The sequence below is a fragment of the Limnohabitans radicicola genome (assembly GCF_014837235.1).
In the GTDB taxonomy this organism is placed as follows: domain Bacteria; phylum Pseudomonadota; class Gammaproteobacteria; order Burkholderiales; family Burkholderiaceae_C; genus Limnohabitans_A; species Limnohabitans_A radicicola.
This window is the reverse complement of record NZ_JACYFT010000003.1, coordinates 301,126-401,199: the sequence shown is the minus strand read 5'-3', so window position 1 is coordinate 401,199 and position 100,074 is coordinate 301,126. Positions and strand designations below refer to the sequence as shown.

Below are 100,074 nucleotides of genomic sequence, written 5' to 3'. Positions count from 1 at the left end.
GCCGCCCAGGTTGGCCGCCGACTGCCCGGCCACAAAGCCGCTGTAGCTCACGCCGCCATAGCCTGCCGCATCGCTTTGGCCAATGATCTTGGAGTCTGCGTTGGCCGTCACGGTCAGTGGTGCTGGTGTGATGTTGGCGCTCAAACCCGTGGGCTGCGACAAGGTGTAGTTACTCGCCTTGGTGCCACTGAGGGCATTGCCCGCCACCGTCACCGCAATGCCGTTGGCCACGTTGGCGCTGGCGAATGTGCCATAGGCGCCAGTGGCATTCAACGACACGTCGTCACCCACCACCGCGCCCACCAAGCTGGCGCTGGCCGAGTTGATTGCCGCAGCCGTTGTGCCCGTGTACACCTTGTTGACCGCCGTCTGGCCGCTCACGCTGATGGGCTTGGGATCGATGATCAGATCGGCATTGGTGATGACTGGCGTGTTGTAGTTGGCCAGCGCCGCACCACTGACCTGCAGGTTGGAGGTGTAGGTGCCGGCATTCACACCCGTGGCCACCCCGGTCACTGTGAGGGTATCGCTGCCCAGCAAGCTGGTGGTGTACGTGCCTGTATAGGCGCTGCCGTTGTAGACATTGCCCGACAGGCTGGCCGTTGCGGTCACGCTCAGGTTGGCCTTGGCCACCGTGTGGGTCGCGCCTACATAGCTGAAGCTGTAGTTGCTGGCCGTGCCGCTGGCGAGCACGACCGCACTCGGCGTCGCCACAAAACTGCCCGCCTGCGCCACACCGCTGACCGCATTGCCCCCCACGGTGAAGCCCTGAGCCACCGATGCAATCGCATCCGAACCTGCCAATGCGGTGGCTGTGTAACCCGCCGCAGCGACCAGGCTGGCATAGGTGCTGGTGCCGTTGTAGGTGGTGCTGCCTGCGTTGTTGGTGATCGTCACCGCTTTGGGGTTCACTGTCAGGTTGGCCGGCGCATAGGTGATGGTGTAGTTGGCCGCACTGAACCCGCCCGTGCCCGTGGCGCCGCTGGCCACGATGGCATTCGTGTAGGTGGCCGCATTCGTGTTGGCGGGCACCGTGGCGCTGCCGTTGTACTGCAGCGTCACGGCACTGAGCGTTTCGCCATTGACCAGACTGCCACTCAGGTCATAAGCCGTTGTGCCCAGCGCCAATGCCGTGCCATAGGTGGTGCTTTGTGCCCGTGCCGTGATGCTCAGGGCCACACGGCTCACGGTCAAATTACCAGGGATGTAGCTGATGTTGTAGTTGCTCGCATTGAAGCCGCCGGTGCCTGTGGCCGCACTGGCCACAATGCCATTGGTGTACGTGCCCGCGTTCGTGGAGGCAGGCACGGTGGCGTTACCGTTGTACTGCAGCGTCACGCCGCTGATCGCATCGCCACTGACCAGACTGCCACTGCTCAATGTGTAGGCCGTGGTACCCAGTCCCAGAGCCGTGCCATAGGCTGTGGTCTGTGTGTTGGCTGTCAGCGTTATGGGCCGTGCCGTGATGGCCATGTCACCGCTGGACGGCAGGGTGTAGTTGCCCGCCAGCGCATTGCCACCGCTCACGCTGATGGTCAGACCACTCAGGCCTGTGCCGGCGTAAGCGCCCGCACCCGAGCCACTGGCCGTGGCGCTGCCCGCTGTCAGCGTCACGGCCTCGCCATTCTGGGCACCCGCCACGCTCATCTGGGTATGGCTGAAGTTGCCGTTCCCGTCGTACACCTTGGTGCCAGACACCGTCAACGGCGCAGGGTTGATCGTCAATGCCGTGGTGTTGGCCGGTGCCTGCACAAAGGTGTAATTGCCGTTATTGGCCGTCAGGCCCGAGCCCGTGACCGCATGGGTGCCCACGTTGCTGCTGCCCGTGGCCGTGGTGCTGAACAGCAAGGTGCCGGTGGTGGCGTTGACCAGATTGTCGCCAGGCACAAAACCTGTCACCGAGCCTGCATTCACTTGAGGCGTGCTGCCATACGTGCTGGTGGCCACCGTGGCCACATAAGTCAGCGTGGCCGGTGTGATGTTGCCATTGCTGCCACTGAAGGTGGTGCCACCCGTCAGGTAATAGTTGCCGCTGTCGCCGCCCGACAGCGCCAGGTTGGACACGCTGTAGTTCAGGTTCGTGCCCACGTTGGCCTGCGCAAACGCACCCGCGCCTCCCGCCGTCACCTGGTCGCCCGTCACCACGTTGGCCAGCGAAATCGCCAGCCCCTGCATCGCCGCCGTGCCGTCGTACACCTTGGACACACTGTTCGTGCTGGCCGTCACCGCCTTGGGCGCCACCGTCAGCGTGCCCGCATACACCGGGGGGTTGTTGAAGTTGTTGCCCACCTGGCTGAAGTTCAGCCCCGTGATGCTGTAGTTGCCCGCCACCAGATTGCCGCTGGTGCTGAGCGTGCCCGTGGCCCCCAGCGTGAAGCTGGCCGAGCCACCCACCCCGTCGCTGAAGCTGTAGGTGTTGCCGCTGGCCGATGTCTGGCTCAGCGTCAGGATCACGTTCTGCGCGCTGTTGAGGTACTGCACCGTCGGTGCCGCAAACGTCGCCGCCGTGCCATAGATGCTGCTGGTGTTGGCCGAGCGGACCATCAGGGTGTCAGCAGGCACCACCGTGTAGTCGCCGTTGACGTAGCTGATGGTGTAGTTGCTGGACGTCAGGCCCGAAGGCTGCAGCACCCCGGTGTAGACCCCGGCGCTGTTGGTGCTGCCGTTGGTGCGCGTGATCACCAGCGTGCCGCCCAGGTTGGCCGCCGACTGCCCGGCCACAAAGCCGCTGTAGCTCACGCCGCCATAGCCTGCCGCATCGCTTTGGCCAATGATCTTGGAGTCTGCGTTGGCCGTCACGGTCAACGGCGCGGGCGTGATGTTGGCGCTCAAACCCGTGGGCTGCGACAAGGTGTAGTTGGCTGCAGAAGCGCCAGCCAACGCATTGCCCGCCACCGCCACCGCAATGCCGTTGGCCACGTTGGCACTGGCGAACGTGCCGTAGGTGCCGCTCGAATCGAGCGTCACATCGTCACCCACGACCACGCCCACCAAGCTGGCGCTGGCCGAGTTGATTGCCGCAGCCGTGGTGCCCGTGTACACCTTGTTGACTGCCGTCTGACTCGCGATCGTCAAGCCCAGCGGGCTGACCAGGTAATTGGGCGTGGCACTGGTGAAACCACCCGTCAGCACATAGTTGCCCGCATCCGCGCCTCCCAGGCTGGCGCTAATCGACTGCTTGTAGGCCCCCACCACCAGGTGGTTGCTGGCACTGTATGCAGGGGACACGATGGACACCGCCCCGGGCGTCACCACGTCCGCCCCCACCACGTTGCTGAAACTGGGCGTGCCCAGAACCAGCGCAGAGCCATACACGCTGCTGCCCGAAGTGATGCTGGCCACCAAGGCCAATGGGCTCACCGTGTAATCGCCCGTCACACTGGCATAGGTGTAGTTGGCCGCATCTGCTCCCCCCAGCGCCGTGATACCCTGGATGCCCGTGTAGCTGCCCGCCTTGAGCTTGCCCGCCGTGCTGGTGTTGCCCACCGCCACCGTCACACTCACTGTGGGCGTGACCACATCGCTGCCCACCACATTGGTCAACGTCACTGCACCGGGCACCAGGCTGGCGCCGTAAGTCGTGCTGCCTGCGGCAATGCTGCCGGTCAGCGACAAGGTGTTGACCGTGTAATTGTTCGTGCCCGTCGTGTAGCCGCCGGTCAGGGTGTAATTGCCCGCATCTGCGCCACCCAACGTGGACGTGATGCGCTGGGCATAGGTTCCGGCCTTCAGGTTGTTGCTGGTGCTGTAGGCCGGCGACACGATGGAGACCGCACTCGGCGTCACCGTATCCGCGCCCACCACATTGCTGAAGCTGGCCGTGCCCACGGTGACTGCAGACCCATAGGTGCTGCTGGCCGATGTGATGCTGGCCACCAAGGCCAACGGGCTCACGGTGTAATCGCCCGTCACACCGCCATAGCTGTAGTTGGCCGCATCTGCCCCCGCCAACGCCGAGATGCCCTGGATGCCGGTGTAACTGCCTGCCTTCAGCTTGCCTGCCGTGCTGGTATTGCCTGCCGCCACCGTCACACTGGCGGTGGGCGTCACCACATCGTTGCCAACCACATTGGCCAAAGTCACCGCCCCGGGCACCAAGGTGGCCCCGTAAGTGGTGCTGCCCGTTGCAATCGAGCCAGTCAGCGCCAGCGGGTTGACGGTGTAATTGTTGGTGAGGGAGGTGAATCCGTTGCTCAGCACATAGTTGACCGCATCTGCGCCACCCAGTGTGGCCGTGATGCTTTGCGCATATGTGCCGGCCTTGAGCTTGTTGCTGGTGCTGTACGCAGGTGAAACCATCGACACCGCGCTGGGCGTCACCACATCGGCGCCGACCACATTGCTGAAACTGGCCGCACCTGGCACCACCGCAGCACCGTATGTGCTGCTGGCCGATGCAATGCTCGCCGTCAGTGCCAGCTGGCTCACTGTGTAATCACCCGTCACCCCGGCATAGCTGTAGTTGGCAGCATCGGTGCCCGCCAAGCCCGTGACGGACTGGATGCCCGTGTAGCTGCCTGCCTTGAGCTTGCCTGACGTGCTCGTGTTGCCTGCGGTGTTCACGCTGACCGTGGGCGTGATCACGTCGCCACTGACCTTGTTGGTCCAGGTCACCGCACCGGGTACCAGCGCATCGCCATAGGTCGTGCTGCCGGTGGCGATCGAACCCGTCAGGGCCAGGGTGTTCACGGTGTAGTTGGCTGCGCTGGTGTAGCCGCCGGTCAGGGTGTAGTTGCCCGCATCTGCGCCGCCGAGTGTGGCCGAGATGCTTTGCGCATAGGCGCCCACCTTGAGCTTGTTGCCGCTGCTGTACAGCGGCGAAACGATCGACACTGCGCCGGGTGTGACCACATCGGCACCGACCACATTGCTGAAACTGGCCGCGCCTGGCACCACCACAGCACCGTACGTGCTGCTGGCCGATGCAATGCTGGCCGTCAGCGCCAGGGGGGTGACGGTGTAGTTGCTGGTGGGCGTGGTGTAGCCACCCGTCAGGGTGTAGTTGCCCGCATCGGCGCCGGTGAGTGCGTCTGTGATGCTCTGCGCGTAGCTGCCGGCCTTGAGCTTGTTGGCGGCGCTGTACTGGGGCGAAACAATCGACACAGCACTGGCAGTCACCACATCAGCGCTGACCTTGTTGCTGAAAGTCACCATGCCGGGCGACACGCTCGCACCGTATGTGCTGCTGGCCGCCGAAATGACGGGCGTCAAAGCCAGGGGGTTGATCGTTGCCGAGTTGGTGGCAGCGTTGTAGCCATTGACCAGCACATAGTTCGAAGCCGTGCCAGACGACAAGGTGAAGGACACGAAGTAATTGCTGCCGTTGTCTGCCACTTTGGCGCTGTTGGCCGTGGCGGTGCCCAGGGTGTCGCCGTTGGCCAAGCCACTGACCACCACGCTGCCCGCGTTGAATACCGCCGTGCCATCGTAGGTTTTGCTGCCCACCACGCCCAAAGTCACCGCTGCGGGATTCACGGTCATGACACCATTGCCCGTGCTGGCATAAGTGAAGCCATAGCCTGTTTTGGCGACCGCGCCAGAAGCACTCATCGCATAAGTGCCAACTGCTGCGTTGGTGTCACTGTCTGCTGAACTGGCTGCCGTGATCGTGGGCAGCGTCGCGAGAATATCGGTGACAGATACGGGCAGATAAACGTCGCCAAAAGTCGAGGCTGGCGTTGTGTAAGCCCCGGTCACGGTGTAATTGGGGCTGATATCTACCGTTGTGCCATAGGTTTTCGAAGCATTCGTGGTGGTGATGGTGATGCCGTCACTGAAGACATAACGGTTCCCCGCGCCCACAGCCGATGGTGCCAAAGTGCTGTAAGTCGAGCCCCAATAAGCTTGATTATTGCTGTTCAATCCGCCCAAATATGTTGTGTTGCTGATCGGGAGTTTGGTGTACACAATCCAGCGAGAACTTCCACCACCCGTTGCGCGCAGCGCCGTTGTGCTTCCAGCGCTTGTGGTGTTGATAAAGTAATTTTGCGCAGCAACCACCAAGACACCATCAGCTTGGGTGGTCGCCACAAAATAGCTTGGATTAATCTGGATGTTGCCATCAGACACTAAAGTCACAGAGTCTGTGAAGGTTGCTGCAGCCGATACAACTGTATTGGCTGTCCCTGTCGTTCTGAGCACAATGCTCGAGAATCCGTCTGCGAATTTTCTGGACGCCCCATTGAACAAGTCAACCGGGTAATACATGGATCCAGTTGTTCCTCCAATGAACATGCTGGAATTTGCCGTAGCGGGTTCAAGAATAATATTGCCAGCACCTGTGTAGCTGCTGTTCAAGCCACATCCAGCCACAGTGGTGCAGGCGAGGTTGATTTTCAGATCCAGGGTAGCGCCACTGGACACCGTTGTTGCACCCGAATAGCTGGTCGTTGATTTGGTGACACCGAAACCTGACAACACAACCGTCCCCAAGTTACTGCCATTGCCGATGGTCAGGCCCGAGGTCCCTGTGATTTGAGTTGTGCTCACCGTGAAAGTGGCATTGCTTGCAGCCGCCAGAATGGAATCGGCCGTCAACGTGATACCCCCCGTGAGCGCACCCGCAGTGCCTGTGCTGCTGATAGCTGCACCACCATTTAATGTGATGAGTTTGGAGACGGAACTGTTGAATACATCCAAGGTACCGCCCGGGTTGACAGTGACCGTTGACGCACTGCCGAGACCATAACCATTGAACAATTGAAACACCCCGGCATTCACCGTGGCTGTTCCCGTATAAGCAGAACCAGCGGCACTCAATCTCCATGTGCCTGTACCGTTTTTGATTAGACTTGCTGTAGATGAAGTAGGATTTAACAGCTTGAGCTGGAAATCACCCACTCCTGTTCCAGTCAAAGTCAATGTAGTAGCAAAACTGGCGCTGTAAACGACCTGAAAAGGAAAGCTCCCTGTACTGCTACCAACCCATGTCAGTTTGCCCGTACCTGAAACATCAATTGCCCCACCATTCACAGATGCAATGGTGAGCAAACGGTCCGTTGATACGTCGACGCTCCCTGTGTATTGCAAGGTACCGCCATCGAAAGAGAGGTTGGTGCTCGCATTCGTCGATTGACCAATACCACTCGCAACCCCACCATTCGCCAGTGTTGCGACAGAGAGCACACCTCCGTTGGCTTTTGTGACCCCCGTATAAGTATTGAGTCCAGGCAAGATCCATGTGCCTGTGCCCGATTTGGTGAGCGCCAGAATTTTTGAAGAGGCAGCGGAATAGTCAGCCAAGACAGGAGTCAGCGTGGCAGTGCCCGAGCCTTGCAATGTCAATGTATTGGAACTGGTGGAGGCGGCGTTCGTCAAAGCACCCGCATTGGAAAAAGTCAAAGCCCCTGTGCCCGAGGCGTCAAGCGTCGCGTTGCCTTGGATCGTGAACAAGCGATCCGTTGATGCCGTACCGCCTGTGTAAATCAATTTCGCGCCAGCGCCTAATACCAAATTGGAGGCGGCATTGCTGGATTGCCCGATGTTGCTGGCCAAGCCGCCGTTGGCCAGGTTACTCACTGACAAAGTGCCGCTACTGATTGTCGTCACACCACTGTAAGTATTCAGGCCACTTAGCAATGCAATGCCGCTACCAGAGGCCGTCAAGGACGCAACACCGGAGGCGGGGTCAGACCAGACAGGATTCAGCGTCAGCGTCGTGTTGGAGCCTGGCGACAAAACAAGCGTATTGGCACCAGACGCGTTGTTGACCAGACTGCCTGAATTGGTGAAGGTCAGATTGCCGGTGCCAGAAGTGGTGAGTGTCGCCGCTGTGGTGCTGTTTGCACTCACTGTGAACAACCGGTTTGTAGACACATTGGTATTGCCGGTATAGGTCAGCCCCCCCCCGGTAGTACCACTGCCTAATATTAGATTTGAAGCAGCATAGCTTGACATGCCAATGCTACTCGCAAGCCCGCCATCCGCAAGTGTCGTCGCGGCCAAAGTGCCACCAACAATTGAGGTCACGCCTGTGTATGTATTCAACCCTGACAGGGTCAGCGTCGTACCAGTTCCTGCTTTGGTAAAACCACCTGCACCCGTTGCAATGATGCTTTTGATTTCACCGCCACCATTGAAGCTCAGTGTAAAGCCATCACCGGTAATTTGGCCCGTGTTACTCAGAATCAGGTTAGTACCCTGGGTATATATAAGACTATTACTTCCCAAATTGACAAGTCCAGCATAAGTTGGTGTATTCGAGATAGATTTCAATGCCCCCTGACCAGCCATACCATTGCCATTCAGCGTAAGTGGTTCCGCTGTCGCCAATGTCAGTCCATTCACATCCAAAGTGGCACCCGCAGCGACAACCGTACCACCGGTTACTGTACCCAGCGGTGAGTTCGGTGCCGTTCCTGCAACCCCAAGCTTCAAGGTGCCATAAGCAATGTTGGTGATACCCGGATAGCTGTTATTGCTGTTGACCAACACCGTCCCATCGTAATTACTGGGGCTATTTGCGCTTAAAGCGTTGCCTGTTCCAGTACCGAAACCAGTCGCCTTGAACAGTGTCCCAACTGTATTGGACGATGCACCGATTAAGGTGAAATCGGTGGTTCCCAAAGAATTGATCACATAATAATTATTTACACCGAATGAACCCGCATTGATTTGGCCTGATGAAGTATAAATACCAGTGTAAATATTCGAAGGTGTAACACCATAAGTGAGGTTGAAGTTACCTGAAATTGACCCTGTGGCACTTAAGGTAGCAGTTTGGCCATTAGAAACCGCTATATTTGAATTAGCTGTCAGCGTGATCGCACTGTTGATCGTTGCGGTGAGAGAGGAAATCAGTGTTCCCCCATTCAATGTCAGTGCTTTTGAGAAACTGGTACCTGTCAGCCTGAGCGTGCCATTGGCATCCACCCGCAGCAAACTGGAATTGCTTACCGGGGAATCGGTGCTCAGGCTTAAAATACCGTACGCGACGATAGTATCGCCAGTATAAGAATAAGCATTAGGGCTAGTGACACCAAAAAAATTAACCCGACCATTGTAGGTACTTGTACCTATGGTGACGCCATAATTACCTGTACTGACAATACCACCGGTCTCAATGTTAATACCGGCATTACGACTGAAACCTGCAATCGTCGAGTTTGCCGTCAGGGTGATAATTCCGGTATATCTAGGGTTTTGGGTAGCTACAGTTGAAGTACCTGTCAACACACCACCATTCAGGGTGATGTTTTTGCTGAATGTGTAATCAAAAATATCAAGCGTACCATTGGCATTCACTGTCAATGGACCAGGGATCGAACTTGTAGCACTGTTAAGTATTCGCAAGACTCCGTAGTCAACGGTTGTGAGTCCAGAATAAGTATTGAAATTATTCGCATAAATCACATCGCCCCTGTTAATCGCATCGCCGATGGTGATGGCAAATGCACCAGAAATAGCGCCAGATGTCGAAGAATAATCACTAATGTATAGTTTTGCGCCGTTTGCCGCTGTTAATTTTGAATCGGCCGTCAACGTAACAACCGTACCGCCTACTACGCTGCCCTTGAAATAACCAATGCTGCTGGTGTTGCTGTTGGTGAGGGTGCCACCGTTCAAGGTCAGGGATTTGGACAGATTCTGGCCATTCAAATCCAGGGTGCCATTGCTGTTGACGGTGACTGCTGTTCCACTGGAAAACACCGAGTTGGTGCCCATCTTCAAGACGCCATTGCTGATGTTGGTGGCGCCCGTGTATGTACTGTTGATCGCAGAAAAAGTCCAGGTCCCTGTACCTGTTTTGCTCAAAGCCGTCGTCCCAGAGGTGGCTGCATTGGGCACAACAGGCTTGAAGGTGCCCAAACCTGTGCCGGTCAAGGTCAGTGTCGGCGAAGTAGAGGCCGTCAGTACAACACTGCCCGTAGCAGCCCAAGTCAATTCACCCGTGCCTGAGGCATCCAGGCCGCCACCATTGCTGCCCAGGGTGAACAGCCGGTCTGTCGACGCCGTGCCCCCCGTGTATTGGAGCGTGCCGCCATTGATCACCAGGTTGGCTGCGGCATTGGTGGATTGGCCAATGCCGCTGGCGGTGCCACCAATGGCCATGACCGACACCGACAGCACGCCCCCACTGATGGTGGTGATGCCGGTGTAGGTGCTGACGCCATTGAGTGTCCAGGTGCCGGCATCCTGCTTGGTGACGGTGCCCGAGGTGGTGCCGATGATCGACGCCACCGAGCCGCCCTGCGCGCCGCCCAAGGTCAGGCCGAAGGTGGCACCGGTGATGGTTCCGGTGTTGCTCAGCGCCACGGTCCCGGCATCGCCTTTGATGGTGGTGGCGCTGGCCAGTCTGGCCAGGCCGGCGTAGGTGGCCGCATTCGTGCTGCTGTTCATGAGCGCGCCGCTGGCGGCGATACCCGAGCCGTTCAGTATGAGCAGGCCAGTGCTGGTCATGGTCTGACCGTACAAGTCCAGCACCGCCCCCGATGCGACAGTCACCGTGCCCGAGCCCACTGCCGTGGCGCTGCCCGCCTGCAGTGTCCCGGCCTGGATGCTTGTGGCGCCGCTGTAGGTGTTCAGACCCGACAGCAGCCATGTGCCGGCACCGCTCTTGGTCAGCGTACCCGTGTCCGTGCCGATGATGGACGCCAGCGACCCCCCTTGTGCACCGCCCAGCGTCAGGCCCAAGCCCGATCCTGTGAGCGTGCCCGTGGCCGTCAGCGCAATCGCGCCCGTGTCGCCCACCACGCTGCTGGCACTGCCCAGCGTGATCAAACCGGCATAGGTCGCGGGCGTGGCGCTGCTGTTGATCAAGGCACCACCGCTGGCAATGCCTGTGCCATTGAGCGTCAGGGCGCCCGTGCTGGTTAGGGTCTGGCCATTCAAGTCCAGCACCGCCCCCGATGCGACCGTCACCGTGCCCGAACCCAGTGCCGTGGCGCTGCCCGCCTGCAGTGTGCCGGCCTGAATAGCTGTCGCGCCGCTGTAGGTATTTGCGCCAGAAAGCAACCAGGTGCCTGAACCTGTCTTGGTCAAGGTGCCCGTGTCTGTGCCGATGATGGACGCCAGCGAGCCGCCCTGTGCACCGCCCAGCGTCAGGCCGAAACCCGATCCAGTGACCGTGCCGGTGGCGGTCAGTGCAATCGTGCCTGTGTCGCCCACAACGGACGCATTCCCAGCCAGCGCGATCAATCCAGGATAAGTGGCCGGACTGGCGCTCGTGTTGATCAATGCGCCACCACCACCGATGCCCGTGCCATTCAAAGTCAAGGTGCCTGTGCCAGAGACACTTTGACCATTCAAATCCAATACAGCACCAGAATTGACGCTGACATCACCTGAGCCAAGAGAAGTCCCGTATCCGATCTGCAGTGTCCCAAAATTGACACTCACATTGCCATGGAACGCGTTGTTGGACTGCAAAATCACTTTGCCTGCATAGCCCACATCGCCAATTTGCAGGCCAGCGTAATTGGTTCCCGCACCGTCAACAACACTTCCTAAAATCGTCAGTGTGCCGCTCCCACCCACTTGAGCGATCACATTGCTCATGTCGTTCACAGTGGCTGCATTGGTCAACGAAATGCCGCTGTAAACCGTGGAAGCAGTTGTCGAGCTGTTGATCAGCTTGGCCTGGCTTGCCGCTGAAGCACCCACCATGTAGACCGTCGGATTGTTAACGGAATATTTAGCGCTGATGTCGAACCCATTGGTGTCCAGTGTCGCGCCTGCATTGATCGTGATGGCACCCAAGCCCAAAGGCGAGTCCGTGGTGGAGCCAAACAAATTCCCGCCGCCCACAGTGTCGTTCGAGACCGTTGCATGCGGATTGGCACCCAACTTGAGGGTCCCTGCGTTGACGATGATCCCGCCCATGAAAGTACTGGCGCCAGACAGCGTGAGCGTGCCGGCACCATCCTTGGTGAACACGGCATTTGCACCAGAAATTTCGCCACTGAACGTGGAGTTTCCAGACTGGTTGATGCTGATTCCACCTGTGCCCAATGACAAGCTTCCACTGCCTGCAAAGCCGACTGCGCTCGCGGTGACAGAGTTCACGGAAATTGGCGCATTCGCTGTGATGGTGCCTGTGGCTTGCAGCACAAGGTTCAAATTGGCCCCATTGACTCCGCCAGGGTAAGTGGCGCTGTCATAGTTGAATGTGATGTTGCCCCCTGATTGGTATGTCAGGGTGTTGCTGCTGTTCGTGGTAACGGTTCCATCGCCCTGGATGACGATGTTGTAGCCCGCACTGGACTGAACCGTCACGTTGCCGTTGTTCAATGCCGATTCAATGACCGTATGGTCGATGTAACTGGAACAATTGGGTCCAACGGTGGTGCAAGCATTGTTGCTCGTGATCGTGCCGGAGCTGTTCGTGTACTGCGCTCCGGCCGTGTTGATGACGATGTCGTACGGGTCCAAAAGCCACTGCCCCGAAGCCCCCAGGGGCGCAGCGGTGTTGACCGCAATGCCATCCACTTGCAGCAGGTGGCCCGAAGTTTCGACTTGCCCGCCATGGCCGCCGTAGACACCGCCTTTGGCATAGATCGCCCCATGGACCGCCGTGACGGAATCGGCTTTGTGGATGTCGCTCCACAGAACGACTTTGCCGCCGTTGCCATTTTGTGTGGCGCTGGCATCGATGCTGGCGCCTTGGCTCATGGTCACCGTCGTGGCATGACGGACGGTGCCACTCCCTTGCCAATCCCCTCCGATCAAAATGGAGCCGCCCCCCAATGTGCCGGTGGCGTTGATTTGACTGCCTGCCCCAAGGAGGATGTGGTCCGCTTCGATCTGGATGGTTCCACCCAAGCCGGCACCGCCGTTGGTCTGGATGTAGCCGGTGTTGCGGTAGTCGCCTGCGGAAGCCATGGCCACCGATCCGCCGTGGTCGGCGTTGGCCTGGAGTGTGGCTGCGCTGGTCAGCGTGGTCTGACCCTGAACAAGAATCTGGCCTGCAGTGTGCAGGGGTGCGCCGATGGCGCTGCTGGCATTGGCGGTGAGTCCGGTCTGGCTGTCCAGTGCGGTCACGCCCGAAGTGATGGTGGAGAAAGTGATGCTGTTGAGGTAGGCCGTGGGTGGGCCGATGGCTGGCGGCGCCAGCGTGGTGCCACTGCCCATGTTCTGGGCAATGCCGATCTGCAGCTTGCCCCCGGCGGTGGCACCGTCCACACTGGTGAGCGCCCCCACCAGGAATGTGCCCACCTGACCGGCCAGGGTGATCTGGCCGCCTTGCCCCCGGGTGCCCACGGCGTCGACCACGCCACTGTGCGTGACCGTGCCCGCCTGCGAAACGATGGTGATGGTGCCGCCGTTCTGACCATTGGCGGTCAGGGTGGCGCTGCTGCCAATGGAGATGTCACCCGTGGCCAGCACCACGATGTTGCCACCGTTGGTGGTGTAAGTGGCATCGTCGGCACTCAAGCCCGAATCCAGTCCGCGGCGGCGGCGGTTGCTGCCAATGCTGGCGGCACTGCTGCTGCCCGAAGAGGTCTGGCCGTTGGAGCCCAGGCCACCCAGGATGTTGATTTGAGCGCCGACCAGGAAGATGTTGGAGCCTGCACCGCCGGTGGTGCCGATGTTGCCGCCCGCGTTCACATTGACGGTGGCGGCCTCCATATAGACCTGCCCGACTTCAATGTTGCTGTTGAGGTTGATGGTGCCGCCCGGCGCCAGCACCCGCAGCACGGTCGATGCGTTATTTGAATAGATGTTGGCACCAGCCACAAAGTGGATCAGTGGCGTCTGGCTGCTGCTGCAGTTGGCCAGGCTGCCGACGCAGGCAGAGCCGGTGGCGTCCAGCGTGACGTTGGTGGTGCGCAGCGCGCTCGAAATCAGGCTGGCCGAAGCGGCGTCGACCGTCAGCTCCAGCGGGTCCACGGTCCACTGACCGTAGCGGCCGTTCTTGGCAGAAGTGTCCACTTTGAGGGACGGGTCGAACTTGACGGACAGCTTGGCGCTGGTGTCGATCACACCGCCGTTGCCCGAAAGCGCGCCGCCGGTGGCGCTGATCTGCCCGGCCAAGGTGGCCTGCTCGTTGGCCCAAATATGGACGTTGCCGCCATTGCCGTGGGTCTTGGCATTGGCTTGGATGTTGCTTTGCGTGCCCAGGTTGACGTTGTTGGCCACGACCTGGATGCTGCCACCGTGGCCCACCTCGCCGTTGGCGTTGGCGGCAATCGTGCCGTTGTTGTTGACGGTGGCCGCCACCAGTTCCACCTTGCCGCCGTTGTCGGTCATGCTGCTGGCCACCAGGCGGCCGGTGTTGTTGATGACCGAGCGCATCAGCTGGTTGACCGAGCCGGCCGCCAAGGCGATCACGCCGCCGGCCACTTCGATGGCGCGCTTGTTTTCGATCAGCGCGTTCACAGCGGCTTTGTCGACCGTGACGCCCATGAGCTTGCTGCCGCTGAACTGCAGCGTGACTTTTTCGCCCGCACCGGCCACCACGGCGTTGCTGGCCGACACGGTGGCCAGAATGACGCCCTGGTTGCGCACCTCGGGGGCCAGCAGGGCCACATAACCGCTGGTGTCGGTGACCTGGATCTTGCCTTTGTTGACCACCTTGCCCGTGCCGTTGCCTGACCAGGTGTTGCTGCCGGACATGAATTCGGCATCGCTCTGGTTCATGGTGGTGGCCACCACGGCACCGGCGTTGACCTCGGCACCCTTGCCAAAGCTCACGCCGTTGGCGTTGGCAATGATCACCGTGCCGTTGGCCTTGATGGCCCCGTCGATCTGCGAGGCACCCGACCCGGTCACGCGGTTGAGGATCACGGCCTGGCTGCTGGGCTGGTTGTAATTGACCGTGGCGTTGCTGCCCACGTTGTAGCTGTCCCAGTTGACCACGGCACGCTGCGAGGTCTGGTTGACGGTCATGGCGTTGCCGCTCTGGCTGATGGCCGCCTGCCCTGCCGCCACCTGCCCGCCTGTGGGCAAGGCGTTAGGCGGCTGCCCGGCCAGCGCAGAGGCCGACACGCACACCGACGCCACCAGGCCCAGGGCCTGGAGCATTTGGCAAAGGGTGCGCGTCTGCAGTCTCATGGTCAGAAGCTGTAGCTCGCGGTCAGCCAGCCACGCGCCTTGCTGGCCGAGCCATCGACGTTGACAGCCTGCCCTTGCTGGTTGTAAAGAGGGTTGCTGCCCAACGCCTTGGCCACCGTGGCGGCCAAACTCCAGCCGCCCCGGGTCCACTTCACGCCCACGCCTGCGCCATGCAGGCTGTAGCGGTTGTCGGCGTGGGTCTGGCCTTGCCAGTTGGCATAGGGGCGCACATATTGCTGCACCATGCCGCTGTCTATGAACACAATGCCTTGCAGCTCATTGGGCAGGTTGTGCTGGTACTCCAGTGTGAGCTGCGCCCCTTGCGAGCCGCTGCCCTGGGCCACCGGGTAGGCCCGCACACCGTAGGGGCCACCCAAGTAGAACTGCTCGGCACTGTTGAGGTTTTCATTGGCCAGCTGGCCAGACACACTGATCAGCAGCCTGGACGTGCCGGCCAGCACGGTCTGCACGCGGCTGCCGCTGAACGACAGTTTGAGGAAGCGCTCGGGCGTATAGACACCGTAGTTGGACGGGTTGTCGGCCTGCAAAGCCAGACGCCCTGCCGTGACCCCGATCTGCCCGTTGTTCATCGCTCCGCCCAGCAGGCTGTCGTAGGCATTGCCCGACAGGCTCAGGTTCAGGTTGCTCAGCTGGTAGCTGCTGGTGACCGCGTCGTTGGCGATCAGGTAGTTGGCGTAGGTCTTGCGGTCATAGCGCAGCGACACATTGGCGTTGCCCGCTTCAGAGCGCAACCACGGCCAGGCCAGGCTCGCACTCAGGGTTTGGGCTTGGCCATAGCCGCCATTGGTCTGGTACTGGCCGATGCTGCGGTAGTTCAGCACCGAACCCGACAAGCCGCCACGCAAGCCGTTGGGCAACACCGGCACAAAGTACGCCGCCTGGGTGTAGCGGGAGCCTTGCGAATAAATGCCGTTGGCCGTGAGCTGATCACCCAGGCCAGTGGGGTTGTTCAAGGCCGCCTGCACCATGCCCTGGTGCGCACCGGTGGTGCTGGAGCCAAAATTGTTGGCCTCGGCCGAGGCGCTGTAGCGAGGACCGTCCTTGAGCGTCAGACGCAGGTTGGTTTCGCCATCCTGGGTGCCAGGCTCCAGCGCGCTCGTGACCGACACGCCAGGCACTTCGTTGAGCAAGGTGATGGCCCGCGTGACCGAGTTCAGGTTGATCTCTTGCCCTGCCGGACTCGCCCAGTCGATGTAGCGCGCTGCACGACCCGCCGACAAACGGGTGGTACCGTCCGGCGTGTCGATGGCCACGGCACCCAGGCGGGCTTCAATGACCGTGATGACCAGCACACCGGCTTCCATCTTCTGGGGCTGCACAGCCGCCTGCGCCAGGTAGCCACGGCTGCGGTAGAGGTTTTCGATGGCATCGCAGGCCTGCTGCAGATCGTCCATCGTGAGTGGTCGCAGCAAGAAGGAGGTCAGCACTTTCTGCACATCGTCCTGCCCCAGCTTGCGCACACCCGTCAGCTCAAAGCGGCTGACCGTGGCCACCACTTCACCGGGCTGCGCAGCACGGCTTTCGTTCTGGCGGGGTGCAGGCTCCTTCAGGTCCAGCGGCGCAGGCAAAGGCAGCTGGTTTTCGAGGTTCTTTTGCAGAGCGCCCGCATCGATGGGGGCCTTTTGTGCATGCGATTGCGACACCGCCAGCAGGCACAACGAGCCGAGCGCCCAGCCCAGGCTTTGCGCCAGCAAGGTCTGGCGCGGTGTCTTGCAAAGAGGATGACGATGACGCATGCTAAAAATCAATGGCATCTGACTCAGGTCTTGCTCAGCGTCAGCTCTTCAAAGAACTGGTAGCCCACATTGCGGATGGATTCGATGACAGCGCCTTCTGCGCCCGCCTCGTGCAGTTTCTTGCGCAGGCGCACCATGCGCACCTGGAGCCGAGACTTCTGCGCTTCGTCCATGGTCACCCCCATGCACTCGGCAACCTGATCAAAGCCCAGGCGCGCATCGGCCGACTGCGCAAAGGCACGCAGCAGCGTGGCTTCGGTGGCGGTGATGCGAACCGTACCTGCAGGGCCGGTCAGTTCAAGCTTATGGAGTGAAAGCACAGAAATTGATAGATTTATAGATATTGGCAATTAAATGAAAATTTCTCCAAGGAAGCTTTCACTTGCTTTCAATTTGCTAGATATTCCGTGAATCACTTTGCCAAGCCCCCTGCCACAGCGCACCTTGCCCTGGGGCCAGCGAGACCCCAAAGCCAGAGGGCCTTCGGCCCGAAAGCGTTCAAGTGAGTGCAAAGTTGTTTTCTGTAAAGCCAGTCGTCAAAACACCGGTCAAAGTGGCCACCCAGGTCAACTCACTGGACTCGACGGTGGTGTTGTTGGTCGCATCGTCCGAGAAGAGGTAAACACGCGTGTCAACCCCGTTGGAGATGAGGACCGCCGTGTTGGCGTTGCCCGCCGTCGTGTCGCCCGCCACGGTCAAAGCCCCGCCGATTTGGGCAACGACATCGTTCCAGTCGGCAGCGGCGTTGTCTGCTGCGGCAATCACCACCACCTTGCTGACGGCGGTGTTGCCTTTGGTGCCTGCGCTGCTGGCACCGACATAAATGGCGTTGGTGGCCGCCACACCGCCTGTGGCCCCAGAACCCACCAGCGTGGCCAAGCCTGCCACCTTGAGCACATCGCCAGAACTGGCCCCACGGTTGAACCCGCTGACCGTGTCCACGCCGTTGGAGGCTGCGGCAGAAAAAACAAGGGTATCGATGGCAGCGGTGGTTTCGGATAAATCGATCTGATCGTTTCCAGCCCCGCCCTGGATCGTGTCTTGGCCATTGCCACTGCTGATGGTGTCGTTGCCGGCACCGCTCACGACGGAATTATTTGCACTTGACCCAACGATGTTGAAGGCTTCGGTTTGCCCCGCCAGATTGATGGAAGACCAGATGTTCGAGCCTGACCAAAGGGTGACGTTCTCCACGCCTGAAAGGTTTGCATCGTTGGTGAAATTGACGGCGGAACCTGACGCCACAGAATATCCAACAACAATGGTGTCCGAGCCATTTCCACCCGAGATGGTGTCGTTATCGTCGCCTGTAGTCATATTCACGTAGAAGCTGTCATCCCCGTCACCACCACTCAGGTTGTCGGCGCCGTCCCCGCCCTTCAAACTGTCGTTTCCGCTGCCGCCCACGATGGTGTCGGCATAGGCAGTTCCACCGTTAATCGTAAGCATCGATATGGGCACGGTCGAGAGCCCACCTTGCAAATTCAGACCCACGGCGGCATTGGCTACTACGAAAGAAATGCCCGTAGGGAAAGCCGCATTGGAGTTCGGTCCGAGGGTCACGGTCTGAAGACCTGTGTTGTTATTGCTGTTATTGATGTCCAGGACCTCGAACCCACTGACGTTGGCAAAGGCAGCATCGGTCAAGGTCGAGGCAGGGCCGCCTGTCTTCAATGCAATGGTGTCAAAGGCTCCCGCCCCGCCCATGACAGCAACGTCAGCGGCCAAGGCTGCCACGGAATCAAACACCACCGTGTCATTGCCTGCGCCAGCAACGATGCTGTCCGCTCCCGCACCGGCATTGATCGTGTCATTGCCGCCGCCACCGAGCAAGGTGTCATTGCCCGAATTGCCATTGAGGGTGACGGCCGCCGTGGAGGTGGAGGCATCCACATAGGTGTTCACGCCAGCTGCACTGTTGGCCGTCGCGCCCCCGGTCGAGGCCGTCAGCGTCACCGTGCCAGTGCCTGTGACAGCAACGGTCACCGTCGCACCACTGCTGTTGTGAATGATCGTGTCGTTGCCATTGCCCGCATCCGTGACCGTGTTGAGGCCGAGCCCCCCGTTGATCAGGTCGTCGCCTGCGTTACCGGTGATCGTGTCATTGCCATACCCACCCGTCAGCGTGTCCGCGCCACTGGTGCCGACAAGGGTTTGGTCCAGGCTCAAAAGGGTGATCACGCCGTTGACGGCATTGCCCTTCACCAGGGAGCTGCGCAACAACATTGCGCCCAGGTTGCCGCCGGCCACGCCGTCGAGGTCATACACCAACAGGGTATGCTCATCCGCACCGGTATTCTGGGTGAATTTACCCCCACTGTAAGTACCCAGCACCAGACCCCAGCTGCCTGCTGCCGAAATGTCCGCCAGATTGGTGGTGATGGCCGCACCATGGATGGACGTGTTGAGCCCCAGGGCGGTCAAATCGATGACGTCGTTGTCGCCCATGTTGATGAGCCAATCGATCGTTGCGCTCAGTACCGTGGTCCCCGAGACGATGCTGCCCACATAACTGTCGGTGGCCGCTGTCAGGATGACCGTGTCGATGTCGGCGGGACTCATGGCAGTTGAAGACGAGGACGTTGCCCCGATGGTGTCCGCACCTGCGCCCCCAATGAAGGTGTCATTGCCTGTGCCGCCTTCCAGGGTATCGATGCCGGCCCCACCGTTGATGTTGTCGTTGCCCGCATAACCCGTGAGACTGTCATCGCCATTGCCGCCCACCAGCGTGTCGGCGCCGCTGCCGCCATACTGGGTATCGTTGCCTGTGTTGCCCGTGATGCTCACCCCTGCCGTGGAGCTTGGTGCACTGACAAACGAGTTGCCAGTGGTGGCGACCGTGACTGTGACACCAGGCTGCGATGCGTTCAAAAATACCAAATTACCGGCCCCTGCCCCCGTCACGGTGATGGCAACCGTGGCGCCAGCGGTGTTGTGCGTGATCGTGTCTGTGCCTTGCCCGGCATCGGTCACGGTGTTGTTGCCGCCACCGGCATTGATGGCGTCAGTGCCCGCACCGCCGGTGATGGTGTCATTGCCCGCACCGGCCACGATCGTTTCGTTGCCGCTTCCGCCGGTGATGTTGAAGCCTTCGGTCTGGCCCGTCAGTGTCAAACTGGAGCCTGCACCCACAGTGATGTTTTCCACGTTGGTGATGTTGGCGTCCACCGCGGCGAACACCAGCGTATTCGCTGCCGCCACGGCAATCGTGTCTGTGCCACTACCACCATCGATGGTGTCATTGCCATCACTGGCTGTGTTGGTCACGTTGAAGATGTCGTTGCCACCCGCACCACTCAGACTGTCGGCACCCGCCAGGCCACTCACCGTATCGTCTCCGGCTGCGCCGATGAGCGTGTCGTTGCCCACGGTACCGGTGATGTTGTTGCCTGGCGGGGCCAGTGTGATCATGCCGTTGACCGCCGATCCGGCCAACAAACCCACCAGCACCATGGCCCCCAAGGCCCCGTTGGCCACACCGTCCGTGTCATAGACGAGCAGGGTGTGCGTGTTGGACCCGGTATTTTGGGTGAATACCCCACCAACATACGTTCCCTGGATCATCCCCCAGGTTCCGGCTGTCGAGACCGCCGCCAGGTTGCTGATGACTGCCGACCCATTGACGCTGCTGTTCAGACCCAGCGCGGTCAAATCCAAGCGGTCACCCGCCACCAGGTTGCTCACGACATCGATGCTGGCGCTCAGGTTAGTGGTGCCGGAGGTGATCGAGCCTGCATAGCTGTGAGCGGAAGCCCCAAGAACCACCGTATCCACATCGGCATCTGCGCCCACGTCAATGCTGTCAGCACCACCACCACCTGCGATGCTGTCAGCGCCTGCACCCGCCACGATGGTGTCGTTGCCTGCGCCGGACACGATCGTGTCATTGCCGGTACTGGCTGTGATGTTGAAGCCCTCGGTCTGACCTGTCATCGTCAAACTGGAGCCTGCACCCACAGTGATGTTTTCCACGTTGGTGATGTTCCCATCCACCGCCGCAAACACCAGTGTCTGCGCTGGCGCCACCACAATGGTGTCCGTGCCACTGCCACCGTCAATGGTGTCATTGCCGTCATCTGCCGTGTTGGTCACGTTGAAGGTGTCATCGCCTCCGGCCCCACTCAAATTGTCTGCCCCAGCCAGGCCGCCAAGCGTATCGTTGCCTGCGCTGCCCGCCAAGGTGTCATTGCCATTGGTGGCTACAGTGGGAGCAGAGATTCGCGCAGATGACAACCCCAGCACCTCAGCCCACATCTTGTACGAGGCTTCTTCAGTGAAACCTGGTGCACCAGGAACCATTTGCACGCCGTTGACATAGTGCGATCCCGCTGTCTCCAGGCTGTAGGGCTGTTTTTTCCGGCGATAAGCGGAAGTCAGGGGAAGCTCATCCAGCAAATCTGAGTAATTAAATGCCATGGCGATTCCGATGCTTTCTGTGTGAATGATTTACAAGCTGATGTGCCGAAGCCCACATCTCAATGCAGTTTGTTGAACGAATTGACCTGTTCGTGGCGCGCTGGTTCAGGGTTTGCGGATGTCCAGTTCGTCAAAGAACTGGTAGCCCACGTTGCGGATGGCTTCGATGACGGCGCCTTCGGCACCGACCTCGTGCAGCTTTTTGCGCAAGCGCACCATGCGCACCTGGATGTTGGATTTCTGCGCTTCGGACATGGGCACACCCATGCACTGGGCCACCTGGTCAAAGCCCAGCCGCGCATCAGGCGACTGCGCAAACGCCTGGAGCAAGGTGGCCTCGGTGGCTGTGATGCGGACAGAGCCAGAGGGTCCGGTCAGATCGAGTTTGTGAAGAGTGAGCACAGCATGCTGACGGTTTTACAGATGCTGCCGATTAAAGGAAATTAATTGATAGAAAGCTTTCAATCGCTTTCAAATTGCTAAATTTGCCAACCCAAGGGCCACAAATTGAAGGTTTAAAAAGGTTTATGCAGGTTATTGAAGGAACTCTCTAGTCTGTAGGAGCGGCGCCCTCGCCGCGATGGGGCGCAGGATTCAGACACGCATCGCCCCGTAAGCGGGGCTCCTGCAAGTCAAGCCATGAGCTGCACAGGCAAGTGCAATTGGTAGCCCACGCTGCGGATGGATTCAAGCGACTGGCCTTCCACGCCGACCTGACTGAGCTTCTTGCGCAGGCGGGTGATGCGCACTTCGAGGCTGGTCTTGCTGACCTCGGCACTGTCCATGCCAAACAGTTCGAGCAGTTGCCAGTTTTCCAGACGGCCCGAGGGCGCACGGGCAAAAGCGGTGAGCAGGCTTTCTTCGGCATGGGTCAGATGCACTTGACCCGAGGGGCCATGCAGTTCGCGCTGCTGCAGGCGCAGTCCGCCTTGGGGACCCAGCTGGGTGGTTAGCTGGGCCTGGCGACGGCGTGCAAAGCTGCTGATGGCGGCACGCAGTTCTTCGAAGGGCACGGGTTTGGGCAAGTACGCATCAGCGCCGCAGTCGTAGCCGTCGACCTTGTCCTGCAGTTCGGAGCGGGCAGAGACGATGATGATGCCCACCAGGGGCTGCACCTGGCGAATGCGGCGCGAGAGGCTGAAGCCGTTTTCCCCAGGCAGGTTGAGGTCGATCAAAAAGAGGTCTGCCGCCACACCCCGGGCTTTGTCTTCGAGTTCTTCGGCGCAGCTGAGCGCGACCACGTGGTGGCCTTCGGCGCGCAGCGCGTCGGCGGTGAGTTCGCGCAGGTCGTCGTTGTCTTCAACGAGGACGATGCTCAGGTGGGCAGCCATAGTTCAAATCGGATGTGTTCGGCGTCAGGACTGTAGCGCAACGTACCGCCGAGTTGCGCAGCCAGCTTGTGCGAGAGGTAGAGCCCCAGGCCCGTGCCCGATTGGCGCTGGGCGCTACTGCTGCGGTAGTACTTGGCAAAGAGTTGCTCGGCGTCTGGCCAGCCTGAAGGACCGGGTCGGCTGCTGACCGACAGAAGCAGCCCGGGGCGGGCATCGTCGCCGACCTGTGCGATCAGGCGCACATCGACAGGGGCTTGTGCGTCACCGTGCTTGAAAGCGTTGTCAAGGAGGTTGTTGGCGATGATCTGGATGCATTGGAGGTCGCTGCTCAGCCGCAGGTCCGGCGCGATGTGGGCGCGAACGCGTTCAGCCCCCTCTTGCCGGTCTTGCAGCCACTGTTGCAACTGGTCTGACATCACAAAGGTTTGCGTCTGGAGCTTGAATTCGCGATCGACCATGCGGTCGGTCTGGATGCAGCGGTCAAGAATGCCCTTGATGTTGTGGACTGCACGGGTGACGAAGTCGGCCGTGCGGCCGTCGCTGGTGCGGGTGCTGACGGCCATGTCGATGACCGCGAGAGGGGTTTTAAGTTCATGCATGAGCATGCTCAGCAGCTGGGTTTGGTCCTGGCGGCGCTGTTTTTCAAAAGCCAGTTGCTCCCGTGACAAAAACAGGCTGTTGGCCACCTCCACCCGGATGCGTTCGAGTTGACGTGAACGCACCACCAGCAAGCTGGTCATGAACAGACCAGAGATCAGGCCATACAGCAGCACGCCATAGACGGAGAGCATGTTGCCTTGCAGAACCCCCAGGCTGGGCAAGATGCTGAACGCCAGTACCAGCACGATGGTGACGTAGTAGCCAACCACCGCAGGCTTGGGCAGGTAGTAGCTGTAAGCATTGGCTGCATCGGTCGGTCGGGGTTGCAGGCTGAAAGACACCAGCATCAGGCTGATCAGACCCACGCCGTTGAGCGCCATGTTGCCGCCCAAGGCGGTGAGTTTGTACCCGAGCAGCATGAGCATGGCCAAAGTAGCGGATGCCACCAGCAAGCCACTGAGCAACACATGCCCCCAGCGCGGCAGGTGGTATTCGCGCAGGAAGCGGTATTCAAACGCGAAGGACGAGGCGGTGCTGAGCAGGACCAACCAGCTGTACAACATGTCTTGCGAAATGGGGTCCAGTACATCGGCCAGAAGAATGCGGTGGTAACCCAGAAAACTGGCCGTGAAGATCAGAATGACCGTCTGGCGCAACACAAACATGCCGTTGACCGGGTCACGGTCGCGCAACCAGGCCAGCAGCACCCAGACCAGAAAGGACAGGATGAGCGCGAGCAAGGCCGAGTACACCAGCCACAGGCTGTGCTCCTGACGCAGCATCTCGCGCGGCGTGAGCACTTCGACATGCATGAGCTGTGTGCTGGTGGTGGACAGGCGCAGCCAGATGTCACGCGGCGTGCTTTGCGCCGGAATGACGAACGCGTAGTTCAGCGATTCAAACTCGGCCGAGGCCAGCGGCGTGGTGTCGCCCGTGGTGCGGGCGGCCTGACCACGGGCCAGATCGACCGGGTCGTACAGGGTGATTTCATCCAGAAACACCGGCCGGATCCGCACCACCAGGCTGTCCGAGCCCCCTGGCGGGACGCCTGCGATGGTGAGTTTGATCCACTGCGCATCGCGACTGAAGCCCTTGCTGAGCACCCCGGTGTAAGGGGTGTAGCTGGCAGCGCGGGCTTGCTCAAAACTGGCGCCCCCCGAGGCGTCGGTCCAGAAAGCTTTTTCAAGGATGTGGTCTTGCGCCCAGCTGGCACCGGGGAGCAAGAGCCACAAGAGCGCCAAAAGCCTGAAGAGTGTGATCAGGCCAAGACGCATGAAACCAAAGGGTGAACGCATGACCGGAGTTTATGAGACTCCAGCCAGCACAGATCACTGCTTGAAATAGAACTCGCCGATCGCCTGGTCGTACAGGGCCGGGGTTTGTTCGTGGCCCACCGACTTGGCCAGGCGCACCACTTCGTTGCGGACATTGCGCAGCACACGGTCCACAGAGAGGCCGGGCTTGAGCATTTCCTTGACGAAGATGCGGGTGAACAGGCCGTTCTTTTCCTTGTCGTTGTCACCCAGGCGGTCGAGCGCCTGCTGGCCCGAACCGGCCGAGAACATGATCATCTGCCCAGTAGCAGCGGTGGTGGGGGCCAGGCCACGCCCGCCCAGTGCACGGCCTTTGCCTTTGAAAGGGTTGTCACGGCAGGCGTCGATCACGGCGAGCGCAAACTTGGTTTTCTTCTCTTCCATGTCGTCCAGCACTTTTTGAAGGAGGATGGCGTCGTCCTTGATCTGGTCTTCACCTTCGCCCTTGATGTCGATGGGCAACAGGTAGTTCGCGCTGCCCAGCTGGACACCGTGTCCGGCATAGAAGAACAGGACTTCGTCACCGCCATTGAGTTGCTGGCGGAAATCGCGCACGGCCTGTTTGAATTTTTTCTCACCCAGGTTGTGGTGCTTGAAGACCTTGTATCCCACCGCCTCCAATGACTTGGCCATGGCATCGGCGTCAGCGGCAGCGTTGGCCAGTGGAGACACATCGGTGTATTTGTCATTGCCAATGACCAGCGCTTTGCGGTTGGCATAGGTCACTGGCTGTTGAGGCTTGGGTGGTTCCACCGCAGCGGCGGCGGCAGCTTCCTTGGCTTTCGCTGCTGCGGCGTTCTCCTGCTGCAACTTGGCCAACATCTGAGTCATGGCTTCGAGCTGCGCAGCCATCTTGCGTTTGTCGTCTTCAATGGCTTTGCGTTCTTGCTCCAGACGCAGTTTTTCGGCGTTGTCGACAGCGGGTGCAGCCGCTGCCATTGGCGCGGGAGCAACGGCTGGGACAGGCTTTTTGGCCTCTTGCACAGCGGGGCTTGGCACCGCTTCACGCGGTGGCTGAGCCAGCTCTGCTGTTTTTCTGGGTTGCTCCTTGAGTTGCGCTGGGGGTTCGTCCAGACGCTTGGCGGCCTCGGCCCTGGAAGACTCATCCAGCTCGCGAACGGCTTGAGTGTCCACTTTGCTCGCTAAAACCGTGGCCGGTGGATTACTCTGCCCTTGAGCATCAGCGTAGGTCTTGGTTGGATAGGCCAAGGCCATGATTTGCTGTGGCTTTTTATTGAAAAAACTTTGCTGAATGGCTTCCACATATATGGAAATCCATGCATTCAAAATTCCATGCTCAGGTAGAGTTGTTCCACTTCGAAAGTCATCTCGAAATTTCGGCGCGGTCAGACCTTTTGGAGGCAGAACAAAGGCATCAATCTGAATTTTTTTTCCATTGAATTGCTGAACTTGCATCAAGACCTGAAACACGCTGGTTTTAAATGACGGAACGTCATCCAACATCCCGGGTTGTGCTGCTTTCCACCAATTTTTGTCAGACTGATTAGTCCAAGTGTCAATGCCTTGTTTCCAGGCTTGAAAATCTCGGATACCAAACACCATTGAACACTTTTGAACCAGGCTACTGGCCGCAGCACCGTGTGTGTCCATCATGATTTGATGCGTTGACTTGATGCTTTGGCACAAAGATGAGTTCCACGGTCTTGGCAATGTTTCTTGCCTGACCACCAGGTAAGGCACCTTTGCATCCAATGTCTGGTTCTTGAGAACGTGTATCTCCCAGACCTCGCCTGGAAACGACATGGAATCGTTGTGTGTGCTTTTCCATACCCCTTCAGGCAACGGAACGCTGGCCCCGGACCCCATGGGCAGAAAGTCCCTGTAGGTTTGCCCAACAACAGGTTGAGCCCAACTGGTCTGGGCTGCGACTACCAGACCAAACAATGCAAGCCGCAATGTTTGCCGGAACAGGGTTGACAATGATTTTTTCAACATATTCACACCAAGTGGATGAAACGATTTTAAATCCTGCATGGATCCGTACAATGCATTGACATTGACTGTTGTGAATCCTTTGCCATGAAATTCGATTTTTTCAAAACCTCTCTGGCTCTGGTCCTCCTGGCTGGTCACACGCTTGTGCTGGCCCAGGTGAAACTGATCACAGAAGAAGAAGCCAAAGCCCCCAACTTGCAAGTGCCCACCACCCGAGCCATCACCCGTGGCCCTGGCATCAGCCTGCAAACCCCGCTGGAAGTGTCGGCCAAGTCTTTTGCCTTCAAATTGGCATTCGAGCCACGTGGTGGCGCAAAAATTGATGCATCCTCCATCAAATTCGAATACCTAAAGCAGCCCATCGTTGATTTGACGGCTCGTTTCAAGCCCGGCCTGAACGGCAACACCCTGGAGCTGGCACAGGCCAGCGTGCCTGTGGGCACTCACCCGATCAGGGTGTGGGTGCGTGACTCCGAAGGTCGCGAGGCTCAGACCACCATTCAACTGACTGCCAAGTGACCCGCGCCACGTTCAGCTGTCCGTTTTGCTGCAGCGATGTGCCGTTGCAGGCGTCGGTGTGCAGCCATTGCACACGCGATCTGGCACTGTTCAAGCCTTTGGCTTTGCAGATGCATGAGCTGTCTGACCAGGTCGAGCAGCTCAAAGCCGTCGTGCAGGAACAACAAACCGCGTTGGCAGAGTTGAAGTCGCATGACATTGGTGCCCTCGCCTTGGCCATCAGTGAACAGCAACAAATGGCCCCGACGGCACCGGCACCCCCTGCCAGCACGTCAGTCAAGCCGTCCTGGTGGGCACTGTTTGCAATGGTTCTGATGACGGTGGCCTTGGTGGGGTTATCGCATTGGGTGTTGCTGTTTGTGTATGACTCGCCCCCTGTGGCGTTGCGCCTATTGACCATCACACTGCCCGCACTCACAGGCTATGTGTGCGCCCGCCAAAGTGGCATGGGTGCGGTCGTTCAATGGCTCACAGCAGCGGTCACGGGTGTTGCCAGTGTCTGGCTGATGTTGTGGATCACTTCCACCATTGATGGTGTGCCACTGTGGCCGAACAACCCGCGCGACTGGCGCGAGACGTTCGAGTACATGGCCGCGATCAGCCTGGCTTTTTTCACTGGACATCTGTTGCACCGCTTCATCCAGCACTGGTCGAAACAGCAACAGAACCGGATCAGTCTGAGTGTTTTGCTGGAACGGGATGAAAAAGGGCAATTCAAAATTGCCGAAGTGACCCGCCAAGTCCAGAACCTGGTGACGGCCATGGCCCCTGTCGTGTCTGCGGGCACAGCCCTCTACTCCGGACTCAAAGTCTTCACGGGCAACTGATATGCCTCAACCGGTGCGTCTTTCATGATGAAACTGCTTTGGATCCTGCTGCTGACCAGCAGCGCTTGTCTGGCACAAGCACAAACCCCAGCGCCGAGCGCGCCTCGCTCAGCGCTGATCATCGGCCTGGGTCAGTATGCGACCAGCTCTGGTGCCGCAGCACTGGAGGGGGTGCCTCACGACATGGAAAGCGCCAAGCGCATCGCGCTGGCGATGGGCATCCCGGCCCACCAGATTCGGGTGATTCAGGACCAGCAGGCCACCAAGGCCAACATCCTGGAAGAGATCCGCAAACTGGGTGAGCGCACCAGTGAAGGCGGTCGAAGCTTCATTTATTTCTCTGGACACGGCACGCGGTATTGGGACCCATCGGTCAATGGCTGCGTGGAAGGCCTGCTCACCCATGACGGACAAGCCATCACCAATGCCGAATTGGCTAAAGCCACGCAAAAGGTCACCGAAGGCGCTGACAAAGTCATCACGATGATCGACGCCTGCCACTCAGGTGGCATCGCCAGCAAGAAAGCCGGTACGCGCTCCATCGCGGGGATCGAGTTCAAACCCAAGTTCACCTACAAAGCCAGCAGCGCTGCAGACGCTTGCAGCCAACCGTCCAACCTGAAGACCCGCAGTCTGTTGGGCGAATCCACACGGCTGGGTGCATTGCAAGAGAACGTGGTGCAAATCACATCATCACGACCCGACGAGGTGAGTTTTGACGAACCCGGAAAGGGTGGTTTGGCCACACAGGGCATCCGCGACTGCTTGCTGGGCAAGGCGGCTGATGCCGATGGGTCTGGCGCTGTGTCACTGGCAGAGATTCAGCAATGTGCGCAAGCCATCATCGAACAAAAACTGCAAGGCGCCAAAGACCTCACACCGCACCACGTCTCGGTGTCTGGCAACCGCAATTTGATTCCTGTGCAACGCCCGCAAGCTGCATCCGCTGCGGTGCCCCCGGCACCTGCGCCCTCGGTGGTGGCCACTGTGACACCTGCAGCAACACCAGCCCCCCAGCTCACCGCTGAGAGTCCTGCGCCGCCCGCGGCACTGGCTGCGGCTACATCTGCGCCGACTGCCAGCACCAGCACATCCACCCCCAAGCCCCCCGTGGCCAGTCCACCTGCACCAGTCGTTGTTGCGGCGCCTGTCATGGCACCAGCGCCACCTGCCGAACCGATGCTAGCGTCTTTGGCCACGCTGCGGGATATCCAGCAGCAGAGCAATCCCAAGATCGTGGTCGATGTCAAGCTGAGCAAACCTGTCTTGAGAATCGGCAAGGACGCGCTGGAGATGAGCATCAAGTCCAGCCACGATGGGTACATTTACCTGGTGCTGCTGGGCAGCGACCGCAAGAGTTTTTATGTGCTCTACCCCAACGGTCTGGACCGCGACAACCAGATCAAGGCAGGCCAGACCCGCAAGCTGCCCCGCCCCGATTGGCAACTGGAGGCTGCAGGCCCGCCAGGCGAAGACCATTTGCTGGTCATGGTGACATCGAGCCCGCGCAAGGTTGACCGACTGGAGATGACCGAGCCGGATGCCAAGAACCCTTTCACCTTTGCACTCAACGAAATCGGCGGGCGCGCTGCACTCATCAACTTTCTTGTCCACAACAAAGACGGCGAAGGCTCTGAACGATTTGGTGCCAAACTGCTGACCCTCAAGGAGGTTCAATGAGATACCTGATCATCACTCTGGCTTTGTGCTTTGTATGCCTGTCCGCTTCCGCACAGTTGGTCAAAGAAGCCAGCAAAGAAGATCTGATCGAAAAGCTCACACCACCTGAAGCCCCCAAAACACGCAGCTTGGGTCGCAACATCGCGCCCAAAGCGGTGACGGTGGACTTGTCGATCAATTTCGATTTCGATTCGGCCAATCTGCAAACCAGCAGCAAACCTTTGCTCGACAACCTGGCTTCGGCCATGAACAGCGAGCGCTTGTCCAGCCTGAAATTCAGGATCGAAGGCCACACCGATGCCAAGGGCAAGGCCGAATACAACCAGGAGTTGTCGGCCCGCCGGGCTTTGGCAGTTCAGAACTACCTGATTAACCAGAACGTGAGCCAGGATCGCCTGCAAGCCGAAGGCAAAGGATTCAGCGAGCTGCTGCTGCCGGACAAGCCTCTGGCCAGTGAAAACCGGCGCGTGCGCATCACCATCACCCAGTGACGATGCGGCCACTGCTTGCGATTGCTGTTCTGAGTGTCGGGTGGACACCAGTCCAAGCGTTTGAGCTGGTATCCACCCAGGAGATGCTGGCCTCCATGGCCGCACCAGAGCCGCTGCGGGCCAAAGCTGGCATCCAACCTGGCGCACCTGTCATCGAAGTCGTCCGCCCCAAGCTGAGTGCACCGATCAGCTCACCCTCGACCATCGAGCTGCTGTTCCAGTCTGCAGCACCGAGCGCGGTGCGACCTGAGACCTTCAAAGCCTTCTATGGCCGTTTGCGCATCGACATCACGCCGCGCCTGCTCAACGCCACCCAGGTCACAGCCCAAGGCATCACGGTCAAGGAGGCCAGTCTGCCCAAAGGCAGCCACCGACTGCTGCTGAGCATCGAGGACAGCGAAGGCCGGCAAGGCCAGAAGATGCTTGAGTTTGAAGTCAACTGAGCGCTGACTTCAGAAGGTCATTTCATTTCTTGTGACAGATAGTTCACCATCTCGCTCGCAGCGGGTGACAGGCTTCGGCCGCGCAGTGTGACCAGCCCGATGGGGCGGCGCAGTTCGGGGGCCGTCAGGCGTCTGCGCACGATGCCGGTGTCAGGCCCCACATTGGCAGCCAGCTCAGGCAAGGCAGCCACGCCCAGGCCAGCGGCCACCAGGGCCTTGATGCTGGCCAGGTGTTCCAGTTCAAACTGCGGTGCAAACTGGATGCGATGCTCCAGGAATGCGGCATCGGCGTATTGCCGCACACTGGACGGCAAAGGCATGGAGATGTGCTGCAAGGTCGCCACATCGAGCCAACGCAGCGCCTTGCGGCCACGGGCCAGCGCGTGCCCTTGGGGCAGCAACAGCACAAAGCCGTCCGAAGCCAGAGGCAGGTAGTCCAGATCGGGGTAGGCTGGGTTGGCCGCGGTGAGGGCAAAGTCCACCTGGCCCGCACGCACCATGTCAAAGGCGGGGCCTGACAAGGTGTCGAGCAGCTTGAGGCGGATGCCCGGGTGCGCCTGGGCAAAGCGGGCATAAGCCCTGGGCACCACGGTGGCCGCCAGCGAGGGCATGGCCGCCATAGCCACCTGCCCGACCTGGAGGCTGGCGACTTCGCGCACGGCACGCACCGCGTCTTGCGCGGTGTGGCGCAGACGCTGCGCTTGCTCGACAAACACGGCACCCGGGCCGGTGAGCTGCACCTGGCGGGTGGTACGGTCAAAGAGTTTGACTTCCAGCGCCGCTTCGATGCGGGCGATGACGGCCGTCACCGCCGGTTGCGACAGGTGCATGCGCTCGGCCGTTTGCCTGAAGCTCAGGGTCTCGGCCAGAGAGAGGAAGATGTCGATGTCGCGGGAGGACCAATTGATCAGCATAACTGATCAGTTTATAGAAAAAATCAGTTGGACGAAGCAATGGCTGATTCCTACACTGCGCCATGTCTTCTGAAATCACTTCTTTTTCTGCCCTTTTGCCCGCGCAGCCGCGCGACTGCCATGCCGTGGTGGTGGGCGCAGGCACCATGGGGGCCGATGTGGCCATTGTGCTGGCCCGCGGCGGCTGCCGCGTGACGGTGGTGGACTCGGCAGCCGACAAACGCGCCGCGTTGCATGACCATGTGCTGGCCGGCTTGAATGAGCTGGCCTTGGGTCACCGGGTCAGCCGCGTACAGCCCGCAGCGGCACTCGAAGAGGTGCACTGGGCCGATGTGCGGCTGGTGATCGAGTGCATCCCGGAAAAACTGGACATCAAGCAGGTGCTGTTCAAGCAGTTGGTCGCGCTGGCGCCGGGCGAGACGGTGCTGACCAGCAACAGTTCGAGCTTTCCGATCAGTGCGATTGCGCAGGGCTTGCCCACGCAGGAACGCATGTTTGGCCTGCACTTTTTCATGCCTGCGCACCTGGTGCCGCTGGTCGAAGTGGTGTTGGGCCCACACAGCAACGGCGACGCAGCGCAGGGCTTGTGCGGCTTCATGCGCGGCTGTGGCAATGTCCCGGTGCTGGTGCGCAAGGACAAGCCAGGCTTTCTGGCCAACCGCCTGCAGCATGCGCTGTCGCGCGAGGCCTTTGCCATGATCGACGAAGGCGTGGCCACACCCGAAGATGTGGATGCGGCGGTGCGCTTTGGATTTGGCTTCCGCTTTTTGGCGGCAGGCCCGGTCATGCAGCGCGACCATGCGGGCATCGATGTGCACTGCGCCGCTGCGGCCACGATGTACCCCAGCCTGTCGAACACCGCTGAGCCTGCACTGGCTTTGCGCGAACGCGTGGCCGCCGGGCGCTTTGGCATGAAAACCGGCTCTGGCTTTTACGACTGGACACCCGAGACGCGCCAGGCAGAGCGGGACCGATACGACCGTTTGCTGCGCCAAGGCCTGGAGATGCTGGCAGACGAATTGCCCCCCTTGGACAAAAGTTTTTAAACCTGAACAGCCGACAGCGTATGAGCCATTTCTACAGCGATCCATTGATCATCACCACCGCCCCCAACGGAGCCTACAAGCAGTTGAGCGATCACCCACAGGTCCCCCTGACGGCCGAGAGCCTGGCCCGCACGGCCAAGCAGTGCCTGGATGCTGGCGCGGCTATGCTGCACTTGCACATCCGCGATGAACAAGGCGGCCACAGTCTGGATGTGCAGGGTTACCGCAACGCCACCGCCGCAGTGCGCGCCGCTGTGGGCAAAGAGATGGTGCTGCAGATCACCAGCGAAGCGGCCAAGGTGTACCAAGCGCCAGCGCAAATCGCGATGGTGCAAGCTTTGCGCCCTGAGGCGGTGTCGGTGGGTTTGCGTGAGTTTGACCAGCCCGAAATTGGCGAAAAAGGTTTGTCCGATTTCTTTGCAGGTCTTGTGCGCGAGAAGGTCATGACGCAAGTGATCGTGTACGACGTGAAGGACCTGCAGCGCTGGCAGGACCTGCGCCAGCGCGGTGTCGTGCCGGATGCCCCTTGGTCTTTGCTGTTTGTGCTGGGGCGTTACACCGCCGGGCAAACATCGAGCCCGACCGATCTGGTGCCATTTGTGCATGCGCACACCACGGGCGAGCCTTGGTCGGTCTGCGCCTTTGGCGCGACAGAACACGCCTGCGTGACCGCAGCGGCCGCGCTCGGCGGCCATGTGCGCGTCGGTTTTGAGAACAACCTGTTCCTCAAGAACGGGCAATTGGCCCCTGACAATGCAGCACTGGTGACGCAAGCTGCAGAGGCTACGCGCAGTCTGGGCCGTCCTGTGGCCACCGCCGCGCAGATTCGCGAACGCTTTGCAGCCTGACCATTCAACAACACGCCGGAGACCCTCATGCAACGCAAAACCTTCTTGAAAACCACGGCCCTGATCGCACTGTGCTCAGGCCTGTGGGGCGCCGCTGCCCCCGCCCTGGCCCAGGACAACTGGCCGAGCAAGACCATTCGCTTTGTGGTGCCCTACCCACCCGGCGGGCCGACCGACCTGATGGCACGCCTGCTGCAGGGCGAATTGACCTCACGTCTGGGCGTGGCTGTGATGGTGGACAACAAGGGCGGCGCAGGCGGCAACCTGGGCAGCAACGAGGTGGCCAAGATCGCGCCGGCCGATGGCCATACACTGCTGCTGGCGGCCAGTGGCCCCATGGCGGTGAACCCCACGCTGTACACCAGCATGCCGTTCAACCCCCTCACCGATCTGACACCGGTGATCCAGCTCTCATCCTTTCCTTTGGTGCTGGAAGTGCATCCGAGCCTGGGTATCAAGAACGTCAAGGAATTGATCGCGTTGGCGAAGGCCCCCAAGTCGAACCTGAGCTTTGCCTCGGCAGGCAACGGCACCCCGCAGCACCTCGCGGGTGAGCTGTTCAACACCCAAATGGGTGTGGACATCACCCACATCCCCTACAAGGGTGCAGGCCCGGCACTGAACGATCTGGTCGGCGGTCAGGTGGGGGTGATGTTTGACATTCTGGGCAGCTCGCTGCCGCACATCCAGTCGGGCAAGCTGGTACCGCTGGCGGTCACATCGGCCAAGCGCAGCGCTCAACTGCCCAACGTGCCCACCATGGCCGAAGCAGGGGTGACTGGCTACGAATTCACTGCCTGGCACGGCATCGCGATGCGCGCGGGCACATCACCCGCGATTGTCGAGAAGCTCAACAACACGCTGAACGCGATCTTCAAGGAGCCGGAGTTCCGCAAGAAGTGGGAAGCGATTGGCACGCCCGTGGTGGCTGGCACTGCAGCGCAGTTTGGCGAGCTGATCAAGCGCGACACCGTGCGCCTGGGCAAGGTGGTCAAGGCCTCAGGCGCAACCGTAGACTGATGCGGCCTCTGTAACAGCGACGCCCCGCGGCCATCAGCGCTTAACGCATCGCGACGAGGGCGTCCCTCCTACAAAAAATCACGCCTGAGCGTCGGGCACCGCCGGTGCGGCGGCCTCTGCGGGCTCGGGCTCGACGCCCATGACCACTTGGCGCAAGGTCTCGCGCAGCATTTTCTTTTCGGGAAAGCTCAGCGCGCGGGCCAGGCGCTGGCGCATGCGCAGCAGCAGCTGGCGATCCACTTCCTGAGGCACGCCACGGCTCACCTGCAGCGCTTCGCGCAGGTCTTCGCGCAGGTCTTCGGGCTCTTCATCCCACCAGCCCGAAATGACTTCGTTCATCGATTTGCGCAGCTCTTGCACATCCTCGACCGCCAACCCCATGCCAGTGGGCGTCTTGCCCTGCAGAATGTCGGCCAAGGCCTGGGAATTGACCACCACACGGCGGTCGGCCTGAGACAGCAAGCGGGCCCAACCCGGATCGGTGCGCACCATCTGAGTCATGTTGCGGGCCGATTCGTCGGCCAGCAAGTGCACGCTCAGGCCACTGAGCTGGGCTTCGTCAATGGCTGACAGGAACCGTTCATCGTCGCTGGCCACCAACACATGGTCGCAGGCGTGGTGTTCGGCCAGTTGTTTGAGGTCGTGACCCAGCGATCGCAACAGCGACGCGCCGCCGTCGGCGTCGTGCGCCTGAACCAAACGCACGATCTGGTCATCGATCACCAGCCCATCCGAGCGGTCGCTGTACCAGTAAATGCGGCGCAAATCGACGTCCAGCCCGGTGTGCGACAGCGCTTGAGACAGCAAGCCCAGCAAGCCCTGGCGGTTGACCGACTCGCCCGTGGTGCCCAAGGCACCTTGCTGCGCCAGCCAGACCAGAAAACGGCCATCGATCAGCGCCATGCAGGTGCCGCTGCGCTGGTCAGAGGGCCGATGGTCGTAACGTGAAGCAGAAGAAAAATAATCGCGTTTCATAGCTCAACCTCTAAAACAATAAATAGTGTCCCGAGCACCGGGGACTGCGGTACGGATTCTAGATAAACCGAACGCCCCGCGTGGCGCCCGGACAAAGGTTCATCAATTCAGGGTATAGGTCACTGCGGCAAAGCCCGAGACCTGGCTGCTGCGGTTGACCAGCGGGCTGTGGGCCACGGCATCGTCCAGTCGGCGGTAGCGGGTCACCAGCTGCAATGCCCAGGGGCCACTCAGGGGCACCGTGGCCTGCAAGGTGGCCATGGGCGTGAACGAAGCCCCCGGCCGGTAGATGGACAGACTGGTGGCCTGCGACTGTGCGGCGTCAATGCCATAAAGATGGCGCACATAGTCGGCCGAGCGGTACTGCACACCCAACTGCGGATACAGCTTGACCGGGCCCACATCGAATTTGCCCGCCCAGTTGAGCTCGCCGAACTGGCCACCCGAGCGGGGGTCGTGCATGGCGTAGGCAAACAAGCCGCCCAGCGCCGTGCGCTGGAATGTGCCCACCCCAACGGGCAGCGGTGCACTGCGGTCGCCTGCAGCGGGGTACGCGGTCTTGCCGGCCTTGACGTCTTCGGTGCTGATGCGCATGGCCAGTTCGATGTGGCCATCGCCCACAGGCAGCGTCTTGATGCCCAAGGTGTCCACACGCGCAAAGAACGGTCCCCAGTCGCCATAGACATAGGGCATGACCGTGGTGCTGCGTTCGGCCCCTTTGACCACGGCGCTGGAGGTCAGGGCCATGGCACCGATGTCACCCACAAAGCCACCTGACTGCGCGAGGGCAATCACAGGGGTCACAGACAAGAGGCAGGCAAGGGATTTTTTCATGGGAGGCTCCTGAAGCTTCAGTGGGCGAACTCGCGCAAGATGGCCTGCAGGCGCTCGGCCGTGAGGCGGTTGCCGTGCTGTCCGACCACTTCGGCAGCAGCGCGGTTGGCCAGGGCGGCAGAGCGGGCCTGGTCCATGCCATGGGTGACGCCGTAGAGGAAGGCCCCGGCAAACATGTCCCCTGCGCCATTGGTGTCCAGGGCTTTGACAGGCACAGCAGGCACATTGACCATGTGGTCACCCGAGATGACCAGGCTGCCACGCGGGCCCAGGGTCAGGCAAACGGTGCGCGCCATTTTCTGCAGTCGGGGAATGATGTCTGCCAGTTCGGTGCTTCCGCACCAGGTTTGGGCTTCTTCTTCGTTGGCAAAGAGGTAATCGAGTCCGTCACCTATCATGGCCTCCAGACCGGCCCGGCAGAAGTTGATCATGCTGACATCGCTGAGCGTGAGCGCGGTCTGCACCCCATGCTGAATGGCGAGCTGACGCCCTTCGACGGCGGCTTCCAGCCCGGTGGGCGAAGCGGCCAGATAGCCTTCCATGTAGTAGATCTTGGACTTGGCAATGTCTTGCGGGTGCAAGGCCTGGCGGTCCAGCTGCGATGTAGCGCCCAAAAAGGTGCACATGCTGCGCTCGGCATCGGGTGTCACCAGCACCATGCAGCTGCCCGTCTGGCCTTCAGGGGCGGCGGTGTGCGTGAGGTTGGTGGCCACGCCGTTGGACTGCAGGTCGCGGGCATAGAAGTCGCCCAGCTCGTCGTCGGCCACACGGCACGAATAAAAAGCTTTGCCCCCCAGTTGGGCCAGCGCCACAACGGTGTTGCCTGCCGATCCACCGCCGGTGCGGCGGGCATGCAGGCCTTGCACATGACTCAGCAGCTCGGTGCGTTGCACATTGTCGATCAAGGTCATGTGGCGCTTGCTGACGCCCATGGCAGCGAGCAGAGCGTCACTGACTTCGTATTCGGTGTCGACCAGCGCATTGCCGATCGCGTAAAGGTGGTAGTGGGACATGGCCAAACAGTTCAACGATAAGCTGAGGAGTTTAGCCGCCCCGGGTACGCGTTCACTGCTCGACTTTGGCCGCCTTCACCAGCTTCTGGACAAACTCGGCGCGCTCGTTGGCAAACACGGCGTTGACCAGTTGCTGTTTGCTGTCTTCAAAGCTGGGCACTTTGAACTTGCGCTTGCCGTCCAGACGGATGACTTGCCAGCCTTCGGGCGTGGCCATCGGCACGGAAGTGACGCTGCCTTCGGCCAGGTTGGCGATCACATTGAACAAGGCCGGGTTGATCTGATTGCCCATCAGCCAGCCCAGACTGCCGCCCTTCTGGCCGGTGGGGCTGGTGGATTTTTCGCGGGCCAGTTGGTCAAACGCCCGGCCATCCTTGGCGGCCTTGATCACGGCCTTGGCCTCTGCTTCGGAGGCCGTCACGATGTGGCTGATCTGGTATTCCTCGGCATCGGCCAGCAGCTCAGACTGGCGCTTGTATTCCGCGCGCAGCTTGTCTTCAGAGATGTTGAACTTGGGTGCGGCTTTGGCAATCAGGGTATCGGCCAGCAAGGCCCCCTGTTGCAGTGACAGCTGGGCTTTGACGGAAGGTTCTTGGTCGAGCTTTTGTTTTTTGGCTTCCTGCGCCAGCACTTCACGAGCAATCAGTTCCGTCTTGAGTGCAGCACGCAGCTCAGGGCTGTCCTTACCGCCCTGGGCCACATTGTTGGCCACCAGCAGCTCGAGGACCTCGCCGCTGATCTTGACGCCGTTGACGGTGGCGGCCGGCTTGAGTGGCTCACTCGCGTGGACTTGGAAAGCCAGCGCCGCGCAGGCGCACAGGGTCAATAACTTCTTGTTCAGCACAAATCACCTCTACTTCAAACAGCCATGAAACGGCACTGACACAGGCCAGGCCAGCGGCGCAATGATAAAGCGTCATGTCGGGATGACGAAAAAAAAGCATCTGACGCAGGGTCAGATGCTTTTGAACAGAGATATGGTGGAGCTGGCGGGATTTGAACCCGCGTCCACAAGCCTTTTTCGTACAGTTCTACATGTGTAGTCGTCTGATTTGAGTCTCGCCAAATGAACCGCGCAGCGACACGCTGAACACCCAGCCAGTACCCTTTTTTCTCACACCACCTCAAGGTACCCGAGGTGATGCCAGCCCATATGTTTTACCTTGCAGCCAGGACTTTGAGGGGTTTAACCCCCTCATCACCCTGACCCAGCCTATCGGCCAACTGTTGCAAGGCTCACCGGATTAAGCGGCGAGTGCGAAACGTTCGTCGTTTGCAGTTAGTTTGTTTTCTGCTGTTTTACGAGGATCAGAACCTCGACATGCCCTGCCACGCGTCCGAACCCATGTCGAAACCAGTGCAGCCCCTGAGCGATCTATTTTAGGCGCTTCTCAGCGATTTCAAGAGGTCCAGCGGGGAATGGATGTGTAAATGTGCGTTCCAGCGCGAAACATCGGCTTGCTGCCCGAGGTAACCGTAGCTGGCAGCAACCGTGCCCATGCCGGCAGCCAAGCCGGCAACAATGTCACGCTCATCATCCCCCACATACACGCAGCGCTCGGGTGCGACCTGCAAGCGCCGGGCCGCTTCAAACAAGGGCTCAGGATGCGGCTTGGCGTGCGGCGTGGTGTCTCCACTGACAATGGCACGCGCCGTCGCAAACAGGGGCATGGCCGCAGTCAGCGGGTCGGTGAAACGGCTGGACTTGTTGGTCACCACACCCCACGGCAAGCCGCGCTGAACCAAGGCGTCGATCATGTCCACCACACCGTCAAAAATGCGGGTGCGTTCGGTCATGGCGTTCTCGTAATTGACGAAAAACTCTTCGCGAAACTGCATGAAATCGGGGTGTTCAGGTGTCATGCCAAAGGCAATTCCCAGCATGCCACGCGCACCGGCACCGGCCATGGGGCGGTAGGTCTCCAGCGGCAGTGAAGGCAGGCCGCGCTCAACACGCATCTTGTCAGCCGCAGCGCCCAGGTCGGGTGCGCTGTCGATCAACGTGCCATCCAGATCGAACAACACGGCTTGGGCTTGCTCAAACATGGCTCAATTCTTTCTGCAAGCGAGCAGGTAATTCACGCTGGTGTCCTGGCTCAACCAGTAGCGTTTGGTGAACGGGTTGTATTCCATGCCCTTGAAGCCTTGCGCGTCCAGACCCGCGTCACGCGACCACTGCGACAACTCGCTGGGCTTGACCATGCGGGCGTATTCGTGTGTGCCTTTGGGCAGGAGCTTGAGGATGTACTCGGCCCCCAGAATAGCGAACAGGAATGATTTGGGATTGCGGTTGAGGGTCGAAAAAAAGACCCAGCCACCGGGCTTGACCAATTGCGCACAGGCTTTGACCACCGAAGCGGGGTCGGGCACATGCTCCAGCATTTCCATGCAGGTGACCACATCGAACTGCTGCGGCTGCTCGGCGGCGAGCGCCTCAGCGCTGATTTCGCGGTACTGCACACCCGTTGTTCCTGCTTCCAGAGCATGCAACTGGGCGACCTTGAGCGATTTGGTGGCCAGGTCAATGCCGAGCACATCGGCCCCTTTGCGCGCCATGGCATCGGCCAATATGCCGCCGCCACACCCCACATCCACCACTTTGCGGCCTGTCAATGGTGCCTGGGCGTGAATCCACTCCAGACGCAGCGGGTTGATCTGGTGCAAAGGACGGAATTCACTCTCGGGATCCCACCAGCGGTGAGCAAGATCAGAAAATTTGGCCAGCTCGGCCGGATCAACGTTGGTATGGCTCATGCCCTGATTGTCGCGCAGTCAAAAATGGTTTTTTGAAGACCCATGAAAAAAGCCCCATTGCTGGGGCTTTTGGGATTCACACGAGGGTGAAATCAGTTGGGGCGTGTACCGACCACTTCGATTTCCACGCGGCGGTTCTTGGCGCGGCCAGCAGAGGTCTTGTTGTCAGCCACAGGCTGCTTCTCGCCTTTGCCTTCGGTGTAAACGCGGTTCTTCTCGATGCCCTTGGACACCAGGTACGCTTTCACAGCGTCAGCGCGCTTGACCGACAGCTTCTGGTTGTATTTGTCAGAGCCCACGGAGTCGGTGTGACCGACAGCGATGATGACTTCCAGGTTGATGCCTTTGACTTTGCCCACCAGGTCGTCCAGCTTGGCTTTGCCTTCTTTCTTCAGCACGGCCTTGTCGAAGTCGAAGAACGCGTCAGCAGCGTAAGTGACTTTGGTGGCAGCAGCTGGAGCGGGAGCTGGTTTTGGAGCTGGTGCAGCTTTGGGTGCAGGAGCAGCCACAGGTGCAGGTGCTGGAGCAGCTTTGGGAGCCACGATGGCGCCATCGCAACCAGGAGCGGCTGTTGCAGGTGTCCAGTTGGCATCGCGCCAGCACAGTTCATTGGTGCCGTTTTTCCAAACCAGGTCACCAGAGCCATTGCGCCAGTTGTCGATGGTTTGAGCGCCAGCGGCTGTGGCCAAGGCCACGGAAGCAATCAGCATCGCCACTTTGTTGAGTTTTTTCATGGTCTTCCTCTGAGATAAAGCTGCAGCAACGCTGCGAAAAACAGAACGCCGCAGATGACCGTCATCTGCACGTTGGGATTTATTGTGCCATATGCACCATTGTGGTTTGGTAAAAGGTGACACGGGCTGGCCAGCGATACCCGAATTAAGCCAGAACGTTGCATTTACGCCACAGCGCATTGGACCTAAAATCAAGGGTTTCCAGCGCCTCCAATTTCCTCTATCTATATATGACTCAGTTCGCCAAAGAAACTTTGCCCATCAGTCTTGAAGAGGAAATGCGGCGCAGCTACCTCGATTACGCCATGAGCGTGATTGTGGGACGCGCCTTGCCCGACGCCCGTGACGGTTTGAAGCCCGTTCACCGCCGTGCCTTGTTCGCCATGCACGAGCTGAACAATGACTGGAACCGTCCTTACAAAAAATCCGCCCGTATCGTCGGTGACGTGATCGGTAAATACCACCCACACGGCGACCAGTCGGTGTACGACACCATCGTGCGCATGGCGCAGGATTTTTCGATGCGCCACATGCTGGTGGACGGCCAGGGCAACTTCGGCTCGGTCGACGGCGACAACGCTGCGGCCATGCGTTACACCGAAATCCGCCTGGCCAAAATCGCCCACGAGATGCTGGGCGACATCGACAAGGACACCGTTGACTTTGGCCCCAACTACGACGGCTCGGAAAAAGAGCCGCTGGTGCTGCCGTCGCGCCTGCCCAACCTGCTGATCAACGGCTCCGGCGGTATCGCGGTCGGTATGGCCACCAACATCCCGCCGCACAACCTCAACGAAGTGGTGGACGCCTGTCTGCACCTGCTGCGCAACCCGGAGGCATCGATCGACGAGCTGATGGAGATCATCCCGGCCCCCGACTTCCCGACTGCCGGCATCATCTACGGCATCACGGGCGTCAAGGACGGCTACCGCACCGGCCGTGGCCGCGTGGTCATGCGGGCCAAGTGCCACTTTGAAGACATCGACAAGGGCCAGCGTCAATCCATCATCGTGGACGAGCTGCCCTACCAGGTCAACAAGAAATCCTTGCTGGAGCGCATTGCCGAGCTGGTGCACGAGAAGAAGATCGAAGGCATCAGCCACATCCAGGACGAGTCCGACAAGTCCGGCATGCGCGTGGTGATCGAGCTCAAGCGCGGCGAAGTGCCCGAGGTGGTGCTCAACAACCTGTACAAGCAGACGCAACTGCAGGACACCTTCGGCATGAACATGGTGGCCCTGATCGATGGCCAGCCCAAGCTGTGCAACCTGAAAGACCTGATCCAGGTCTTCCTGTCGCACCGCCGTGAAGTGGTGACACGCCGCACGGTGTTCGAGCTGCGCAAGGCACGAGACCGTGGTCATGTGCTCGAAGGCCTGGCCGTGGCATTGGCCAACATCGACGATTTCATCGCCATCATCCGCAACGCCCCCACACCACCTGTGGCCAAAGCCGAGCTGATGACCCGCAGTTGGGACAGCCAACTGGTGCGCACCATGCTCACCCGTGCCCGCGAAGACGGCTCGGTCATCAATGCCGACGACTACCGTCCCGAAGGCCTGGAGGCCGAGTACGGCATGGGCAAGGATGGCCTGTACCGCCTGTCGGACACGCAAGCGCAAGAGATTTTGCAGATGCGTCTGCAGCGCCTGACCGGGCTGGAGCAAGACAAGATCGTCGCCGAATACAAAGAGGTGATGGCCGAGATCGAAGACCTGCTGGACATTTTGGCCAAGCCCGAACGTGTCTCGACCATCATCGGCGATGAACTCGGTTCCGTGCGCCAGGAATTCGGGCAAACCAAGATCGGTGCTCGCCGCAGCCAGATCGAGCACAGCGCGCAGGACCTCTCCACCGAAGACCTGATCACACCCACCGACATGGTGGTCACGCTCAGCCACAGTGGCTACATCAAGAGCCAGCCGCTGAGCGAATACCGCTCGCAAAAACGCGGCGGTCGGGGCAAGCAAGCCGCTGTCACCAAGGAAGACGACTGGATCGACCAGCTCTTCATCGCCAACACGCACGACTACCTGCTGTGCTTCTCCAACCGGGGCCGCCTGTACTGGCTCAAAGTCTGGGAAGTGCCTGCGGGCTCACGCGGCTCACGCGGTCGCCCCATTGTGAACATGTTCCCGCTGCAAGAAGGCGAGAAGATCAACGTGGTGCTGGCCCTGACCGGCGAAGCGCGCACCTTCCCAGAAAACCAGTTCGTGTTCATGGCCACCTCCATGGGCACGGTCAAGAAAACGTCCCTCGACGAATTCAGCAACCCCCGCAAAGGCGGCATCATCGCTGTCAACCTCGACGAAGGCGACTTCCTGATTGGCGCGGCGCTGACCGACGGTCAGCACGATGTGATGCTGTTCAGCGATGGCGGCAAGGCTGTGCGCTTTGACGAAAACGATGTGCGCCCCCTGGGTCGCAGCGCCCGTGGTGTGCGCGGCATGATGATCGAAGAAGGTCAAAGCGTCATCGCCATGCTGGTGTCCGAGCAAGAAGACCCCGCCGCACTGACCGACGACACCGTGGCCCGCGCCAGCGTGCTGACGGCCACCGAAAACGGCTACGGCAAGCGCACCAACATCAGCGAATACACCCGCCACGGTCGTGGCACCAAAGGCATGATTGCCATCCAGCAATCCGAGCGCAACGGCAAAGTCGTGGCCGCCACCCTGGTGCAAGCCGAAGACGAAATCATGCTCATCACAGACACCGGCGTGTTGGTGCGCACCCGCGTGGCCGAGATCCGCGAAATGGGCCGCGCCACGCAAGGCGTGACGCTGATCGGTCTGGACGAAGGCGCCAAGCTCAGCGGCTTGCAACGCATTGTCGAAAACGATGCCAACGCGAACGACAGCGAAGGCGCGGAAGACGGCGAAGCCGGAGCGACAGGCAACGAGGCTTGATCTGCTGATGACGCGTCCATTCAACTTCTCCGCTGGTCCAGCGGCCATGCCGCTGGAGGTGCTGCAGCAAGCTGCCGCCGAAATGACCGACTGGCACGGCAGCGGCATGGGCGTGATGGAAATGAGCCACCGCGGCAAAGAGTTCATCAGCATCTACGAACAGGCCGAGGCCGATGTGCGCGAGCTCTTGGCCGTGCCTGCGAACTTCAAAATCCTGTTCATGCAAGGCGGTGGGCTGGCTGAAAACGCCATCGTGCCCCTGAACCTCTCGCGTGGCGGCAAGGTCGATGTGGTGGTCACCGGCAGCTGGAGCGAGAAATCGTACAAGGAAGCGGCGAAGTACTGCACGCCTCATTTGGCGGCCACGGGAGCTGACACCCGTTTCACCACCCTGCCCGCCGCTGCGCAGTGGCAATTGAGCGGCGATGCGCAGTATGTGCACATCTGCACCAACGAAACCATCCACGGTGTGGAGTTCCACTCATTGCCCGACCTCCAGACCCTGGGCTGTGATGCCCCACTGGTGATCGACTTTTCCTCGCATGTGCTCTCGCGCAGTGTGGATTGGTCCAAGGTGGGTGTGGCTTTCGGTGGCGCACAAAAGAACATCGGCCCTGCGGGCGTGACGCTGGTCATCGTGCGCGAAGACCTGCTCGGTCATGCCCTGCCCATTTGCCCCAGTGCGTTCAACTACAAAACCGTGGCCGACAACGGCTCGATGTACAACACGCCGCCCACCTACAGCATCTACATGGCGGGGCTAACCTTCCAGTGGCTCAAGCGCCAGGGCGGTGTGGCTGCGATGGAGCAACGCAACATCGCCAAGGCCAAGCTGCTGTACGACTTCCTCGACAGCTCCAGCTTCTACAGCAACCAGGTCGCACACGACTGCCGCTCGCGCATGAACGTGCCCTTTTTTCTGGCCGACGAGTCGCGCAACGACGCTTTTCTGGCCGGTGCCAAAGCGGCAGGCCTCTTGCAACTCAAGGGCCACAAGTCGGTTGGCGGCATGCGCGCGAGCATCTACAACGCCATGCCCATCGAGGGCGTTGAGGCCTTGATCGCCTACATGCGTGACTTTGAAACCCGCCTGGCCTGATGGCCGGACGGTTCTCCATTTGAGGGACTCGACATGAGCCAACCCATCCAGTCCGAAGCCCTGGGCGCCTTGCGCGTGCAGATCGATTCGCTCGACAAACAGCTGCTGCAGTTGCTCAACGACCGCGCCAAAGTGGCCGAAAAGGTCGGTGAAATCAAACGCGCCGAAGGCTCGCCCTTTTTCCGGCCCGACCGCGTGGCCCAAGTGATCGAAAAGATCACGCAGGCCAACCCCGGTCCGCTGCACAACGAGCATGTGGCCTCCATCTGGCGTGAAATCATGTCAGCATGCCTGGCCCTTGAAGCCCCTCAGCGTGTGGCGGTTCTCGGCCCGCAAGGCACCTTCTGCGAACAAGCGGCCATCGAGTTTTTTGGCAGTGCGGCCAACCTGATTTACTGCGCCAACTTCGACGAAGTCTTCCACGCCACTGCTGCGGGCACCGCCCAGTACGGTGTGGTCGGCATGGAAAACTCCACCGAAGGCGTGGTCGCCCGTTCGCTCGATTTGTTCCTGCGCTCACCCGTGCATGTGGTGGGTGAAGTCAGCCTCCTGGTGCGCCACAACCTGCTGCGCCAAATCAATGCCGACGCCGGCATCGAAGTGGTCATGGCCCACCCCCAGGCCCTGGCCCAGTGCCAAGGTTGGCTCAGCCAGCACTTGCCGCTGGCCGAACGCCGTGCGGTCGCGAGCAATGCCGAAGGCGCGCGTCTGGCCGCCACCAACCCCGCCTGGGCGGCTCTCGCCAGTGAGCGCGCTGCCAGCCAGTTCGGCCTGCACATCGTGCACCACGCCATCCAGGACGAGGCCTACAACCGCACGCGCTTTGCAGTGATCGCGCTGCCCCAGACCCTGGCCACGCCTCCCGCTTCAGGCAAGGACTGCACCAGCCTGGTGGTATCGGTGCCCAACCGTCCGGGTGCGGTGCACGACTTGCTGGTGCCACTCAAGAACAACGGTGTGTCGATGACGCGCTTTGAGTCGCGTCCTGCCAAATCGGGCCAGTGGGAGTACTACTTCTACATCGACATTGCGGGCCACGTGAGCCAGCCCCATGTGGCCGCTGCATTGCAAGAGCTGCAGGGCCTGTGCGCGTTCTACAAGGTCCTGGGGTCTTACCCTGTTTCCGAGTGATCGCCCCATGAGATTCCAGCGGCTTGCCTTGATCGGTTGCGGCCTGATGGGCGGCTCATTTGCGCTCGCCTTGCGCGAGGCAGGTCTGGTGCAAACCATCGTCGGCTTCAGTGCCTCTGAAAAAACCCGCCAGCGTGCGGTTGAACTCCAAGTCATTGACCAGGCCTGCGCCAGTGTGGCCGAGGCCGTGCAAGGCGCCGATCTGGTCTTGCTGGCCGTGCCGGTAGGCGCGATGCACAGCAGCTTTGCCGCCATGCGCGATGCGCTGCAAGCTACCGCCTTGCTGATGGATGTGGGCTCGACCAAATGCGATGTGATCGCTGCAGCGCAAGCCACCTTGGGCGAACGCCTGAGTTGCTTTGTGCCTGCGCACCCGATCGCGGGCAAGGAAGTCGCGGGCATCGAACATGCCGAGGCTGCGCTTTACAAAGAACGCCGCACGATCCTCACGCCGCTGCCCCAAACCAGCATCCACAAAATGCAAGCCGCGCACGAGGTGTGGACCGCCATCGGCAGCCACGTGAGCACCATGACGCCCGAAGCGCATGACGCCACCTTTGCAGCGGTCAGCCACCTGCCCCATCTGTTGGCTTTTGCCGCGGTCAATGCCCTCACCGCACAGCCGCAAGGCCCAGCTTTTCTGGACATGGCGGGCCCGGGCTTTCGGGATTTCTCGCGCATCGCCGCCAGCGATGCATCGGTGTGGCGCGACATCCTGAGCGCCAACCATGCAGAAGTCCTCACGCAAATTGCGCACTTTCGCGCTGCGCTCGAACAATTTGAAAACACCTTGAAGCAAGGCAACACCGCCGCGCTGCAACAGCTGATTCAACAAGCCAGCGATGTGCGCTCGGCCTGGACACTGCAAGCGGGCAACGCGTGCAACACAGCCTCTGAAGACTGATCCCATGTTCTCCACCGCTTTCCTCGACCTTCCTGCCCTGCAAGGTGCGTCCGGCACCGTCACCCTGCCTGGCTCCAAAAGCATCTCCAACCGCGTGCTGCTGCTCTCGGCGCTGTGCCAGGGCACCACCGTGGTCCACGACCTGCTGGACTCGGACGACACCCGTGTAATGCTGGCCGCACTGCGCCAACTGGGCTGCGATGTTCTTGTCGATGGCACCACTGTGACCATCACGGGATTGGGCGGCTGCGCCTGGCCCAGAGAAGCGATTGAATTTTTCATGGGCAATGCCGGCACGGCCATGCGCCCGCTGACTGCCGCACTGGCTGTTCAGGGCGGTGACTTCACCCTCAAGGGGGTGCCCCGCATGCACGAGCGCCCTATCGGCGACCTGGTGGACGCCCTGCGCGAGTTGGGCTGCACCATCGACTACCTGGGCAACGAAGGCTACCCGCCCCTTCGTGTGCGCCAGCCAACACTCCAGCTGGACAAACCCATTCCCGTGCGTGGCGATGTGTCCAGCCAGTTCCTCACCGCTTTGCTGATGGCGCTGCCCTTGGCGGCCCAGGACCGCGCCATCACCATCGAAGTGGTGGGCGAGCTCATCAGCAAGCCCTACATCGAGATCACGCTCAATCTGTTGGCCCGCTACGGCATTGCAGTGGAGCGCCAAGGCTGGGAGCGCTTTGTCATCCCGGCAGGCAGCCGCTACCAATCGCCTGGCACGATCCATGTCGAAGCCGACGCCTCTTCGGCCAGCTACTTCATCGCGCTGGGGGCCATCGCCGCAGGCGATCCTTCTAAAGGCTCCCAGGGCAAAGGCATCCGCATCCAGGGTGTGGGCGCCGATTCGATCCAAGGCGACATCCGCTTCATGGACGCTGCAGCACAAATGGGTGCCCAAATCACCAGCGGCCCCAACTGGCTCGAAATCAACCGCGGCGCCTGGCCGCTCAAAGGGATCACCCTCGACTGCAACCACATCCCAGATGCCGCCATGACGCTGGCCGTGATGGCGCTGTACGCCGACGGCCCGACCACGCTGCGCAACATCGCCAGCTGGCGGGTGAAAGAAACCGACCGGATTGCGGCCATGGCCAACGAAAGCCGCAAGCTGGGCGCCATCGTCGAGGAAGGCCCGGACTGGATCACCATCCACCCCCTGCCTGCGGGCCAGTGGCAACGCGCCAGCATCCACACCTATGACGACCACCGCGTGGCCATGTGTTTCTCGCTGGCGGCCTTCAACCCCGACCAGATCCCGGTGCGCATCGAAGACCCCAAGTGCGTCGCCAAGACCTTCCCCGACTACTTCGAGGCCCTGTTTTCGGTGGCGCACACAGCGGCCGCGAACATCCCGGTCATCTGCATCGACGGCCCCACCGCCTCGGGCAAAGGGACGCTCGCCAGCCGCGTGGCTGCGCAACTCGGTTACCACTACCTGGACTCGGGCGCGCTCTACCGCGTGACCGCCCACGCCGCTTTGCAAGCGGGCCTGACGCTCGAAGCCGCCGACGAAGCGAAGATCGCCGACCTCGCCCGCCAGCTGCCCGTGCGTTTTGAAGGCGAGCAGGTGCTGCTGAACAACGTGGATGTGACCGATGCGATCCGCAGCGAACAAGGCGGCATGAACGCCTCCAAAGTCTCGGTGTTGCCTGCCGTGCGCGAGGCGCTGGTCGCCCTGCAGCACAGTTTCCGACGCCTGCCGGGCCTCCTGGCCGACGGCCGCGACATGGGCACCGTGATCTTCCCAAACGCCGCTTTGAAGGTGTTTTTGACCGCCAGTGCTGCAAAAAGGGCCGAAAGACGGCATAAGCAATTGATTTCTAAGGGTTTTTCGGCTAACATCGAGAGTCTTCGCGCAGATTTGGAAGCGCGCGACGCCCGGGACATGTCCCGCAGTGCCTCGCCCCTCCAGCCCGCGCAAGATGCTTTGCAACTGGACAACTCCAGCCTCTCCATCGAAGACTCGGTGGCGCAGGTTTTGGACTGGTGGCAAGGCAAGAGCCGCTGACTTGTCAGCAGCTCACAGTGGTCCACACCGCTCCCTTCCGTGCCGACAGGCACATCGGCGGTGTGGGTTGTTCAACCTGACCGCGGTTCACACCGCAAACCAATCGCCACAGTCAGCTCCTGGAAACGACGCATGTTGCGCTCGTCAGTCCTGTTTGTGGATGAGGAAATCACATGTCTGAATCTTTTGCCGCCCTCTTTGAGGAATCCCTGCAACGTACCGAAATGCGCCCCGGTGAAGTCATCACCGCTGAAGTGGTGCGCATCGAACACAACTTCGTGGTCGTCAACGCCGGTCTCAAGTCCGAGTCCTACGTGCCCCTCGAAGAGTTCAAGAACGACCAGGGTGAAGTCGAAGTCCAGGTCGGCGACTTTGTTTCCGTGGCCATCGGCTCCATCGAAAACGGCTACGGCGACACCATCCTGAGCCGCGACACCGCCAAGCGTCTGGCTTCGTGGCTGTCTCTGGAAAAAGCCCTGGAATCGGGCGAATTCGTCACCGGCACCACCAGCGGCAAGGTCAAGGGCGGTCTGACCGTTCTGGTCAACGGCATCCGCGCCTTCCTGCCCGGTTCGCTGGTTGACACCCGTCCCACCAAGGACCTGACACCCTACGAAAACAAGACCCTGGAATTCAAGGTCATCAAGCTCGACCGCAAGCGCAACAACGTGGTGCTGAGCCGCCGCGCTGTGGTGGAAGCCTCCATGGGCGAAGAGCGCGCCAAGCTGATGGAAACCCTGAAAGAAGGCTCCATCGTTCAAGGCGTGGTCAAGAACATCACCGAATACGGTGCGTTCGTGGACTTGGGCGGCATCGACGGTTTGCTGCACATCACCGACATGGCATGGCGCCGTGTCCGTCACCCCTCCGAAGTGGTCACCGCCGGTCAGGAAATCACCGCCAAGATCCTCAAGTTCGACACCGAGAAAAACCGCGTGTCCTTGGGCCTCAAGCAGATGGGCGACGACCCTTGGATGGGCGTGAACCGCCGCTACCCACAAAGCACCCGCATGTTCGGCAAGATCACCAACATCGCCGACTACGGCGCGTTTGTGGAACTGGAACCCGGCATCGAAGGCTTGGTGCACGTGTCTGAAATGGACTGGACCAACAAGAATGTGGCCCCTTCCAAGATCGTGTCCCTGGGCGACGAAGTCGAAGTCATGGTCCTCGAGATCGACGAAGACAAGCGCCGCATCAGCTTGGGCATGAAGCAGTGCCGTGCCAACCCATGGCAAGAATTCGCGCAAAACACCAAGCGTGGCGACCGCGTCAAGGGCCCGATCAAGTCCATCACCGACTTCGGCGTGTTCGTGGGTCTGGCTGCCGGCATCGACGGCCTGGTGCACCTGTCTGACCTGTCCTGGAACGAGTCTGGCGAAAACGCCGTGCGCGAATTCAAGAAGGGCCAAGAAGTCGAAGCCATCGTGTTGGCCGTGGACGTGGACCGCGAGCGCATCAGCTTGGGCATCAAACAGCTCGACTCCGATCCTTTCACCACCTTCACATCCATCAACGACAAAGGCCAGATCGTCACCGGCAAGGTCAAGTCCGTGGATGCCAAGGGCGCTGAAATCGACCTGGGCGAAGACATCGTGGGTTACCTGCGCGTCTCCGAAATCTCGCGTGACCGCGTGGAAGACGCCAGCCACGTGCTCAAAGTCGGCGACGAAGTGACCGCTGTCGTGGTGAACGTGGACCGCAAGACCCGCAACATCCAGCTGTCGATCAAGGCCAAAGACCAGGCAGACCAGCAAGAAGCCATGGCTTCGCTGTCGCAGCAAGCCAAGAGCGACAATGCCGGCACCACCAGCCTGGGCGCCCTGCTGCGCGCCAAGCTGGACAACAACTGATCCTGCATCGGTTGTGACCCCATCAAGCCTGCCCCTCGGGGCAGGCTTTTTTTGAGTCCTGCATTTTCAGGCTCACCTGCTGACCCGTTTTGCCATGACACGCTCTGACCTTGTTGAAGAACTGGCTGCCCGCTTTTCGCAGTTGACCCACCGGGACGCCGAACTGGCCGTCAAGACGGTGCTCGACGCCATGAGCGATGCGCTGGTGCGCGGTCACCGCATCGAAATCCGGGGTTTTGGCAGCTTCTCGATCAACCGCCGCCCCCCGCGTGTGGGTCGCAATCCGCGCTCAGGCGAGAGCGTCATGATTCCCGAAAAACGCGTTCCGCATTTCAAACCCGGCAAGGCCCTGCGCGAAGCCGTCGATGCGGGCACGCCCGTGCCCCCCACGCCTGCCGACCTCTGAGGCGCACCGCACGCAGCAGGCCGCTTTGGGCCCACAGCCGTGCCGCTAGAATGAACCCAGGCTCCAAGGTCCTCAGATGAAACGATTGCTGCGGCTGCTCCAGTGGCTACTGAAGGCAGCTGTTTTCTTCACCCTCTTTGCTTTCGCGCTGAACAACCAGCAGGAAACGCGTGTCAATTTCTTTTTTGGCACTTACTGGCCAGCGCCCACCGTACTGGTCGTGCTGACGGCATTCGCCATGGGCCTGGCCGTGGGCGTGCTGGGCATGGTGCCGCGCTGGTGGCGTCACCGACAGGCCGCCCGCCAGGCGGTACAAGCCGCCGAATCGCCCACGACCGCCGAGGCCCGCGATGGAACTTGACCTCACCTGGATCCTGATCGGCTTGCCCGTGGCATTTGGCCTGGGCTGGCTGGCTTCGCGCCTGGACCTGCGCCAGCTGCGCATCAACAACCGCCAAGCGCCACGTGCGTATTTCAAGGGCCTGAACTACCTGCTCAACGAACAGCAGGACCAGGCCATCGACGCCTTCATCGAGGCCGTGCAAAACGACCCCGACACCTCCGAGCTGCACTTTGCCCTGGGCAACCTGTTTCGCCGCCGGGGCGAATACGACCGCGCCGTGCGCGTGCACGAGCACCTGCTCTCACGCGGTGACCTGAGCACCGCAGACCGCCAGCGCGCCCAGCATGGGCTGGCCCTGGACTTCCTCAAAGCCGGTTTGCTCGACCGCGCAGAAGACGCTTTGCGCAAGCTCGAAGGCACGCCCTTTGAAGGTCAGGCACGGCTGGCGCGGCTGGCCATTTACGAGCGCTCGCGCGAATGGCCCGAAGCCGCTCAGGTGGCGGCCTTGCTCGAACGCTCGGGCGAAGCCAGCTTCAGCATCCGTCAGGCCCACTACCGCTGCGAACAGGCACGTGAAGCCTATGCCAAAGGCGATGCGGCCCAAGCGCTGGACATCCTGACACGCACTGTGGCCGACACCCCTGAGGCCCCACGCCCCCGTATCCTGCTCGGGCAGCTGTACCTGACACAAAACCTGGCCAGCCAAGCCTACGACTGCCTGGCCCCCCTGTTCAGCCAGACCGATGCCAGCGCCCCGCTGGCGGCCAGCACGCTGGTCAAAGCCGCACAGAGCGCCCGCAAGACCAGCGAAGCCGCCGCCCTGCTGAAGGCGCACTACGCGCGCCAGCCCTCGGTCGATGTGCTGGAAGCGCTGACCAGCCTGGAGACCCCTGACGCCAGCAGCTCGGCACGCCAGCACTACCTGGACCACCTGCAGCAACACCCCTCGCTGATCGCGGCCACACGCTGGCTGAGCAGCGCGCCTGCAGACCAGGCGGTGCCTGCTGCGGTGCAAAAAGCCCTGGAAACCGCCAGCCGCCCGCTGGCCCGTTACCGCTGCGCCGCCTGCGGCTTCGAGGCCAAGGAACACTTCTGGCACTGCCCCGGCTGCCAGGCCTGGGACAGCTACCCGCCCCGCCGCGTCGAAGAACTCTGAGCCCTTTCCTCCCGCCCCTGGTTTTTGCACAATGGGCCACGGCCATGCACCTGCAGGGCTGCAGGGAGAACAACATGAAGCACCGCTTCGCATGGGGGCTGCTGCTGGCCAGCGCATGGGCCAGCGCCCAAACGGTGGACATCGCACAAGCCCGCGAAATCGACCTCGATGGCCTGCGCGGCCTGGGCCCCTCCACCACGCGGCTGATCCTGCAAGAGCGTGAGCGCCGCCCCTTCAGGGACTGGAAAGACCTGATGCAACGCACTCCGGGCATCGGCCCCAAAAAGGCCGCGCAACTGTCCGAGCAGGGCCTGCGCGTGCAGGGCCAGCCTTACCCCAACAAGGCACCTGTGGGAGCCCCGCCCTCGGGGCGATGAACGGCTTGTGGGCTGATCACCTTTGATCGCCGCGGGGCGCGCGGCTCCTACAGGGTGCCGTAACCACCGCCCCCGGGCGTGTGGATCTCGAACACATCGCCCACCGCCATCTCGGTCTGGCCGATGTGACCCAGCACCTCGGTCTGGCCATTGGCACGCACCACGCGGTTGATGCCCGGCTGCCCCGGCTGGCCGCCACCTGCGCCAAAAGCGGGATGTACGCGCCCGTTGGACAGGATGCCCGCCGTCATCGGCTCCAGGAAGCGGATGCGGCGCACGCCGCCGTTGCCACCCTGCCAGCGCCCGGCACCGCCTGAGCCCTTGCGGATGGCGTAGCTCTCCAGCTGCACCGGGAAACGGAACTCCAGCACCTCCGGGTCGGTCAGGCGCGAATTGGTCATGTGGGTCTGCACCACCGAGGTGCCGTCAAAGCCGCCCACGAGTGCGCCCGTCTCGTCAAAGCGCCCGCCCGCGCCGCTGCCGCCCGAGATCGTCTCGTAGTACTGGTAGCGTGCATTGCCGAAGGTGAAGTTGTTCATGGTGGGCTGGCTGCCCGCCATCACACCCAAAGCGCCAAAGAGGGCATTGGTGATGCAGGTTGACGTTTCCACATTGCCCGCCACCACCGAGGCCGGTGGCAAGGGGTTGAGCATGGAGCCTTCGGGAATGGTGACCCTGAGCGGCTTGAGGCAACCCGCATTGAGCGGGATGTCGTCATCCACCAGGGTGCGGAACACGTACAGCACCGCTGCCATGCAGACCGCACGCGGCGCGTTGAAGTTGTTGGCCAGCTGGGCGCTGGTGCCGGTGAAGTCGATCTCGGCGCTGCGCTGTGCACTGTTGACCCGCACCGCCACCTGGATCTGCGCGCCGTTGTCCAGCGGCAGGGTGAAGTGGCCATCTTTGAGGCGCGTGATGACGCGGCGCACCGACTCTTCGGCGTTGTCCTGCACATGGCGCATGTAGGCCTGCACAACAGGCAGGCTGAACTGATCGACCATGCGGCGCAGCTCCTGCACCCCTTTCTCGTTGGCAGCGATCTGGGCTTTCAGGTCGGCCATGTTCTGCGCCGGATTGCGGCTCGGGTACTCGCCACTTTGCAGCAGCGCCACCATCTCGGCCTCGCGCAGACGCCCGCAGTCCACCAGCTTGAAGTTCTGGATCTGCACGCCCTCTTCTTCGATGCGGGTCGAGAACGGCGGCATCGAACCCGGCGTGAGCCCACCCACGTCCGCGTGGTGACCGCGTGAGCCCACATAAAACACCGGCTCGGCCATGCCATCCAGAAACACGGGCGTGATGACCGTCACGTCCGGCAAGTGCGTGCCCCCGTGGTAGGGGTCATTGAGCACATAGACGTCGCCAGGCTGCATGCGGCCCGCGTTGTCGCGGATCACGGTCTGGATGCTTTCGCCCATCGAGCCCAGGTGCACCGGCATGTGCGGCGCGTTGGCGATCAGATGCCCCTCGGCGCTGAACAGCGCACACGAAAAGTCCAGACGTTCCTTGATGTTGACCGAGTAGGCCGTGTTCTGCAGCTGCAGCCCCATCTGCTCGGCGATGTTCATGAACAGGTTGTTGAACACCTCCAGCAGCACCGGGTCCACCGTGGTGCCCACGGCAAACGTCTGCGCACGCGGCACCCGGCGTTCCAGCACGATGTGGTCCAGCTCGGTCAGGCGAGCGGCCCACTCGGGCTCGACCACCGTGGTCGCGTTCTTCTCGGCAATGATGGCCGGGCCCTGCACTTCGTCGCCGGGGCGCAGGTCTTCGCGCACCACCAGCGCGGCCTCGTGCCAGGCACCGCTGCTGTACAGGCGCACCGTGTCGCGACGCGGCACTTCGCGCGAAGGCTGCAAGGCATGGCGTGGTTCGGCAGGCGCATCCCCCGCCACCACGGCCTCGACCGACACGGCCTCCGCGATCAAGCGTTTGCCCTGCATCAAAAAGGCAAAGCGCTGGCGGTACGCCGCCTCGAAGCCGAACTGGATCGCGGCCAGATCGCCAAAGGGCACCACCAGCGCTGAATCGGTGCCTTCGTAGCGCACATGCACGCGGCGGCGTACCTCTACGGCAGACTGGCTCAGCTGCTGGGCTTGCAAGGCCGAGCTGGCCTGCTCGGCCAGCGCGTCCAGCTGGACCGCCATCTGCGACAAGGCAGACGCATCCAGCGGGAGCTCCACCGCCTGCTCGCGGATCAGGTTCTGGTCGGCCAGGCCCATGCCGTAGGCCGAGAGGACGCCAGCGAGCGGGTGCACCAGCACGCGGGTCATGCCCAGGGCATCGGCCACCAGGCAGGCGTGCTGGCCGCCGGCCCCACCAAAGCACTGCAGGGTGTAGCGGGTGACGTCGTAACCGCGCGCCACCGAAATCTTCTTGATCGCGTTGGCCATCTGCTGCACCGCGATGCGGATGAAGCCCTCGGCCACGTCCTCGGCGCTGCGACCCGTCTGTGCAGACAGTGCGTTGAACTGGTCGCGCACCGGCTCGGCACTCAAGGCCTCGTTGGCCTGCGGGCCGAACACTTTCGGAAAGTAAGCGGGCTGGATCTTGCCCAGCAGCACGTTGGCGTCGGTCACGGCCAGCGGCCCGCCGCGCCGGTAGCTGGCCGGGCCAGGGTTGGCGCCCGCGCTCTCGGGGCCGACGCGAAAACGCGCACCGTCAAACGCCAGAATCGAGCCGCCGCCCGCCGCCACGGTGTGGATGCTCATCATGGGCGCACGCATGCGCACGCCCGCCACCTGGGTCTCGAATTCGCGCTCGAACTCGCCTGCGAAATGCGACACATCGGTCGAGGTGCCGCCCATGTCGAAACCGATCACGCGCTCACAACCCGCCAGTTCGGCCGTGCGGGCCATGCCCACAATACCGCCCGCCGGGCCGGACAGGATCGCGTCCTTGCCCTGAAAGGCGTGCGCGTCGGTCAGGCCGCCCGAGGACTGCATGAAAAACAGCTTGACGCCCGGCATCTCGCTGGCCACCTGGTCCACATAGCGGCGCAGGATGGGCGAGAGGTAAGCGTCCACCACGGTGGTGTCGCCCCGGCTGACGAACTTCATCATCGGGCTGGTCTCGTGGCTGGTGCTGACCTGGGTGAAGCCGACTTCGCGTGCGATGCGGGCAGCGGCCTGCTCATGCTCGGTGTAACGGTAGCCGTGCATGAAGACCACGGCCACACTGCGCAAACCCGCGTCGTAAGCGGCCCACAGGCGTTCGCGCAGGTGCGCTTCATCGAGCGGCTCCACCACATCGCCATGCGCGCCCACGCGCTCACAGGCCTCGATCACACGCTCGTACAGCAGCTCGGGCAGCACGATCTGGCGGTCAAACAGGCGGGGGCGGTTCTGGTACGCAATGCGCAGCGCATCCCGGAAACCCCGGGTGGTCACCAGCAGCGTGGGCTCACCCTTGCGCTCCAGCAGCGCGTTGGTGGCCACGGTGGTGCCCATCTTCACGCACTCCACCTGCTCGGGCGTGACGGGCTCACCGGCCTTCAAGCCCAGCAGGTGGCGGATACCAGCGACCGCGGCGTCACGGTACTGCTCGGGGTTTTCAGACAAGAGCTTGTGCGTGACCAGCGTGCCGTCAGGCCGCTTGCCCACGATGTCGGTGAAGGTGCCCCCGCGGTCGATCCAGAATTGCCAGCGGGTCGGGGTGGTGGATGCGTTCATGATTCAGTCATGTTACCCGGCTGTCGCGCACAGGGCAGTCCCTCAGGGGAATCACCCATCGGCAGGCTGCAGCTTCTCGCCTACAGTCGTGTACAAGCGATGCACCATCCTGACGCACATCGCAGGTACGCATCTTGCTCGGTTCCCTCATCCCCTTTCAGGAGTCCTTTCATGAAACGCCGCACATTGAACCTGGGCCTGATGGCCACTGCGATCACGCTGTCTGTTGCCACACAGGCCCAGACCAAATGGGACCTGCCCGCCGCCTACCCGGCCACCAACTTCCATTCCCTGAACCTGGCGCAATTCGCCACTGACGTGGACAAAGCCTCTGGCGGCAAGCTCAAGATCACGGTGCATGCCAACGCGTCGCTGTTCAAAGCCCCCGAGATCAAGCGCGCCGTGCAGGGCGGTCAGGCCCAGGCGGGTGAAATCCTGCTGGCCAACTTCAGCAATGAATGGCCCATCTACGCCGCCGATGGCCTGCCCTTCTTGGCCGACAGCTACGACGAGGGCATGAAGCTCTACAAGGCTCAGAAGCCCTTGATGGAGAAAAAGCTTGCCGAGCAAGGCATGGTGCTGCTGTACTCGGTCGCCTGGCCACCGCAAGGCATTTTCAGCAAAAAGCCGATCAACAGCGCGGCCGACCTCAAGGGCATCAAGTGGCGCTCCTACAGCCCGTCCACCGCCCGCATCGCCGAGCTCGTGGGTGCACAGCCCGTGACCGTGCAGGCGGCGGAATTCACCCAGGCGCTGGCCACGGGCGTGGTCGAATCGACCATGACCTCGGGTGCCACCGGGGTGGACAGCAAGCTCTACGAACACCTCAAGTATTACTACGACGTGCAGGCCTGGTTGCCCAAAAACGCGGTGATCGCCAACAAGAAGGCTTTTGACGCCCTGGACAAGGCCACGCAGGACGCCGTGATGAAAGCCGCCGCCGACGCTGAAAGCCGTGGCTGGACCGAGTCGCGCAAGGTCAACGACACCACGCTGGCCACCCTCAAGGCCAACGGCATGACCGTGACCGCCCCCTCGCCCCAGCTCAAGGCCGACATGAAGAAAGTCGGTGACACCATGCTCAAGGAATGGCTGGAAAAATCCGGTGCCGAAGGCAAGGCCCTGGTCGACGCCTACAACCACAAGTGAGTCGGCATGCCTGAACAAGCCAACACCCCACGGCGTCTGCTGGACGGTCTGTACGCGCTGGGGGGCCAGCTGGCCGCCCTGTGCGTGCTGGCCATCCTGGTCCTGATGATTGGCGCCTCGGTGGGCCGCGTGTTCGAGTGGCGCGTCTCCTGGGTCAACGACATCGTGGCCTGGCTGTGCGCGGCGGCGGCTTTTCTGGGCATGGCCTACAGCTTCCGGAACGGTGACTTTGTGCGGGTGACGCTGGTGCTCGAATCGGTGTCGGCCCCCGTGCGCCGCTGGCTGGAGCTGGTCTCCCTGGCGGTGGCCGCCGTGGCCATTGGCTACCTGGGTTACTGGGCAGCGCGCTTCACCTGGGAGAGCTACGAGTTCAACGACATCGCGGGCAACATGGTGGCGATCCCGATCTGGATTCCGCAAATGAGCTTTGTGATCGGCTCGGCCATTCTGGTGATTGCCGTGCTCGACGAATGCGTGTGCGTGTTCCGAGGTGGCAAGCCCAGCTATGTGGCGCGTGTCGAAGAACGACACGCCCGCGGTGATTTTTCCGAGGAGATGTGATGGGCCTGCTGGAAATCGGGGGCCTGCTCCTGTTTTTGATGCTGCTGATGCTCAGCGGCGGCGTCTGGATCGCCATGACACTGGCGATTGTGGGCTGGGTCGGTCAGGCGTTTTTCACCAACACCCTGCCCGGCAAGAACCTGTTTTCGTCCTTCTGGGAAACCTCGGCCAGCTGGGAACTCGCGGCCCTGCCCATGTTCATCTGGATGGGCGAGATTTTGTACCGCACCAAACTGTCCGAGCAGATGTTCGACGGCCTCTCACCCTGGCTGTCCAAGGTACCAGGCCGTTTGATGCACACCACCATTTTGGGCTGCGGCATTTTCGGCTCGGTCTCGGGCTCATCGGCAGCCACCTGCGCCACGATCGCCAAAGTGGCCCTGCCCGAGCTGGAAAAGCGCGGCTACGACCGCAACATCGCGCTGGGCTCACTGGCCGCTGCGGGCGGTTTGGGCATTTTGATTCCCCCGTCCATCACCATGGTGGTGTACGCGGTGGCGGCAGACGCCAGCGTGATCCGTTTGTTCCTCGCAGGCTTTTTGCCCGGCTTTTTGCTGATGGGCCTGTTCTCGGGCTACATCATCTGGTGGAGCCTGCGCAACCCGGACAAAGTGCCACCCGCCGAAGCGCCCACCACCTTCATGGAAAAAATGCGGCGCTCGGGCAGCCTGATTCCTTGCAGCTTGCTCATCGTGTTCATCGTTTGGGTGCTGGTGGCGGGCATTGCCACCGCAACCGAATGCGCCGCCTACGGCGTGCTGGGGTCGCTCGCCATCGCTGCCGCAGGGCGCAGCCTGACCTGGGCCAACTTCTGGCAAGGCCTGGTCGGGGCCACGCGCGTGAGCTGCATGATCATGTTCATCCTGGCGGGCGCGGCTTTCTTGACCAAGACCATGGCCTTCACCGGTATCCCGCGTGAGCTGGCCGAGTTTGTGCACAGCCTGAACCTGTCGCCTTATGGCCTGATCGCCGTGCTGGTGGTGGTGTACCTGATTCTGGGCACGGCGCTCGACGGCATCTCGATGATCGTGCTGACCAGCGCGGTGGTCCTGCCCATGATCCAGAAGGCCGGGTTTGACCTGGTCTGGTTTGGCATCTTCATCATCATGCTGGTGGAGATCGCCGAGATCACGCCGCCTGTGGGCTTCAACCTGTTTGTGCTGCAGAACATGACCGGCATCGACAGCAACCGCATCGCCCGCGTGACCCTGCCCTTTTTCGCCTGCATGATCGTGGGCATCGGACTGATCACGGTGTTTCCGTCCATCGTCACCATCGTCCCCGACCTGCTGATGGGTGTCGCCAAATAAAGTACGCCGTCCACTCCGGTAAGATGCCGCGCTGGCCCCGGGTGGCATGAAAGAGTGACGGATGTTCAAGAATGTGATGGTTTACCGCATCGGTGAAGGCTGGAACCCCAGCCTCTCCGAGGTGGAAGCGGCGCTGCAACCAGCGCGGTTTGTGGAGTGCAGTGCCACGCAAGACAAATCGGTGGGCTGGATCGAGCCCCGAGGCGAAGCGCACGGCCCCCTGGTGGAATCCGTGGGTGGGCAATGGATGGTCAAACTCATGATCGAATCCAAAGCCGTGCCCGGCAGCGTGGTGCGACGCCAGCTGCACGAGCGCATCACCGAAATCGAGGCCGCTACCGGCCGCAAACCCGGCAAGAAGGAAAAACGCGACCTGCAGGACGACATTCTGCAGGCCCTGCTGCCTCAGGCTTTCCCCAGGCAAGCCAGCGTGCTGGTGTGGATCGATCTGCCCCAGCGCCGCCTGGTGCTGGACAGCGGCAGCCAGGGCAAAGCCGATGAGGCCATCTCGGCGCTGATGAAGGCTTTCACCGGCTTGTCGGTGGCCCTGATCCAGACCGCCACCACACCGCAGGCGGCCATGACCGAATGGTTGCTGGCCCCCGCCCCCGAAGACTGGCCCGCCGACCTGAGCGTGGAGCGTGAATGCGTGCTCAAGGCCACGGGCGAAGACGCCGCCAGCATCCGCTTCACACGCCACCACCTGGCCAACGACGATGTGCGCAAACACGTGCTCGAAGGCAAGCTGCCCACCCAACTGGCGCTCAGCTGGGACGGGCGCGTGGGCTTTGTGCTGACCGAGACTTTGCAGCTCAAAAAAGTCCAGTTTCTCGACGGCGTGATGGACGAAGCGGGCACCGACAAAAACGAAGACCGTTTTGACTCGGACGTCATTTTGGCCACCGGGCTGCTCGGCCCCCTGCTGGATGGCCTGATCGAGGCATTGGGTGGCGAGCAAGAGTGGGGTGCGCCGTTGCCCGACGCCCCGGCAGCGCCGACCTGCGGCGATGCGCCAGCCGCTGACGACCCGCCGTTCTGACCCTCGTATAGGAGCCGCGCCCTCGCGGCGATAAGTGCCCAGACGCCCCCATCCCACAGCGATGAAGTCTCGCTCCTACAATAACCCCCCATGCATGCTGTCCTTGCCATCTGTTTCGGTGCCTGCCTGGGCGCACTCGCCCGCTGGCAACTCGGCCTGTGGCTCAGCCACAGCAGTGCCCTGATCCCTTGGGGTACTCTCGCAGCCAACCTGATCGGTGGCTATCTGGTGGGCGTGTGCGTGGGCGTGTTCCAGCAATGGCCTGAACTCGACCCACTGTGGCGGCTGACGCTGGTGACCGGCTTTCTGGGCGCACTGACCACCTTCTCCAGCTTTTCGGCCGAGGTGGTCACCCTGCTGCTGCAAACGCGCTACGCGCTGGCCCTGAGCACCGCCAGCGTGCACCTGTTCGGTTCGCTGGCGCTGACCATGGTGGGCCTCAAGACCGTGGAGATGTTCTCGGGGCGTTGATCCTCCCGTGAGGCTTCTGCAAATCCCGGAGCGATTCGTTCATACTCACCCCCCACCCCGCTGCATCGTCAAATCAAAGCGCTTCATGAAGCGCTGACGATCACCCTCTTCCACTCCTTCGAACACAAACTGCACCGCCAGCCGCTGCATGCGCAGCAGCGCGATCACACGGGGGGGCAGCGGGTGCCATTGCAGCAACAGCTGGCCTTGCCCGATCTGCACCCGCGCCTGACCTTCAGCCAACACAAAAGCATGCTCACCCAGCGCTCGGGGCAGAGCCGTCAACCATTCGGTTTCGGTGGTGCCCATGTCGCGCTCAAAGCGCTCGGGGTAGTGGGATTGCACGAGACTGTGACCCGCGTGGCGGACCTCAACCGCCCGCCACAGGTGGCCAGATGGCGAGCACATCGCCCTCGGTCAACGTGGTGGCACCACGCACCTCGGGGGCGATGTATTTGCCGTTCACCAGCACCAGGTGCACCAGCTTGGGCGGCAGGCCAAACGGCTCGATGATCTGCAGGATGGTGGCATCGGCAGGCACATCCAGCACCATCTGGTTGCTGCGACGCACCTCGGCCGGCAGGTAGTCGGTGAGCGTGGCAAACAGTTTGAAAGTGATGTTCATGCAGGGATTGTCACTTCAACGGCGACGTGCATCCTGTGCACCTGCCCATTGACCTTGCCCCTGGGCACAGGCCAGGTAGGCATCGACCAGTCGGGTCGGGTCCTGCAGCAGGCGGTCTTTCCACTCACCCAGTGGCACCTGACCTTCCACCAGGCCGCGCATCACGCCCACGTGCTCGGTCCAGCCCACGCTGTTGCAGCCGATCAGCACATCGCCCTTGAACTGCAGGCTCAGGTGGCGGCCTGCGGCCAGGTCGGTCAGTGCCGCGTGTTCGCCGTCTGCCACGCCTTCCCAGTTGCCAAAGCTGGTGGAGATCAGCCCCAACGTGTCGAGCACGTTGATCTGGGTGACGCCCTTGAGCTCGGTGTCCTGCCCTACCATGTTGAGCGCAGCCACGCGGGCCTGCTCGGCCGCGTTGGGCTGGATGGCGCTCACGATGGTCTTGCCGCTGACCTTGTCAAAGGCTTCAGCGCAGTCGCCTGCGGCGTAGATGCCGGGCACATTGGTCTGCATGCGGGCATCGGTCAACACGCCCTGCAGACAGGTGATGCCGCTGTCCTGGAGGTAGCCGATGGCCGGGCGCACGCCCGTGGCGCTGATCACCAGATCGGCTTCAATGGTCTGACCGTTGGACAGGCGCACCCGCAGGGCGCCGCCCGCGTCATCTGAAGACAGGCCCACGGCTGCTGCGAGTTTGCCGAGCAGTCCTTTGTCCGCGCCGGATTCAATGGCCTCGACCTTGGTGCCGGTGAACACCTGCACACCTTTGGCCTCGCACCAGTCGCGGATCATGCCGCCCGCCACCGGACCCATCATGCGCGGCACCATGCGGTCGCCCATCTCGACCACGCTGAGCTTCACACCCCGCGAGGCCAGCGCTTCCATGATGATGCAGCCAATGAACCCCGCGCCCATTTGCAAGACCCGTGCACCGGGTTTGGCCAGGGCCTGGATGGCGCGGGCATCGGCCAGCGTCCAGCAGGGGTGCACACCGGGCAAGTCCATGCCCGGGATCGGTGGGCGAACCGGGTGCGAGCCGGTCGCGATCAGCAGCTTGTCAAACGCCAGCGTGCTGCCGTTATCCAGCTGCAGTTGCTTGCGCTGCGCATCGACCAGCGTCACCCGCGCCTTGACCTGCTTGATGCGCAAATCGTCAAAATGGCTGGCCGACTTGCGCAAGTAAGTGCCGCGCTCGTCGATGTTGCCAATCAGCAGATAAGGGATCGCCATGCGCGAGTACGGCGCATCGGGCTCGTCCCCCACCAGGGTGATGGTGTCTGCAGGCGCGTGCTTGCGGATGGTTTCGGCGGCAATGACGCCAGCAGGGCCAGCGCCCAGAATGACATGATGGGTCATGGTGTGTTCTCCAAAAAAGAAGCGACCTGTTCGGGCCGCTTCTTGCTGCAAGTCCGGGCGATTTAGAGGCCCAGACGTTCCTTGGTGGCCGCTGTGGGACGGCCTTCGCTGTCCCAACCACGTGCATCGTAGTACTTGGGCAGCATCTCGGGCAGCTTGCTCACAATGCCTTTGCCGGGGCCGGTCTTGGCGGCTTCGGTCAGCAAGCGCTTGGGCAGGTTGTCGTCGGCCTTCGTGAAGCCTGCGGCGTTGTTGAACTCGCGCTCCATGTTCCAGATGCGCTCACCGATGTGGGCCAGGTGCTCCATGGTGAACTCCTCACCACAAGCAGCCTGCACTTGCGGGGCCACATCGGCCAGTGTCCAGGCGAAGCTGGTGAAGATGCACACACCCGCCGAGTCGAACGCCGCCGTGGCGTCCTGGAAGGCCTTGACCAGTTCGGGTTTGCCTTCGTGCTCGGTGGGTTCGGTCTTGACCGGGATGCCCAGCACTTCAGATGCGATGGTGTAGCCGCGCAGGTGGCAGGCACCGCGGTTGGAGGTGGCATAGGCCAGACCGATGCCCTGGATCACACGGCCGTCATAGGCCGGGAATTCCTGGCCCTTGACGCTCATGGACAGGTCGGGGTGGCCGTACTTGGCGGTCAGGCGCTTGGAGCCCAGACCGATTTCCTTGCCAAAGCCAATGCCTTTGGCCGTCATGTCGGCCAGCTCGCACAGCGCCTTGGCAGAACCGAACGGCGCTTCGATGCCGATCTGCTCTTTGGTGAGCACACCCATTTCGTACAGCTCCATCACCGCGCCGATGGTGGCGCCAAAACTGATCGGGTCAAAGCCTTCTTCGTTGCAGATCAGGTTGGCGTATTGCAGGGCTTCCAGGTCGTTGACGCCGTTGGCCGCGCCCAGCGCCCAGGCGGCTTCGTACTCCAGGCCGCCCGATGCGCCCCAGTACTCGGGCTTGTTCTGCACCGAGAAGTGGCCTTCGTCGATCTTGCTGATGCGGCCGCAGGCGATGGTGCAGCCAAAGCAGGCCTGGTTGGTCACCAGGTGCTTCTTGCCGTCGGTGGCGCGGGGCGTGACCATGGCTTCGGCCGAGATGTCCTTCGCGCCTTCAAACTGCACATCGCGGTGGTTGCGCGTAGGCAGTGCGCCGACTTCGTTGATGACGTTCATCAGCACCTGGGTGCCGTAGGTGGGCAGGCCCTGGCCGGTGACAGCGTTGTCGGCCAGCACCTTCTTGGCGGCCTTGGCCGCGGCCATGAAAGCCTTGGGGTTTTGCACATTGCCCACGCCCTTGGTGCCGCGCACGGCAATGGCCTTGAGGTTCTTGCTGCCCATGACGGTGCCTACGCCCGAGCGGCCAGCCGCACGGTGCAGGTCGTTCACCACGGCGGCGTAAAGCACGCCGTTTTCACCGGCCTTGCCAATGCTGGACACGCGCAGCAACGGGTCCTGCAGGCTGGACTTGAGGATTTCCTCGGTCTTCCAGACGCTCTGGCCCCACAGGTGGCCTGCGTCGCGCAGTTCGGCCACATCGTCGTTGATGTAGAGGTAGACCGGCTTGGCCGACTTGCCTTCAAAGATGACCATGTCCCAGCCGGCCATTTTGAGCTCGGCGCCCCAGTAGCCGCCCGAGTTGGAGCAGGCAATGGCCCCGGTGAGCGGGCCTTTGGTGATGACGGTGTAACGGCCGCCCGTGGAGGCCATGGTGCCGGTCAACGGGCCGGTGGCCCAGATGATCTTGTTGTCGGCCGACAGCGGATCGACTTTGGGGTCGACTTCACTGATCAGGTATTTGCTGCCCAATCCGCGTGAGCCCAGGTAGGCCTTGGCCCACTCCATGTTCAGCGGTTCGGATTTGACGGTGCCAGCCGTGAGGTTGACGCGGAGGATTTTTCCAGCCCAAGACATGTTGATGCTCCTTGTGGGTGGGGGGGAATTAACCGGCTGTGGGCTGATTGCCCAGCTTGTCGGCCCACTGTTTCATTTTGTCGATGCCGGTCCAGTTGGCATCGACGAAGGTGATGGCGCCCGTTGGGCAGGCGTCGGCACAGGCCGGGTCGCCGCCGCACAGATCACACTTTTGCACCTTGCCGGTTTCCTGCACGTAGTTGATCGTGCCGAACGGGCAGGCGATGGTGCAGACCTTGCAGCCCACGCAGGTGGATTCGTTGACGACCTTGGCACCGGTGGCCTTGTCGACCGTGATGGCCTCCACCGGGCAAGCATGCAGGCACCAGGCTTCGTCGCACTGGGTGCAGGTGTAGGGGACCTTTTTGCCTGTGTGGTGGAAGTCAAACACCTTGATGCGCGACTTGGAGGTGGCGTAGGTGCCGTAGTTCTCGAAAGAACAGGCCATTTCACACTGCAAGCAGCCGGTGCATTTGTCCGGATTGATGTGCAGGACTTTCTGCATGGTGGGTCTCCTGTGGTGGGGCAGGCCTGTACAAGCCTGCTGGTATGAATCGAAATTCATAGCCATTTTTATGCGTCGCGCCGCTTGACAGATCCGTATTAACCCTAAACATTGCAGGTGTAAGCCATAATATTCTCAGCTTGAGACACTTCTCGATGACCACGCCCTCCACCGCCCCTGACCGACTGCAGAGCATCGCGCAAGCGCGCGCCATGGTGCTGCAGGAGCACGCCCCGGCAATGCCTGGGAGCGTGCCGTCCTGGGTCACACAGTCCTGGCTGCGTTGCCTGGAGATGGGTTTGCAGCCCGAGCATGCGGTGGGCTTCGACACCCTGTCGAGCCAGCACATCAAGCGGGTGCAGGAAGCCAGCCGCCCCCTGATGCAAGCCGCCCAGCCCGTGCTGAGCGAGCTGGCCCGGGTGATCGCCGACATCCGTTATTTCGCCATCCTGACCAATGCCGAGGGCATCGTGGTCGATGTTCACGGCCCCGTGGACAGGCAGGACCGCCGCGCCGATGCCATCGCCCGCGTGGGCGTGGACCTGTCTGAACGGTCGGTGGGCACCACCTCGATCAGCGCGGCCCTGCGCGAACTGCAGCCCGTGTGGCTGCACCGGGGCGAGCATTTCTTCCAGGACACCAGCGTCTACAGCTGTGCAGGTGCCCCGGTGTTCGGGCCTGACGGCCGTTGTGCGGGCATGCTGGATCTGACAGGCATCGAAACCCAGGAGCGCCCGGCACTGCGGCATCTGGTGCAGCGCTCGGCCCGCAGCATCGAAAACAGCTGGCTGCTGTCCACATCGCATGCCTTGGTCTTGCGTCTGAGCTGGCCGGGCAACCCGCTCGGTGGAGACGGTGACGGCTTGATCACCCTGGATCACGAAGGGCACATGCTGGGTGCCAACCCTGCAGCCAGGCAAATGCTTTCGCTCGAACATCCGCACACCGGACCCATCCATGCGAGCGATGTGTTTGCACTGCCTTGGGAAAGCCTCTTCGACGCCGCCGCACATCCGGGCCACGTACAAGAAGTGCCTTTGTGGTCAGGTCTGCGGCTGCAAATCCAGTCTGCGCGATCAGGAACACCACACACCAACCGCATGCCACTCAAAGTGGCTCAAAACGACATGATCCGACAGGCCGTGCAGCAAGCCCGTGGCAATGTGGCCGAAGCGGCCCGCGCCTTGGGCATCAGCCGGGCTACCGTCTACCGCAAACTCGGCCGACCTCACTGACTCATTTCGGGGCGTTCGGAAAGAACAGCTGCTCCCCACCGATCTTGTATTCGGCGATGCTGACCTGACCGGCTGCCGATGTCACCCAATCCACAAACTTCTGTGCTTCAGTCTGCTTGACATGCGGGTGCCTGGCGGGGTTCACCACCATCACGCCATACTGGTTGAAGAGACGTTGATCGCCTTCGACCAGTATGGCCAGATCGGCGCGGTTCTTGAAATTCAGCCAGGTGCCTCGGTCGGCCAGCACATAGGCTCCCTGCGATGCAGCGATGTTCAGTGCAGGCCCCATGCCGCAACCGCACTCGCGGTAGCCTGCGCCTCTGGCTGCATCCAGATGCGCCATTTTCCAGAAACGCAATTCGGCCGCATGGGTGCCACTCTTGTCACCTCGTGAGACAAAAGCCGCATTTGCGCTCGCCAGCTTGGCCAGCGCTGCAACGATGTCCCGGCCTTTGGTCGCTGCCGGGTCGGCCTTGGGACCGATCAACACGAAGTCGTTGTACATGACCGGCAAGCGCTTGAGGCCGAAGCCATCGGCCACAAATTTTTCCTCGGCCGCCTGGTCGTGTACGAACACCACATCGGCATCGCCACGACGCGCCATGTCCAGCGCCTGCCCGGTGCCGAGAGCCACAACTTTCACATCGATGCCACTGGCCTTTTTGAAGGCAGGCAGCAAATGGCTGAACAAGCCCGATTGCTCGGTGGATGTCGTGGACGACATCACGATGGATTGGGCATGCAATGCGGCACTGCACCAAACCAAGCCAGCCGCCACTGCGAGGGCTCTGAAACGACGGGGAAAAAACGCACCATTCCACATCACTGTTCTCCTTGAACAAAAGCATGGGCGGGCGGGCTGTGCTGTGCCAACACCGCTGCATTGAAAAAATCAGCCACAGGCAGGTCTGCCAGCAAACGGCCGCCTTCAAGGTACATGACACGTGTGGCCAAGCGCTTGACCTGTCCCAAGTTGTGGCTGGCCCAGATCAAGGTGCGCGCATGGCCCTCCCCACTGGCGAAATCGGCCATCAAGGTTTCGATCTCGCGTTTGGCATGGGGATCCAGGCTGGCGGTGGGTTCATCGAGCAGCAGCACATCCGGCATTCGACCCCAGGCGCGCGCCATGGCCAAACGCTGCTGCTGCCCACCAGACAATTGACGACCGCCGTGGTGGGCCAGCTCGCTCAGTCCCACGCGCTGCAAAGCCTGGGTGGCCCGCGCCTTGGCCTGCCCCCAGCCCAGACCCAGGCTGCGATCCAGCCATAGACCGATGGCCACATTGTGGAGTGAGGACATGCGCAGCAAATGTGGCCTCTGGAACAGCATCGCTTGCCGCAGTGTCGGGTGTCTTTCGATGCAACCCTGCACGGGCTGCAGCAACCCATGCATCGTTCGCAACAAGGTACTCTTGCCTGAGCCATTGGCCCCGACCAGCGCCACGCGCTCGCCAGGCTGTACGTCCAGACTGATTTGCTGCAGGGCCTGCACTGCACCCAAAAGCACAGCAACATCACGCAGCTGAAGCGCCGAACACACCGTCATGCAACCCAACCTTTGGGGGCAATCATGGGACTGCCCTGGCGTTTTTCACCCCATCGACGCAACGCGGCCACCAGCGCATTGAGACACCAAACCACCAGCAAAAGCACCAGCCCGAGGCCCAGCGCCAGCGGCAAATCACCCTTGCTGGTTTCGAGGGCAATGGCGGTGGTCATCACACGGGTGAAGCCGTCGATGTTTCCGCCCACGATCATCACCGCACCCACCTCGGAAATCGCCCGTCCAAACGCTGCCACACCGATCGTGAGCAGCGCCAGACGCTCGTCCCATGCCAAGAGCAAGCCACGCAAGCCAGGGCCAGCACCCAAAGAAGCCCATTGTTCACCATGTTGAGACTCCACGTCTTCAACCACTTGCCGTGTCAGTGCTGTGACCACAGGCAAGACCAAGATGACCTGTGCAAACACCATGGCCTTGAAACTGAACAACCACCCCAGAAAACCCAAGGGCCCGGTACGCGAGAGCAACAGGTAAACCACCAAGCCCACAACCACCGAGGGCAAAGCCAGCAAGGTGTTCAAGCCAAGCAAAACGACACTGCGCCCCCGGAACCGTGCCACGGCCAACCAGGCGCCCAAAACGATCCCCAAGCCATAGGCCAGCAAACAGGCGGTGGCACTGACCGCGAGGGAACGCATCACCACGGCCCAGAGCGCAGGATCGAACGAGGCGACGAGCCTCAGTGCATGGGCCATGCTTTCGGAAAAGGTGTTCATAAACTTGAGCGCGATGCTAACGGACGCGAAGCCCTCCGGGCCTAAGGGATGTCCGTTATGAAGCACGTTGCATAAGTTACGAATGCACCTGAGCAGGGCCCAGTCAGATTGAGGCAAACTCCTGCCTGTGCAACACATCCGCCTTTCCTACAGCTGGGCGCCTCACCAAGAAGGGGCGTCACAACGCCATCAAACCAGCCCACTGCGTAACCCCCTGATGGACTTGCTGCAAGCCGTGCGCGAAGCGGGCTCGATTGCCGCAGCGGCCAAAGCCATGCAGCTGTCCTATCGGCATGTCTGGGGCGAACTCAAGCGCTGGGAGCAGGCACTTGGGCAAGCCCTGATCCTTTGGGAGAAAGGCCAAGCGGCCCGCTTGAGCCCTTTTGCGGACAAATTGCTGTGGGCTGAACGCCAGGCCCAGGCCCGACTGGCTCCTCAAATCACCACTCTGCACGCGGAGCTGGAGAAAACCATCGCCATGGCTTTTGACCCGGCGAGCCACCTTTTGACGTTCTACGCCAGCCACGACGATGCGCTGGTGCAATTGCAACAACAGGCCGCGCAGCAGGCATTGCATCTGGACATCCGGTTTTGCGGCAGCGTGGACGCGATCCGGGCCTTGAACGAAGGCCGTTGTGTGATGGCAGGCTTTCATGCGCCTGCCACCCCATCTGCCAACTCGCTGGTGGCGCAGACCTACAAACCACTGCTGAAAAGGGGTCTGCACAAATTGATCGGCTTTGCCCATCGAGAACAAGGCCTGATGGTGGCCCAAGGCAATCCGCATCAGCTCAAGGATCTGAAAGACCTGCTCAAACCCGGAGTGCGCTTCATCAATCGGCCTTCAGGCACAGGCACTCGCCTGCTGCTCGATCAATGGCTGACGGAGGCCGGACTATCACCGAGCCATGTCTGTGGCTATGGTGACGAAGAACCCTCCCATGCGGCGGTTGCTGCACGAATCGCATCGGGGCAAGCCGATACAGGCTTGGGCATTGCTTCAGCGGCACGCCTTCAAGGCCTGGACTTCATTCCACTCAAAAAAGAAAACTATTGGCTGATTTGCCTCAAAAGCGCGCTGAACTCGCCCCCGGTGCAACAGCTGCAGGCTGTCCTCGCTTCGCAAGGCTGGATTGCACGCCTGAACCAATTGCCGGGTTACGAAGCAGACCACACCTGTGGACAAGTCCAGTCTTTGAAGCAGCATTTCCCCTGGTGGACGCCCCCCAAAAAACGCCCGTTAACCTGATGGATTTCGCTGGGCACGCCTCAAAAACAGGTCCAATTGAGAAAAATTCAGCGTCAATAGAGTCAAATATCAAGGCGCAAATGCCTGAATCCGCCCTGGTATGGTTACCATTGGCATGGTCAAATTTTGCCCAGAGGTGCTTACGGCACCTCTTTTTATGAGAACAATTGGAGAAATGCATTGACCTTCTTGATCAAATTTGCAAATGCCATGGATTGGTTCAGCGAAAAGTTTGGCCAAATCGCCTCGTGGGCCGTTTTCCTGTCGGCCATGATCTGTGCCGGCAACGCATTCATCCGCTACGGCATCGATTGGAGCTCCAACGGCTTGCTTGAAATCCAGTGGTACATGTTCGCCTGGGTGGTCATGGTCGGCTCACCCTATGTGCTCAAAGTCAACGAGCATGTGCGTGTGGACTTGTTGTATGGCAAGCTCAAAGGCAACGGCCCCGTCTATGTGGACATTTTCGGCCTCATCGTGTTCCTGCTGCCCATCATGGGCTACCTGACCTGGCTCTCCGCGCCCTACTTCTGGAACACATGGGTCTCCGGCGAAATGAGTCAAAACGCTGGCGGCCTGATCCGCTGGCCCGCCACATTGGCTCTGCCAGTGGGATTTGCCATGGTCTGGCTGCAAGGTGTGGCCGAATTGATCAAGCGTGTCGCCTACCTGCAGGGTGCATACGCCATGGACACCCACTACGAAAAGCCGCTGCAATAAAGCACAAGACCAAGACGTCAAGGACAAAACATGCAAATGGAAAACTTCGCCCCGATCATGTTCGCGGGCCTCGTGGTGGTGATGCTGGTGGGCTTCCCCGTGGCCTTCTCTCTGGCCGCACTGGGCCTGGCCTCAGGTCTCTACGCCATCGAAATGGGCTGGTTCCCGGTGGCCTTCATGAGCAACCTGCCGATTTCGATCTTCTCGATTCTGAGCAACGACCTGCTGCTGGCCATCCCATTTTTCACCTTCATGGGAACCATCCTCGAAAAATGCGGTCTGGCCGAGGACATGCTCGACTCCATGGGTCAACTCTTCGGTCCGGTGCGTGGCGGCTTGGGCTACTCGGTGATCATCGTGGGCTTCATTCTTGGAGCCATCACGGGCACCGTGGCTGGGCAGGTGATCGCCATGGCGCTGATTTCCTTGCCTGTCATGATCCGCTATGGCTACAACATGCGCTACGCCACTGGCGTGCTGGCAGCCTCCGGCACCATCACACAGCTGGTGCCACCTTCGCTTGTGTTGGTGGTGCTGGCTGACCAGCTGGGCAAACCTGTGGGCGACATGTACAAAGGTGCCTGGGGCCCGTCGCTGCTGCAAATTGCGATGTTTGCCGCCTACACCTTTGCTCTGGGCATGGTCAAACCCAGCTATGTGCCCGGTGTGCCGCGTGAAGCACGCTCGCTCAATGGCTGGGCTTTGTGGAGCAAGTGCCTGAAAGGCATCGTGCCCTCGGCGATCCTGATTTTCACCGTGCTCGGCTCGATGGGCGGCCTGCCCTTCCAGGAGTCGGCTCTGGCCACCCCCACCGAAGCGGGTGCCATGGGGGTGGTTGGCGCCCTGATCCTGGCCGCGATGCACAAGCGCCTGAACAAATCGCTGATGTGGGAAGCCATGCACGGCACCATGCGCCTGACGGCCATGGTCGTGTTCATCCTGATCGGTTCGCGCGTGTTCAGCCTGGTGTTCCAAGGTGTGGACGGTGCCAAGTGGGTCGAGCACCTGCTGTCGGGCCTGCCCGGTGGTCAGGTCGGTTTCTTGATCGTCGTGAACATCTTCGTGTTCTTCCTGGCCTTCTTCCTCGACTTCTTTGAAATCGCGTTCATCATCGTGCCAATGTTGGCGCCTGTGGCCGAGAAAATGGGCATCGATCTGATCTGGTTTGGCGTGCTGCTGTGCGTGAACCTGCAAACCAGCTTCATGCACCCGCCCTTCGGTTTCGCGCTGTTCTACCTGCGCGGCATTGCCGATACGCTTTACAAGGAAAAACGCATTCCCGTTCCAGTCAAATCCAACGACATCTACCTGGGCTCGATCCCTTGGGTGCTGATGCAGATCCTGCTGGTGGTGGTGGTGATCTTTGTGCCGCAATCGGTCACGGCCTTCCTGGACAAGCCAGAGGTGGTGGACCTGGACAAGGTGGTGCTGGAAGCGCCCCCCCTGGAGAGTGATGCAGACAATGCCAACAAGGACCAGGACCCTTTCAAACCCAAGGATGAGGGCGCTGAAGATCAGAAGAAGATCGAAGAGCTCTTCAACAAGAAGTAAGCCACTGCCCCTGTCAGTTCAAACGCCTCGCTTGCGAGGCGTTTTTCACATATGGACATGAACGCCACCGAACCTCTTCACGCCGCATTCGGCCCTGCGCCGTTTGCTTTCACCCCGACCGTTTCACCCCAAGCTGTCGCTGCATTCACGCGTCCCTTTCGGGTTCTGGCCTGGCTGCTGCTCGGTGGTCTGGCGCTGTGGATGCTGCAAAGCCCTGAAACCTGGCTCACGCCGATCGCCCTGTGGGGTGTCCTGGCCTGGCTGCTGATGGCCGCCACCGTGTGGGCCATTGAGCGCAGCCGCACGACACTCACCCAGGAAGGGCTGCTGCAAACCTGGTTGTGGGACAAAAAGATGGACATGCGCGAGCTGGCATTCGCGCGCCTGATCCGGCTGCGGGGATTCGACTGGCTCATCGCACCGCGCTTGTATGTGCGCAACCTCAGCGGCAAATTCACCGTCATCTACTGCGCCAACCCGGCCATGCTGGAAGACATGCAGCGACTGTGCACCGAGCTGCACCACTTTCGCACCTCACACATGTGAACCCATGCAGGCATAAAAAAACCGCCCGAGGGCGGTTTTTTGCATTTCATGCCCAGCTCACAGTTTCTGAGCCTGCATGAAGCTGTCAAAGCGCGCTTCGGTGAAGCGGAACCAGACGTTGGAATCGGCACGGAACTTGGCGTAGTCGTCGTAGACCTTTTTCCAGTTGGGGTTCTTGGCAGAGATCTCACTGTACAGGGCCATGGATTCCTTGAAGGAAGCCTCCATCACATCCTTGGGGAATGCGACCAGCTTGGCACCGCTGCCCACCAGCTGCTTGAGCGCGTTCGGATTGCGCGCATCGTACTTGGCCTGCATGTCGGTGTGCGCATAGGCTGCAGCGTTCTCGATGATGGCTTTGTACTCGGGTGTGAGGGTGTCGTAGGCCTTGGTGTTGATGAACAGGTCCAGCTGAGGACCGCCTTCCCACCAACCTGGATAATGGTAATTCTTGGCCACTTTGTAAAAGCCCAGCTTCAGATCGTCGTAGGGACCCACCCACTCGGCGGCATCGATGGTGCCTTTTTCCAGTGCGGTGTAAATCTCACCACCGGGGATGTTCTGAGGCACACCGCCCAAACGCTCAATGACCTTGCCAGCGAAACCGCCGACGCGGAATTTCAGGCCTTTGAGGTCATTGACACCCTTGATTTCCTTGCGGAACCAGCCACCCATCTGGGCACCCGTGTTGCCCATGGGGAAACTGATGATGTTGTAGTTCTTGTAGAACTCGCGCATCAGCTTCAGGCCGTTGCCTTCGTATTGCCAGGCCGTCATTTGGCGGCTGTTCAAACCAAAAGGAATGGCACAGCCCAGCGCGAAGGTTTCGTCCTTGCCGAAGTAGTAATAAGGAGCCGTGTGGCCCATTTCCACGGTCCCGTTCTGAACGGCATCCACCAGACCGGGCGTAGGCACGATTTCACCAGCGGCGTGCACGGAAATCTCGAACTTGCCGCCAGACAACTCTTTGACGTGACGGGAAAACACTTCGGCAGCGCCGTAAATGGTGTCCAGTGCTTTGGGGAATGCCGACGTCAGGCGCCAGCGGATGTTGGCTTGGGCTTGCACAATGGCTGGTGCAGCACCTGCAGCCAGCACGCCGGCAAGACCGGCTTGTTTGATGACGGAACGACGATCCATGAAGGAACTCCTGTAGAAAATTAAAGACACCCGAAACGGTCGGATGTTGACTCACAAGTCGGGGCCTATTTTAGGAAGTGGGAGAGGCGCTCCAGACCGGGGTTTACCCTTTTATGTGTGTCGAAATGCAAAAATCGCACACAAATCAGAAAAATTTCAATCACACCGCGTGACCATGAAATTGCCTCAATCGGGCCACCGCTGACGAACGGACCGCACGATGCCCTCTGCATCCAGGCCTTGCATGGCCAACAAACGGGCCGGGTCACCATGCTCGATGAAGCTGTCCGGCAAGCCCAATTGCAGCACATCGCATTGCAGCCTCATGTATTGCAATGCTTCACTGACGGCGCTGCCCGCCCCCCCCATGAGGCAGCCCTCTTCCACGGTCACGATGCGCTCGTGGCTTTGAGCGATCTGGGCCAGCAATTCGACATCCAAGGGCTTGACCCAGCGCATATTGACCACCGTGGCGTTCAAGGCTTCCCCCGCCTGCAATGCCGGATAAAGGAGCGTGCCAAACGCCAAGATGGCAGTCTGGCGGCCCTGACGGCGGATGTCGGCTTTGCCAAATGCCAAGGCTTGGAGATCGGTATCGGGCTGAACGCCAGCACCAGCGCCACGCGGGTAACGCACCGTCACGGGGTGGTTTTGGGCATAGGCCGTGCTCAACAGCTGACGGCACTCGCACTCATCCGCCGGGCAAGCCACACTCATGTTCGGAATACAACGCGTGAATGCGATGTCATAAGCCCCGGCATGCGTGGCACCATCGGCACCCACCAGGCCCGCACGGTCCAGCGCAAACACCACCGGCAGGTTCTGCAGGGCCACATCGTGGATCAATTGGTCGTAACCCCGTTGCAAGAAGGTGGAGTAAATCGCCACCACGGGCTTCAGACCTTCGCAGGCCATACCGGCGGCGAGTGTGACAGCGTGCTGCTCGGCGATGCCTACGTCGTAATAGCGCTTGGGAAAGCGCTTGTGGAACTCCACCATGCCCGAGCCTTCGCGCATGGCCGGGGTGATGCCCACCAGGCGCTCGTCCTGCGCGGCCATGTCGCACAACCATTGGCCAAACACCTGGGTGAAGGTGGTTTTGGGAGGGGTGGCTGGCGGCACGAGGCCCACGGCAGGATCGAATTTGCCAGGGCCATGGTAGGCCACCGGGTCGGCCTCGGCCAGTTTGTAGCCCTGGCCTTTTTTGGTGACCACGTGCAAAAACTGCGGACCGTCGAGGTGCTTGAGGTTCTCCAGGGTGGGAATCAGCGACTCCAGGTCGTGACCGTCGATGGGGCCGATGTAGTTGAAGCCAAATTTCTCGAACAAGGTGGCGGGCACCACCATGCCTTTGGCATGCTCTTCAAAGCGCTTGGCCAGCTCGAAGAGCGGCGGTGCGGCCTTGAGCACCTGCTTGGCGCCTTCTTTGGCGGCGGCATAAAAACGCCCACTCATCAGCTGCGCCAGGTAGCGGTTGAGCGCACCCACGGGCGGGCTGATCGACATGTCGTTGTCGTTCAGGATCACCAGCAATTTGCAGTCTTCCACACCCGCGTGGTTGAGGGCCTCGAAGGCCATGCCGGCGGTCATGGCCCCGTCGCCGATCACGGCGATCGCGTGGCGGTTTTCACCTTTCTGACGGGACGCCAGGGCCATGCCCAGTGCGGCCGAGATGCTCGTGGACGAATGGCCCACGCCGAAGGTGTCGTACTCGCTTTCGTCGCGACGCGGAAAGCCCGACAAGCCGTTCAACTGCCGCAGCGTGGGCATGCGTTCGCGCCGCCCGGTCAGGATCTTGTGCGGGTAGGTCTGGTGCCCCACATCCCAGACGATGCGGTCGTCGGGCGTGTTGAACACGTAATGCAGGGCCACGGTGAGTTCCACCGTGCCCAGATTGGAGCTCAGGTGGCCGCCAGTTCTGGAGACGTTGTCCAGCACGCACTGGCGCAATTCCTGCGCCAGCTGCGGCAAGTCATGGCGCGGCAGTTGCCGCACGTCAACAGGCGACTGGATGGAATCTAATAAATGGGTCATCGCTCAATGGTTTCTTTGCACCACCATGCTGGCCAGGCCTTGCAAGGCGGTCAGCTGCTCGGGCGGCAAACCGGTGTCGGCCAGTGCCTGCATGGCTTCTCCGGCCAATTCATCGGCATACCGCTGGGCCGCTTGCAGACCCATCAGCGCCACATAAGTGGGTTTGTCGGCCGCCGCATCCTTGCCTGCGGTCTTGCCCAGGGTGGCCGAGTCGGCGGTCACGTCCAGGATGTCGTCCACCACCTGAAAAGCCAGGCCCAGCACCTCGCCGAAGCGGTTGAACGCCGCACGCGTTTGCTCGGAAATCACCGCGCCGCACGCCACACCCATTTGCACGCTGCACAGCAGCAGCGCACCCGTTTTGAGGCGGTGCATCTGGCGCAGCTGGTCTTCGCTCAGCTGGCCACCCACGCTGGCCAAGTCAATCGCCTGCCCACCCGCCATGCCCCAGTATCCCGAGGCGCGGGCCAGCAAGCCCACACAAGCGGCTTGCACCGCGGGCGGCACGCTGCCGTCCAGCGGCGTGAGCAGCTCAAACGCCAAAGCCTGCAAGGCATCACCCGCGAGCAAAGCCTGCGCCTGACCAAACTGCACATGCACCGTGGGCTTGCCCCGGCGCAACACATCGTTGTCCATGCAGGGCATGTCGTCGTGCACCAACGAATACGCATGGATCAATTCCACAGCGCAGGCCGCGCGCAAGGCCGCGGCCAGCGTGGGGGCACCGGTCGCTTCAGCAGCAGCCAGCACCAGCAAGGGGCGCAGGCGTTTGCCGCCATCCAACACCGCATAACGCATGGCGTCGCCCAGTCCCGCCGGAGCTGCGGGATCGATGCCGCCGGAGAGCGCCTGCTCCACCCGCAGCAAATGCGGCTGCATCCAGCCCTGAAGATCAAACGCCATGCTCAGGCCTCGTTCCAGGGTTTGAGCTGACCGCCTTCAAGCACCTTGATCTGGTCTTCCACGGCCTGCAGCTTGTCGCGGCAAAAGCCCAGCAAGGCCGCGCCCCGCTGGTAGCCCGACAACAGCTGGTCCAAAGGCATCTGCCCCGACTCCAGCTGAGCGACCAATTGCTCCAACTCCTGCAAAGCCGCTTCGTAGTTGTCGGGCAAAGCGGATGCAGGGGAAGTGGTCGGGACCTTGGGCATGGGTATTTCGCTCAAAAGCCCGATTTTAGGCCTTTGCCAAAAAGCCCCCGCCTCCCAACGGGGCAAGGGTACAATCTCGGCTCCCCGACAGGCTGATGCCTGTCGTTTTTTGTGCCCGGATCGCAGGATTGGGCGCTTTGTTCCTGCCCCTTCATAGGGGGAGTCTCTAGGTCAGGTCACCCATGTCTGATTTAAGTCTTCAACTGCAGCAGGCCGCAAGCCAACTACCAGTTTCCACTTATTTCGATGAGGCGCTGTTTCAGCGCGAATTGAAAACACTCTTCCAGCAAGGGCCCCGTTATGTGGGTCACCAGCTGGCGGTGCCCAACCCGGGCGACTATTACGCCCTGCCCCACGAGGCTGAAGGCCGCGCTTTGGTGCGCAATGCCCAAGGTGGCGTCGAGCTCGTCTCCAATGTCTGCCGCCACCGCCAAGCCGTGATGCTGAACGGCCGGGGCAACCTGCAAACCCAGCAAAAAGGCAGCGCGGGTGGCAATATCGTCTGTCCCCTGCACCGCTGGACCTACTCGCCTAAGGGCGAGCTGCTGGGCGCACCGCACTTCGCGCACGACCCCTGCCTGAACCTGAACAACTACAAGCTGCAGGAATGGAACGGCCTGCTCTTTGAAGACAATGGCCGTGACATTGCCACCGATCTGGCGAACATGGGCCCCCGCTCGCAGCTCGATTTTTCAGGCTACGCGCTCGACCGCGTCGAGCTGCACGAGTGCAACTACAACTGGAAAACCTTCATCGAGGTTTATTTAGAGGACTACCACGTCGGCCCCTTTCACCCGGGCCTGGGTCAGTTTGTGACCTGTGACGACCTGAGCTGGGAGTTCAAGGAGCATTACTCGGTGCAGACGGTGGGCGTGTCGGGTGGCTTTGGCCAACCTGGCTCGGACACCTACAAAAAATGGCATGAGGTGCTGCTGAAGTACCGCAACGGACAAATGCCCGAACGAGGTGCCATCTGGCTGACCTATTACCCGCACATCATGGTCGAGTGGTACCCGCACGTGCTGACGGTGTCGACCCTGCACCCGATCAGCGTGGACAAGACCCTCAACATGGTCGAGTTCTACTACCCCGAAGAAATCGTCGCTTTCGAGCGCGAATTCGTCGAAGCCCAGCAGGCCGCCTACATGGAAACCTGCATCGAGGACGACGAAATCGCCGAACGCATGGATGCGGGCCGCAAAGCCCTGCTGGTACGCGGCGACAACGAGGTCGGTCCCTACCAGAGCCCCATGGAAGACGGCATGCAGCACTTCCACGAGTGGTACCGCCGCCAGATGAATACCCTCTGAGACGAAAGCCACGATGCAAGCTTCCTGGATGATCCTTGCGTCCTTGTTTTTCGCGACGATGAGCGTGTGCATCAAATTCGCTTCTGCACACTTCAACACCTTTGAACTGGTCTTTTACCGGGGCCTGATCGGCATGGCCTTCATGGCCAGCCTGTGTCGTGCGCAGGGTGTGTCTTTGCGCACCACCATCCCCTGGATGCATGTCTGGCGCTCGGTCGTCGGCGTGGCCTCGCTGTCGGCCTGGTTTTACGCCATCGCTTACCTGCCTCTGGCCACGGCCATGACGCTCAATTACATGAGCGGCGTGTGGGTGGCGGCTTTTTTGGTCGGTGGCACCCTGGTCATGGGCCGCTTGCAGGATGCCAGCCGTCAAGGCCCCATCGTGCTCACGGTGCTGAGCGGCTTTGCGGGCGTGGTCATGATCTTGCGTCCCACCATCGAGCAAAACCAGCTGTTTGCAGGATTGATTGGCCTGCTCTCCGGGCTGGGCGCGGCCATGGCGTACATGCAAGTGGCAGCACTTGGCCGTGTGGGTGAGCCCGAATCGCGCACCGTTTTTTACTTTTCCATTGGCACCACTCTCGTGGGTGGCGTGGTCATGCTGTTCACTGGCGCCAGCGAATGGGTCTGGCCACAGGTGCTGTGGCTTTTGCCGATCGGCCTGCTGGCCGCACTCGGTCAGCTGTGCATGACCAAGGCCTACACCCGGGGCGCCACTTTGCTGGTGGCCAATTTGCAATATTCGGGCATCGTGTTTGCCGCACTGTATGGCTTGCTGCTGTTTGGTGACGTCATCCCGCTGATCGGCTGGATCGGTATGGCCTTGATCATGGCCAGCGGCATTGCCGCTACCGCCCTGCGCAAACGCGCCCTGCCCCAAGCCCCTGCCGAAGAACACTGACCCTGGAGCCGTCCATGTACCCCTTGCTGATCACCGCCGCCCAACTGCAAGCCCTGCAACAAGAGGGGGCCAAGCTGGCCATCGTGGACTGCAGCTTTGACCTGATGAAGCCCGAACTGGCCGACAGCCTGTTCGAGGCCGAACACATTGCAGGCGCATTACAGGCCCACCTGGACCGCGACCTGAGCACACACGAAAGCGACGCCGTCAACGGTGGCCGTCACCCCCTGCCGCCCCGCGAACGCGTGGCCGCCTGGCTGGGCACGCTGGGCATTGGCAACGCTACGCAGGTGGTGGTGTACGACCGCAACGCCGGCAACTACTGTGGCCGCCTGTGGTGGATGCTCAAGTGGCTGGGGCACGACGCCGTGGCCCTGCTCGACGGCGGCCTGCAGGCCTGGAAAGCCGCTGGCGGCGCTGTGGCCACAGGCCGTGCCGCCGCGCCCGATGTGGCGGCGTTCGAGCTGCGCCCCGCCTTGCGCGACCTGGTCTTCACCGACCAGGTCGTGGCCGACCTGGGCCGCCCGGCACAAACCGTGGTCGATGCCCGTGGTGCGCCCCGCTACCGGGGCGAAGTGGAGCCGCTGGACCCGATCGCCGGACACATTCCGGGCGCACTGAACCGGCCCTTCACCGACAACTTCACTGCCGAGGGTTTTTTCAAAAGTCCTGACGCTTTGCGGGCCGAATGGAATCAGGTCTTGTGCGGCCGCAGCGCCAGCACCGTGGTGCACCACTGCGGCAGCGGCGTGAGCGCGGTGCCCAACCTGATCGCGATGGAACTGGGAGGTTTCGGCCCCACGGCCCTGTATGCGGGCAGCTGGAGCGAGTGGAGCCGCGCTCCCGGCCTGCCCTGCGCCAAGGGCTGACCCTTCCTGGGGCTTCGCCCCTCGTTCAGCGGTGTTGCGCGGCCAGTTGGCTGACCAGCATCACCATGCCCATGCCCACAGCCAGCCAGGTCACCTGCGCCGCCGTTTCGCGGGCCGACAGGCGTTTTTGCAGCTGCGGAATCAGATCGGCCAGCGCCACATAGATGAAACTGCTGCTGGCCACCACCAGGAAGTACGGCAAGTAGTCGTGCAGGGCGTCGACCAGCACATACCCCACCGTACCCCCCAGGGCCGTGACAGCCCCTGCCAGTGAGACTTTGACGATGGCTGTCTGACGGCTGTCCGAGTCCTGGCGCAGCACCACCAGATCGCCCATGTGGTGCGGCACTTCGTGCGCCAGCACGGCCAGCGCAGCCAGCACGCCCAAGGAAAAATCGGCCATGAATGCCGACGCGATCAGTATGCCGTCGCCAAAGCAGTGCACGCTGTCGCCCGCCAGCAAGGCCCATTTGCCAGCGCCGGTAGGTGCATGCGCGTGGTCGTGACCGTGATGGTGGTGAGCGTGTCCATGAGCCTCTCCATAGTGGTGACCATCGCCATGAGCACCCCCGTGGTGGTGCTCGTGTCCATGACCCCCCCCATGGTGGTGCTCGTGCCCATGGTGCCAAAGCTCCGCCTTGTCGAGCAGGAAAAAGAACACCAGTCCCAGCAGCAAGGTCATGAACAGGCCTTGCGCACCGACCTGCCCTTCAAACGCCTCGGGCAGCAAATGCAAAAAAGCGGTCGCCAGCAAGGCCCCTGCGGCCAGGCTCAACATGTGCTGGGTGTAGCGGCTGAGCACGCCAAAGCTCAGCCAGGCCGCGATCCAGACACTGCCGATACCCGCGATCAAGGTGCCCAGCCAAATCGTCAACAAAGTCATCTTTTTCCTGAGGTGATGGCCCCGGCACTTGTGTACACACCTGGCCCTCTTGTGGAGGCCTTGATCTTACTGGAGCGACACCTGCGCCTGAATCTGGAGGCGTTATGCTTGCCAGCACCAAACACCTGCCCCATGACCGCGCCCGACCTGCCCGTCCTGTATTCGTTTCGCCGCTGCCCCTACGCCATGCGGGCGCGGCTGGCGCTGCACGCCTGTGGCGTGGCCCACGAACACCGCGAAATCGAACTCAAGAACAAACCCGCGCATCTGCTGGCCCTCTCGCCCAAGGGCACCGTGCCGGTGCTGTGGCTGCGTGACGCAGGGCGAGTGATCGACCAGAGCCTGGACATCATGCTGTGGGCGCTGCAACAGAGCGATCCGCAGCACTGGTTGCCCGAGCGCGAGCACGTGCTGAACGATTGGCTGGCACAGATCGGGCGCAACGACGGTTTCTTCAAACAGCAGCTCGACCGCTACAAGTACCCGCAGCGCTTTGGCCTGAGCGATGGCCTGGCCCACCGCGATGCAGGCGCAGCACACCTGCACGGGCTGGAGGCAGTGCTGCAACGGCAGACCTTTCTTTCGGGTTCGCAATGGGGACTGCTCGATGCAGCGCAGGCCCCGTTTGTGCGGCAGTTCGCGCACACCCACCCAGGCTGGTTCGCCGACCAGCCCTGGCCAGGCCTGATCGCCTGGCTGGCCGCATTTGAAGCCTCTGCCGACTTTGCAGCGGTGATGGTCAAGCACCCGGTCTGGGCGCCGGACTGAATCCAGCATCCGACGGGACCATCAGGTCAGTGCGCCTGTTCCCAGTTCGGCCCAAAGCCGACTTCGGCCAGCAGCGGCACCTTCAGGTCGGCCACCCCCGCCATGATGCGCGGCACCTCGGTGCGCACCCACTCGACTTCCGACTCGGGCACCTCGAACACCAGTTCGTCGTGCACCTGCATGATGACCTTGGTGGCTTTGCCCTGTTCGTCGAGCGCCTTTTGCACCGCGACCATGCTCAGCTTGATCAGGTCGGCGGCCGTGCCCTGCATGGGCGCATTGATGGCGGCGCGCTCGGCCCCGGCGCGGCGTGGGCCGTTGGGGCTGTTGATCTCGGGCAGCATCAGGCGGCGGCCAAACACGGTCTCCACATAGCCCTGCGCCTTGGCCTGTTCGCGGGTGCTGTCCATGTAGTGTTTGACCCCCGCAAAGCGCTCAAAGTAACGCGTGATGTAGTTCTTGGCCGCCGTGTTGTCGATGCCCAAAGCCTTGGCCAGACCAAAGGCGCTCATGCCGTAAATCAGGCCGAAGTTGATGGTCTTGGCATAGCGGCGCTGCTCGCTGCTCACCGTGTCGGGTGTCGCGCCAAAGACCTCGGCGGCCGTGGCCTTGTGCACATCCAGCCCGTCGTGGAAGGCCTTGAGCAAGGCCGCGTCGTCGCTCAGGTGCGCCATGATGCGCAGCTCGATCTGGCTGTAGTCGGCGCTGGCGATCACGCAACCTGCGGGGGCCACAAAGGCCTCGCGCACCTTGCGGCCCTCCGCGGTGCGCACCGGGATGTTCTGCAGGTTCGGCTCGTTGCTCGACAAGCGGCCTGTGACGGCCACCGCCTGCGCGTAGTTGGTGTGCACGCGGCCCGTGCGCGGCAAGGCCAGCTGCGCCAGCTTGTCGGTGTACGTGCCTTTGAGCTTGGACAGGCTACGGTGCTCCAGGATGCGCGCGGGCAGCGGGTAGTCTTCGGCCAGTTTTTCCAGCACCTCTTCGTCGGTGCTGCGGGCACCGGTGGCGGTTTTCTTGATGACAGGCAAACCCAGCTTGTCAAAAAAGATTTCGCCCAGCTGTTTGGGGCTGGCCAAATTGAAGGGCTGCCCGGCGATCTCGTAGGCCTCGGTTTCAAGCTGGACGATGCGCTCGCCCAGCGCCTGGCTTTGCGCGGCCAGCGTGGGCGCGTCGATCAGCACGCCGTTGCGCTCGATGCGGTACAGCGCTTCGCTGGTGGCGATCTCCAGCTCGTACACAAACTTGAGGCCCGCGTGCGCCTCGATCTGCGGCCACAGGGCCAGGTGCACATCCAGGCACTGGTCCGAGTCTTCACACGAATAATGCGCGGCCTTGTCCACGTCCACCTGCGCAAACGGGATTTGGTGCGCACCCTTGCCACACAGGTCTTCGTAGGTCACGCCCCTGCGTCCCACATGCCGCTCGGCGAGGCTGGTGAGGCCGTGCGGCTTGTGCACTTCAAGCACATAGCTCTCCAGCATGGTGTCGTGGGCGTAGCCCTGCACCTCGATGCCGTGGTTGGCGAACACATGGCGGTCGTATTTGATGTTCTGGCCCAGCTTGTGGCGGGCCGGGTTTTCCAGCCAGGGCTTCAATTTGGCCAGCACCTCGGCCAGTGGCAATTGCTCGGGCGCACCCGGGCCGTTGTGAGCCAGCGGGATGTAAGCCGCCTCGCCGGGCGTGACACTCAGCGAGATGCCCACGATCTCGGCGCGCATCGCGTCGAGCGAGGTCGTTTCGGTGTCGATGGCGGTGAGCGGTGCTTGCTCGATGCGGGCCAGCCAAGTATCGAACATGGCCCAGTCGAGCACCGTGTCGTATTTCAATTCGCCTTGCACCGCGCTGGCGGCGCTGTCCAACTCGGGCAAGGCCGCAGGTTCTTCTGGAGCGGCGCCGAACAAATCGCCCATGCCCGTGTCTTTCGCCTTGCTCACTTTGGCCTTGGCCGCAGGCGCAGGCACAGTCCCGCCCAGCGACTGCACCAGCCCTTTGAAGCCATAGGTCTGGTAAAAATTCAGCAGCTTGTCCTTGTCCGGCGCGTGCAGGTGCAGGCTGGCGAGTGAGGGCAGATCGGGCACCCAGCCGTTCAGATCGCAATCGGTTTTCATGGTCACGAGCGCCCTGCCCTTGGGCAGCCAGTCCACCGCCTGGCGCAGGTTCTCGCCCGCCACGCCCTTGATCTCATGGGCATGCGCCATCAGGTTGTCGAGCGAGCCGTATTCGAGCAACCACTTGGCAGCGGTCTTGGGGCCGACCTTGGCCACGCCCGGCACGTTGTCCACCGGGTCGCCCACCAAGGTCTGGTAATCGATCATGAGCGAGGGCGGCACGCCAAACTCTTCGGTCACGCCCGCCACATCGCGCACCTTGCCGTTCATGGTGTCGATGATGGTGATGTGCTCGTTGACCAGCTGGCTCAGGTCCTTGTCGCCACTGGACACCGTCACCTCGATGCCCTGCTGGGCGGCGGTGTGGGCCAGGGTGGCGATCACGTCGTCGGCCTCGACGCCCGGCACATCCAGCACCTTCCAGCCCATCAGGCGCACCAGCTCGTGGATCGGCTCGATTTGGCTGCGCAAATCGTCGGGCATGGGGCTGCGGTGGGCCTTGTAATCGGGGTACATCTCGTCGCGGAAAGTCGGGCCCTTGGCGTCGAACACGCAGGCGGCATAGACAGCGGGCACATCCTTGCGCAGCCGCTCCATCATGTTGATCATGCCGCGAATCGCCCCGGTGGCGGGGCTGGTCGGGTCGCCGGGCACGGCGCGCAGATCGGGCATGGCGTGAAAGGCGCGGTACAGGTAGCTGGAGCCGTCGACCAGCAAGAGGGTCGGCTTGGCGCTTGCGTTTTCGGGTGTGTTTTCGCTCATCCCCCGATTGTGTACCGTGTTCAGGCGCTTTCGTGCCCCTCTACAATCGGTCTTTTCCCATCCGGTCAGCCTTGCTGGCCCTCTGACGGCGCTCCCTCATGGCGGTATTCACCGAAGTCACCGAAACCCAGGCCAACGACCTGATGCAAGCCCTGAACCTGGGCCAACTCACCGCTTTGCGGGGCATCGAAGGTGGCATTGAAAACACCAACTACTTCGCCACCACAGACCAGGGCGAGTACGTGCTCACCCTGTTCGAGCGCCTGACACAAGCGCAATTGCCGTTTTACCTGCACCTGATGAAGCACCTGGCGGGCCGGGGCATCCCGGTGCCCGACCCGGCCGCCAACCGCGATGGCGACATCCTGCACACCGTGAGCGGCAAACCCGCCGCCGTGGTCAACAAGCTCGCGGGCAAGAGCCAGCTCGCACCACAGGCCGTGCATTGCGCCGCCGTGGGGGACATGCTGGCGCGCATGCACCTGGCAGGCAGCGACTACAACCGCAGCCAGCCCAATCTGCGTGGCCTGCCCTGGTGGAACGAGACCGTGCCGGTGGTTCTGCCCTACCTGGATGAGGCCCAGGCCGCCCTGTTGCGCAGCGAACTGGCCTACCAGAACCATGTGGCCGCCAGCAGCGCCTACGCCGCACTGCCCCGGGGCCCGGTGCATGCCGACCTGTTCCGCGACAACGTGATGTTCGACGGCGAGCAGCTGACGGGCTTTTTTGATTTCTATTTTGCTGGCGTGGACACCTGGCTGTTTGACCTGTGCGTGTGCCTGAACGACTGGTGCATCGATCTGCCCATGGGCGTGCACGACAGCGAGCGCGCGCAGGCCATGCTGCAGGCCTACCAGCAGGTGCGCCCCTTGAGCGCTGCAGAGCGTGAATTGCTGCCTGCCCTTGCGCGCGCAGGGGCTTTGCGCTTCTGGATCTCGCGTTTGTGGGACTATCACCTGCCACGCGAAGCGTCCATGCTCAAACCCCACGACCCCACCCACTTCGAGCGGGTGCTGCGTGGGCGCATCGCACAACCCATCCACCTTTGAAGCCATCACCCCGCATGAACCTGCGCACCGTCCCCGCCCGAGAAGGCCTGCAATGGGCCCTGTTGGGCATCCGCACCTTCTGGCGCCAGCCCCTGGCGATGTCCGGCCTGTTCTTTTTGTTCATGGCCGTGATTTCGCTGGTGTCGATGGTGCCGGTCATCGGTGGCGCGCTGGCGCTGGTGCTGCTGCCAGGCCTGACGGCAGGCATCATGGCAGCCACCCAGAAGGCCAGCGAGGGACAGTTCCCCATGCCGGCGATTTTGTGGTCCGCCTTCAAGAACCCCCTGCAGCGTCAACCCATGCTGGTTCTGGGCGGACTGTATACCGTGGGCTTGCTGCTCTTGATGGCCGCATCCGTTCTGGCGGACGGCGGGGACTTTGCCAAGGTCTATCTGGGTGGGGCTTCTGTCAGCCCCGAGCTGGTCAACAGCGATGCCTTCCAGGCCGCGCTCTGGATGACCATGCTGCTGTACGTGCCGCTGTCCATGCTGTTCTGGCATGCGCCTGCACTGGTCTACTGGCAACAGATCGAACCCGTCAAAAGCCTGTTTTTCAGCTGGATGGCCTGCTGGCGCAACAAGGCGGCGTTCACCGTCTACACCCTGGCCTGGGTGGTGGTTTTTGCAAGCTCGGGCCTGATCGCTTTGCTGGTAGCCAGCCTGCTGGGCGACGCCCAGATGCTGATGGCGGTGCTGATGCCGCTGGCCCTGATGGTGACCGCGATGTTCTTCACATCGATGTTGTTCACCGTCAAGGCCTGCTTCAGCGCCAGTACCTCGGACCAGAATCTGGCCTGAGGCTCAGTGGTGGTGGCCGTGCGCACCGTGCGCATGGCGGTGCGTGACCTCTTCGGCCGAGGCCGCACGCACTTCCAGCACCTTCAGGCTCAAGCTCAGATTCAGTCCGGCCCAGGGGTGGTTGGCATCCAGAATGACCTGATCGCCCTTGATTTTGACCACATTGAACACCTGCTCGTGCCCATCGGCTGAGCGGCCACGCAGCTGGCCACCCACCTTGACGCCCGGTGGAAAATCTTTTTTCGAGATGGTCTGCACCAAGCTCTCATCGCGCTCGCCAAAGGCGTCGGCGGCCGACAGGTTCAGCGTGGTGGCAAAACCCACTTCCTGGCCTTCCAGCGCTTCTTCGATCTTGGGCAGGGTGTTGTCATAACCCCCGTGCAAGTACGACGTGGGCTCTTGCGCCTTGTCGAGCAACTGGCCCTGCGCGTTCACCACTTTGTAGTGCATGGTGACGACGGTGTCTTTGGCGATTTTCATGGGGCGCTTTCTTCAGAAAAATTCAAACAAGGGTGAGTTTGGCCACGCTCAAGGCGAGCCACTTGATGCCATGGCGCGGGAAGTTCACCTGGGCGCGGGCGTCGGTGCCTGTGCCTTCAACGGCCAGCACTTTGCCTTCGCCGAACTTGGTGTGAAAAACCTGCTTGCCCGCCGTGATGCCGTGCTCGGGCGCGGCTTTTTGTACGGGCACAGGCGGGCTTTTGTAGGTTTCGGTGCTCAGGCTGCTCTGGCCCCAGGCGGGTCGGGCCTGGCGGTTTTGCGCCGGGGTGTTGGTCCAGCCGCCCGCATTCATGCCCGAGCCCACGCCCGTGCCAAACCCTGCGGTTTTGGGCGTGATCCATTTGAGGCAATGCTCGGGCAGTTCGTCAAAAAAGCGGCTTTTGAGGTTGTAGCGGGTCTGGCCATGCAGCATGCGCGTTTGCGAATGGCTGAGGTACAGGCGCTTGCGCGCGCGGGTGATGGCCACGTACATCAGGCGGCGTTCTTCTTCGAGGCCATCGAAATCGTTCATCGCGTTCTCGTGCGGGAACAAGCCCTCTTCGAGCCCCGTGATGAACACCGCATCGAATTCCAGCCCCTTGCTGGCGTGCACGCTCATGAGCTGGATCGCATCTTCACCGGCCTGGGCCTGGTTGTCACCGGCTTCCAGTGCCGCATGGGTCAAAAACGCCGCCAGCGGGCTCATGGTGACGCCGTCTTCCGAGAACTCATCGACAGGCGCATCGGCCGCATCGCCCACCAGCCCCTGGCTGGCCGGGCTTTGTGTCAATCCTAAACTGCCCTGCGGCATGGCCACGGCGCTGCGGCCAAAGCCTTCTTGCGTGACAAAGCTCTCTGCAGCATTGACCAGTTCTTCCAAGTTCTCCACCCGGTCTGCGCCTTCTTTTTCGGCGCGGTAGTGGTTCACCAGCCCGGTCTTGTCGATCACCAGATCAATGATCTCGCGCAGGGTTTTGCCCGCGGTCTGCTCGCGCAACACATCGACCATGGCCACGAACGCGGCCAGATTGGCCCCGGCCTTGCCGGTGGTGGCGCTCACCGCATCGTGCAGCGAACAACCCGCAGCACGGGCCACATCTTGCAATTGCTCGATGCTGCGCGCCCCAATGCCCCGTGGCGGAAAGTTGACCACCCGCAAAAAGCTGGTGTCGTCGTTGGGGTTCTCCATCAGGCGCAGGTAGGCCAGCGCATGCTTGATCTCGGCCCGCTCGAAAAAGCGCAAGCCGCCATACACGCGGTACGGGAACCCTGCGTTGAACAGCGCCGTTTCGAGCACCCGGCTTTGCGCGTTGCTGCGGTACAGCAGCGCGATTTCCTTGCGCTCAAAATCGTCTTGCTTGACCAGCTGGCGCACCTCGTCCACCAGCCACTGGGCCTCGGCAAAGTCGCTCACCGACTCCACCACCCGCACCGGCTCGCCCGCCCCCTGATCGGTGCGCAGGGTTTTGCCCAAGCGGGTCTTGTTGTGGCTGATCAGCTCGTTGGCCGAGTCGAGGATGTTGCTGTAGCTGCGGTAGTTCTGCTCCAGTTTGATCTGGTGCTGCACCTGAAACTCGCGCACGAAGTCGGCCATGTTGCCCACGCGCGCGCCGCGAAAGGCGTAGATGCTCTGGTCGTCATCGCCCACGGCCAAGATGGCACCACCACTGCCCTCGCCGGGCAGACCCACCAGCAGCTTGAGCCAGGCGTATTGGAGCTTGTTGGTGTCCTGAAACTCGTCCACCAGGGTGTGCCTGAAACGGCGGCGGTAATGCTCACGCACATGGGCGTTGTCGCGCAGCAGCTCGTACGAGCGCAGCATCAGCTCGCCAAAATCCACCACGCCTTCGCGCTGGCATTGCTCCTCGTAGAGTTGGTAAATCTCGACCTTGCGGCGGGTCTCGTCGTCGCGCACAGGCACGTCAGCGGCGCGCTGGCCATCTTCCTTGCAGCCGGCAATGAAGTACTGCAGTTGCTTGGGCGGAAAACGGTCTTCGTCCACATTGAACTGCTTGCACAACCGCTTGATGGCCGAGAGCTGGTCCTGCGTGTCCAGGATCTGGAAAGTTTGGGGCAACTGCGCCAACTGCCAATGCGCCCGCAAAAAACGGTTGCACAGGCCGTGGAAGGTGCCGATCCACATGCCACGCACATTCACGGGCAGCATGGCCGACAGGCGCACCACCATCTCCTTGGCCGCCTTGTTGGTGAAGGTCACCGCCAGAATGCCGCCGGGCGTGACCTGCCCGGTCTGCAGCAGCCAGGCGATACGGGTGGTCAGCACCCGGGTCTTGCCCGACCCCGCCCCCGCCAGGATCAGCGCGTGCTCGGCGGGCAGCGTCACCGCCTTGAGCTGCTCCTCGTTGAGCGGGGCTAGCAAGCGGGAAGAAGCCAGAGTGGATGCCGAAGACGGCGCTTCAAAATCAAACGTCATGGAGGGATTGTAAAAAGGACAGCGCCCAGCGGTTCTACATCCCACCGAATACCCGCCAACGCTTAGACACACCCGCGTCACAGGCCGCTTTCTATAATGAAGCTGTGCAATACCCCCATCGTCTTTTTCAGCGGCTGAGCCTGTGCATCGTGGTCCTTCTCATGGGGCTGCTGTCCATTGGGCCGTTTTTGCACAGCCATGTGGGCGCGTCCTTGGTCTCGGGTTTCCACCTGGATGGGGTGCACGGTCTGGCTCAAACCCACGCGGCAAATGCTCATGGCAGCAAAGCACTGCCCAGCTTCAGCGAAGATGAATCGCCAGCGCGGGTTGTGGTCACCAGCTTGCCCAATTCGCAACCGGACAATGTGTTCGTGGGTGACCTCACCGCTGTGCTGGCCGCGGTTTTGCTGGCCAGCTTGGTGTGCCCGCCCCAGCGCACGCGCAGGGCCTGGCCCTCGGCAGCCCCTGCGCGCACCTACCAGGCCGGATGGCCGCCACCGGCCCTGGCGCCGCCCCACCTGAACCCTTGAATTGACGCGGGCCTTGGCGCCTGCCTGGGCTGCTCCATGCGGGCGGCGTGGTGTTTTTCATTTTTCAGGAGTCGGTCATGTCCAGACTGCTCAAAGCTTTTCCGTTTTTCCTCCTCGCGGCCCAGTTGCAGGCTTTTGCACAAGCGCCAGCTGCACCCGCTGCAAGCGCCAAAACACTGGCGCTCAATGCCCAACAGCAAGCCGCCCTGGGCATCCAGCTGGCCGCGCTGCAGCCCGCCATGGGCGGGCTGTGGCTGGCCTCGGCCACGGTCTCTGTGCCGCCGGGCAAAGAGGTCACCGTGACCGCGCCCTACCCCGGCGTGGTCACGCGCATCGATGCCGGTCTGGGTGACACCGTGCAAGCGGGCGCGGCGCTGGCCAGTTGGAGCAGCCCGATGCTGGCCGATGCCCGCCGCCAGAGCCGCGAAGCGCAGCTTGAAGCACAAACCGCACAAGCGGCCCTGCAGCGCGACCAGGCCTTGCTGGCCGAGGGTGTGATCCCGGCAGCGCGCCTGCAACTGAGCCAAAACAAATTCCAGGCCGCCGAGGCCGTGCGTCTGGCGCGCGAAGCCGAGCTGCGGTCGGCAGGCACCGGTGCCCCCAGCGGGGACTACGCCAGCGCCACACTGCGCTCGCCGCTGACCGGTTCGGTGGTGGACGTGGCCGTGTCCGTGGGCCAGCGCGTCGACACGGGCGCGGTGCTGTTCCGGGTGGCCGACACGCGCCAGCTGCAGCTCGATGTGGTGCTGTCGCCCGACAAAGCCGCACAACTCAAAGCCGGGGACACGGTGTCCGTGCCTTCGCGTGCGGCCAAAGCCGTGCTGCTGGGCGTCAGTCGCGGCGTAGACGCCACGCAGCAGGCCAAGGCGCGTGCCCGCGTGACCGTGCCCGGCAGCCTGAAGGCTGGCGAAGTCCTCTCGGTACAGCTGCACCCCTCGCTGGTCAGCCCCAACAGCGCTGCATGGCAGGTACCTGCACGCGCCGTGGTGCTGCAACAAGGCCAGTCGTGGGTGTTTGTCGCCACCGCCAAGGGTTTTGACGCCACCCCGGTGCGGGTGCTGTCGAGCAACGACGACCAATCGGTGATCCAGCCGACCACTCAAACGCCCCTGCAGGCCAGCAGCCGCGTGGCAGTCACGGGCTTGGCCTCGCTGCGCGCACTGCTGCAACAGGGTGAATGACCATGCAAGCCTTGATTCGCCTAGCGCTGCGCTACAAGCAGCTCACCTTGTTGTTGGCAGCGGTCCTGATGTTGGCGGGCCTGCAAGCCTGGCAGCAGCTGCCGATCGACGCCTTCCCTGACATCTCTCCCACGCAGGCCAAGATCATCCTGAAGATCCCGGGCATGACGCCCGAAGAGGTCGAGCTGCGGGTGGTCAAACCCATCGAGCAAGAACTGCTGAGCATCCCACGCAAACGCATGGTGCGTTCGGTGTCAAAATACGGCATCGCCGACATCACGCTCGACTTTGAAGAGGGCGTGGACCTGTACTGGGCGCGCCAGCAGGTCTCCGAACGCCTGAACGGCGTGATGAGCGACTTGCCCGCAGGTGTGAGCGGTGGCCTGGCCCCCATCACCACGCCCTTGAGCGAGATGTACATGTTCACGCTCGAAGGCGAAGGCTTCAGCCTCGCCGACAAGCGCCGTGTGCTGGACTGGACCATCCGCCCCGCGCTGCGCAACGTGCCCGGTGTGGCCGATGTGAATTCGCTGGGTGGTGAAGTCCAGACTTTCGAGGTGGTGCCCCACACGGCCCGCATGGCAGCACTGGGCATTCCCATGGCCGAACTGCGCCAAGCCCTGACCAGCAACAACAGCAACGACGGCGCGGGCCGCATCACGGCGGGTGAAGAATCGCTGGTGGTGCGGGTCGAAGGCGCTGTCAAAACGCTGGACGACCTGCGCGCCATCCGCCTGAGCCCCATGCGGGGCAGCGCCCAGGTGCTGTTGGGCGATGTGGCCACGGTGCGCACAGGTGCCCTGACGCGCTACGGCGGCGTCACCCAGGACGGCCGAGGCGAAGCGGTCGAAGGCTTGGTGCTCGGCTTGCGGGGCGCTAATGCCCGTGAGCTAGTCGATGCGCTGGACCTCGAACTCAAAGACCTGCAAAAACGCCTGCCTGCGGGCATGACGATCAAGACTTTCTACAACCGGGGCGAGCTGGTTTCGCGTGCGGTCAACACCGTGGTCAAGGCCCTGGCAGAAGCCAGCGTGCTGGTCTGCGTGGTGCTGTACGTCTTTCTGGGCGGCCTGCGCGCGGCGTTGGTGGTGGCGGTCTCACTGCCCTTGTCGCTGCTCACCACCTTCTTGCTGATGCGCTGGGCTGGCCTCACGGCCAACCTGATGAGCCTGGGCGGTCTGGCCATCGCGCTGGGCATGCTGGTGGACGCCTCGGTGGTGGTGGTCGAGAACATCGAAGCATCGCTCGCCAGCGGTCAGCACACACCGGGCATCACCCTGACCGAGCGTGTGCTGCACGCGGTGCAACAGGTGGTCAAGCCCGTTGTCGCGGGGGTGCTGATCATCTGCGTGGTGTTTTTACCGCTCTTGACCCTGCAAGACCTTGAAGGCAAGTTGTTCGCGCCCGTGGCGCTGACCATCGTCATGGCTTTGGGCGCGTCGCTGGTGCTGGCGCTCACGGTGACACCTGCACTGGCCTCGATGGCTTTGCGCAGCGAAGGGGGGCACGAGCCGGTGGTGGTGCAAAAAATCCACCAGGGCTATGTGTGGCTGCGCGACACCACCTGGCGGCACACCCGCTGGCTGATGCTGGGCGCCATCGCCTCGCTGGTCTTGGCCGCAGGCCTGTACACCCAGATTGGCAAGACCTTCATGCCCACGCTGGACGAGGGCGACATCCTGGTGCAGCTGCAAAAAGTGCCGTCCATCTCGCTGGAGGCCTCGCTCGAGATCGACACCCGGGTGCAACAGGCCATTTTGGCCAAGGTGCCGGAAGTCCAGTCGATCGTGGCCCGCGTGGGCTCGGACGAGCTGGGCCTGGACCCCATGGGCCTGAACGAGACCGACACCTTCCTCGTGCTCAAACCCAAAAGCGAGTGGCGCGGCAGCAAGGACGACATCATCGACGCGCTGCGCCAAGTGCTCGACGGCTTTCCGGGCCTGGTTTATGCCTTCACTCAGCCCATCGAGATGCGCATCTCGGAAATGCTCACGGGCACGCGGGGTGACGTGGCCATCAAGCTGTTTGGCACGGACCTGAACGCACTGGCTGCGGCGGCGCAAAAGGTGGCCGAGGCGGTCAGGCGCATCGACGGCGCGGCCGAAGTGATCGCCCCCAAGGCCGAAGGCATGCCGTATCTCACCGTCAGCATCCACCGCCACACCGTGGGCGCGGCAGGCCTGAGCGTGGACAGCGTGCAGCAGGCCCTGAAGCACCAACTCGAAGGCGAGACCGTGGGGCAAGTGCTCGAAGGCGGCATCCGCACGCCCGTGACCTTGCGCGGCAACGATGCCGTACGCCACAGCCCCGAGGCCTTCAAGAACCTGCAGCTCAGCGGCCCGGACGGCCGGGTCTGGAGCGCCAGCGCGTTGACCGACATCCAGCAGGTGGTGGGGCCCATCCGCATCGACCACGAGCAAAGCCGACGCCTGACCACCATCCAGGTGTCGGTGCAAGACCGCGACCTGACCGGCTTTGTGGCCGATGCGCAGCGTGCGGTGGTGGCGCTGAATCTGCCCAAGGACATCCAGGTGGTGTGGGGCGGGCAGTTTGAAAACCAGCAACGCGCTGCGGCGCGCTTGGGTGTGGTGATCCCGGCGGCCATGGCCCTGATCTTTTTGATCCTGATGCTGACCTTTGGCTCGGCCGTGCAGGCCGCGATCATTTTCCTGAACATCCCGTTTGCCCTGGTGGGCGGTGTGCTGGCGCTGGCCATCTCGGGCCAGTACCTGTCGGTGCCCGCTTCGGTGGGCTTCATCGCGCTGCTGGGCATTGCGGTGCTCAACGGGGTGGTGATGGTCACGCACTTCAACGAACGCCTGCAAAACGGCGAGGCCATGCACGACGTCGTGCGCCTGGGCGCCGAGCGTCGCCTGCGGCCGGTGCTGATGACCGCCCTCATCACGGCGTTGGGCATGATCCCGCTGCTGTTTGCCACCGGACCGGGCTCAGAGATTCAAAAGCCCCTGGCCATCGTGGTGACGGGTGGGCTGATCAGCGCCACCTTGCTGACTTTGTTGCTGCTGCCCAAGTTCTTTGAACACGCAGGCGCGGCAGCCAGCTTTGGCGAGCTGTGGACGCAATGGAAAACACGGAGGTCGTCATGACCCATTTCAAACCCCTCTGGCTGGGCCTGTGCTGTGCGCTGGGTCTGAACCTGGCCCAGGCACAAGCGCCTGAAGCGGTGCAAGCCTTCTTGCCGCCCGCTGCGGTGGTGCAGCAAGCGCTGTTGGCCAGCCCCGCCCTGCAAGCGGCGCTGTCGCAAAAGTCGGCGCAGATGCACCGGGCGCAGATGACGGCTTCGGGCAACGCCGAATTCACGGTGCGCATGAACCAGCAAAGCCGGCGCGTGCAGCAGCCGCAAGACCGGTTTGCCGAGACCAGCCTCAGCCTGGAGCGACCGCTGCGCTGGTGGGGCAAGGGCCAGCTCGACGCCGACCTGGCCGAGAAAAGCCGCGAGGTGGCGCGCATCGCTTACGCCGATGCCCTGCACGAAGCCAGCCGGGGCCTGATGCAGCATTGGTTCAGCCTGCGCAAGGCGCAGGTGGACCGCGACAGCGCCGCCGCCAGCCTGGGCCTGGCCCAAGCGCTGGTGCGCCAGGCCCAGGCCCGGCTCAAGCAAGGCGATATTTCTCAACTGGACGCCGATCTGGCCCAAGCCGAGCTGCAGCGCTGCCAGGCGGCGCTGCAAGCGGCGCAGTCACAACATGCGGCGGTGCAGATCACGCTCACCCGCCTGTACCCAGGCTTGCCGCTGGAGCTACTGCCACCCGACTGGCAGGGTTTGCCCGATTTGCCGCCCATGGCCGCTTTGCAGCAAACCTTTCTGGAGAACCACCACGAACTCAAGCTCTGGCGCGCCGAAGCCGCCCGCATGCGCGTGCTGGCCGAGCGCATCGACAAGGACAAGTGGCCCGACCCCACCCTGGGCGTGTACACCCAGCGCGAACGCCAGGGTACTGAGCAACTCGTGGGCCTGTCCTTGAGCATGCCGCTGGCGGGACAAGCCCGCCAAAGCCATGCCCTGGCGGCCCTTGCCGAGTCGCAAAACGCGCAGGACAAGGTGCGCCAACTGCAGGCCCAATTGGGTACCGATTTCGAGGCCCGCTGGACACAGCTGCAACACCACAAAATGGCCGCCCAGCACTTGCAAACAGCCGCCCGCCTGCAGGGCCAGGCCGCCGACAAGTCGCTCAAGGCCTATGCGGTGGGCGAACACACCATGACCGAGCTGCTGCAGAACCGACGCCTGGCCAATGAGCAGCGCCGCGAAAGCGAGCGCCAGCACTGGGAAGTGGTCGAACGTCAGGCCCTGCTCACACTGGATTTGCACCAGATCTGGGACTTTGACGATTGAGTCAGGGAATGCGGGTAGAATCAGTCACCGGGCCCAAGATTCTTGCGCCCGGTTTTTTTTGCCCTGAACCTGCAACGGGTTCACCCCAGGGGCCAGAAAACCGGCCAGGCCAAGCGCTCACTCGTTCTTTCAACGAATCCTTTTTTGGAGCTTGGTTTTCTCATGGAAATTTTTGACTACGACAACATCCTGTTGCTGCCACGCAAATGCCGCGTGGAAAGCCGTTCCGAGTGTGACGCCAGCGTCACATTGGGCAACCGCAAGTTCCGCCTGCCGGTGGTGCCCGCCAACATGAAAACGGTGATCGACGAAAAGATCTGCCTGTGGATGGCGCAAAACGATTACTTCTACGTGATGCACCGTTTTGACCTGGACAATGTGCAGTTCGTGCGCGACATGCACGCCAAGGGTGTGTTCGCCTCCATCTCGCTGGGCGTCAAGGCCCCTGACCGCGCCACCGTGGACGAGCTGGCTGCGGCTGGCCTGGTGCCCGAGTACATCACCATCGACATTGCCCACGGCCATGCCGACAGCGTGCGCGACATGATCGGCTACATCAAAGCCAAACTGCCTACGAGCTTCATCATCGCGGGCAACGTGGCCACGCCCGAAGCCGTGATCGACCTCGAAAACTGGGGCGCTGACGCGACCAAGGTGGGTGTGGGCCCGGGCAAGGTCTGCATCACCAAGCTCAAGACCGGTTTTGGCACGGGTGGCTGGCAGTTGTCGGCCCTCAAGTGGTGTGCCCGCGTGGCGACCAAGCCGATCATTGCCGACGGCGGCATCCGCAGCCATGGCGACATCGCCAAGAGCATCCGCTTTGGCGCGAGCATGGTCATGATCGGCTCGCTCTTTGCAGGCCACGAAGAGTCGCCCGGCAAGACCGTTGAGGTCAACGGCGAGCTGTTCAAGGAGTACTACGGCTCGGCGTCCGACTTCAACAAGGGCGAGTACAAGCACGTCGAAGGCAAGCGCATTCTGGAGCCCGTCAAGGGCAAGCTGGCCAACACCCTGATCGAGATGGAGCAGGACGTGCAAAGCTCGATCAGCTACGCCGGTGGCACCAAGCTGATGGACATCCGCAAGGTGAACTACGTGATCCTGGGCGGTGACAACGCAGGCGAACACCTGTTGATGTAAACCGCTTCGGCACCTGCCGCAAGCCTGCGAACCGGTGACGGATCGCAGGCTTTTTCATTTCAGCCCAGCGCCTTCGCGACAAGCACGCTGCCACTGACCACCAGCAGCGCGCAAATGGTCTGCCGCAGACGTGCCACAGGCACGCGGTGCGCCAGGCGATGGCCCAGCCAGACCCCGGCCAACGCAGGCGCGATCAACACCCACCAACGCTGCCACAGCAGCGGCTGGGACAAGCGACCGTCCCAGGCCATGCCGCCCAGCACGGTGAGCACAGCCACAGCCATCACCATCGGGATGGTGGCGCGCACCTGGTGCGCATCGGGCAGGCGACGGGTCAACCAGGCCACCACCACCGGGCCTGCGGTGCCAAACAGCATCTCGACCACACCGATGCCGCTGCCGTAGACCAGCCCCCAGCGTTCGTTCAGCGCTGGCTGTGTCTGCGCCGAGCGCAGGGCACGCGCGCCGACGGCCGCCACGTACACCCCCAGCGCCAGCAGGGGCCAGCGGCTGCTCAGGTGGTGGGTGAGCCAGAGCCCCGCCAGCGTGCCCAGCACCAGACCCGGCAAGAGTTTGCGCAATTCGGTCCACTGCACCTGACGCCAGTTCAGGCCGCTGTGCATCAAGGACGCGGGCAGGTCCAGCACCAGCACCAGGGTCACCACCTCGGGCAAGGGCCATTGCCAGGCCAGCAAGGGCACGATGACCAGCGCCGAGCCAAAACCGGTGAGGCCCAGCACGGTGTAGCCCAGCAAAACCGCCAACAACGAAGACCACTCAGGCATGTGCTGCCTCCTCTTTTTCCGGGGCCAGCTGCCGGGTGACGAACGCCCGGAATTCGGCCATCACGGGCAGTTCGGTGCGCCCGGCCAGTGTCACCATGCCGAGCCTGGCACCGGCATCAAGGGAGGGCGTCACCCGCAAGGCCACCAATTCACCCCGGGCCAGATCACGCCGTGCGGCCCCCAGGATGCCGAGGTAGATGGCGTCGGTCTGGCGCACCGTGTCGATCAGGCTGGCGATCTCCTCGCACTGCAAGGTGGTCATGCGGGCAGGATTGGCGGCAGCGCCGTACCTGGCCACCAGCATGCGGGCCACCTCGTCGGACAGGGGCGTGGAAGCGACCGGGTAGTCGAGCAAAGCCTTGAAGGGCACAGCCCCGGGGAAGCGGGACAACAGCGGATGCCCCGCACGGCACACCATGCCGGCCGGGACGTCGTACACAGGCCCGATCAGCAGATCGTCGGCGGGCACCACACGGCGCACGTCCACCACCAGCGCATCGAGTTGCCGGTCACGCAGCTGCTGCAGTTGCAGCTCGGCCGGGCCACGGGTCACCGCCACCTGCACGGTCGGGTAATGCCGCCCCATGTGCACCAGCCACGGCGTCATCAGCATCGCCCCCGGCCCCGAGCCCAGCCCGATGCGCAGGGTGCCCATGCCGCCTTTTTGCAACACGGCGGCTCCCTGTTTGAGTTCGGCCGCCTCATGCACCACGCGCCTGGCCCGCTCCAGCACCGAACGCCCCAAGGGGGTGAGTTCGTTCTTCTTGCCGATGCGATCGACCAAAGGCCCACCCAGCTCGTCCTCGAGTGACTGGATGCTGCGGCTCAGCGCCGACTGGGTGATGTGCAGTTTTTCGGCGGCACGGCTGAAGGAGCCGGTTTCGGCCAATGCCAGCCAATGTTCGAGGTGCCGGAGGTTCATTCATGCATTTTATGAATGAATTTCAGGAAAATAAGTCATTGGACACATGGATTTCATATTTTTACGATCCGAACCTGAATTCCAGCCCCTCCCAGGAGATCCCATGAACCTCATGAAACTATTTGGCAGCCTTCTCATGGCCGCTTGCGCTGCCGGCCCCAGCTGGGCGCAAAACTACCCCACCAAGCCCATCAGCCTGATCGTGCCCTACCCCGCCGGTGGCCCTTCGGACTTTTTCGCACGCAAAGTCCAGCCCGATGCCGCCGCCAAACTGGGGCAACCCATGATCATCGAGAACATCGGTGGTGCGGGTGGTGCGATCGGCATGGGCAAACTGGTCCATGCCCCCGCCGACGGCTACACCCTGAGCGCAGGCAGCCCCATGGAGCTGGTGCTGGCGCCCTTGGCCATCCAGGGAGTGAAGTACAAGTCCGAAGACTTCAAGCTGGTGGCCCAGTTCACCACCACCAACACGGTCCTGACGGTGCGCAACTCACTCAACATCAAGACCGTGGACGAATTGCTGGCCTATGCCCGCAAGCACCCCGAAAAACCCCTGACCTACGGCAGCGTCGGCCCCGGTTCGCTGTACCACCTGATCGGCGAGAAGTTCTCGCAGGTGACCCAGCTGCAGATGCTGCATGTGCCCTACAAGGGCATCGCCCCGCTGATCACCGACCTGATGGGTGGGCAGATCGACATGACTTTCCTGCCCCTGGGCGGCTCGATCCCGCAGACCATCGTGGACGGCAAGATCCAGGGCCTGGCCGTCACCGCCAAGAAACCGCACGCCCTGTTCAAGCAATTCCCGCCCATGGCGGCCATGAAGGGCCTCGAAGCCATGGACTTTGACATCTGGTCCGGCATCCAGGTCCACAAGAACACGCCAGACCATGTGGTCAACGCCCTGAACAAGGCCTTCTATACGGCCGTGCAAGCCCCGGAGACCCGCAAAGCCTTCGAGAGCAATGGCAACGTGGTGTTGGCTTCGCGCACCCCGGCCGAACTGGCCCGCATCTACAAGGGCGAGATCGAGCGCTATCGGGCCATCGCCAAGTCCATCAACCTCGAACCCCAGTGAGCTCTACGCAGGCGACTGCATCCCGGTCAGGCAGCGTCTAACATGCTTCCTGGCTGAAATTTTTGACAACAATTTCAACGGAGACAACAACATGAACACGACTTCCCTGCTTCGCCGCCTGCTGCTGGCCTCGGTGGCGACACTGGGTCTGGGCATCGCCCAGGCCCAGAACTTTCCTGCCAAGCCCGTCTCACTCATGGTGCCTTACCCGGCCGGTGGCCTGTCGGATGTGATCGCCCGCATGGTGAACGTGCCCCTGGGCAAGCAACTGCACCAGCCCGTGATCGTCGAAAACGTCGGAGGTGTCAGCGGTGCCATTGCTGCGCAAAAAGTGCTGAGTGCCCCCAGCGATGGTTACTACCTGTTCCAGGGCTCGCCCAACGAACTGATCCTGTCCCCATTGGCCAACGCTGCCGTCAAATTCAAAAGCGAAGACTTCCGCCTGGTGCAGATCGTGGGTGCAGCGCAAATCGGTTTTCTGGCGCGCAAGGACATCCCGGCCAACACTGTGGACGAGTTCCTGGACTACGCCCGCAAGATGGCCAAGGAAGGCAAACCTGT

General features: G+C 61.8%; 76 protein-coding genes and 1 other RNA gene (1 of these 77 only partly in view). 41 read left to right on the top strand and 36 right to left on the bottom strand.

The genetic code is table 11. The features are described 5' to 3' along the window. The 8 genes from IC609_RS14445 to IC609_RS16245 all read right to left on the bottom strand — a co-directional run. The coding region (locus IC609_RS14445) for a YDG domain-containing protein (RefSeq protein ID WP_191820216.1) at positions 1-14,991 on the bottom strand (14,991 nt) is incomplete at its 3' end. A 2-nt stretch (positions 14,992-14,993) separates the two neighbouring features. Next, on the bottom strand, positions 14,994-16,748 hold the full coding sequence (locus IC609_RS14440; protein ID WP_191820215.1) for a ShlB/FhaC/HecB family hemolysin secretion/activation protein: 1,755 nt from the start codon (positions 16,746-16,748) through the stop codon (positions 14,994-14,996). A gap of 23 nt (positions 16,749-16,771) precedes the next feature. Continuing rightward, positions 16,772-17,068, bottom strand: a complete 297-nt coding sequence (locus IC609_RS14435) for a winged helix-turn-helix domain-containing protein (RefSeq protein WP_191820214.1) — start codon at positions 17,066-17,068, stop codon at positions 16,772-16,774. Positions 17,069-17,246: 178 nt separating this feature from the next. Continuing rightward, positions 17,247-21,164 carry a beta strand repeat-containing protein gene (locus IC609_RS14430; protein ID WP_191820213.1) on the bottom strand — a complete coding sequence of 1,306 codons (3,918 nt, stop codon included), beginning with the start codon at positions 21,162-21,164 and terminating at the stop codon, positions 17,247-17,249. 105 nt (positions 21,165-21,269) lie between these two features. Beyond that, on the bottom strand, positions 21,270-21,566 hold the full coding sequence (locus IC609_RS14425; RefSeq protein ID WP_191820212.1) for a winged helix-turn-helix domain-containing protein: 297 nt from the start codon (positions 21,564-21,566) through the stop codon (positions 21,270-21,272). Positions 21,567-21,796: 230 nt separating this feature from the next. After that, entirely contained in the window at positions 21,797-22,495 is a 699-nt protein-coding gene (locus IC609_RS14420) for a response regulator transcription factor (protein ID WP_191820211.1), read from the bottom strand. Further along, positions 22,480-24,390 carry a sensor histidine kinase gene (locus tag IC609_RS14415; RefSeq protein ID WP_191820210.1) on the bottom strand — a complete coding sequence of 637 codons (1,911 nt, stop codon included), beginning with the start codon at positions 24,388-24,390 and terminating at the stop codon, positions 22,480-22,482. Before IC609_RS14415 ends, IC609_RS14420 begins: the two co-directional genes overlap by 16 nt. A gap of 33 nt (positions 24,391-24,423) precedes the next feature. Next, entirely contained in the window at positions 24,424-26,502 is a 2,079-nt protein-coding gene (locus IC609_RS16245; protein ID WP_191820209.1) for a caspase family protein, read from the bottom strand. An 18-nt stretch (positions 26,503-26,520) separates the two neighbouring features. Between IC609_RS16245 and IC609_RS14405 the strand changes: the two genes are divergently transcribed. The 5 genes from IC609_RS14405 to IC609_RS14385 are packed head-to-tail and all read left to right on the top strand — an operon-like array spanning position 26,521 to position 30,324. Beyond that, positions 26,521-26,883: a hypothetical protein gene (locus IC609_RS14405; protein ID WP_191820208.1), complete on the top strand. Its 363-nt coding sequence runs from the start codon at positions 26,521-26,523 to the stop codon at positions 26,881-26,883. Next, positions 26,880-27,710, top strand: a complete 831-nt coding sequence (locus IC609_RS14400; protein WP_191820207.1) for a hypothetical protein — start codon at positions 26,880-26,882, stop codon at positions 27,708-27,710. Before IC609_RS14405 ends, IC609_RS14400 begins: the two co-directional genes overlap by 4 nt. A 24-nt stretch (positions 27,711-27,734) precedes the next feature. Beyond that, positions 27,735-29,390, top strand: a complete 1,656-nt coding sequence (locus IC609_RS14395; RefSeq protein WP_191820206.1) for a caspase family protein — start codon at positions 27,735-27,737, stop codon at positions 29,388-29,390. After that, the gene (locus IC609_RS14390; RefSeq protein ID WP_225224199.1) at positions 29,387-29,881 is read left to right on the top strand and encodes an OmpA family protein; all 495 of its coding nucleotides are present in this window, start codon (positions 29,387-29,389) and stop codon (positions 29,879-29,881) included. Before IC609_RS14395 ends, IC609_RS14390 begins: the two co-directional genes overlap by 4 nt. Before the next feature lie 2 nt (positions 29,882-29,883). Then, positions 29,884-30,324, top strand: a complete 441-nt coding sequence (locus IC609_RS14385) for a hypothetical protein (protein WP_225224198.1) — start codon at positions 29,884-29,886, stop codon at positions 30,322-30,324. A 17-nt stretch (positions 30,325-30,341) separates the two neighbouring features. Here IC609_RS14385 and IC609_RS14380 read toward each other — a convergent pair whose 3' ends face one another. Then, positions 30,342-31,238 carry a LysR family transcriptional regulator gene (locus tag IC609_RS14380; RefSeq protein WP_191820204.1) on the bottom strand — a complete coding sequence of 299 codons (897 nt, stop codon included), beginning with the start codon at positions 31,236-31,238 and terminating at the stop codon, positions 30,342-30,344. A 62-nt stretch (positions 31,239-31,300) separates the two neighbouring features. Between IC609_RS14380 and IC609_RS14375 the strand changes: the two genes are divergently transcribed. Genes IC609_RS14375 through IC609_RS14365 form a run of 3 tightly spaced genes read left to right on the top strand, consistent with a single transcriptional unit; the run spans position 31,301 to position 34,152 of the window. Further along, a complete protein-coding gene (locus IC609_RS14375; RefSeq protein ID WP_191820203.1) occupies positions 31,301-32,284 on the top strand; it encodes a 3-hydroxyacyl-CoA dehydrogenase family protein in 984 nt (327 codons plus the stop codon). Positions 32,285-32,304: 20 nt separating this feature from the next. Further along, positions 32,305-33,132 (top strand): BKACE family enzyme, encoded by an 828-nt coding sequence (locus tag IC609_RS14370; protein ID WP_191820202.1) that lies wholly within the window; start codon positions 32,305-32,307, stop codon positions 33,130-33,132. 27 nt (positions 33,133-33,159) lie between these two features. After that, positions 33,160-34,152: a Bug family tripartite tricarboxylate transporter substrate binding protein gene (locus IC609_RS14365; protein ID WP_191820201.1), complete on the top strand. Its 993-nt coding sequence runs from the start codon at positions 33,160-33,162 to the stop codon at positions 34,150-34,152. 78 nt (positions 34,153-34,230) lie between these two features. On the opposite strand, the gene IC609_RS14360 is transcribed toward IC609_RS14365, so the two are convergent. The 8 genes from IC609_RS14360 to ompA form a co-directional block, all read right to left on the bottom strand. Further along, entirely contained in the window at positions 34,231-35,127 is an 897-nt protein-coding gene (locus IC609_RS14360; protein WP_191820200.1) for a hypothetical protein, read from the bottom strand. Positions 35,128-35,229: 102 nt separating this feature from the next. Then, a complete protein-coding gene (locus IC609_RS14355; RefSeq protein WP_191820199.1) occupies positions 35,230-35,961 on the bottom strand; it encodes a MipA/OmpV family protein in 732 nt (243 codons plus the stop codon). A 17-nt stretch (positions 35,962-35,978) separates the two neighbouring features. Next, complete coding sequence (locus IC609_RS14350; protein WP_191820198.1) at positions 35,979-36,974, bottom strand: adenosine kinase; 996 nt, start codon at positions 36,972-36,974, stop codon at positions 35,979-35,981. 52 nt (positions 36,975-37,026) lie between these two features. Beyond that, on the bottom strand, positions 37,027-37,818 hold the full coding sequence (locus IC609_RS14345; RefSeq protein WP_191820197.1) for a peptidylprolyl isomerase: 792 nt from the start codon (positions 37,816-37,818) through the stop codon (positions 37,027-37,029). 134 nt (positions 37,819-37,952) lie between these two features. After that, positions 37,953-38,341: a transfer-messenger RNA gene (gene ssrA / locus IC609_RS14340) on the bottom strand. A gap of 13 nt (positions 38,342-38,354) precedes the next feature. Continuing rightward, positions 38,355-39,020 carry an HAD family hydrolase gene (locus IC609_RS14335; RefSeq protein WP_191820196.1) on the bottom strand — a complete coding sequence of 222 codons (666 nt, stop codon included), beginning with the start codon at positions 39,018-39,020 and terminating at the stop codon, positions 38,355-38,357. A 3-nt stretch (positions 39,021-39,023) separates the two neighbouring features. Further along, positions 39,024-39,728 carry a bifunctional 2-polyprenyl-6-hydroxyphenol methylase/3-demethylubiquinol 3-O-methyltransferase UbiG gene (gene ubiG / locus IC609_RS14330; protein ID WP_191820195.1) on the bottom strand — a complete coding sequence of 235 codons (705 nt, stop codon included), beginning with the start codon at positions 39,726-39,728 and terminating at the stop codon, positions 39,024-39,026. 92 nt (positions 39,729-39,820) lie between these two features. Then, positions 39,821-40,462: an outer membrane protein OmpA gene (gene ompA, locus IC609_RS14325; protein WP_191820194.1), complete on the bottom strand. Its 642-nt coding sequence runs from the start codon at positions 40,460-40,462 to the stop codon at positions 39,821-39,823. 230 nt (positions 40,463-40,692) lie between these two features. Between ompA and gyrA the strand changes: the two genes are divergently transcribed. The 10 genes from gyrA (at position 40,693) to IC609_RS14275 (ending at position 52,654) form a co-directional block, all read left to right on the top strand. Further along, positions 40,693-43,371, top strand: a complete 2,679-nt coding sequence (gene gyrA, locus IC609_RS14320; RefSeq protein WP_191820193.1) for a DNA gyrase subunit A — start codon at positions 40,693-40,695, stop codon at positions 43,369-43,371. A gap of 7 nt (positions 43,372-43,378) precedes the next feature. Next, a complete protein-coding gene (gene serC, locus IC609_RS14315) occupies positions 43,379-44,470 on the top strand; it encodes a 3-phosphoserine/phosphohydroxythreonine transaminase (protein ID WP_191820192.1) in 1,092 nt (363 codons plus the stop codon). Positions 44,471-44,503: 33 nt separating this feature from the next. After that, positions 44,504-45,601: a prephenate dehydratase gene (pheA, locus tag IC609_RS14310; protein ID WP_191820191.1), complete on the top strand. Its 1,098-nt coding sequence runs from the start codon at positions 44,504-44,506 to the stop codon at positions 45,599-45,601. Between the two features lie 7 nt (positions 45,602-45,608). Next, on the top strand, positions 45,609-46,505 hold the full coding sequence (locus IC609_RS14305) for a prephenate dehydrogenase (protein ID WP_191820190.1): 897 nt from the start codon (positions 45,609-45,611) through the stop codon (positions 46,503-46,505). Positions 46,506-46,509: 4 nt separating this feature from the next. Beyond that, positions 46,510-48,519 carry a bifunctional 3-phosphoshikimate 1-carboxyvinyltransferase/cytidylate kinase gene (locus IC609_RS14300; RefSeq protein WP_191820189.1) on the top strand — a complete coding sequence of 670 codons (2,010 nt, stop codon included), beginning with the start codon at positions 46,510-46,512 and terminating at the stop codon, positions 48,517-48,519. Between the two features lie 173 nt (positions 48,520-48,692). Beyond that, a complete protein-coding gene (gene rpsA / locus IC609_RS14295; RefSeq protein WP_191820188.1) occupies positions 48,693-50,372 on the top strand; it encodes a 30S ribosomal protein S1 in 1,680 nt (559 codons plus the stop codon). A gap of 79 nt (positions 50,373-50,451) precedes the next feature. Continuing rightward, positions 50,452-50,778: an integration host factor subunit beta gene (locus tag IC609_RS14290; RefSeq protein WP_191820240.1), complete on the top strand. Its 327-nt coding sequence runs from the start codon at positions 50,452-50,454 to the stop codon at positions 50,776-50,778. 88 nt (positions 50,779-50,866) lie between these two features. After that, positions 50,867-51,139: a LapA family protein gene (locus tag IC609_RS14285; protein ID WP_191820239.1), complete on the top strand. Its 273-nt coding sequence runs from the start codon at positions 50,867-50,869 to the stop codon at positions 51,137-51,139. Beyond that, positions 51,129-52,277, top strand: a complete 1,149-nt coding sequence (gene lapB / locus IC609_RS14280; protein WP_191820187.1) for a lipopolysaccharide assembly protein LapB — start codon at positions 51,129-51,131, stop codon at positions 52,275-52,277. The genes IC609_RS14285 and lapB overlap by 11 nt, the downstream gene beginning before the upstream one ends. Positions 52,278-52,351: 74 nt before the next feature. After that, positions 52,352-52,654, top strand: coding sequence for a ComEA family DNA-binding protein (locus IC609_RS14275; RefSeq protein WP_191820186.1), 303 nt, complete (start codon positions 52,352-52,354; stop codon positions 52,652-52,654). 47 nt (positions 52,655-52,701) lie between these two features. Here the strand turns inward: IC609_RS14275 and IC609_RS14270 are convergent, their stop codons facing one another. After that, positions 52,702-56,325, bottom strand: coding sequence for a hydantoinase B/oxoprolinase family protein (locus IC609_RS14270; RefSeq protein ID WP_191820185.1), 3,624 nt, complete (start codon positions 56,323-56,325; stop codon positions 52,702-52,704). A 171-nt stretch (positions 56,326-56,496) separates the two neighbouring features. Here IC609_RS14270 and IC609_RS14265 point away from each other — a divergent pair, with 171 nt between their 5' ends. The 5 genes from IC609_RS14265 (at position 56,497) to crcB (ending at position 60,855) form a co-directional block, all read left to right on the top strand. After that, positions 56,497-57,474, top strand: a complete 978-nt coding sequence (locus IC609_RS14265) for a TRAP transporter substrate-binding protein (RefSeq protein ID WP_191820184.1) — start codon at positions 56,497-56,499, stop codon at positions 57,472-57,474. A 6-nt stretch (positions 57,475-57,480) separates the two neighbouring features. Continuing rightward, complete coding sequence (locus IC609_RS14260) at positions 57,481-58,035, top strand: TRAP transporter small permease (protein WP_191820183.1); 555 nt, start codon at positions 57,481-57,483, stop codon at positions 58,033-58,035. Further along, a complete protein-coding gene (locus IC609_RS14255) occupies positions 58,035-59,345 on the top strand; it encodes a TRAP transporter large permease (RefSeq protein ID WP_191820182.1) in 1,311 nt (436 codons plus the stop codon). Before IC609_RS14260 ends, IC609_RS14255 begins: the two co-directional genes overlap by 1 nt. A gap of 61 nt (positions 59,346-59,406) precedes the next feature. Further along, positions 59,407-60,384 (top strand): recombination-associated protein RdgC, encoded by a 978-nt coding sequence (locus tag IC609_RS14250; protein ID WP_191820181.1) that lies wholly within the window; start codon positions 59,407-59,409, stop codon positions 60,382-60,384. A 90-nt stretch (positions 60,385-60,474) separates the two neighbouring features. Then, complete coding sequence (crcB, locus tag IC609_RS14245; protein WP_191820180.1) at positions 60,475-60,855, top strand: fluoride efflux transporter CrcB; 381 nt, start codon at positions 60,475-60,477, stop codon at positions 60,853-60,855. Between the two features lie 45 nt (positions 60,856-60,900). Here crcB and IC609_RS14240 read toward each other — a convergent pair whose 3' ends face one another. The 5 genes from IC609_RS14240 to IC609_RS14220 all read right to left on the bottom strand — a co-directional run bounded on the left by IC609_RS14240 (position 60,901) and on the right by IC609_RS14220 (position 65,251). Next, positions 60,901-61,200: a hypothetical protein gene (locus tag IC609_RS14240; RefSeq protein WP_191820179.1), complete on the bottom strand. Its 300-nt coding sequence runs from the start codon at positions 61,198-61,200 to the stop codon at positions 60,901-60,903. 25 nt (positions 61,201-61,225) lie between these two features. Then, a complete protein-coding gene (thiS, locus tag IC609_RS14235; protein WP_191820178.1) occupies positions 61,226-61,480 on the bottom strand; it encodes a sulfur carrier protein ThiS in 255 nt (84 codons plus the stop codon). Between the two features lie 15 nt (positions 61,481-61,495). Continuing rightward, positions 61,496-62,836, bottom strand: a complete 1,341-nt coding sequence (locus IC609_RS14230; protein WP_191820177.1) for an NAD(P)/FAD-dependent oxidoreductase — start codon at positions 62,834-62,836, stop codon at positions 61,496-61,498. A gap of 62 nt (positions 62,837-62,898) precedes the next feature. Then, the gene (locus tag IC609_RS14225) at positions 62,899-64,746 is read right to left on the bottom strand and encodes an aldehyde ferredoxin oxidoreductase family protein (RefSeq protein WP_191820176.1); all 1,848 of its coding nucleotides are present in this window, start codon (positions 64,744-64,746) and stop codon (positions 62,899-62,901) included. Positions 64,747-64,774: 28 nt separating this feature from the next. Next, on the bottom strand, positions 64,775-65,251 hold the full coding sequence (locus IC609_RS14220) for a 4Fe-4S dicluster domain-containing protein (protein WP_108311570.1): 477 nt from the start codon (positions 65,249-65,251) through the stop codon (positions 64,775-64,777). A 155-nt stretch (positions 65,252-65,406) separates the two neighbouring features. On the opposite strand from IC609_RS14220, the gene IC609_RS14215 reads away from it, so the two are divergent. After that, positions 65,407-66,486: a sigma-54-dependent Fis family transcriptional regulator gene (locus tag IC609_RS14215; RefSeq protein WP_191820175.1), complete on the top strand. Its 1,080-nt coding sequence runs from the start codon at positions 65,407-65,409 to the stop codon at positions 66,484-66,486. A gap of 1 nt (position 66,487) precedes the next feature. Here the strand turns inward: IC609_RS14215 and IC609_RS14210 are convergent, their stop codons facing one another. From IC609_RS14210 to IC609_RS14200, 3 genes are read right to left on the bottom strand one after another with little or no spacing between them, the layout of a single operon-like run. Further along, entirely contained in the window at positions 66,488-67,312 is an 825-nt protein-coding gene (locus tag IC609_RS14210) for a substrate-binding domain-containing protein (protein ID WP_191820174.1), read from the bottom strand. Further along, complete coding sequence (locus IC609_RS14205; protein ID WP_191820173.1) at positions 67,312-68,034, bottom strand: ATP-binding cassette domain-containing protein; 723 nt, start codon at positions 68,032-68,034, stop codon at positions 67,312-67,314. Before IC609_RS14205 ends, IC609_RS14210 begins: the two co-directional genes overlap by 1 nt. Then, on the bottom strand, positions 68,031-68,768 hold the full coding sequence (locus IC609_RS14200) for an ABC transporter permease (RefSeq protein ID WP_191820172.1): 738 nt from the start codon (positions 68,766-68,768) through the stop codon (positions 68,031-68,033). Before IC609_RS14200 ends, IC609_RS14205 begins: the two co-directional genes overlap by 4 nt. 127 nt (positions 68,769-68,895) lie before the next feature. Here IC609_RS14200 and IC609_RS14195 point away from each other — a divergent pair, with 127 nt between their 5' ends. The 4 genes from IC609_RS14195 to IC609_RS14180 all read left to right on the top strand — a co-directional run bounded on the left by IC609_RS14195 (position 68,896) and on the right by IC609_RS14180 (position 72,834). Next, entirely contained in the window at positions 68,896-70,017 is a 1,122-nt protein-coding gene (locus tag IC609_RS14195; RefSeq protein WP_408611051.1) for a substrate-binding domain-containing protein, read from the top strand. Positions 70,018-70,227: 210 nt separating this feature from the next. After that, positions 70,228-70,737, top strand: coding sequence for a TRAP transporter small permease subunit (locus IC609_RS14190; protein ID WP_408611050.1), 510 nt, complete (start codon positions 70,228-70,230; stop codon positions 70,735-70,737). 30 nt (positions 70,738-70,767) lie between these two features. Further along, positions 70,768-72,288, top strand: a complete 1,521-nt coding sequence (locus IC609_RS14185; RefSeq protein ID WP_191820169.1) for a TRAP transporter large permease — start codon at positions 70,768-70,770, stop codon at positions 72,286-72,288. Between the two features lie 57 nt (positions 72,289-72,345). Beyond that, the gene (locus IC609_RS14180; RefSeq protein WP_191820168.1) at positions 72,346-72,834 is read left to right on the top strand and encodes a hypothetical protein; all 489 of its coding nucleotides are present in this window, start codon (positions 72,346-72,348) and stop codon (positions 72,832-72,834) included. Positions 72,835-72,891: 57 nt separating this feature from the next. On the opposite strand, the gene IC609_RS14175 is transcribed toward IC609_RS14180, so the two are convergent. The 4 genes from IC609_RS14175 to IC609_RS14160 form a co-directional block, all read right to left on the bottom strand. Continuing rightward, a complete protein-coding gene (locus IC609_RS14175; protein WP_191820167.1) occupies positions 72,892-73,974 on the bottom strand; it encodes a TRAP transporter substrate-binding protein in 1,083 nt (360 codons plus the stop codon). Between the two features lie 186 nt (positions 73,975-74,160). Beyond that, positions 74,161-76,008 carry a 1-deoxy-D-xylulose-5-phosphate synthase gene (gene dxs, locus IC609_RS14170; RefSeq protein ID WP_191820166.1) on the bottom strand — a complete coding sequence of 616 codons (1,848 nt, stop codon included), beginning with the start codon at positions 76,006-76,008 and terminating at the stop codon, positions 74,161-74,163. Positions 76,009-76,011: 3 nt separating this feature from the next. Then, on the bottom strand, positions 76,012-76,911 hold the full coding sequence (locus tag IC609_RS14165; RefSeq protein ID WP_191820165.1) for a polyprenyl synthetase family protein: 900 nt from the start codon (positions 76,909-76,911) through the stop codon (positions 76,012-76,014). Positions 76,912-76,913: 2 nt separating this feature from the next. After that, positions 76,914-77,156 (bottom strand): exodeoxyribonuclease VII small subunit, encoded by a 243-nt coding sequence (locus IC609_RS14160; RefSeq protein WP_191820164.1) that lies wholly within the window; start codon positions 77,154-77,156, stop codon positions 76,914-76,916. A 182-nt stretch (positions 77,157-77,338) separates the two neighbouring features. On the opposite strand from IC609_RS14160, the gene IC609_RS14155 reads away from it, so the two are divergent. Genes IC609_RS14155 through IC609_RS14145 form a run of 3 tightly spaced genes read left to right on the top strand, consistent with a single transcriptional unit; the run spans position 77,339 to position 80,236 of the window. Beyond that, a complete protein-coding gene (locus IC609_RS14155; RefSeq protein ID WP_191820163.1) occupies positions 77,339-78,466 on the top strand; it encodes an aromatic ring-hydroxylating oxygenase subunit alpha in 1,128 nt (375 codons plus the stop codon). Positions 78,467-78,479: 13 nt separating this feature from the next. Continuing rightward, positions 78,480-79,367, top strand: a complete 888-nt coding sequence (locus tag IC609_RS14150) for a DMT family transporter (RefSeq protein WP_191820162.1) — start codon at positions 78,480-78,482, stop codon at positions 79,365-79,367. Positions 79,368-79,381: 14 nt separating this feature from the next. Then, entirely contained in the window at positions 79,382-80,236 is an 855-nt protein-coding gene (locus tag IC609_RS14145) for a sulfurtransferase (protein ID WP_191820161.1), read from the top strand. Between the two features lie 25 nt (positions 80,237-80,261). Here IC609_RS14145 and IC609_RS14140 read toward each other — a convergent pair whose 3' ends face one another. Then, entirely contained in the window at positions 80,262-81,119 is an 858-nt protein-coding gene (locus IC609_RS14140) for a ZIP family metal transporter (RefSeq protein WP_191820160.1), read from the bottom strand. 132 nt (positions 81,120-81,251) lie between these two features. Between IC609_RS14140 and IC609_RS14135 the strand changes: the two genes are divergently transcribed. Continuing rightward, complete coding sequence (locus IC609_RS14135; protein WP_191820159.1) at positions 81,252-81,887, top strand: glutathione S-transferase N-terminal domain-containing protein; 636 nt, start codon at positions 81,252-81,254, stop codon at positions 81,885-81,887. A gap of 26 nt (positions 81,888-81,913) precedes the next feature. Here IC609_RS14135 and polA read toward each other — a convergent pair whose 3' ends face one another. Further along, complete coding sequence (gene polA / locus IC609_RS14130; RefSeq protein WP_191820158.1) at positions 81,914-84,757, bottom strand: DNA polymerase I; 2,844 nt, start codon at positions 84,755-84,757, stop codon at positions 81,914-81,916. Positions 84,758-84,855: 98 nt separating this feature from the next. On the opposite strand from polA, the gene IC609_RS14125 reads away from it, so the two are divergent. Beyond that, complete coding sequence (locus tag IC609_RS14125; protein ID WP_191820157.1) at positions 84,856-85,806, top strand: homoserine kinase; 951 nt, start codon at positions 84,856-84,858, stop codon at positions 85,804-85,806. A 14-nt stretch (positions 85,807-85,820) separates the two neighbouring features. After that, positions 85,821-86,603, top strand: a complete 783-nt coding sequence (locus IC609_RS14120; protein WP_191820156.1) for a BPSS1780 family membrane protein — start codon at positions 85,821-85,823, stop codon at positions 86,601-86,603. Between the two features lie 3 nt (positions 86,604-86,606). Here the strand turns inward: IC609_RS14120 and IC609_RS14115 are convergent, their stop codons facing one another. Further along, the gene (locus IC609_RS14115) at positions 86,607-87,083 is read right to left on the bottom strand and encodes an FKBP-type peptidyl-prolyl cis-trans isomerase (protein ID WP_191820155.1); all 477 of its coding nucleotides are present in this window, start codon (positions 87,081-87,083) and stop codon (positions 86,607-86,609) included. 22 nt (positions 87,084-87,105) lie between these two features. Further along, positions 87,106-89,517 carry a UvrD-helicase domain-containing protein gene (locus IC609_RS14110; protein WP_191820154.1) on the bottom strand — a complete coding sequence of 804 codons (2,412 nt, stop codon included), beginning with the start codon at positions 89,515-89,517 and terminating at the stop codon, positions 87,106-87,108. Positions 89,518-89,621: 104 nt separating this feature from the next. Here IC609_RS14110 and IC609_RS14105 point away from each other — a divergent pair, with 104 nt between their 5' ends. The 5 genes from IC609_RS14105 (at position 89,622) to IC609_RS14085 (ending at position 96,725) form a co-directional block, all read left to right on the top strand. Further along, entirely contained in the window at positions 89,622-90,047 is a 426-nt protein-coding gene (locus tag IC609_RS14105; protein ID WP_191820153.1) for a hypothetical protein, read from the top strand. Positions 90,048-90,124: 77 nt separating this feature from the next. Next, positions 90,125-91,228, top strand: a complete 1,104-nt coding sequence (locus IC609_RS14100; protein WP_191820152.1) for an efflux RND transporter periplasmic adaptor subunit — start codon at positions 90,125-90,127, stop codon at positions 91,226-91,228. Beyond that, positions 91,225-94,335, top strand: a complete 3,111-nt coding sequence (locus tag IC609_RS14095) for an efflux RND transporter permease subunit (RefSeq protein WP_408611049.1) — start codon at positions 91,225-91,227, stop codon at positions 94,333-94,335. The genes IC609_RS14100 and IC609_RS14095 overlap by 4 nt, the downstream gene beginning before the upstream one ends. Then, positions 94,332-95,585: a TolC family protein gene (locus IC609_RS14090; RefSeq protein WP_191820150.1), complete on the top strand. Its 1,254-nt coding sequence runs from the start codon at positions 94,332-94,334 to the stop codon at positions 95,583-95,585. The genes IC609_RS14095 and IC609_RS14090 overlap by 4 nt, the downstream gene beginning before the upstream one ends. 162 nt (positions 95,586-95,747) lie before the next feature. Further along, positions 95,748-96,725, top strand: a complete 978-nt coding sequence (locus IC609_RS14085; protein ID WP_191820149.1) for a GMP reductase — start codon at positions 95,748-95,750, stop codon at positions 96,723-96,725. A 59-nt stretch (positions 96,726-96,784) separates the two neighbouring features. Here IC609_RS14085 and IC609_RS14080 read toward each other — a convergent pair whose 3' ends face one another. Both IC609_RS14080 and IC609_RS14075 read right to left on the bottom strand, forming a co-directional pair. Then, positions 96,785-97,510, bottom strand: coding sequence for a sulfite exporter TauE/SafE family protein (locus IC609_RS14080; RefSeq protein WP_191820148.1), 726 nt, complete (start codon positions 97,508-97,510; stop codon positions 96,785-96,787). Further along, the gene (locus IC609_RS14075) at positions 97,503-98,432 is read right to left on the bottom strand and encodes a LysR family transcriptional regulator (RefSeq protein ID WP_191820147.1); all 930 of its coding nucleotides are present in this window, start codon (positions 98,430-98,432) and stop codon (positions 97,503-97,505) included. The genes IC609_RS14080 and IC609_RS14075 overlap by 8 nt, the downstream gene beginning before the upstream one ends. Positions 98,433-98,535: 103 nt before the next feature. On the opposite strand from IC609_RS14075, the gene IC609_RS14070 reads away from it, so the two are divergent. Next, positions 98,536-99,513 (top strand): Bug family tripartite tricarboxylate transporter substrate binding protein, encoded by a 978-nt coding sequence (locus IC609_RS14070; protein WP_191820146.1) that lies wholly within the window; start codon positions 98,536-98,538, stop codon positions 99,511-99,513. Between the two features lie 91 nt (positions 99,514-99,604). Beyond that, positions 99,605-100,074: the 5' end (the start) of a Bug family tripartite tricarboxylate transporter substrate binding protein gene (locus IC609_RS14065; protein WP_191820145.1), read on the top strand. The gene runs 523 nt beyond the window's last position; 470 of the gene's 993 nt are visible here — the first part of the coding sequence; its start codon is at positions 99,605-99,607; the stop codon falls past the right edge of the window.

Bases quoted from the DNA above. Each gene is read 5' to 3' on its own strand.
- IC609_RS14440 (WP_191820215.1), bottom strand. From the start codon at position 16,748: ATGCGTCATCGTCATCCTCTTTGCAAGACACCGCGCCAGACCTTGCTG.
- IC609_RS14430 (WP_191820213.1), bottom strand. From the start codon at position 21,164: ATGGCATTTAATTACTCAGATTTGCTGGATGAGCTTCCCCTGACTTCC.
- IC609_RS14420 (WP_191820211.1), bottom strand. From the start codon at position 22,495: ATGGCTGCCCACCTGAGCATCGTCCTCGTTGAAGACAACGACGACCTG.
- IC609_RS14415 (WP_191820210.1), bottom strand. From the start codon at position 24,390: ATGCGTTCACCCTTTGGTTTCATGCGTCTTGGCCTGATCACACTCTTC.
- IC609_RS14395 (WP_191820206.1), top strand. From the start codon at position 27,735: ATGATGAAACTGCTTTGGATCCTGCTGCTGACCAGCAGCGCTTGTCTG.
- IC609_RS14390 (WP_225224199.1), top strand. From the start codon at position 29,387: ATGAGATACCTGATCATCACTCTGGCTTTGTGCTTTGTATGCCTGTCC.
- IC609_RS14385 (WP_225224198.1), top strand. From the start codon at position 29,884: ATGCGGCCACTGCTTGCGATTGCTGTTCTGAGTGTCGGGTGGACACCA.
- IC609_RS14380 (WP_191820204.1), bottom strand. From the start codon at position 31,238: ATGCTGATCAATTGGTCCTCCCGCGACATCGACATCTTCCTCTCTCTG.
- IC609_RS14375 (WP_191820203.1), top strand. From the start codon at position 31,301: ATGTCTTCTGAAATCACTTCTTTTTCTGCCCTTTTGCCCGCGCAGCCG.
- IC609_RS14370 (WP_191820202.1), top strand. From the start codon at position 32,305: ATGAGCCATTTCTACAGCGATCCATTGATCATCACCACCGCCCCCAAC.
- IC609_RS14365 (WP_191820201.1), top strand. From the start codon at position 33,160: ATGCAACGCAAAACCTTCTTGAAAACCACGGCCCTGATCGCACTGTGC.
- IC609_RS14360 (WP_191820200.1), bottom strand. From the start codon at position 35,127: ATGAAACGCGATTATTTTTCTTCTGCTTCACGTTACGACCATCGGCCC.
- IC609_RS14355 (WP_191820199.1), bottom strand. From the start codon at position 35,961: ATGAAAAAATCCCTTGCCTGCCTCTTGTCTGTGACCCCTGTGATTGCC.
- IC609_RS14350 (WP_191820198.1), bottom strand. From the start codon at position 36,974: ATGTCCCACTACCACCTTTACGCGATCGGCAATGCGCTGGTCGACACC.
- IC609_RS14335 (WP_191820196.1), bottom strand. From the start codon at position 39,020: ATGTTTGAGCAAGCCCAAGCCGTGTTGTTCGATCTGGATGGCACGTTG.
- ubiG (WP_191820195.1), bottom strand. From the start codon at position 39,728: ATGAGCCATACCAACGTTGATCCGGCCGAGCTGGCCAAATTTTCTGAT.
- ompA (WP_191820194.1), bottom strand. From the start codon at position 40,462: ATGAAAAAACTCAACAAAGTGGCGATGCTGATTGCTTCCGTGGCCTTG.
- gyrA (WP_191820193.1), top strand. From the start codon at position 40,693: ATGACTCAGTTCGCCAAAGAAACTTTGCCCATCAGTCTTGAAGAGGAA.
- serC (WP_191820192.1), top strand. From the start codon at position 43,379: ATGACGCGTCCATTCAACTTCTCCGCTGGTCCAGCGGCCATGCCGCTG.
- pheA (WP_191820191.1), top strand. From the start codon at position 44,504: ATGAGCCAACCCATCCAGTCCGAAGCCCTGGGCGCCTTGCGCGTGCAG.
- IC609_RS14305 (WP_191820190.1), top strand. From the start codon at position 45,609: ATGAGATTCCAGCGGCTTGCCTTGATCGGTTGCGGCCTGATGGGCGGC.
- IC609_RS14300 (WP_191820189.1), top strand. From the start codon at position 46,510: ATGTTCTCCACCGCTTTCCTCGACCTTCCTGCCCTGCAAGGTGCGTCC.
- rpsA (WP_191820188.1), top strand. From the start codon at position 48,693: ATGTCTGAATCTTTTGCCGCCCTCTTTGAGGAATCCCTGCAACGTACC.
- lapB (WP_191820187.1), top strand. From the start codon at position 51,129: ATGGAACTTGACCTCACCTGGATCCTGATCGGCTTGCCCGTGGCATTT.
- IC609_RS14275 (WP_191820186.1), top strand. From the start codon at position 52,352: ATGAAGCACCGCTTCGCATGGGGGCTGCTGCTGGCCAGCGCATGGGCC.
- IC609_RS14270 (WP_191820185.1), bottom strand. From the start codon at position 56,325: ATGAACGCATCCACCACCCCGACCCGCTGGCAATTCTGGATCGACCGC.
- IC609_RS14265 (WP_191820184.1), top strand. From the start codon at position 56,497: ATGAAACGCCGCACATTGAACCTGGGCCTGATGGCCACTGCGATCACG.
- IC609_RS14260 (WP_191820183.1), top strand. From the start codon at position 57,481: ATGCCTGAACAAGCCAACACCCCACGGCGTCTGCTGGACGGTCTGTAC.
- IC609_RS14255 (WP_191820182.1), top strand. From the start codon at position 58,035: ATGGGCCTGCTGGAAATCGGGGGCCTGCTCCTGTTTTTGATGCTGCTG.
- IC609_RS14250 (WP_191820181.1), top strand. From the start codon at position 59,407: ATGTTCAAGAATGTGATGGTTTACCGCATCGGTGAAGGCTGGAACCCC.
- crcB (WP_191820180.1), top strand. From the start codon at position 60,475: ATGCATGCTGTCCTTGCCATCTGTTTCGGTGCCTGCCTGGGCGCACTC.
- thiS (WP_191820178.1), bottom strand. From the start codon at position 61,480: ATGAACATCACTTTCAAACTGTTTGCCACGCTCACCGACTACCTGCCG.
- IC609_RS14230 (WP_191820177.1), bottom strand. From the start codon at position 62,836: ATGACCCATCATGTCATTCTGGGCGCTGGCCCTGCTGGCGTCATTGCC.
- IC609_RS14225 (WP_191820176.1), bottom strand. From the start codon at position 64,746: ATGTCTTGGGCTGGAAAAATCCTCCGCGTCAACCTCACGGCTGGCACC.
- IC609_RS14220 (WP_108311570.1), bottom strand. From the start codon at position 65,251: ATGCAGAAAGTCCTGCACATCAATCCGGACAAATGCACCGGCTGCTTG.
- IC609_RS14215 (WP_191820175.1), top strand. From the start codon at position 65,407: ATGACCACGCCCTCCACCGCCCCTGACCGACTGCAGAGCATCGCGCAA.
- IC609_RS14210 (WP_191820174.1), bottom strand. From the start codon at position 67,312: ATGTGGAATGGTGCGTTTTTTCCCCGTCGTTTCAGAGCCCTCGCAGTG.
- IC609_RS14205 (WP_191820173.1), bottom strand. From the start codon at position 68,034: ATGACGGTGTGTTCGGCGCTTCAGCTGCGTGATGTTGCTGTGCTTTTG.
- IC609_RS14200 (WP_191820172.1), bottom strand. From the start codon at position 68,768: ATGAACACCTTTTCCGAAAGCATGGCCCATGCACTGAGGCTCGTCGCC.
- IC609_RS14190 (WP_408611050.1), top strand. From the start codon at position 70,228: ATGGATTGGTTCAGCGAAAAGTTTGGCCAAATCGCCTCGTGGGCCGTT.
- IC609_RS14185 (WP_191820169.1), top strand. From the start codon at position 70,768: ATGCAAATGGAAAACTTCGCCCCGATCATGTTCGCGGGCCTCGTGGTG.
- IC609_RS14180 (WP_191820168.1), top strand. From the start codon at position 72,346: ATGAACGCCACCGAACCTCTTCACGCCGCATTCGGCCCTGCGCCGTTT.
- IC609_RS14175 (WP_191820167.1), bottom strand. From the start codon at position 73,974: ATGGATCGTCGTTCCGTCATCAAACAAGCCGGTCTTGCCGGCGTGCTG.
- dxs (WP_191820166.1), bottom strand. From the start codon at position 76,008: ATGACCCATTTATTAGATTCCATCCAGTCGCCTGTTGACGTGCGGCAA.
- IC609_RS14165 (WP_191820165.1), bottom strand. From the start codon at position 76,911: ATGGCGTTTGATCTTCAGGGCTGGATGCAGCCGCATTTGCTGCGGGTG.
- IC609_RS14160 (WP_191820164.1), bottom strand. From the start codon at position 77,156: ATGCCCAAGGTCCCGACCACTTCCCCTGCATCCGCTTTGCCCGACAAC.
- IC609_RS14155 (WP_191820163.1), top strand. From the start codon at position 77,339: ATGTCTGATTTAAGTCTTCAACTGCAGCAGGCCGCAAGCCAACTACCA.
- IC609_RS14150 (WP_191820162.1), top strand. From the start codon at position 78,480: ATGCAAGCTTCCTGGATGATCCTTGCGTCCTTGTTTTTCGCGACGATG.
- IC609_RS14145 (WP_191820161.1), top strand. From the start codon at position 79,382: ATGTACCCCTTGCTGATCACCGCCGCCCAACTGCAAGCCCTGCAACAA.
- IC609_RS14140 (WP_191820160.1), bottom strand. From the start codon at position 81,119: ATGACTTTGTTGACGATTTGGCTGGGCACCTTGATCGCGGGTATCGGC.
- IC609_RS14135 (WP_191820159.1), top strand. From the start codon at position 81,252: ATGACCGCGCCCGACCTGCCCGTCCTGTATTCGTTTCGCCGCTGCCCC.
- polA (WP_191820158.1), bottom strand. From the start codon at position 84,757: ATGAGCGAAAACACACCCGAAAACGCAAGCGCCAAGCCGACCCTCTTG.
- IC609_RS14125 (WP_191820157.1), top strand. From the start codon at position 84,856: ATGGCGGTATTCACCGAAGTCACCGAAACCCAGGCCAACGACCTGATG.
- IC609_RS14120 (WP_191820156.1), top strand. From the start codon at position 85,821: ATGAACCTGCGCACCGTCCCCGCCCGAGAAGGCCTGCAATGGGCCCTG.
- IC609_RS14115 (WP_191820155.1), bottom strand. From the start codon at position 87,083: ATGAAAATCGCCAAAGACACCGTCGTCACCATGCACTACAAAGTGGTG.
- IC609_RS14110 (WP_191820154.1), bottom strand. From the start codon at position 89,517: ATGACGTTTGATTTTGAAGCGCCGTCTTCGGCATCCACTCTGGCTTCT.
- IC609_RS14100 (WP_191820152.1), top strand. From the start codon at position 90,125: ATGTCCAGACTGCTCAAAGCTTTTCCGTTTTTCCTCCTCGCGGCCCAG.
- IC609_RS14095 (WP_408611049.1), top strand. From the start codon at position 91,225: ATGACCATGCAAGCCTTGATTCGCCTAGCGCTGCGCTACAAGCAGCTC.
- IC609_RS14090 (WP_191820150.1), top strand. From the start codon at position 94,332: ATGACCCATTTCAAACCCCTCTGGCTGGGCCTGTGCTGTGCGCTGGGT.
- IC609_RS14085 (WP_191820149.1), top strand. From the start codon at position 95,748: ATGGAAATTTTTGACTACGACAACATCCTGTTGCTGCCACGCAAATGC.
- IC609_RS14080 (WP_191820148.1), bottom strand. From the start codon at position 97,510: ATGCCTGAGTGGTCTTCGTTGTTGGCGGTTTTGCTGGGCTACACCGTG.
- IC609_RS14075 (WP_191820147.1), bottom strand. From the start codon at position 98,432: ATGAACCTCCGGCACCTCGAACATTGGCTGGCATTGGCCGAAACCGGC.
- IC609_RS14070 (WP_191820146.1), top strand. From the start codon at position 98,536: ATGAACCTCATGAAACTATTTGGCAGCCTTCTCATGGCCGCTTGCGCT.